Origin of the sequence: Metapseudomonas resinovorans DSM 21078, assembly GCF_000423545.1 — a bacterium.
Taxonomy (GTDB): domain Bacteria; phylum Pseudomonadota; class Gammaproteobacteria; order Pseudomonadales; family Pseudomonadaceae; genus Metapseudomonas; species Metapseudomonas resinovorans.
This window is the reverse complement of record NZ_KE384030.1, coordinates 57,672-172,694: the sequence shown is the minus strand read 5'-3', so window position 1 is coordinate 172,694 and position 115,023 is coordinate 57,672. Positions and strand designations below refer to the sequence as shown.

The window sequence follows — 115,023 nt, the reverse complement described above, 5'->3', positions numbered from 1 at the left end:
CCAGCGCAGCGTGCATCCGGGCTCCTGCAACAACTACATCCTCAACAAGCAGGGTCACCAGCAGCCCTACCACATCAGCTTCGACAGCACCGGCCGCGTGCGCCATAAGGGCTTCATGACCTGCAGCCAGCGCGAACAGGCCGAACGCGACCAGCTCTGACGCGCCCTAGCGCTTACCCATCTGCTTGAGCAGCCTGCCCACCAGGTAGTTGCCGACGTTGATACCGGCGATCTCCATCAGGTTGCGGCTGATGGTGCCGTCATTGACCAGCATCTGCAGATTGCCGTTGGCCGTGCCCAGCAATGCCCTCACTGAGTTGCCGGTGCCTGAGACATCCACATCGACCCGCAAATGCGCAGAGATGCTCCGCGCCATGGCCGGAAGCCCATTGCCCGAATCGAAAAATTGCCGCAAGGCATTGATTATAAAGCGATCACCTGGCCATCAACGACGTTGATGGTCTCTATCTGGAGTGATCACTTCTTAATCAACACCCCATCCGTAAGATTGGCTCCGTACCCAGTTTCCAGCCCCCTTGAGGAGCCCACGATCATGAAAACCCAAGCCTTCGCCGCCCTGTTCATCACCGCCCTGAGCACCTCCGCCTTCGCCCTGCCGTCTGACTCCCAGCCGGTGCTGGGTGAATCCCGGGAAGCCACCACTATCCAGGTCATCGAGCCGGTGGCTGCTGAAGGCAGCTTCATGGTGCTGGACCGCGTTGCTGAAGGTGGCGCAGATCGCACCGGTGCCAACCGCATTGCCGAAGGTGGTTCCGACCGCACTCAGGGCTTCCGCGTAGCCGAAGATGGCTCCGACCGTACCCATGCCTTCCGCGTAGCCGAAGGCGGTTCGGATCGTCTGCTGCAGGCCCAGCGCGTCAGCTGATCCCAGCTCGCAACCCCCCCTTCAAGCCCGGCGCGTGTCGGGCTTTATTGTTTGATATCCGAAGCTGGATGAACCTTCCCCTGTAGGGGCCAATTCATTCGCGACATCACGCCAGCCGGTACGTCCAGATCCGCCGCACGACACTGCCGAACTGCACCGACAGACGCCCGCTGTTGTAGACCTGCCCATAACGCCCCGCGATTTCACGCACTGCCTTGGCCATCTCGGCGTAGCGCCGCGCCGGCAGGTCGGGAAACAGGTGGTGTTCGATCTGGTGGCTGAGGTTACCGGTCAGGATGTGGAACAGCGGCCCACCCTCCAGGTTGCTGGAGCCACGCAGCTGACGCAGATACCAGTGACCGCGGCTTTCCCCTTCCAGCACGCTGGGCGGGAACACCGCCGCACGCTCGGTGAAGTGGCCGCAGAAGATCACGGTGAAGGTCCAGAGGTTGCGGAGCAGGTTGGCCAGCAGATTCCCCGCCAGTACCGCCGTCACGCTGCTGCCCACCAGCAGGGCCAGGAGGGGAAAGGCCAGATAGTCCTTGACCGACTGGCGCAGCACCTTGGCCTTGAACTGGCGCAGTCGCGGGCGCAGTTCATCAGCGCTCATGCGGCCCTTGAAGTACTGGTCCAGGCGCAGGTGCTGTACCGCCACCGAATACTGGAAGAGCAGCGCCTGCAGCGTTACCCACAATGGCTGCCAGCGGTGGAAGGGTTTCCAGCGTTGCTCGGGGAAGAGCCGCACCACGCCGTAGCCGACGTCGTCGTCCATGCCCAGCACGTTGGTGTAGCTGTGGTGGATATGGTTGTGGGTATGCCGCCAGAAGTCCGAGGGGCCGGCAATGTCCCACTCGTACGTGGTGCCGCGCAGTTCCGGGTCGTTCATCCAGTCGTACTGGCCGTGCATGACGTTGTGGCCCAGTTCCATGTTTTCGAGGACCTTGCCCAGCCCGAGCAGGGCCACGCCCAGCAGCCAGGTGGGCGGGAACCAGCCGAGCAGCAGCAAGGCGCGGCCGCTCCAGCAGCAGAAGCGCACCGTTGCACGAATGCGGCGAATATAGCGGGCATCACACTCGCCCAGGTCATCCAGGGTGCGCTGGCGCAGGGCGTCCAGTTCTGCGCCGAAGGTATCGAGTTCGGTTGGGGTAAGTTCGCGGTCGCTTCGCATCTCGAGTCCTAGAGGTCCAGTTCCACATCGCCCACTGGCGCGCTGACGCACAGGCGGATCGGCAGCCCCGGCCCGTGGGTCAAGGCACCGGTGCGCAGGTCGCGGACGCTGCCGGCAAGCAGTTGGCTGGTACAGCCGGCGCAGATGCCCTGGCGGCAGCCATGGGCCGGACGCAAGCCATGGGCTTCGGCCTGCTCCAGCAGATTCGCAACGCTGCTGCCCGGCACCTCTTGATGGGAACGGGCGAAGCGCAAACGAACCGCCTCGCCGGTCTCGACGGAGGGAGCCGGTGGCGTGAACGCCTCCACCTGCAAGCGGCCTACGCGGGGCGCTGCCTGCCACCAGTCATGCACGTCAGCTACAAAACCGTGGGGCCCGCAGGCCAACGCGCTATGAGCCGGCACCCCGTCCAGGTGATCCGCCCGAAAGCGCCCAGCCAATTCATCGGCTTTCGGTGCCTCACCGCTGATGGCCCAGCGCACCTGGACGTTGGGATGGCGCGCCATCAGCGCTTGCAGCTCCTCACTGAAGGCACGCTGAGCACGCTGGCGCACGTAATGCAGCAGCGTCACCGGTGCCGAAAATCCACAGGCCAAGGCCTGGCGCAACAAGCCGAGCAGGGGCGTGATGCCGCTACCGGCCGCCAGCAGCAGCACGGATGACGCGTCTTGCGGCCAGTCCAGTTCGCCCTGGGCCGAGTCCAGCTCCAGCACCGCCCCCACTTCCAGCCTGTCCAGCAGCCAGTTGGACAAGCGTCCTCCGGCCTGGCGCTTCACCGCCAGTTCGATGCGCCCATCGGGCTGTACCGCCACCAGGCTGTAGCTGCGGCCCTGTCGCACCCCATCCAGCTCCAGATACAGGCGAACATGCTGGCCCGGCCGCCAGCCGAGCGCATTGCCGTTGGTGCGCAGGCTGAGGGCGAGCATGTCGTCGGCCACCCAGCGGCGGGCATCAACCCGCGCGAACACCCGGTTCAGGCGCAGCACCGGGTGCACATGGCGCAGCAGGCAGTCCAGTTCGGCTTCCTGCAGCCAGCCGCGGGCAGCCAGCGCACGCAGGGGCCTCAGCGCAGGGCCGGCACGGCGCGCCAGGGAAAGGGGAATGAGGGGCATGGAATGGCTCTAGTGAACAGTTGTGCACTAGGCTGCACGAATTTCCGAATTACAGTCAACACTTGTTCACTGAAGCAGGTTCGACGCCCGCAAAGTGCTTTTGCTAGAGTGCGCCGCACATTCGCCAACGGCCGCGCCCCATGACCCAACGCTCGGAACAGAAGCAGCAGACCCGCCACGCCCTGATGGACGCCGCGCGCATCCTGATGGACAGCGGCCGCGGCTTCGGCAGCCTGAGCCTGCGGGAGGTGGCACGCAACGCCGGTATCGTCCCCACCGGCTTTTATCGCCACTTCAACGATATGGACGAGCTGGGCCTGGCCCTGGTCGAGGAAGTCGGCGAGACCTTCCGCGCCACCATCCGCGTGGTGCGCCACAACGAATTCGAGCTGGGCGGCATCATCGAAGCCTCCGTGCGCATCTTTCTCGATGCGGTGCTCGCCAACCGCGGCCAGTTCCTCTTCCTCGCCCGCGAGCAGTACGGCGGCTCCCAGCCCGTGCGCCAGGCCATCGGCGCATTGCGCCAGCGCATCACCGACGACCTGGCCGCCGACCTCAAGCTGATCAACCGCATGCCGCATCTGGATGACGATTGCCTCGACCTGGTGGCCGACCTGGTCGTGAAGACGGTGTTCGCCACCCTCCCCGAGCTGATCGACCCGCCTGCGGACAACCTGCCGCCGCATCTACTGCCCGCCGCCAAGATCACCCAACAGCTGCGCTTCATCATGATCGGCGGCAAGCACTGGCTGGGACCGGGCAAACCCAAAAACTGACCGCCCCGACAATACCCGCGCACCGCATCGGTGCGAGACGCACCATATCGGACCACCCTCGCGCCCCACAGACAGGCACACCCCCCGCGAAAGCCCCCATGAACGGGCGCTAAGCCATCTTGGCAAGGGCCTTGCTCAGCACCCGGCATTGCACACTGCCGGATTCACCCGATGCTGGTCATCCACGAACGAATTGAAGCCCAGCCCAGCTGGGACGAAGAGCTGCTGCTGACCTACGAGGCGCGCAGCAAGAGTCGCCTGCGCTGCTTCACCGCCCAGGGCGAGGACGTCGGCCTGTTCCTCGAACGTGGCCAGCCGCCGCTGCGCGACGGCGATTGCCTACGCAGCCAGGATGGCCGCGTGGTGCGGGTCAGCGCCCGCCCGGAAGCGCTGCTCCATGTCACCTGCGCCAGTGCCTTCGAGCTGACCCGCGCGGCCTACCACCTCGGCAATCGCCACGTCGCCCTGCAGATCGGCGACGGCTGGCTGCGACTGCTGGACGACTACGTGCTCAAAGCCATGCTCGAACAACTGGGGGCCTCGGTAGAAAACATCGAGGCCGGCTTCCAGCCCGAGCACGGCGCCTATGGCGGCGGCCATCACCACTCTCACCAGCTGGAGGCGGACTTCAGCTACGCGCCACGCCTGCATCAATTCGGTGTGCGCAAGTGAACAAGGCGTGGCAGCTGCTTCGGCTCGCCAGCCCTCAACTGCCCATTGGCGGCTACAGCTACTCGCAAGGACTGGAGCTGGCCGTGGACAGCGGACACGTGCATGACGCGGACAGCGCCGCGTGCTGGATCACCGACCAACTGCTGCTCAACCTGGCGCGCTTCGAGGCGCCCCTGCTGCTGGCCCATTGCGAGGCGGCCGCGCAGGGGGACTGGGCGGAGTTGAAGGCCCTGGCCGAACGCCACCGCGCCAGCCGCGAAACCCGCGAGCTGCAGCTGGAAAGCCGGCAGATGGGCTACTCCCTGCGCCAGTTGCTGAATGACCTGCCCGAGCAGGACGACGCCGCACGCGCCCTCTTTGCCGAACTGGACGAACCCGGCCTGGCCGTGGCCTGGGCCCTGGCCGCACGCGCCTGGTCCATCGACCCGCAGGACGCACTCGCCGCCTGGCTCTGGGGCTGGCTGGAGAACCAGTTGGCGGTGCTGATGAAAACCCTGCCGCTGGGCCAGCAAGCCGCCCAGCGCCTGACCTCCGCCCTGCTGCCCTGCCTGGAGCAAGCCCAGCGCGCGGCCCGTGAAATCCCCCCGGCACGCTGGGGCAGCGCCGCCTTCGGCCTGGCCCTGGCGAGCATGGCGCACGAGCGCCAATACAGCCGTCTGTTCCGTTCCTAGGAGATGCACAGCATATGAACAGCCAACCCCTGCGCGTCGGCATCGGCGGCCCGGTCGGTTCCGGCAAGACCGCCCTGACCCTGGCCCTTTGCCGCGCCCTGCGCGACCGCTACAACCTGGCGGTGGTGACCAACGATATCTACACCCAGGAAGATGCCCAGTTCCTGGTGCGCAACGAGGCCCTGGACCCTGAGCGCATCATCGGCGTCGAGACCGGCGGCTGCCCGCACACGGCCATCCGCGAGGACGCCTCGATCAACCTGGAAGCCGTGGAGCAGCTCAACCGCCGCTTCCCCGGCCTGGACCTGATCCTGGTGGAATCCGGCGGTGACAACCTGTCCGCCACCTTCAGCCCAGAACTCTCCGACCTGACCATTTACGTGATCGACGTCTCCGCCGGCGACAAACTGCCGCGCAAGGGCGGCCCCGGCATCTGCAAATCGGACCTGCTGGTGATCAACAAGGTGGACCTCGCGCCCATGGTCGGCGCCTCGCTGGAGGTCATGGACCGTGACGCCCGCAAGATGCGCGGCGAGCGCCCCTTCGTGTTCAGCAACCAGAAGGTCGGCCAGGGTCTCGACGAGATCATCGCCTTTATCGAGAAACAGGGCCTGCTGACCCATTAACTCCCCTCTCCCACTGGGAGAGGGGCCGGGGGTGAGGGAGGTAATCCCCCACTCCCGTTCTCATGTGAAAGGAGCTTCACCATGAACCTGCGCAAGTCGCTTTTCGCCATCGCCCTGTTCCTCACCCCGGCCATGGCGTTCGCCCATGCCGGTCACGATCATTCCGGCCTGATGGCGGGTGTTGCCCACCCGGTCACCGGCCTCGATCACCTCTTGGCCATGCTTGCGGTCGGCCTCTGGGCAGCGCAGCAGCAGGGCAAGGCGCGCTGGGCGCTGCCCCTGACCTTCGTCGGCACCATGCTGCTGGGCGGCCTTGCCGGCTTTGCCGGTGTGGAGATGCCGCTGATGGAAACCGGCATTGCCGGCTCGGTGCTCGCCCTCGGCCTGCTGGTGGCCGTGGCGGTGCGTCCGCCGCTGTGGCTGGCCATGGGCCTGACCGCCCTGTTCGCCCTGGCCCATGGCGTTGCCCACGGCCTGGAACTGCCGGACCTGGCCAGCCCCTGGGGCTACGCGGCCGGCTTCGTCGCCGCCACCGCCGCCCTGCATGCCGCCGGCTACGGCCTGGTGCGAGCCCTGCCGCAAGCCGCCGCACCGCTGGTGCGCATCGCCGGCGGTGCTTCCGCCGGTGCCGGGGTGTGGTTGTTGGCGGGCTGAGCAAGGCCTGCCACCCACCTCTGTGGGGGCGATTTCAATCGCCCCCACAGGAAATACCCAGATCCCAACTCTTCGCCTTTCCCCTCGCCTCCCCGTCACGTCTTTGTCATAGTCCCCGCGTTTGATTCGGCACGCCCGTCCACGTCTTACGGATAAGAACAACATGAAGCGCTTCGCCCGATTCTTTCTCGCTCCGCTGTTTCTCATCGTCGTCGCCCTGCTGGCGCTGGCCCTGACCAGCCGCCCGGCGGAACGTCCTGCGGTGCTCGCCGGCTTTGGCGACCAACCCCTGGTGATCGCCCATCGCGGCGGTCGCGGCCTCTGGCCGGAAAATACCCTGTTCGCCTTCGAGCGTGCCGCCGCCCTCAAGGTGGACATGCTGGAAATGGATATTCGCCGCACCCGCGATGGCGAGCTCGTAGTGCTGCACGACGCGCGCGTGGATCGCACCACCAATGGCGACGCTAACGTGGCGGAGCTTTCGCTCGCCGAGGTGCAGGCCCTGGACGCCGGCTACCGCTGGAGCGCCGATGGCGGCGAAAGCCATCCCTATCGCGGTCAGGGTATCCGTATCCCGACTTTCGCCGAGGTGCTGGAGCGCTTTCCAGAGCACCCCAAGGTCGTGGAGATCAAGGTGCCGGATGCCGGCATGGAGGAGCAGGTCTGCGCCCTGCTGGACAAGCACGAACAGCGTGAGCGGGTGCTGGTGGGGAGTTTCTACGAGCGCAGCCTGAGCCGCTTCCGCGAGGTCTGCCCCGGCGTCGCCACCTCGGCCGGACCGACCTCGGTGCGCCTGCTGGTGGCGCTGAACTGGATCGGCCTGGGCAGCCTGGTCAGCCCGTCCTACCAGGCCCTGCAGATTCCTGAACACAGCGGCGGCCTGCAGGTGGCCAGTGATCGCCTGATGCGAACCGCGCTGCAACGCGGGCTGGCAGTCCAGATGTGGACCATCAACGAGCAACCGGCCATGCGCCACCTGCTGGACATGGGGGCGAATGGCCTGATCACCGATTACCCGGATCGCGCCCTGCAGCTGCTAGGGCGCTCCACCCGCATCACTTCGCTGAGCGATCAATAGCGAAGCCGGCCCAGGTCTGGCTCACCGGCATCAGCTCGAGGGTGTTGATGTTGATGTGAGCCGGCTGGTTCATGATCCAGAAGATGGTTTCGGCGATGTCGTCCGGCTGAATCGCCTCGGCACCGGCGTAGGTCGCGTCGTACTTGGCCTGGTCGCCGCCGAAGCGCACCAGGGAGAACTCGCTCTCGCACAGGCCCGGTTCGATGTTGGAAACGCGCACGCCAGTGCCCACCAGGTCGTTGCGCAGACTCAGCGAGAACTGGGCGACGAAGGCCTTGGTGGCGCCATACACGTGGCTGCCCGGATAGGGCCAGTTGCCCGCTACGGAACCCAGGTTGACGATGCCAGCACCTCGCCCGTGGGCGATCAGGCGCGGCAGCAGCAGGCGGGTGCTGTACATCAGGCCCTTGATGTTGGTGTCGACCATGGTGTCCCAGTCATCCAGGTCGCACTTGGGCGCCGGGTCGGCCCCCAGGGCCAGGCCGGCGTTATTGATCAGGCCACGAATCTTTTCGTACTTCGCCGGCAGGCCAGCGATGGCCGCTTCCATGGCCTTGCGATCACGCACGTCGAGTTCCAGGGTGTGCACGTCGGTCAGGGCCGACAGTTCATCCTTCAGCGCCTGCAGGCGCGCGGCGCGGCGGCCGGTCAGCACCAGCGACCAGCCAGCCTGGGCGAAGCGCCGGGCGCAGGCCTCGCCGAATCCCGAGGTGGCGCCAGTGATGAAAACGGTGGAAGTCATGCTGTTCTCCTTGCTCTGGGGCACGGGCCCGTTGCGAATAAACCGGCATAGGTTACGCGATCCACAGGGACGCGCTCCTGGCGAAAAATTCATCATGACCATGAACAGCGCGTCAGCAGTGGCTTGCCGCATGTATTCCCAAGCTTATCCACAGTTTTTCACACAGCAGACGGGGACAACTTGGCAGGCGTCGTGCGGCGGTGGATGAATGCTGCAAGCCACGGTTTTCATGGGAAAAACAATCATTGATCAGAATCTGAGCAACTGCTTGCCCAGTACGTAAACCGCTGCCTGGAGAGAAGTGCCACCAAGTTATCCACAGAACGCTACACAGAGATTGTGATCAATTCCGCCGCCGCGCCATCGACTCGCTGTGGATATCGCCACTTCGGACAGACGGGGCCGGCACTTTTCCCCATGGACCTAGACTTCCCTGCCTAACCACAGAGGAGATCGAGCCATGGTCAAAGTCGCCTTGCTGGTACGCCTGGAAGCCAAGCCCGGCAAAGTCGCCGATGTGGAGGACTTTCTCCGCGACGGCCTGCCTCTGGTGCAGGAGGAGCCCGATACCACGGTCTGGTTCGCCCTGCGCATGGGGCCGCATAGCTTTGGCATCTTCGACGCCTTCGACAGTGACCGGGGCCTGCAGGCGCATATGACCGGCAAGGTCGCAGCAGCCCTGATGGAACGCGCCGGGGAACTGTTCAGCGAGCCACCAAAGATCGAGCGGGTGGAGGTGCTGGCATCGAAGTTGCCCTTTGCCGACGCAGGGCTGTAGGGGCGAATTATTCGCCCCTACAGAGAAACCCTCTACGCAGCGATGGACAGCAGCAACTGCGCGGCAATCAGGTCTTCCAGGGCATAGCCCACGGATTTGAACAGGGTGATCTCGCTGTTGGTCTGGCGGTGGCCACGGCCGTGCAGCAGGTCGGCCAGCTCGAAGTGGAGGCTCTGCTCGGTGATGACGCCGTCGGCGATGGCGAAGAGCAGGTCACCGGCTTCTTCCAAGGCTCCCGCACGGGTATCGACGACAATGCGCGAACGAGCGACGGCGGCGCTGTCGGTTTCACGCATGCTCGGCAGGAACGCCCCCACCAGGTCGAGGTGGGTGCCCGGCCGCAGCCAATCCCCGAGGATCAGGGGTGAGGTGGAGGTGGTGACGCAGCTGATGCAGCCGGCTTGTTGGGCGCAGGTCTGCAGGTCGGGGGCGACATGCACCGGGTAGCCTTCTTCTGCCAGTTGGCGCACCAGCTCAGCAGCCTTGTCAGGATGGCGGCCCCAGATATCCACACGCTCGTACGGCCGCACCACGCTGTGGGCACGGACCATGTGCGCGGCGAGTGTACCGGTGCCCACCACCAGCAGGCGACTGGCGTCGTGGCGCACCAGCGCGCTGGCGGCCAGCGCCGAGGTGCAGGCGGTGCGCCGGGCGGTGAGCTCGGAGGCCTCCAGCACCGCCAGAGGGCGGCCGGTGGCGTCGTCGAACAGGGTGAAAAGTGCAGCGACCGAGGGCAGGCCCTTCTCGCCGTTGTGGGGATACACGGTCACCAGCTTCACGCCAACGCCCTGCCCTTTCTGCCAGACCGGCATGCACAGCAGCGAGGCGTCGTCGGGCAGCGCGTGACAGGCGCGAACAGGGGCCTCGGCCGGGTTGGCCAGACCGTGGCGCAGAGCGTCGATGAGTTGTGGATAAGTCAGCGCCGCGGCGACGTCGGCGTTGGTGAAGAAGCGCAGGGTTTGCATGGGAGTCTCCTTGGCAGGCTCGGAGCGCGAGAGGCTTCCCTCACCCCCGGCCCCTCTCCCAGAGGGAGAGGGGAGTCGATCCGGGGAGAGGGGAGCAACGGCGGTCAGTGACCGCCGAGGTAGGCGTTGCGGACGTCCTGGTTGCCCAGCAGTTCTTCGCCCGTACCGCTCATGCGGATTTCCCCGGTGACCATCACATAAGCGCGGTCGGAGAGCCGGAGCGCGTGGTTGGCGTTCTGCTCGACGAGGAAGATGGTCATGCCGGTCTGGGCCAGTTCCCGCAGGGTCTGGAAGATCTGCTTGACCACGATGGGCGCCAGGCCCAGCGAGGGCTCATCGAGCAACAGCAGCTTGGGTCGGCTCATCAGCGCACGGGCGATGGCGAGCATCTGCTGCTCGCCGCCGGACATGGTCATGGCGCGCTGATTGCGGCGCTCCTTCAAGCGCGGGAAGAGATCGAACATGCGCTGCATGTCCTCGTCCGCATGGTCCGTGCCGATGGGGATGGTGCCCATCAGCAGGTTCTCCTCCACGCTCATGTCGGGGAACACCCGGCGTCCTTCCGGGGACTGGGCGACGCCGTTGGACGCCACGTAATGTGCCGATTTGTGGGTGATGTCGGTGCCCCGGTAGACGATGGCGCCATTTGCCGCGCGTGGCTGGCCGAAGATGGACATCAGCAGGGTCGACTTGCCCGCGCCGTTGGCGCCGATCAGGCTCACCGTCTCGCCTTCGTTGATGTGCAGGCTGACGCCCCGCAGGGCCTGGATGGGGCCGTAGAAGACGTCGACTTCCTTGAACTCCAGGAGAGGCGCACTCATGCCACTTCCTCCTCTTCGGCACCGAGGTACGCGGCGATCACCTTGGGATCGTGGCGGATGTCGTGGGGGTTGCCTTCGGCAATCACTTCGCCGTGGTCCAGCACCACGATGTGGTCGGAAATGCTCATCACCATGCCCATGTCGTGTTCGATCAGCAGTACGGTCTGGTCGTGTTCGTCGCGCAGCTTGCGGATGATCCGGCTGAGCGCTTCGGTCTCCGCCGGGTTGAGGCCGGCGGCTGGTTCGTCGAGGCAGACCAGTTGCGGCCGGGTACACATGGCGCGGGCGATCTCCAGGCGGCGCTGCTGGCCGTAGGAGAGTTCGCCGGCCAGGCGGTTGGCGCAGTCCACCAGGTCCACCACTTCCAGCCAGTAGAAGGCGTGGTTCAGCGCGTCTTCCTCGGACTTGCGGAAGCCCGGGGTATTGAACACGCCGGCCAGCAGGTTGCGGTTGACCCACATGTGCTGGGCCACCAGCAGGTTCTCCACCACCGACATTTCGCGGAACAGGCGGATGTTCTGGAAGGTCCGCGCAAGCCCCGCGCGGTTCACCAGGTGGGTGCCGCCGAACATCTTGTAGCGCAGGCGGCTGGCGAACTGCGCCGGGTTGACGAAGTCCGTGGGCTGGAAGGGTTCGCCGAGTACCTTGATCACGTCCGTGGTGGTCCCACGGGCATTGAGCTGGATGCGCCCGCCGGTGGCCTTGTAGAAGCCGGTCAGGCAGTTGAACACGGTGGTCTTGCCGGCACCGTTGGGGCCGATCAGCGCGGAAATGGAGCCGCGCTTGATCTTCAGGCTGACATCGTTGAGCGCCTTGATGCCACCGAAGTGCATCATCAGGTGCTCGACGCTGAGGATGTATTCGTTGCTCATGGGGCGACTCCTTTACGCGGGGTGAAACCAGTGCGGCTGATTCGGATCAGCCCGCGCGGCCGCCAGATCATCATCAACACCATGAGTACGCCGAACAGCAGCACGCGATAGTCGGCGAAGGTGCGCAGTAGCTCTGGGGCCACGGTGAGGACGAAGGCGGCGATCACCACGCCGACCGTGGAGCCCATGCCCCCCAGCACGACGATGGCGAGGATCAGCGCCGACTCGAAGAAGGTGAAGGACGAAGGGTTCACGAAGCCCTGGTAGCTGGCGAAGAACACCCCGGCCAGGCCGGCGGTGGAGGCGCCCAGCATGAACGCCGAGAGTTTCACCAGCACGTGGTTCAGGCCCATGGCGCGGCAGGCGATTTCATCCTCGCGCAGCGCTTCCCAGGCGCGCCCGACCGGCATGCGGGTCAGGCGGTGCTTGATGTAGAGCACCAGCATCACCACCAGGAACAGCACCACATAGATGAACAGGAACTTCAGGTTGGGGTTGTAGGCAACGCCGAAGAACTCGTGGAAGGGCACTCCGCCATCCTTCGCTCGCCGGCCGAACTCCAAGCCGAGGAAGGTGGGCGCCGGTACCGACATACCGTTCGGGCCACCGGTGAAGCTCAGCCAGTTGTTGAGGACCAGGCGAATGATCTCGCCGAAGCCCAGGGTCACGATGGCCAGGTAGTCGCCATGCATGCGCAGCACCGGGAAACCCAGCAATGCGCCGGCCAGGGCGGCCAGCAGGGCGGACAGCGGCAGCACGGTCCAGAAGCCCAGGCCCAGGTGCTCGTAGCCCAGCGCCAGGCCGTAGGCGCCGATGGCATAGAAGGCCACGTAGCCGAGGTCGAGCAGGCCGGCGAGGCCGACCACGATGTTCAGACCCAGGCCCAGCAGCACATAGATCAGCCCGAGGATGACCACGGTGAGCAGGTACTTGCTGGCGAAGAACGGAAAGACCACCGCGGCGACGATCAGCAGCGGGATGATCCAGCGCAGGCGGCTCTGGTAGTCAGGGGCACGCACATGCACGCCGGAACCCGTGGTCTCGAAGCGCTGCATCAGCGTTTCGCCGCGCGGCGTCTGCAGGTAGAGGCTGAGGAAGAAACGGCCGAGCATGACCACGCTGATCATCACGCCGACGCGCTTGAAGTCCAGGTTGAAGCTGTAACCGTCCAGCACCACGCCCATGATGGGGCCGAAGACGATAAGGGCGAGCAGACCGGCGACGACGGCGTCGATCAGGCTCTTCTTGATATCCAGGGGTTTCCTGGCGATGGCAGAAGTCATGATTACACCTTGGCGACGTGCGGACGGCCCAGCAGGCCCTGGGGACGGAAGATCAGGATCAGCACCAGCAGGGAGAAGCTGAACACGTCCTTGTAGTCGGTATTGACCATGCCGGAGAACTGCGCCTCGGCGACGCCGAGGATGATGCCGCCGAGCATCGCGCCGGGCAGCGAGCCGATGCCGCCGAGCACCGCCGCGGTGAAGGCCTTGATGCCGATGATGAAGCCGGCATAGAAGTCGAAGGTGCCGTAGTTCATGGTGATCAGCACGCCGGCCAGGGCGGCCATGGCGGCGCCGATGACGAACACGTAGGAGATCACCCGGTCCGTGTTGATGCCGAGGATCGACGCCATCTTGCGGTCCTGCTGGGTGGCGCGGCACATGCGGCCGAGCTTGGTGCGCTGGATGATGTAGGTCAGCAGGCCCATGCCGACGAAGGCCGCTATCAGGATGAACACCTTGGTGTAGGTCAGCTGCACGAAGCCGTCGCCGATGTGGAACTTCAGCGCGCCGTCGAGCAGCGTGGGCACGCCCTGCTGACGGGCACCCTGGCTGAGCTGCACGTAGTTCTGCAGGATCAGCGACATGCCGATGGCGGAAATCAGCGGCGCCAGGCGGGTGGAGTTGCGCAGCGGCTTGTAGGCGATGCGTTCGATCACGAAGCCGTACACACCGGTCACCAGGATGGTGAACAGCAGGGTGCCGAGGATCAGCAGCGGGAAGGACTCGACCCCGAAGAAGGCCAGGATGGCCAGGGTGATCGCGGCGAGGTAGGCGGAGATCATGTACACCTCGCCGTGGGCGAAGTTGATCATGCCGATGATGCCGTAAACCATGGTGTAGCCGATGGCGATCAAACCGTAGACGGACCCGAGGGTCAGCCCGTTGATCAGCTGTTGCAGGATAATACCGTCCATCACTCAGTCTCGTCTTTTGGGGGTCCGGCCTTGGGTTCGGCCAGCTCCCGCGAGTGGAATCAGACGGGCACCACTGAATTACCGTGTCAAATCGGGCAGTCACCCACCCGGCTCAAGCAAAAAAGGACTTCAGCAGTTTCCCGGAATGCACCGACCGGCCAGGCGCGGGTGGCGCCTGGCCGGTCAGCCGAGCTAGCAAACAGTGTCGGTTCAGGATCGGGCGAGCCAGAGCCAGACCGCAGACGATCCCGGCCGACACTTACTGCTGGGAGTACTTACCCTTGTCGTCCCACTCGTAGATCACGTAGTCGGAAACCTTCAGGTCGCCCTTGGCATCCCATTCCTTCTTGCCCATCACGGTCTGTACCGGATTGGCCTTCAGCCATTCACTGGCCTTGGCCGGATCGTTCGCGCCTGCGCCGTTGAAGCCGGCCGCCAGGGCTTGCAGGGTGGCATAGGCGTAGAGGGTGTAGCCTTCCGGCTCGAAGCCGCCGGCGCGGAACTTCTCGATCACAGCCTGGCCGTCAGCGATCTTGCGCGGGTCGGCGCCGAAGGTCATCTGCACGCCCTTGGTGTATTGCGGGCCGCCGGCGGTGGTAACCAGTTCGTCAGTGACGATGCCGTCGCCGGAGAGGAAGACAGCCGTCAGGCCCTGTTCGCGCATCTGGCGGACCAGCGGGCCGGCTTCCGGGTGCAGGCCGCCGAAGTAGACGACCTCGGCGCCGGTGGCGCGGATCTTGGTGACCAGGGCGTTGAAGTCTTTCTCGCCACGGGTCAGGCCTTCGTACAGGACTTCCTTCACGCCGCGCTTGGCCAGCTGCGCCTTGGTGGCGTCGGCCAGGCCCTGACCGTAGGTGTCCTTGTCGTGGATGATGGCGACCTTGGTGGCCTTGAGCTTGTCGACGATGTAGTCGCCGGCGACGATGCCCTGCTGGTCGTCACGGCCGCACATGCGGAACATGCCGGAGAGGCCGCGCTCGGTCACAGCGGGGTTGGTGGAGCCAGGAGTCATGGCGATGATGCCCGCTTCGTCGTAGACCTCGGAAGCCGGGATGGTGGAGGAGGAGCAGAAGTGGCCGACGACAGCGATAGCCTTGTCCTGGTCCACCAGACGGTTGGCAACGGAAACGGCCTGTTTCGGCTCGCAGGCATCGTCAGCCTTGACCAGCTTGATCTTCTCGCCGTTGACGCCGCCAGCGGCGTTGATGTCCTCGGCGGCCTGGGAGGCGCCGCGCCAGTATTGCTCGCCAAAGGAGGCGTTTGCGCCCGTGTGCGGGCCAGCGACACCAATTACAACATCAGCCTGTGCAACGGAAGAAACGCCCAGCGCGGTGGTAACCGCCAGAGCCAGAAAGCCTTTTCTGAAAATCTTCTGCGACATGGAGTTTTGCTCCTGAGGTTTTTAGGGTTAGCGCTCGTGTTCAGCAAGTGGCGTGCCATTAGTTCTTGTAGTTGCTCCGCGCCCTGAAAGGCCCTTCCCACCTCCTACTCTTTTTATTTTTATTGTTTTAAATCAATAACTTCCAAACAAACGCAAAAAAATCATGGGCGAGTCTGGAAGCCGCACGGCATCAGTGTGCCAGCAGGTCCGGTAACAATAGACTCGCGGTACTTATTTGCACATCACTGGTGCGCGAATTTTCCCACTCCGCACTGTTACTGCCCGGCCTTTGATCCCCCCATCCTGCAAGAAACAACCCGTTGCCTCAAAGCTGTGCAACGCACTTTTTTTGCGACCTATATCACTACGCGCAAACATTGACCGGCGTGGTAGAGCGAGAAACCGGCTTCATAAAGCGAACTTCTGAGCCCCACCGCCGAAACGGCGCGCATGGGCTGGAATGGCATGGGCAGAACCTCTTCATTGCCGCTCAAGAGGTAATCGGCGAAGGCCTTGCCCACCACGCTACCGGTGGTCACGCCACGGCCGTTGTAGCCCGTGAAGGCGAGCAGGCCAGGCGCCGGTTCGTAAAGGCGCATCAGATGATCGGGCGTGAAGTCGATGCAGCCCGTCCAGGTGAACTCCCAGTCCACCTTGCCCAGATAAGGGAAGTAATGCCGCTGGATACGATCGGCCCAGGCGCGCAGGAACCAGTCCGGCTTGCGCGAGCCATTACCCAGGCTACCGAGCAGCAGGCGACCGTCAGCATCGCGGCGGATGCTGCTGAGTACCTGGCGGGTATCCCACGAACCCTGGCCGCCCGGCAGGATGCGCGCAGCCGCCTCGCCCGAGAGCGGCGAGGAAGCCACCTGGTAGTAGTAGCCAGGGAAGAAGTGGCGGCGCAGTTCGGTCCACTCGCCTTCGGTGTAGGCATTGGAGGCGATCACCACCTGCGGTGCGATAGCCACACCGTGCTCGCTGACCACGCACCAGTTGGTGCCCTGGCGCTCCAGGCGCAAAACCTTCGAATGCTCGAAGAGCTGGCCGCCGAGGTACTTCACCGCGCGGGCCAGGCCGCGGGTGTAGCCCATGGGATTGAGGGTGCCGGCGCGGCGGTCGAGCAGCGCGGCGGCGATCTTGTCGGTGCCGGTAGCCTCGCGGCAGGCGGCGCCGGTCAGCAATTCAACGGGTGCGCCACGGCGCTTCCATTGCTCGCAACGGCTGGCGAGGTCAGCCTGGCCGCGGGCGTTGTGGGCCATGTGCAGGGTGCCTTCGCGGCGCAGCTGGCAGTCGATGTCGTAACGATCGACCAGGGAGAACACCAGCGACGGCGCAGCGCCCAGCGTGCGGTTGAGGCGGTCGCCGATCTGCTGGCCAAGGCCGGCCTCGATCTCGTCCGGCGGTATCCACATACCGGCGTTCACCAACCCCACGTTGCGCCCGGAGCCGCCGTGGCCGGCGGTGTGGGCTTCCAGCAGGCAGACGCGCTTGCCCGCCTCCAGCAGATGCAGCGCGGCGGAAAGGCCGGTGAAACCGGCCCCGATCACGCAGACATCGACCTTGACCTCGCCATGCAGCACGGGGCTTTCCGGCAGTTGTGGCGTCAGATACTCCCAGAGGCATTCCTGGCGCAGGGTCATGGGGTGCAGTCCTTAGGGCCTTAACCCACTCAGTCGAAGGTGATGCCCTGGGCCAGCGGCAACTCGTGGGAATAGTTCACGGTATTGGTCTGGCGGCGCATGTAGGCCTTCCAGGCGTCCGAGCCGGATTCGCGGCCGCCGCCGGTTTCCTTCTCGCCACCGAAAGCACCGCCGATCTCCGCGCCGCTCGGGCCGATGTTGACGTTGGCGATGCCGCAGTCGCTGCCCACTGCCGACTGGAACAGCTCGGCCTCGCGCACGTCGGTGGTGAACACGCAGGACGACAGACCCTGGGGCACGGCGTTGTTGAGGGCGATGGCGTCGTCGAAATCGCGGTAGCCGATCACGTAGAGAATCGGGGCGAAGGTTTCATGGCAGACCACGGCGCTCTGGCCCGGCATCTCGACGATGGCCGGCGACACGTAGTAGGCGTTGGGGAACTGCGCTTCAAGCTGGCGCTCGCCACCGAACACCTTGCCGCCTTCGGCGCGGGCCTGTTCCAGGGCACGCTGCATGCCGTCGAAGCTTGGCTTGTCGATCAGCGGACCGATCAGGCTGCCCTCCAGCGGGTGGCCGATGCGCACTTTGGCGTAGGCAGCCTTCAGGCGCTCGACGATCTCGGCCTTCACCGATTCGTGGGCGATCAGCCGGCGCAAGGTGGTGCAGCGCTGGCCGGCGGTACCGACGGCGCTGAAGAGAATGGCGCGTACGGCCAGGTCAAGGTCGGCGCTGGGCGCGAGGATCATCGCGTTGTTGCCACCCAGTTCCAGCACGCTACGGGCGAAGCGAGCCGCCACGCGCGGGGCCACTTCGCGGCCCATGCGGGTGCTGCCGGTGGCACTGACCAGTGCCACACGCGGATCGTCCACCAGGGCTTCGCCCGCTTCGCGGGCGCCGATCACCACCTGGCTGAGGTAGGCCGGGGCTTCGCTGAAATTCTTCGCCACGCGCTCGAACAGCGCCTGGCAGGCCAGGGCGGTGAGCGGGGTCTTCTCCGAGGGCTTCCACACCACCGGGTTGCCGCAGACCAGCGCCAGCGCGGCGTTCCACGACCAGACGGCGACCGGGAAGTTGAACGCGCTGATGACACCGACCACACCCAGCGGGTGCCAGGTTTCACGCATGTGGTGGCCAGGGCGCTCGGAGGCGATGGTCAGGCCGTAGAGCTGGCGCGACAGGCCGACGGCGAAGTCGCAGATGTCGATCATTTCCTGCACTTCACCCAGGCCTTCCTGGGTGATCTTGCCGGCTTCCCAGGACACCAGTTCGCCCAGCTCGGCCTTGTACTGGCGCAGCGCTTCGCCGTATTGGCGGATCAGCTCGCCGCGACGCGGCGCCGGGACCTTGCGCCAGGCCTGGAAGGCCTCGGCAGCGCGGGCGATCTTCTGTTCGACTTCGGCGCGGCCTTCCAGGTGCACGGTGCCGATGCGGCTGCCGTCGATGGGCGAATGAACGGCGTGATCGCCTTGCTGGTAGAGGGATGAATCGACACCGAGGCGGTCAAGCAGTGCGGCAACCATGGGAACTCCTGTTTCGGCGAGTAATGGCACGGTCCCGGTAGGCGCCAGCTTGCTGGCGAACGCTTCGCGAGCACGCTCGCTCCTACCGGTTCGGTGCTGAATCGGAACAGCGTCAGTAATAGCCGCGAAAAGGGCTTGCCAACAAACGACCTTTCCGACACATATCATTCCGTTAATTCATGATCCGGCCCGCCCCGAGAAATTCCGATGCTCAAACGCCACATGCCCTCGATCACCGCCCTGCAATGCTTCGAAGCGGTGGCCCGGCACCTCAGCTTCACCCGTGCGTCCGAGGAGCTGAACCTGACCCAGAGCGCGGTGAGCAAGCAGGTGGCGCAGCTCGAAGAACTGCTCCAGCACTTGCTGTTCCGCCGCGTGCGCCGACGCCTGCAGCTGACCCCGGCGGGCTCGCTGTACCTCACCGAGGTGCGCAAGATCCTCGCCCAGGTGGAGATGTCCACCCACTACATGCTGTCCTACGGTGGTGATACCGAAGTGCTGCGCGTGGCCACGCCACCCACCTTCGGCGCGCGCTGGCTGATCCCGCGGCTGAAGGGCTGGCGCCTGCGTCACCCGAATATTCACCTGGACCTGCGCAACGAGCTGGAGCCCAACGCTCTGGTCCAGGGCCGTAGCGACGTAGCCTTCTATTTCGGCCATGGCGCCCTGCCCGGCGCCGAGTGCATCCGCCTGTTCAGCGAGGAAGTGGTGCCGGTCTGCGCGCCCGGCTCGATGCCCGAGCGGCCCTTCACCGAGCCGACCCAGCTCACCGAACTGGTCCTGCTGCAGAACGCCACCCGCCCGGAGGCCTGGCACGAATGGTTCCAGAGCCAGGACCGGCACACCGAGCACAGCTACCACGGGCCGCGCTTCGACACCTCCTACATGTGCATCCGCGCCGCCCAGGCCGGCTGCGGCGTGGCCCTGTTGCCGCGCTTCCTGGTGGAAGAGGAACTGCAGGAAGGCAAGCTCGTGATCCCCTGGGACCACCCCATGCCCAGTCGCAATGCCTATTACCTGGCCTACCCTGAACATGCTGCCGAAGTACCGAAGGTGCGCGACTTCGTGCGCTGGATGCTGGAGCAGATGGACCAGGAATAAACGGGGCTGCTGCGCTGCCCTTGGCGATGAATTCGCCCCTACATTGAATGTGCTTGCCACCGCGCATGGCATCAGGAAAAAACGGAATGAACCCACCGGTTTTTTTCGTTTGCCCCAACGCAGTCGGGCTGCTTGGATAGGCTCACCTTTCTCCATCCCGGAATCGTTCCATGCCAGCCAACGAACGCCTGTTTGCCCTGGTCGCCAGCGTGATCGGCGAGCCCGCCGCCCGCTGGGTCGAAGCCCATGTGGAAATCCCCGCCGGCCTGTCCGCCTTTCCATTCAGCGACGCCGCCGTGCACCGCGCCTGGCTGGCCGAGGCGCTGAACCTCTGCCTGTTCCACAAACTGGTGGAGGCAGTGCCCATTGGCCGCACCTATGTGGAGGAGCAACAGGCCAAGGGTCGCCAGGTGGTGTTCGACCATGGTGCCATTCGCACCGTCGACTGGCCGGACAACGGCGCCCTGCCCCGCGGCCGCCAGGCATTCGCCCGGTTGCTGGAGCCCCTGGGCTTCGCCGATGTGCGCACCTATCCGCTGACCAGCCTGAAGATGACCGGCTACGCCTACCGGCAGATGGACCTCCCCGAGGACATCGCCCAGTTCTTCGTCTCGGAACTGCATCCGGGTCGCTTCAGTGAAAGTTTCCAGTTGGCGGTGAGCCGCGTAGTGGGCGACAGCCGTGACCCGCTGGACGCCGGCCACAAGGCCATCCTCGATACCCTCTGGCGCCAGCGCCAGTGCAGCTACGCCGAGGCCATGCACCTGCTGCCAGCGCTCTATCGAGCCTTCGACCGCCAGCACGGGGTCGTGCATGACCACGACTATCACCTGCTGCGCGAGGAAAGCGTGGAAATGGCCTGGATCGCCACCGAGGGGAATATGTTCAACCACCTCACTGACCGCGTCGTCGACCTGCAGGCGGTGGTGGATGAACAGAACGCCAAGGGCCGACCGATGAAGGCCAGCATCGAAGTCTCGACCTCCGGCCGGGTGATGCAGACCGCCTACCGCGCGGTGCAGGTGCAGCGGGATTTCATCGACAGCAGCGGCCGCGCTGTACAACGTGAAGTGCCGGGCTCCTTCGTCGAGTTCATCCAGCGCAAGCTTGACCCGGAAACCACGCGCCTGGACCTGAACTTCGACAGCAGCAACGCCCAGGGCATTTTCAAGATGACCGCCGGTTCGTAGGGGCGAACTCCCTCTGCACAAATGAAAAGGCCGCTACACGGAGCGGCCTTTTCGCATTCACCTGGAGGTCAGTCGACCAGGGCCAGGGTTCCCTTCATCATCGACACGTGGCCCGGGAAGGAGCAGAAGAACTCATAGCCCTCACCGGCCGCCAGCTTGGCCACGTCGAAGGTCACGCTGTCGCTCTCGCCGCCGCCGATCATCTTCGTATGGGCGATGATGCGTGGGTCGTCAGCCTTGAGGTAATCCTTGTCGAGGCCGACCGTGATGCCTTCGGAGGCGATCGACGTGGCATCGGCGGTCTTGCTCAACACCCAGTTGTGGCCCATCACGTTCCTGGGCAGCTTGCCGACGTGCTTGAGATTCACGGTGAAGGTCTTGCAGCTTTTGCTGACCTTGATTTCCTTGGTATCGAAACTCATCTGGTCAGTGCCTTGCACATCCACGGCACACTCGGCGGCCAGCAAAGGCGCACTGGCCAGGGCCAGCACGGATGCGACGGCGAACTTGCGAATCATTGGTGTCTCCTTGACGTTCCGGGCAATATGCCCGGGCCGAAGACTGCCCCAGGGGAGCGCCTACCCCCATGACCTGAGGCAATGAACCTCCACTTCAGCCTTCAAGGGAACTGATTCATGCTGTCCTTCTTCATTGCCGCCATGCTGCTTGGCTTCGTATTCAATGCCGCGCCCGGCGCTGTCTTCAGCGAGACCCTGCGGCGCGGCCTGCGGGACGGCTACAAGCCCGCACTGATGGTGCAGATCGGCTCCCTGGTGGGCGATGCCACCTGGGCCGCCCTGGGCCTTACCGGCCTCGCCCTGCTGCTGGACAGCGCCGCAGTGCGCTACCCGTTGACCATCGCCAGCGCCCTCTACCTGGGCTGGCTCGGCCTGCAGTCCCTGCGTGACGCCCGTCGCCCGCCGCAACCTTCGACCGAGGAAGCAGGTGCCAGCGGCGGCGCCTTCGCCTCAGGCGCGGCGCTGTCGCTGACCAATCCGCAGAACATTGTCTACTGGGCCGCAATGGGCGGTGCCATGGCCGCGATCGGCGTGGCCGAGCCAACGCCGACCCACCTGGCGGTATTCTTCTCCGGTTTCATGCTGTCTTCGCTGCTCTGGTGCTTCATCTGCGCCGGCCTGGTGGACTGGTTCCGCCGCGCCGCATCCACCCTCTGGCATCGCCTCACCTACCTGGCCTGCGGGCTCTGCCTGCTGGGGCTGTCGGGGATGACAGCGGCGGAATTGCTGAAGCTGGCCTGATCTATCGCCGCAATCGAAGCAATCAACCGGCGGACCACCGGACGCCGCTCTAACATGGCGCCATTCATCCAGAAGGAGATGCGCCATGAACTTCCTGCAAAGCCTGCTCGCCGCCTATGCCGCCGGGGCCTGCGGCGCTTCCGCCGATTAATCCTTCCCCCTACCGTTCGGAAGCTGACCACTTACGCAGCTTGGAGCACGAGAACGAAGCCGGTACTCTTGCGCGCTTTTTTCGCACCAGGAGTCCCCCATGTCCTTGCGTTCCATCTGTGTGTTCTGCGGCGCCAGCCCCGGCGCCAAGCCGATCTACCGTGAAGCAGCCGCCCTCCTGGGACACACCCTGGCCGAACGCGGCATCACCCTGGTCTACGGCGGCGGCGCAGTCGGCCTGATGGGCACCGTGGCCGACGCAGCCCTGGCTGCTGGCGGCGAAGTCATCGGGGTGATTCCGCAGAGCCTGATGGACGCCGAGATCGGCCACAAAGGCCTGACCCGCCTGGAAGTGGTGGACGGCATGCACGCTCGCAAGGCGCGTATGGCAGAACTCAGCGATGCGTTCATCGCCCTGCCCGGCGGCCTGGGCACCCTGGAAGAGCTGTTCGAGATCTGGACCTGGGGCCAACTGGGCTACCACAGCAAGCCCCTGGGCCTGCTGGAAGTGAACAGCTTCTACGACAAGCTCACCGACTTCCTCGACCACCTGGTGGAAGAACGCTTCGTGCGTGACCAGCATCGCGGCATGCTGCAGGTCGGCGGTCACCCCGAAACCCTGCTGGACCGCCTGGAAGCCTGGCGCCCCAGCAGCGCACCCAAGTGGGTCGACCGCAAGCCGCACTGACCGCGTGCGCGTCCCGGCCTTAGACTGTCGGGACGAACCCATGAGCAGGAGCGCCCCATGGAAGACGACGAGCGGATCAAGGTCTACTACAACAGCGCCTGCCCGGTGTGCAAAGCCGGGATCGAAGGCCAGATGGGCAAGACCACCGCCTGCCAGGTGGAGTGGGCCGATATCCACCAGGACAACAGCGCGGTGGAGGAAATCGGCGAAAATCTCGAGTACGTCCGCGAACGTCTGCACCTGGTGGACGAACTGGGCGTCAAGCACATGGGGATGGACGCCTTCATCGTGCTCTGGCGCCACTCGCCGCGAGAACGCTGGAAGGCGTGGCTATTCTCCCTGCCGGTGATTCACGGCCTCGCGCAACTTGCCTACAAGGCCTTCGCCCGCCTGCTGTATCGCTGGAACAAGGCCAAGCATCACTGGTGACATGGATGACCCCTGCAATCGAAACCCTGACGATCCTCTCTCCCACCGACCGCCAACGCCTGGTGGAGGTCTGGGAAGGCGCCGTACGCGCCACCCACCACTTCCTCTGCGAAGACGACATCCAGTTCTTCAAGCCCCTGGTACGGGATGCCTACCTGGATTCGGTAGAGCTTGCCTGCCTGCGGAATACCGATGGCTGCATTGCCGGCTTTGTCGGCACCGACGGGACGAAGGTGGAGATGCTCTTCGTCGATCCGGCCCAACGCGGCCAGGGAATCGGTCGCGCGCTGATGGAGCACGCAATGGCGCTTGGCGCGCGCAGCGTCGACGTGAACGAACATAATCCGCAGGCGGTGGGCTTTTACCTGCGCCTGGGGTTCGTGCAGTACGACCGCTCGGAAGTGGATGGTTCGGGGAAGCCGTTCCCGATCCTGCATCTGCGCAAGGACTGAGCGGCGGCCCCGTAGCGTGGACCACGCGTCACCGGTCCACCTTTCCGACACCCTCTCCCAGAAGGGATAGGGTGCGGACCATGCCAAGGTTAGGCTGAGCGCGTTTCCTGTAGGGGCGAGTTCATTCGCCAAGCAGGCCGAAGGCCTGCCACAGGTCAAGCCTGCGGCTGCTGCATGATGATGGTCTGCGCCGGCATCGGCGCGGGGAAGTCGGCACCGCCCAGCGAGTCCTTGATCACCCGGTTGGCATCGAAATACACCTGCCAGTAGTTGTCGTTATGGCAATGAGGACGCACCGCCAGCACCGGACCCACCAGGTTGAACTCAAGGATTTCCACATCCACCGGCGGATCGCTCAGCACGTTGGGGATCGCCGCAATACGCTGCTTGAGCAACGCCACGGCTGCCTGGTAGTCGGCGGCGCCGGAGAGCTGGGCCTTCAACTCGACCCGGCGGAAGGTGTTGTGGCTGAAGTTCTGGATGTTGTCGCTGAAGATCTTGTTGTTGCCCACCAGGGTCATCACGTTGTCCGGGGTGTTAATGGTGGTGGCGAACAGGCCGATCTCCTTCACCGTGCCAACCACGCCGCCGGCGCTGATGAAGTCCCCCACCTTGAACGGCCGCAGGACGATGATGAAGCCGCCCGCCGCCAGGTTGGCCAGCAGCCCCGACCAGGCCATACCGATGGCCAGACCGACCGCCGCGATCAGCGCCGCCAGGCTGGTGGTCTGGATGCCGAAGAAGCCGAGGATACCCACCACCAGGAGGATGTTCAGGGTCACGGTGATGAACGAGCCGACGTAACGCAGCACCGTCGGGTCAACCTTTTGCCGCTCCAGGGAGCGCTGGACCAGGCCGACCGCAAAGCCGATGAGCCAGCGACCGACCACCCAGAAGGCGATCGCCGCGAGAATCTTGATGCCGAAGGTGGTGGCGTACTGCGTGACCGTGGTCATGAACGCGCTGACCTTCTCGGTACCTACATTAACGAGGGTTGTTTCATCCATGGCAAAGCACCTTGCAGGAGAGAAGTGGCCCCGAAAAAGCTAGCACGGCGCCGGCAAAGTGCTTGCCGACGGCGCAGTGAGCTTCATTCAGGATGGAGCCAGCGGCGCTTTGCGGGCCTGTGAAACCCATTGATCGCACCTGATGGGTATCGCTCCGCTCCAGCCATCCTACGAAGGGCAAGGCGTCAGATCGCGAGTTCCCAGAGCGGCATGACGGTCACCCGCACTTCCGGGTCATGGCTGCCACCGCCGAGGATGACGCCGCGCAGGGGCGAGACATCGGAGAAATCGCGGCCCCAGGCGAGGGTGATGTGTTCCAGGTTGGGCAGGATGTTGTTGGTGGGGTCGAAGTCCACCCAGCCATTGCGCGGGCAATACACCGAGACCCAGGCGTGGGAGGCATCAGCACCGATCAGGCGCGGCTGGCCGGGGGGCGGCTGGGTCAGCAGGTAGCCGCTGACGTAGCGCGCCGCCAGCCCACGGGAGCGCAGGCAGGCCAGCATCAGGTGGGCGAAGTCCTGGCAGACGCCACGACGGCGCTCCAGCACTTCGGTCAGCGGCGTCGCCACCTGGGTCGCCTCGGCATCGAAGGCGAACTCGCTGAAAATCTTCTCCATCAGTGCCGCCGTGCCCTGCAGCAGCGGCCTGCCGGCGGGGAAGCAGCCCGCGGCGAACTCGGCGAACTGGCGCTTGATACGTACGTAGGGCGATTCCACCCGGTAGCGGCAGGCGTCCAGCTCAGTGGGTGACAACGCCCGACCGGTGTATGCCAGGGTTGCCGGCACCAGCTCCCAGGGTGGCGAGGCGGCCAGGTCCGACGGGCCATGGGGCAGCACCTCGACCTGCAGGCGGGTATTCACCTGCAACTCGTCGTGGGGACGCTCGAAAGCCAGGCGCGTCAGCGGGTTGCCGAACACGTCCAGCAGGTCCTGGCGCAAGGTCGGCTCGGGGGTGACCAGCAACTGCTGGCCGCTGCACTGCTGCCACGGGCAGTCCCGCGGCCATAGGTGTACCAGTTGCTGGGACAACGACACCGGCGCCGAATAGCGGTAGTGGGTGTCGTGGAACACCTGGTAGCGGGCACCCTGCACGGGGGCGATGGAGTGGGCTTGTGCACGCATCAGGTGGATACCGTTTGCTGGCTGACGTCGTCGACGTGGGCAAAATAGCGCAATCCGAGCCGATCGGAGACCAGTCCGACGTTCTGCGCGATCTCCCGCAGCAGGCCAGCCAGCCCGGCAAGCACCTCATCCAGGCTCTCGCTGCCGAACAACGGGTCTTCCAGGGTGGCCAGGTCGAAGGCCAGCAGGCGCCCGATCAAACCGCTCAGCACCAGCTCCTGGGGCGCGCCGAACTCCAGGTGCAGGCGTCCCAGCGAGCGCTCCAGCGCCTGCAACTGAAAGCGCAGGGCATGGGGGTTCTGCTCGTGCAGCAGGAGCAGATCGAGCACCGGGATCAGTTGCGGGGAAGCCAGGTAGCGCGAGCGGTAGGTGATGGTGCTGTTGCCCAGTTCCAGCAGCCACTCCAGGGCACCTTGATCCCAGGCGTCTCCGCCCTCGAGGAAACCGGCGATGCTGTCGGCATAGAACTGCACCCGTTCGATGCGGCGGCCGATCATCAGGAAGCGCCAGCCATCGTCGCGGGTCATGTCATCCAGGGCAAAGCCGGACAGCGCGGCCAGGGACATCAGCAGGCGGTTGAGGAACTCCAGGGCCTCGCCCAGATCGGTGCGTTTCGGATCAAGCGCCTGGGCCTCGCGGTGCAGCTCCAGCACCGCGTGCCAGTTCTCCCGCGACAGCCGGCCACGGACCTGAGCCGCGGCCCAATGCAGGCGGCGCAGGTTGGCGCTGACGCTGCTCGGCCATTCGTCGTCCAGCAGCGCCGCCAGCAAGCGCTGCTCCAGGGGTTCCTCGCCCGGGGGCAGCAGGCCAATGGCGCCAGCCAACTGCAGGGCCGATTGCAGCGCCCGTTCATCCCCGTCGGCATCCACGTATCGCGACAGCACCACGCGCAATAGGCGCGCACCGTCATCGCAGCGTTCGCCATAGCGGCCGAACCAGTAGAGGTTCTCCACCACCCGCGACGGCAGATAGGGGTCCTGCCGGATCAGGTCGCGCACGCCGAGGGTGCGCGGGCGCAACGGCTCGCCTACGACCGGCAAGTCGGCCAGCACCCAGGTGTCCTTGCTGGCGCCACCGCGCTGCATGGAAACCACCTCGGCGTCCGCCGCCGAAGCCACCCGCGTCAGGCCGCCGGGCATGACCCAATAGTTGCCATCGGCGCTGGCCACGGCGAACACGCGCATACCGATGGCCCGCGACTGTATTTCCCCCGCTGCTCCATTCCCCTGCCAGATCGGGGCCTGGGACAGCTGTGCCATGCGCTGGGCGACATAGGCATGGGGATGGGCCTGCAGGCGCTTGCGCAGGGCCAGCAGCGCACCGTCTTCCAGGGCATGGCCGAACAGCGGCTCGAAGCTCTGGCTGGGGAACGCTGGTTTGATCACCAGTCCGGCCAAGCCCTCCAGCGATTTGCCCAGCACCGGCCCCTGGCCGCACCACCAGGTGCCCACGGTGGGCAACAGCAGGCTCTCGCCCAGCAAATACTGGCTGGCCTTCGGCAGGAAGCCCAGCAACCCCGGCGACTCCAGCACACCGCTGCCCAGGGCGTTGGCCACCAGCACCCGCCCCTTGCGTACCGCGTCCAGCAGGCCGGGCACGCCCAGGGCCGAGTCCGTGCGCAGCTCCAACGGATCGCAGTAGTCGTCATCGAGGCGACGCAAAACGGCATGGACGCGTTTCAGGCCGCCAAGGGTCTTGAGGTAGAGGGTAGCGTCGCGCACCGTCAGGTCGTGGCCCTCCACCAGCGGGAAGCCAAGCTGGCGCGCAAGGTAGAGGTGTTCGAAGTAGGTTTCGTTGAAGCGGCCGGGGGTCAGCAGAATCACCAGGGGCGTCTCGCCATCGCTGGGGGCCTGGCGGATTAGGGTTTCCTGCAGGGTGCGGAAGTAGCCGGCCAGGTACTGCACACGCAGGTCGCGGTACAGCTCCGGCAAGGCGCGGGAGACGATCTGCCGGTTCTCCAGGGCATAACCAGCACCGGAGGGCGCCTGGGTACGGTCGGCCAGTACATGCCAGCGGCCGTCCGCATCGCGGGCCAGATCCACCGCATAGCTGTGCAGGAAAATGCCGCCCGGCGGCTGCACGCCCTGGCAGGGCCAGAGGAAGTTGGGATGACCGTACACCAGTTCGCTGGGCAACAGCCCTTCGGCCAACAGGCGTTGCTCGCCATAGAGGTCGGCCAGCACCGCATTGAGCAGGCGCGCGCGCTGCGCCACGCCCGCAGCGATAGGCTGCCATTCTTCGGCCGAGAGCAGGTTGGGCAGCAGGTCCAGCTCCCAGGGGCGGTCGGTGCCCTTGGGATCGGCGTAGACGTTGTAGGTGACGCCATTTTCCTGGATCTGCCGCGCCAGCAATTCCTGACGCTGCTGCATCTGCGCCGGACTGCTGCGCTCGAGCTGCTGGAACAGGCGCTTCCAGTGCGGGCGCACCTGGCCCTCGGCATCCAGCAGTTCGTGGTAGGCCGTGGCGGTCAGGGGATAGTTGGCTAGCAGATCGGACATCAAAGGGCTCGGCAGATGGGCAGCAGGGAAACTTTAGCGGACAGCGCGACGCCCGGCCGCCATACCGGCGGCCGGGGCGCCACGCGCACCGTTTAGCGGCGACGCAGGTCCAGGGTCATGGGCAGTTCGTCGTCGGCTCGAGGTGGAGTGACCTGCAGTTTGCCCGGTGTGTGCCCATGGCGGAAGAAGCGCGCCAGTCGCCGGCTTTCCGCCTCGTAGGCGTTCACCGGGAAGCTGTCGTAGCTGCGTCCGCCAGGATGAGCGACGTGGTACTGGCAGCCGCCCAGGGAGCGCTGCATCCAGGTGTCCACCAGGTCGAACACCAGGGGCGCGTGAACGCCGATGGTGGGCTGCAGGCAGGAAGCCGGCTGCCAGGCGCGGTAGCGCACACCGGCGACGAATTCGCCGCCCCGCCCGGTGGGCCGCAACGGCACTGGCTCGCCATTGCAGGTGAGCACATAACGGTCCGGCGGCATGCCGGTGACCTTCACCTGAACCCGCTCCAGCGAGGAATCCACATAGCGCACGGCACCGCCGCTGGCGCCCTCTTCTCCCAGTACATGCCAGGGTTCCAGGGCCTGGCGCAGCTCCAGGTCGATACCCTTGACCTGGAAATCGCCGTATTTAGGGAAGCGGAACTCGAAGTGCGGTGCGAACCATTCAGCGCGCAGGGGATAGCCCGCGGCGTTGAACTCGTGGACCACGTCCTCGAGGTCCTGCTGGACGAAGTGCGGCAGCAGGAAGCGATCATGCAGCTCAGTCCCCCAGCGCACCAGTTTCGGTGGCGTATAGGGTTCGTCCCAGAAACGCGCCACCATCCCCCGCAGCAGCAGTTGCTGGGCCAGGCTCATGCGTGCATGGGGCGGCATCTCGAAGGCGCGCAGTTCCAGCAGGCCAAGACGACCGCTGCTGCTGTCCGGCGAGTAAAGCTTGTCGATGCAGAACTCGGCGCGGTGGGTGTTGCCGGTGACATCCACCAGCAGGTTGCGCAGCAGCCGGTCCACCAACCAAGGCGGGCAGTCGGTGCCGGGTTCGGGCATCTGCCTGAAGGCGATTTCCAGTTCGTAGAGCGCATCGTTGCGCGCCTCGTCCACCCGTGGCGCCTGGGAGGTGGGGCCGATGAACAGGCCAGAGAACAGGTAGGACAGCGACGGATGGTTGTGCCAGTAGCTGATCAGGCTGCGCAGCAGGTCCGGTCGGCGCAGGAAGGGCGAATCCGCCGGGGTGGCGCCCCCCAGAACAAAGTGGTTGCCGCCGCCAGTCCCGACGTGACGGCCGTCGACCATGAACTTTTCGCTGGACAGCCGGCACTGCCGCGCCGCCTCGTAGAGGAATTCGGTGCGCTCCACCAGTTCGTCCCAGTTGGCCGAAGGATGGATGTTCACCTCGATCACACCGGGGTCGGGGGTGACACGGAAGTTGGTCAGGCGCGGGTCGCCGGGCGGCTCGTAGCCCTCCAACAGCACCGGGCAGCCCAGTTCGCCGGCCGTGGCTTCAATGGCCGCCACCAGCTCCAGATAGGCCTCCAGCTCGCCCAGGGGCGGCATGAACAGGTAGAGCCGCCCTTCGCGGGGTTCGGCACAGAGGGCGGTGCGCGTGATGCCGACTGCAGACTGGTGACGGACAGGCTCGCGGAAATCACCCTGAGCCCCCGGCGCGCCATCACGCAGTTGCTCACGGATCAGCGCCGAACGGCGCAGCGGCGGGAAGGTCTGGCTGGGATCTGCCGGGTTCACGTAGGGGTAATCCGCCTCGTTGACCCAGGGTTGGGAATCCAGCGGCAGACGGTAGCCCAGGGGTGAATCGCCGGGGATCAACCGGCAATGCTCATCGCGCAGGTACCAGCGACCGCTTTCCCAGGCGTCCCCGGCCGCGTTGCGTCCCAGCGGCAGCACCTGGCCAACCTCCTCGCCCAGGCCGCGTTCGAATACCCGGCGCAGGCGCTCGCGCTCCAGCGGGTCGGCCAGGCGGGCATCTTCCGGCGTGACGTTGCTCGGCAGCGTGCGCTCGCGCCAAAGGTAGTAGAGCCAGTCCTCGAAGGCCGGAAACTGATGCTCGCCCGATACGCCGAGGCGGTTGGCCACGCGACTGAGGAAGCGCGCTGCGAGACGGGTGTCGGCACCGTAGCTACGGCTTTCGTCGGCATACAGGGCCGGGTCCTGCCAAACAGGCTCCCCGTCCTTGCGCCAGAAGCAGTTCAACGACCAACGTGGTAGCTGCTCGCCGGGGTACCACTTGCCCTGGCCGAAGTGCACCAGGCCCTGGGCCGCATAGTGCCCACGCAGTCGGTGGAACAGGTCGGCGGCCAGGCGCCGTTTGTTCGGACCCAGGGCAGCGGTGTTCCACTCCGGGTCGTCGGGGTAGTCGATGGCGATGAAGGTGGGTTCGCCGCCCATGGTCAGGCGTACGTCGCCCGCCGCGAGGTCGGCATCGATACGCGCCCCCAGTTCGCGAATGGCCTGCCACTGTTCGTCGCTGTAGGGCTTGGTCACCCGCGGCGCTTCCCAGACCCGCTCGACGCGCATGTCGTGGGAGAACTCGCACTCGCTTTCATCCACCGCGCCGCTGATGGGCGCCGCCGAGGACGGCTCCGGGCTGCAGGCGAGCGGAATGTGCCCCTCCCCGGCGAACAGGCCGGAGGTCGGGTCCAGGCCGACCCAGCCGGCGCCCGGCAGGTAGACCTCGCACCAGGCGTGCAGATCGGTGAAGTCCACCTCGGTGCCACTGGGGCCATCGAGGGACTTCTGGTCGGCGGTGAGCTGGATCAGGTAACCGGAGACAAAGCGCGCCGCCAGGCCCAGGTGCCGCAGGATCTGCACCAGCAGCCAGGCGGAATCGCGGCAGGAACCGGACGCATTCTTCAAGCTCTCTTCCGGGCTCTGCACACCGGGTTCCATCCGGATCAGATAGCGGATATCCCGCGACAGCTGCTGGTTGATCGCCACCAGAAAATCCACGCTGCCCTTGGGCGTGAGGTCGATGCGCGTGAGGTAGTCGGCGAACAAGGGCGTGGCCGGCAAGCGGCTCAGGTAGGGCGCGAGTTCGCGCTGGTCATCGGTGGTGTAGCTGAAGGGGATCTGCTCGGCATAGGGCTCGAGGAAGAAGTCGAAGGGGTTGAACACGGCCATTTCGGCAACCAGGTCCACTTCCACCTTCAACTCGCGGGTCTTTTCCGGAAACACCAGACGCGCCAGGTAGTTGCCCTGGGGGTCTTGCTGCCAGTTGATGAAGTGCTTGCCCGGCGCCACCTTCAGCGAATAGCCGAGGATGCGCGTGCGGCTGTGGGGTGCCGGCCGCAGACGGATGACCTGCGGACCGAGGTTGACCTCACGATCGTAGCGATAGTGGGTGACGTGATGCAGTGCGACATGGATCGACACGGCGTGCCTCCTGCGAGCCTGGGCGATGCTGGGAGTCGCGCAAGACTTGTGCCAGCCCCCAAACCGTGAATTTCGGCCCCTCCGAGCACCGGAAAAGGGCCGCCTGTGCACCCGAATGCACCGGCCGCACAAAAATGGTTCGCGGTCAGCCGACGGGTGAGGTTCAAGCCTAGCGGCCGAAGATGAAGAAGAAGGGAATTCGCGAAAGGCTGGTTAGGCTGATTGGGTATAAGCAGCTACCGAGCACGACGACATCCGTGGGGGCTCAACACCCTCTCGGCAGCCCGGCGATCCATCGCGTCAACAGTTCCAGCCCTTCGCGGTGGGCGGTGGAGCGGCCGATCTCGGGCATCATCACGCTGGGGTCGGTGCTCTCGACTCGATAGATCAGCACCGAGGCGTCTGGCTGGCCGGGGTGGATGTCCACCAGACGATTCCCGGAGCCCTTGCCCGCCGCCACCGGCTGCTTGCACAGGCCGTAGGGAATGCCCAGCGGAGTGGCCGCGTCGAGGTAGAGCCCCGAAGTGCGCGCCGGCCCCTTGGGGTTGTGGCAGTGGGCGCAGTTGATGTCGAGGTAGCTGCGCGCTTGCTGCTCCAGGCTTTCTCCCAGGCGCGGCGCACTGGCCTGCGCATTGCGCGGGATGTTCTCGTGCGCCGGCAGCCCCTGCAGCAGCCCCCGGCGCTGCCAGCGTTGCAGCTGGTTTTCCACACCCTCCGGATACGCCAGGTCACGGTTCAGGTGACGTGCCTTGGGGCCCAGGGGCTGAACGCCTTCGCCGTGGCGCTCTTCGTGGCAGCCGGCACACTGGTTGGCGTCGGGCACCTGGTAGTCCACCGCCAGCGTGCCCCCATGCTCGTCGTGCAGTTCCAGAGCTGCGCTGGCGCCCGCCCACTCCAGGGTCGCGTCCTGCTGCGCGTCGTCCCACACATAGGGCAACGCCACCCAACCCTGCCGCTGACGCAGCAGCACGCGGGTTTCCATCAGCTTCACCTTCGCCAGCGCCAGCGCCTGGGCCGGGTCGCGCTCATCACGCGAGGTCTTCAACAGGCGGCCCTGGCCATCCTTCGGGTAGTAGAAGGTTTTGGTGAGCACAGTGCCGACCGGGAAATCGAAGCGCTCCGCGCCATAGCGGGCGGCCTGGCCCGGCGGCAGCCAGACGGTGCGCAGCTTGTGGGTGTAGTCGCTGAACAGCGGCGTATTGAGGTCATACGCCAGGGCCTCGGCGGCCGGCTGCAGATGGCCGTTGGCGCGCTGCACCATCCCCCAGCCACTGAGTTTTTCCGGGTAGGCCTCACCTTCAGGCAGGTAGAGCGGATCAGGTTGCTGGTCGCAGCCGGCCAGCAGCACCAGCATCAGGCCGAGCGCGCGCCTCATGAGCCCTTGTTCTCCACCGCGCTGGCCAGCACCACTTCAGGCAGCGGCGGCAATTTGCAGCGGTGGGCGCTCATGTCAGTGCTGATGTTCTTGAAGTTATTAGGGCCGTCGACGTTGACCAGGGTGGCCGCACCGTTGTCGACGCAGATGCCCAGTGCCGCTGGCAGCTTGCCGCTCACCAGTTTCGCGGGGTTCACGTAGCCGTCCCAGAGGATGTCCGGCAGGCGACCATTGAGGCCGAACTTGGCGAGTTTGAGGGCTTTCAGTTCGAGGTGGTCGGGGCTGTCGCCAGCGGGGCCGAAACGATTGCCATGGATGGCGATGCGCTCTGGGTAGGGGTCGAAGTCCTCGCTGGTGGAAAGGTCGCTGTAGCCGGTGCTGAAGTAGCTGCTGACGATGACATTGGCGGTGCGGTGATGGCCGATGTCGTTGTCGAAGATTTCCACATCGTCGTTGGAGTTGATCACCACGCCGGAACCGGCCGGCACGCTGGCCACCGGAGTGCCCTTGTGGCCGAAGTTGTCGTGGTTGTTGCCCTCGACCCGGTTGCGATAGATGCGGGTGCCGTGCCCGGGCTGCTGCAGGTTGGGCATGTTGAACACCAGGATACCGCCGGTGTTGCCGGTGGCGACGTTGTCGTAGACGTCGGCGCCGATGGTGTTCTCGATCTCGATGCCGGCGACGTTGCGCTCGGCGCGGCTGTTGCGCACCACTACGTTACGCGACTGGCCAACGTAGATGCCGGCATCGGACGCGCCGATGGCCACTGCGCCTTCGATCAGGGTGTTCTCGGTCTGCACCGGGTAGATGCCGTAGGCGCCGTTCTCGGTGGCCGGGCCGTTGGTCCATTCGGTGCGCACGTTGCGGATGACGATGTTCTTGCCACCCACCACCTTGAGGGCGTCGCCCTTGCTGTCTTCCAGGGCGAGGTCTTCGATGGTGAAGTCCGAGGCGTCCACCAGCAGCCCCTCGGCGCCGGCCTTCTGGCCCTTGAAGTTGAGGATGGTCTTGTCCATGCCGGCGCCCTTGAGGGTCACGCCGCTCACTTTGAGGCTGAGGCCGCGGTCCAGTTGCCAGATACCGGCGGGGATCTCGATGACGGTGCCGGGCTTGGCCTTGATCAGGCGGGCCTGGAGGTCTTTCTGGAAATCGGCATGGGCCACGGGGGCTTCGCCCTGATCACCGCAACCGGCAATCAGGAGCGCAAGGGCCAGGAGGGAAATCGAACGCATGGGCAGGCACCGGACTCTTCTTATTAATATTGGCACTATAGTGCCAATTACCCTTCTGATAAGAAGTTTCCGATGAACTGGTAAGAAAAGTCAGTGCTACGCGCACATACAAAACGCCAGCCCGAAGGCTGGCGTTCTGATCAGCGCGGCGCTACCGGCCGCTTGGCCGGCTTTTTCTTGCCACCGCCCTTCTCGGACGCAGCGGCCTTGTTCTCCGCCTGCTTGCGGGCGAAGGCCGCAGCCTTGGCCTGCTCGCGCTTATCCCAGGGCTTGCTGCCGTCGCTGGCGCGGGGCGGCAAGCCGGTGTGCTGGGTAAGCACCTTGCCGACCTTCTTGCTGCCGGCCGGGGTGGAGTTCTTGCGACGGGCGCTGTGGTACTCGTCGGTAGCTGGCTGGTAGGCCGGGATCAGCTGGTGCTTGCCGTTGCCGATCAGGTCACCACGGCCCATGCGCTCCAGCGCTTCGCGCAGCATCGGCCAGCCCTTCGGGTCGTGGTAGCGCAGGAAGGCCTTGTGCAGGCGGCGCTGCTCCTCGCTCTTGACGATTTTCACGCCTTCGCTCTTGTAGGTGACCTTGCGCAGCGGGTTCTTGCCCGAGTGGTACATGGCGGTGGCGCTGGCCATGGGCGACGGGTAGAAGGCCTGCACCTGGTCGGCGCGGAAGCCGTTGCGCTTGAGCCAGAGGGCGAGGTTCATCATGTCCTCGTCCGTGGTGCCGGGGTGCGCGGCGATGAAGTAAGGGATCAGGTACTGCTCCTTGCCCGCTTCCTTCGAGTATTTCTCGAACATCTGCTTGAAGCGGTCATAGGAGCCAATGCCGGGCTTCATCATCTTGCCCAGCGGACCTTCCTCGGTGTGTTCCGGGGCGATCTTCAGGTAGCCGCCGACGTGGTGAGTCACCAGCTCCTTGACGTACTCGGGGGACTCCACGGCCAGGTCGTAGCGAAGGCCGGAGGCGATGAGGATCTTCTTCACACCGGGCAGCGCGCGGGCCGAGCGATACAGCTGGATCAGCGCCGAGTGGTCGGTGTTGAGGTTCTCGCAGATACCCGGCCAGACGCACGACGGCTTGCGGCAGTGCTTCTCGATCTCCGGGCTCTTGCACGCGATCCGGTACATGTTGGCGGTGGGGCCGCCCAGATCGGAAATGACGCCGGTGAAGCCGGGCACCTTGTCACGGATTTCCTCGATCTCGCGGATGATCGACTCTTCCGAGCGGTTCTGGATGATGCGGCCTTCGTGCTCGGTAATGGAGCAGAAGGTACAGCCGCCGAAGCAGCCACGCATGATGTTCACCGAGAAGCGGATCATCTCGTAGGCCGGGATCTTCTCCTTGCCGTACGCGGGGTGCGGGACGCGCGCATAGGGCATGCCGAAGACGTAGTCCATTTCTTCGGTGCTCATCGGGATCGGCGGCGCGTTGAACCAGACGTCCACCTCACCATGGCGCTGCACCAGGGCGCGCGCGTTGCCGGGGTTGGTCTCCAGGTGCAGCACACGGTTGGCGTGGGCGTAGAGCACCGGATCGTTACGCACTTTCTCGAAGGACGGCAGGCGGATGACGGTCTTGTCGCGGGTCAGATGCGGGTTGGGCAGCAGCTGCACCACCTTGGCTTCCTGCGGGTCGTCTACCGGGCCTTTTTCCTGCTCGATGGCGCAGGCAGCGGTGTCCTGGGTGTTGACGTAGGGGTTGATGATCTTGTCGATCTTGCCCGGTCGGTCGATGCGGGTGGAGTCGATCTCGAACCAGTCCGCGGGGGTGTCACGACGGATGAACGCAGTGCCACGCACGTCGGTGATGTCTTCGATCTTCTGGCCGTGGGACAGGCGCTGGGCAATCTCCACCACGGCACGCTCGGCGTTGCCGTAGAGCAGGATGTCAGCCGTGGCGTCCATCAGGATGGAGCGGCGCACCTTGTCCTGCCAGTAGTCGTAGTGGGCGATGCGGCGCAGGGAGGCCTCGATGCCGCCAAGGATCACCGGCACGTGGGTATAGGCTTCCTTGCAGCGCTGGCTGTACACCAGGCTGGCGCGGTCCGGGCGTTTGCCGGCGAGTCCGCCAGGGGTGTAGGCGTCGTCGGAACGAATCTTCTTGTCCGCGGTGTAGCGGTTGATCATGGAGTCCATGTTGCCCGCAGCCACGCCGAAGAACAGATTCGGCTCGCCGAGCTTCATGAAGTCGTCCTTCGAGCGCCAGTCCGGCTGGGCGATGATGCCCACGCGAAAGCCCTGGGCTTCCAGCAGGCGACCAATGATGGCCATGCCGAAGGACGGGTGGTCGACGTAGGCGTCGCCGGTCACGATGATGATGTCGCAGGAGTCCCAGCCGAGCTGATCCATCTCTTCCCGGCTCATCGGCAGGAAGGGTGCGGGACCGAAACACTCGGCCCAGTACTTCGGATAGTCGAACAGCGGCTTCGCAGCTTGCATATTTTTTGACCAGCGGGCTTTTTCACGGGGCGCGGAATATAGCACAAAATTTGAGCAAATCCGACGCTGCCGCTAGGTTTCCTCTAGACCTGAATGCAAGCCTGTAGGAAATGGCGTACACAGTGATCACAAATTCTCCAGATCGCTATACTTCGGCCGACACAGATACCGCCAAGCCGCAGTGGAAAAAACTTACAAGGAGCATGTGCGGTGCCACGTCCGACCCTGACCCTCCTCCTGCTCCTTTGCTGGTTGGGCCTGACATTGCCAGCCCAGGCGGCCTTCGAACTCACGCCGCAGAGCAGCGGTGCGACGCTCAACGGGGCGATTGACCTGCTGGAAGACCCGGATGGCACGCTGGACATCCAGGACATGGCCGCCCCCGAGGTACAGCAGCGCTTCACCCCGGCCAATGGCCGCGCGACCGTCGGCCAGAGCCGCAGCGTCTGGTGGGTAAGGGTGCAACTCCGCCGCAGCAGCGACGCGCCGCAGCAATGGTGGCTGGAGAACTCCGGCATCACGGTATATCGGGTCAGCCTGTTCCTGCCGGATGGCCAAGGCGGCTGGAGTCGCAAGGAGACCAGTGAGGTCCTGCCCTTCGCGGAAACCCGCGACTATTCCTACAGGCGCATGCTGTTCAAGCTGCCGGAGATCGACGCCCAGCCCCTGACCCTGTACTTCCGCAGCTACGACCCGGCGGGCAACTCCTTCCCGCTGAAGGTGTGGCAGCTGGATGACCTGAAGGAGCTGAAGTCCACCGAGAACCTGGGTTTCGGCCTGGTTTACGGGGTGATCCTGGCGCTCCTCCTGTACAACCTGTTCATCCTCGCGGCACTGCGCGACACCGCCTACCTCTGGTACGTGCTGGCCACCGCGTCGGCGTTGATTTTCATCCTCAGCATGACCGGGCACGGCTTCCAGTATTTTTGGCCGGATGCGCCGGTACCCGTCTGGCTGGACCGCATCACCCTCCCCTCGCTCTGGGGCATCTTCGTGATGCGATTCACCCAGGAGCTGCTCTACACCCGCCGGAGCCTGCGCTGGGCCGATCGCCTGTTCAACGTGGCCTGCGTGCTATACGCCATCGCCATCGTGATCAACGTCTTCGGCTACCGGGCCGAGGGCGCGATATTGATCGCCATTACCCCTATCGTCACCGTGCCCACTGCCCTGATCATTGCGGTGATCCGTTGGCGCCAGGGCTTCATTCCGGCGCGCTTCTACCTGATCGGCTACGGCACCGTGCTGATCAGTACCGCGGTACTGGTAATGCGTGCCGCCGGGTTGATCGAGCCGATCAACTTCACCGCCTACATGTTCCCCGTTGCCGTCGCCGCGGAGTCGATCCTGTTCTCTTTCGCGCTGGCCTACCGCATCCAGATGCTCAAGCAGGAGCGCGCCGCCGCCCTGGAGCAGGCCGACCGCGAGAAGACCGCACGCCTGGCACAGATGCAGGCCAGCGCGGACGAACTGCAGACTGCTGTCACCACGCGTACCGCCGAGTTGGCCGCGGCCAACCAGCGCCTCAGCGAGCGTGAGCGGGCGCTGGAACACGCCGCCTTCCACGACTCCCTGACCGAGCTGCCGAACCGCCGCTATCTGATCGAGCGCACTGAGTCGGCCCTGGCCAACGCCAAGCGTCACGACGAGCCGCTGGCGCTGATGCTGATCGACCTCGACCACTTCAAGCCGATCAACGACCGCTTCGGCCACGACGCTGGCGATGAAATGCTGCGAACCATAGGTCGACGCCTGCGCGAACATGTGCGCGGGGGCGATGCGGTCGCGCGCTTGGGCGGTGACGAGTTCGCCGTGCTGATCGGCGGGCCGGACGCCCAAGCCGAGGCCGTCGATGTGGCCCATCGTCTGCTGGAAGAGCTGGCGGCCCCCATGTGCTACGGCGCAGAGAAGCTGTCAGTGAGCATCAGCATCGGCGTCGCCCTCTACCCGCAGCATGCCCGGCATTTCTCCGGGCTCTACCAGACCGCCGACCAGGCCCTGTACAAGGTCAAGGCCCGCGGCCGCTCAGGCTTGGCGGTGTTTGGCGAAGATGGCGAGCTGTCCAGCGAGGCCAGCCTGCAACTGGATGTGCTGAAGATTCGCAGCGGGTTGCTGTAGGGACCGCGTCACCACCCATTCGCTCCCACCGCTCGAACCACCAGAGCGGCAAGGCGTTCAAGCAGGACGATTCAGGCCAGATAGCGGCGTGGCACGCGCGCAGTAACCTTGGTCAACAGCTCGTAGCCGATGGTGCCGCAGACCTGGGCCAGTTCATCCACCGGCAACTGAGCGCCCCAAAGCTCCACCGGATCACCGACACGGGCCTCCGGCATGTCGCTGAGATCCACCGCCAGCATGTCCATGGATACACGCCCTGCCAGGGGCACGCGACGACCATTGACCACGACCGGAGTGCCATTGGGCGCATGACGCGGGTAGCCATCGGCATAGCCGCAGCTGACGGTGCCAATGCGCGACGGCCGAGCCGCTTCCCAGGTAGCGCCATATCCCACCGCTTCGCCCGCTGCGATTTCGCGCACGGCGATCAGCTGGGCGCTGAGGCTCATGGCCGGTTTCAGGCCAAGATCGGCAGCACTGAGATCGGCAAACGGCGAGGCGCCGTAAAGCATGATGCCGGGACGCAGCCAGTCCATATGCGCGGCGGGGAGGGTCAGGATGGCCGCCGAGTTGGCCAGGCTGCGCTGGTCGAAGTCCAGGCTCAGCAGGTCGAGGAAGCTGTCCAGCTGCACCTCGTTGAGGCTGTGACCACGCAGGTCAGCGCAGGCGAAGTGGCTGATCAGGTTGAGTTCGGCCACCTGGGTAGCGCCACGCAGGTGGCCATGCCAGCGGCGCAGCTCGTCTGCGGCGAAGCCGAGGCGGTGCATGCCGGAATCGAGCTTGAGCCAGACGTTCAGCGGCCTCGCCAGCTCGGACGCGAGTAGCGCTTCAGCCTGCTCCGCCCCTTGCACGACCAAGTCCAGGCCGAGCTGGGAGGCCAGTTGGTACTCGGCCGGTTCGAAGCAGCCTTCCAGCAGGAGGATTCGCGCTTCGTCGTCCAAGGCGCGGACTTCGGCAGCTTCTTCCAGGCACGCCACGGCAAAGCCATCAGCCTCACCGTGCAGACTGCTGACGACCTCTCGCACGCCATGGCCGTAGGCATTCGCCTTGACCACCGCGAAGGCCTGCCGGCCAGGTGCGCAGCGCTTGGCCAGGGCGTAGTTGTGGCGAATGGCGGAGAGGTCGACGGCGGCGATCAGCGGGCGCATTGAGACGGGCTCATGAACGAAAACGGGCGCCCATCATACCGCCTGGACGCCCTCTCTCATTGATCCACGACTTATTCGTCTTCGAAGTTGTAGGCACCTGGTGCCAGGTTCTCGAAGCGCGAGTACTTGCCGAGGAAGGCCAGCCGCGCGGTACCCAATGGACCGTTACGCTGTTTGCCGATGATGATCTCGGCGACGCCCTTGAACTCGGTCTCGGGGTGGTAGACCTCGTCGCGGTACACGAACAGGATGATGTCGGCGTCCTGCTCGATCGCCCCGGATTCACGCAGGTCGGAGTTGATCGGGCGTTTATTCGGGCGCTGTTCGAGTCCCCGGTTCAACTGAGACAAGGCGATCACCGGGCAGTTGAACTCCTTGGCCAGGGCCTTGAGCGAGCGCGAGATCTCGGAGATTTCGTTAACCCGGCTGTCGCCGCTGGAGCCGGGAATCTGCATGAGCTGCAGGTAGTCGACCATGATCAGGCCGATCTCGCCGTGCTCGCGCGCCAGGCGGCGGGTACGGGCACGCATCTCGGAGGGCGAGATGCCGGCGGTGTCGTCGATGAACAACTTGCGGTCATTGAGCAGGTTGACCGCGGAAGTCAGGCGCGGCCAATCGTCGTCGTCCAGGCGGCCAGCGCGAACCTTGGTCTGGTCGATGCGGCCAAGGGACGCGAGCATACGAATCACGATTGATTCGGAGGGCATCTCCAGGGAATACACCAGGATCGCCTTGTCGCTACGCATCAGGGCGTTTTCCACCAGGTTCATGGCGAAGGTGGTCTTACCCATGGACGGACGGCCGGCGACGATGATCATGTCGGCCGGCTGCAGGCCGCTGGTCAGGTTGTCCAGGTCGTTGAAGCCGGTGGACAGGCCGGTGATGGCATCGCCGTTGTTGAACAGCTCGTCGATGCGGTCGATGGCCTTGACCAGGATGTCGTTGATGCCCACCGGGCCGCCGGTCTTCGGGCGCGCTTCGGCGATCTGGAAGATCAGTCGCTCGGCTTCGTCGAGGATCTCTTCGCCAGTACGTCCCTGGGGGGCGTAGGCGCTATCGGCAATCTCGGTGCTGATGCCGATCAGCTGGCGCAGTGTGGCGCGCTCGCGAATGATCTGGGCGTAGGCCTTGATGTTGGCTACGGACGGCGTGTTCTTGGCCAGTTCGCCGAGGTAGGCCAGGCCGCCGACCTGGGGCAGTTGGCCTTCCTTGTCCAGTTGCTCGGACAAGGTCACCACGTCGAACGGCATGTTGCGCTCGGCCAGCTTGAAGATGGCGCGGAAGATCAGCCGATGATCGTGACGGTAGAAGTCGCCGTCGGACACCTGGTCGAGCACGCGCTCCCAGGCGTTGTTGTCCAGCATCAGGCCCCCGAGGACGGCCTGCTCGGCCTCGATAGAGTGCGGCGGCACTTTCAGGGCGGAAGTTTGCAGGTCGAACTGTTCCGGGACGGAGATATCGTTCATGGGCTCGGAAAATCTTGGGGTAGAAAGACATCGGGCACGTCATCGCTTTCGCAATGACGTGCCCGATGTTAGCGGCCCTGCACCTGAGTGCAAGTCCACTCGACGGCTTGCTTAGCCAGCGATCACGATCAGCTTGACCGCAGCTTCGACGTCGGTGTGCAGGTGCAGAGCAACGTCGTACTCGCCAACTTGGCGAATGGTGCCGTTCGGCAGGCGGACTTCAGCCTTGGCAACCGGAACGCCAGCGGCGGTCAGGGCGTCAGCGATGTCGTGAGTGCCGATGGAACCGAACAGCTTGCCTTCGTCGCCAGCGCTGGCAGTGATGGTCACTTCCAGTTCAGACAGCTGGGCAGCGCGAGCTTCGGCGGTGGCCTTCTTGTCAGCAGCCTGCTTTTCCAGCTCAGCGCGGCGAGCTTCGAACGCAGCAACGTTCGCGGCAGTAGCAGCGGTGGCCTTGCCTTGCGGCAGCAGGTAGTTACGGCCGTAGCCGGACTTTACGTTCACCTTGTCGCCCAGGTTGCCCAGGTTGGCGATTTTTTCGAGCAGGATGACTTCCATTTGAGTCTTACCTCTTAACTTTTAACCTTCACCGTTCGCGGGGCCGGCGCCATTCTTGCGCGCCTTGCGACCACGAAAATCAATCAGACTGTCGACGATGGCCAAAACCACCAGTATTGGATAGATCAGTTGCATGAACAGCAGCAGCGACAGGTAAAGCCCCACCAGCCAGAAACCGGCCAGTCCACCCTGCTTTGCCAGACCGTGCACCAGGGCAAGGCCGGCAAAAGCCAGCGGCACGCTGCAGATCGGCGTCAGCATCGCCAGCTCCAGGCCCAGGTTCGGACCCAGCAACATGGCGGCCAGCAGGCCGAAAGCCAGTGCCGCCGGCAGTTTCACGGCGCGGAACTCGCCACCGAAACCACCGGGGTTGTACAGGGCTGCCTGCCAGTAGCGACCGAGCATCAGGCTCAGCACGCTGACCAGTTGCAGCAGCGCCGCGATCAGGCCGGTCAGGACCGGCGCGACCATGGCTCCCAGGCGCGCTCGCTCGTCTTCCGCCAACTGCGAATAGACGGTGCCCATCACCTGCGGCATGAGCTTCTGCAGCTCACCCGCCATGGCGGTAATGGGCTCGCGGAACACCGCGCCCAGCACCAGGCCGTACAGCAGACCCAGCGCCACGCTGATCATCAGCACCCGCGTCCAGGACACGCTGGAACGCAGTACCAGGGCCAACCCCAACGCACCGAGCAACACCATCAGGGTGCGCGGTTCGCCGAAGTACCACCAGCCGAGGGCCGGCAGTAGAGCCCAGGCAATAATGCCGAGAGCATCGTTCATACCACGCCGCAGCAGCACCAGGCTGCCGGCGGCTGCGCTCAGCCAAAACATCATGGGCAGGGCCGCAGCACCCGCCACCACCAGGGTGGCCTGCATGCGACCGCGCATGATGAACTCAGCCAGAGCGCGCATTGCGATCTATTCCTTACCTAGGTCGACCGACCGAGATCAACGGCCGTGGCTGTCGGTGTAGGGCAGCAGGGCCAGGTAGCGGGCGCGCTTGATAGCGGTAGCCAGCTGACGCTGATACTTGGCTTTGGTGCCGGTGATACGGCTCGGAACGATCTTGCCGGTTTCGGAGATGTAGGCCTTCAGGGTGTTGAGATCCTTGAAGTCGATCTCTTTCACGCCTTCAGCGGTGAAACGGCAGAACTTACGACGACGGAAGAAACGTGCCATGAACTTGGCTCCTCAATAGATCCGTGGATTACTCGTCAGCGTTGTCGCTGTCATCGCCTTCGGCGACAGCGTCAGTCTCAACGCGCTCACGGCGCTCACGGCGCTCGCTGCGGTTTTCCTCGGCCTTGAGCATCTCGGACTGGCCAGTGATGGCTTCGTCGCGGCGGATGACCAGGTTGCGGAGGACGGCGTCGTTGTAGCGGAAGTTGTCTTCCAGCTCGGCCAGGGCTTTGCCGCTGCACTCAACGTTCAGCATCACGTAGTGAGCCTTGTGAACGTTGTTGATGGCGTAGGCCAGCTGACGACGGCCCCAGTCTTCCAGGCGGTGAACCTTGCCACCGTCTTCTTCGATGAGCTTGGTGTAGCGCTCAACCATGCCGCCAACCTGCTCGCTCTGGTCCGGGTGAACCAGGAAGATGATTTCGTAATGACGCATAAATGCTCCTTACGGGTTGTAGCCTGCCAACTTAGTGGTCAGGCAAGGAGTGAATATCTCGTTTTGGCTTGCCGAGCCGAGGGCGCGCAATAGCCTGCCCTCACGGCAAGGGGCGACATTCTAGAGAAGGGTCGAATGCCGCGCAAGGTAAATTGGCGAAACTTTGAACAGCCCGGAGCAGCAGAAAAACGGCCCGGGCAACCCCGCACTAAGTGCGGGTGCGGCGCTGGCGCACCGCTTCGAAGAGGCAGACCCCGGTGGCCACCGAGACGTTGAGGCTGCTGACGCTGCCAGCCATGGGCAGCTTGACCAGGTAATCGCAGTGCTCGCGGGTCAGGCGGCGCATGCCCTTCCCTTCCGCGCCCATGACCAGCACGGTCGGCCCGGTCATGTCCTGCTCATAGACCTCCTGAGTCGCTTCGCCGGCAGTACCGACCACCCAGAGGCCCTTCTTCTGCAGCTTCTCCAGGGTACGTGACAGGTTGGTCACCGCCACCAGCGGCATGACCTCCGCCGCACCGCAAGCGACCTTGCGCACTGTGGCATTGAGGGTCGCGGACTTGTCCTTGGGTACGATCACCGCCAGCACGCCTGCCGCGTCGGCAGTGCGGAGACAGGCTCCGAGGTTGTGCGGGTCGGTAACGCCGTCCAGGGCCAGCAGCAGGGGCGCACCCGAAGTGCGCTCGAGCAACTCGTCGAGCATGTTTTCGCCCCACACCTGGCTGGGACTGACCTCGGCCACCACGCCCTGATGGACGCCTTCTGCCCATTCGTCCAGTTCGTGGCGATCCTTGTGGCCAACCGCAATGCGGTGCTGGCCGGCCAGGTCGAGGAGGACCTGGACTCGCGGATCATGCCGACTTTCCGCCAGCCAGAGCTGCTTGACGCGCTTGGGGTGATGACGCAGCAGCGCCTCCACGGCATGTACGCCGTAAACCTTTTCCAACTGACTCATTTCTTGACCTTGCTACTGGGCGCCTTGGGTTTCGGCGGTCCCTTACGGTGTTTCGAGGGCTTACTGGCGGCCTTGGCCTTCGCCGCCTTGGCTTTCTTCTTTGGCGGCTTGGCTGCAGCGGTCACTTCACCCTTGACAGGTTTATCCAGGGGCTTCTGCGCCGGGCGCGTGCCCTTGCTGGCCTTGGCGCCCTGACGGGCCTCGCTGAGCAAGGCCTGCTTCATAGCCCTGCTCTTGCCCACATCGGTGTTGCCGAGCATTTCCTCGGCCTGGGCGAGCATCTCCGTCGGCACGGCAGGCAATGCCTGAACCTTGCCAGCCCGCTGCCGACGCGACGCCACGGCTGCCCTCGGTTCCTGCTGGGGAGTGTCTTGCTGGGCGTGGCGAGCAGCACCCTTGGCGCCCCGACTACGGCCCTTGCCGACCTTGGGCTCGGCAGCCTTGGCCTTGCCTTTGACTGGGGCGGACTTGTCGGCGCCACGATTCTTGCGGCCGACCGGCGCGCTTAGGACGTTGTCGGACAGTTCGAAGTCGATCTTGCGCTCATCCAGATCGACCCTCGCCACCACGACTTCCACCGTGTCACCCAAGCGGAAGCTGCGACCGCTGCGCTCGCCGGAGAGACGATGGTGGATTGGGTCGAAGTGGTAGTAGTCGCCCGGCAAGGCCGTGACATGCACCAGGCCTTCCACATAGATGTCGATCAGTTCGACGAAGATGCCGAAGCCGGTCACCGCCGAGATCACACCAGGGAAGGTCTCACCCACGCGGTCACGCATGTACTCGCACTTCAGCCAGTTGGTGACATCGCGCGTGGCTTCGTCGGCGCGGCGCTCAGTCATCGAGCACTGCTCGCCGAGTTGCGCCAGGCGAACTTCGTCGTAGGGATAGATGCGCGCCTTGGGCATGGCTGCGGCGCCGGCGCGACGCACATGGGCGCTTTCTCGCCTGGAGCGGATCAGTCCACGGATGGCGCGGTGGACCAGCAGGTCCGGATATCGCCGGATGGGCGAAGTAAAGTGGGTGTAGGCGTCATAGTTGAGACCGAAGTGCCCTTCGTTGTCCGGGCTGTATACCGCCTGACTGAGGGAGCGCAGCATTACGGTCTGGATCAGGTGATAGTCAGGGCGCTCGCGGATCGTTTCCAGCAGGGCCTGGTAGTCGCTCGGGGTCGGCTCACTCTTGCCGCGATTGAGCGTCAGGCCCAGTTCGGCAAGGAACTGCCGCAGCTTGTCGAGGCGCTCGCTCGGCGGCCCCTCGTGAACGCGGTAGAGCGCCGGAATTTCGTGCTGCATGAGGAAGCGCGCAGTCGCCACGTTGGCGCAGAGCATGCACTCCTCGATCAGCTTGTGAGCATCGTTGCGCTGAGTCGGCAGGATCTCGGAGATCTTGCGGTCGGCGCCGAATACGATACGGGTTTCCTGAGTCTCGAAGTCGATCGCGCCACGGACCTGGCGAGCCGCCAACAACACCTTGTAGAGCTTGTAGAGCTGCTGCAGGGGCGTGACCAGATGCGGCAACTGTTCGGCGAACAGCTTGGCCTCAGTGGAGTCCGGGGTTTCCAGGAACTGGCTGACCTTGGTGTAGGTGAGCCGCGCATGCGAATGGATGACCGCCTCGTAGAACTCGTAGCCGGTGAGTTTCCCGGCGCGGGATAGGGTCATGTCGCAGACCATGGCCAGGCGATCCACCAGCGGATTCAGCGAGCAGAGGCCATTGGACAGCACCTCCGGCAACATCGGGATGACCTTCTCCGGGAAGTACACCGAGTTGCCGCGATTGCTCGCCTCTTCATCCAGCGCCGATCCCACTTTTACGTAGTGGGAAACGTCGGCGATGGCGACGATCAGACGCCAGCCGCCGCCTTTGCGGGCTTCGGCATAGACGGCGTCATCGAAGTCGCGAGCGTCCTCGCCATCGATGGTTACCAGGGCCAGGTCACGCAGGTCGATGCGTTTTTCCTTGTCCTTCTCTGCCACCTCTGGCTTGAGCTTGGCGGCTTCCTTCAACACGGCGGCCGGCCACTCATGGGGAATGTCGTAGCTGCGCAGGGCTACTTCGATTTCCATGCCCGGCGCCATGTAGTCGCCCAGCACTTCCACCACTTCACCCTGTGCGAGACGGAAGTTGCTCGGCCACTGCTCGATCTTCACCTGGACAAACTGGCCATGCTTGGCAGCACCCTGCTTGCCGGCGGGCACCAGCACTTCCTGCTGAATCTTCGGGTTGTCCGCCACGACCCGTGCAATACCGCTCTCCTCGAAGAAGCGGCCTACCAGGGTTTCATGGGCACGCCCGATGATCTCCACCAGCGCACCCTCGCGGCGGCCGCGTCGATCAAGGCCGGAAACCCTCGCAAGCGCGCGGTCACCGTCGAATACCAGGCGCATCTGTGCCGGGCTCAGGAACAGGTCGTCGCTGCCATCGTCGGGAATGAGGAAGCCGAAACCGTCGCGGTGGCCACTGACACGACCACAGATGAGGTCGAGCTTGTCCACCGGCGCATAGGTGCCGCGGCGCGTATAGATAAGCTGACCATCGCGCTCCATGGCGCGGAGTCGACGGCGCAGGGCTTCCAGCTGCTCGTCCGTGGTCAGGCCGAATTCTTCTACCAACTGCTCTCGGCTGGCGGGGGCACCGCGCTCATCGAGGCGCTGCAGGATCAACTCGCGGCTGGGGATGGGGTTCTCGTATTTTTCCGCCTCACGAGCGGCCTCGGGGTCGAGGTTCTGCCAATCGGCCATCAGGGGGTGATCACCTTTTTATCCATAGAGGGATTTGCCATGTCTCTTATTGAAGCGCGAATTCCGATTGTCGGTCAGCTTAGTCCGAAGAATAATTTTTTTCGCGCTCAGGGGTTTACAACACAAAAGTCGGCTCGTATAGTTCGCGCCCACAGCGTCGCTGAGACGTTGTGAAGGAAGCAGATGAGCAATCATCGCATCCAGTGCCCAGGTGGCGGAATTGGTAGACGCACTAGGTTCAGGTCCTAGCGGTGGCAACACCGTGGAAGTTCGAGTCTTCTCCTGGGCACCACTCTTTTGAAGCCGAGCCGCAAAGCTCGGTTTCTTGTTTAACGGATCGTATGGTTCCGTGTCGTTCAACGATGAACACCGTATAAGTCGATGAGCAATCATCGCAATGTGCCCAGGTGGCGGAATTGGTAGACGCACTAGGTTCAGGTCCTAGCGGTGGCAACACCGTGGAAGTTCGAGTCTTCTCCTGGGCACCACTCTTAAACAAAGCCGAGCTCTGCTCGGCTTTGTGCTATCTGACGTTCGGAAACCTCGATAGCGTCCAGGTCAAGGGGCCGAGCCTGCGCCCCGCCCCCATCCCCTGAACGCATTCTACGCCTTGAACTGCCCCAGGCTGGCCTTGAGCTGATCGGCCAGACCGGCGAGCACACGCCCACTGCTGGCAGTCGCCGCCACCGCTTCAGCCGCCAGACTGGCCTCGGAATGGATCACGTCCACCCGACCACGCACCCCATCTGCTCCCGCCGCCTGGTGCTGCGCAGCGCGCGCGGCGGCCTGCACCGCTCCATGCACTTGCTCCACAGCCTGCTGCACGCCTTGCTGCAAGCGCTCGCTGTCGCGCAGCGCCTCCAGCCCCTCCACCGCACGCTCACGCGCCTGAGAGATAGCCGACACAGCTTCGCGCGCACCGGTCTGCAATGCAGTGATGTGCTCCTGGATATCGCCGGTGGACTGCTGGGTCTTGCTCGCAAGCGCCCTTACTTCGTCTGCCACCACGGCAAATCCACGCCCACTTTCCCCCGCCCGCGCAGCCTCGATCGCCGCGTTCAGCGCCAGCAGGTTGGTCTGCTCGGCAATACCATGAATCACCGACAACACCATCTCGATCTGTTCGCTCTGCCGCGCCAGGCGCTCGATCACCTCGGATCCGCTTTGCACTCGCGCCTCCAGGTTCTCGATCAAACCACCAACCTTGCGCGCGATAGCCGCATTGTCCTGGGCCGCCTGGCGAATTTCGCCCACCTGGCGCAGGGCATCCTGCATTGCATGACTTTCGGCCTGAGCCTCAGACACCATACCCGCCAGCACACTCAGGCTGCCTTCCACCTCACTGCGCTGGCGCTGGGTCGCAGCCTCCGCGGACTGACTACGCTCCGATAGCGCCTTGATCTCGACGCCCGTGCGCTGCGCCACATCGCCCGCCTCACGCACGATGGGCTGAAGCTTGTCGACGAAACGGTTCACCGCAGCGGCCATTTCACCCACTTCATCACGGCTGTCCAGCTGAACCCGGCGCGTCAGGTCACCTTCGCCGGCCGCCAGGTCGTTCAGCGCAGTGATCAACAGACGCAGGCGAACCACCACACGGCGCCCCAGCACCACGGCCAGCACCAGCAGCACACCAAGACCGACCAGCGCCAACCCCAAGCCGATGCGCCAGCGCAACTCACCCGCCGCCGACTCCACAGCCTGACGAGTGCCAGCACTCATGTTGCCAGCCGTCTCGCGAGCCGACTGCAGGCGGGCAGTCAGAGCCGCGCTACTTTCGGTGGCAGCGCCGGAGAGGCTCTCGCCCACCAACTCGCCACCACTGGCAATCAGGGTGGCGAAACGCTGGTCCAGCGCCTTCAACTGCTGTTCGACCGAGGCGGTGGACACACCCATGCGCACCTTGCCGATTTCCACACCATTTGGGCTGATGGAAGCATCCACCAGGTAGACCGAAGGGTCGCTGGCTGCTGCATTCAGCACCTTGTCCAGCGCCCGATCACCCTGCCCCTTGGCCAACAGCGCCTTGATCTGCGGATTTTCGCGATTGAGGTAACGGGTCAGATGCTGACCATTCGCGTCGTCATAGATGATGAACAGCACGTTGGGATTGCGCTGAGCACGACGAGCGAACTCGGACAGCGTCGGCACGTCGTTATCCCACATGGCACGCGGCGCTACGGCAGCGAGTAGCTGGGCGAGATCGTTGGCCGACTCCTTGAGGTTCTGCTCCAAGGTCTGGCGCAGCTGGGCCTGCTCCTGCTGGAGACGCTCACTGAGGCCCGCCCCCAGACGCTCGCGAGTCTTGCCGGAAAGCGCACTCAAGCTACCGGCAACCTCCTGCCCGGCGAGCCCCAGATCATCCGCGAGGCGCTGGGTATCGCTACCCAGCCGCACACCCAGCTCATCCACCAGGGAGTTCACAGTGCTCCGCGTCAGGGCAACGGCCACCACCACCTGCACCAGCAGGGCAATGCCCAAGGCGATGAAGACGGGACGCAGTAAACGGCTTTGCAACAAAGACAGGATGGCTGACACGACTTGTGGCTCCTTAACGACCGTTACCGCTATAACGGCGACAACTCGGATTTATAAAGTGCCAGCAAGGTACGTGCCGACCAGCAGCGCGACATTTGCGACCACTGAAACGACGAAGGGCCGCACGAGGCGGCCCTTCCGTGAGAGTCAGAAGACTCAGGCGTACGGGTAACGCAGGATGATCGTCTCGTTACGGTCAGGACCGGTGGAGATGATATCGATGGGCGCCCCTACCAGCTCTTCCACGCGCTTGATGTAAGCGCGGGCGCTGGCTGGCAGCTCTTCCAGGCTCTTGACCCCGACGGTGGATTCGCTCCAGCCCGGCATTTCCTCGTAGACCGGCTGCAGACCGATGTAGCTGTCGGCATCGGTAGGTGCATCCACCAGGACCTCGCCGTTCTGGTCCTTGTAGCCGGTGCAGATGCGGATGGTTTCCAGGCCGTCGAGCACGTCCAGCTTGGTCAGGCACAGGCCCGAGATGCTGTTGATCTCGATGGCGCGACGCAGGATCACGGCATCGAACCAGCCGCAGCGACGGGCACGGCCGGTGGTCGAGCCGAACTCGTGGCCACGCTTGGCCAGAAAGGCGCCGGTTTCATCGAACAACTCGGTCGGGAACGGGCCGGAACCCACGCGAGTGGTGTAGGCCTTGGTGATACCGAGAATGTAATCCAGGTACAGCGGACCGAAGCCGGAACCGGTGGCGGTACCGCCAGCAGTGGTGTTCGAGCTGGTGACGTAGGGGTAGGTACCGTGGTCGATGTCCAGGAGCGAGCCTTGCGCGCCCTCGAACATGATGTTGGCGCCCTGCTTGCGCAGCTGGTGCAGGCGCGCAGCCACGTCGACCATCATCGGCTTGAGCAGCTCAGCGTAGGCCAGGGCCTCGTCCAGGGTCTTCTGGAAGTCGACCGCCGGCTCCTTGTAATAGTGCTGGAGAACGAAGTTGTGGTAGTCCAGCAACTCACCCAGCTTGGCGGCAAAGCGCTCGCGGTGGAACAAATCGCCAATGCGCAGGCCGCGACGAGCAACCTTGTCTTCGTAAGCCGGACCGATGCCACGACCGGTGGTGCCGATCTTGGCGTCGCCGCGGGCCTTTTCGCGCGCCTGGTCCAGCGCTACGTGGTAGGGCAGGATCAGGGTGCAGGCCGGGCTGATGCGCAGGCGCTCACGCACCGGTACGCCTTTCTCTTCCAGCTTGGTGATTTCGCGCAGCAGCGCGTCGGGCGCAACCACTACGCCGTTGCCGATCAGGCACTCGACGTTCTCGCGCAGGATGCCGGACGGGATCAGGTGCAGCACGGTCTTCTCACCATCGATCACCAGGGTGTGGCCGGCGTTGTGGCCGCCCTGATAACGCACGACGGCGGCAGCCTGGTCGGTCAGCAGATCGACGATCTTGCCCTTACCCTCATCACCCCACTGGGTGCCCAGGACTACGACATTCTTACCCATAACACTTGTCCTCTTCGCAGAAGCTCGATGCCGGCAGCCGCCGGCGGAAAACACGGAAACTCGTTTGTGGCCGGCCAACTACGCCGGCCATGCAGCCACCTTCCTCAGGAAAGCGCCGCCACCTGCCAGCGCCCATCACGCAGGACCAGAAGGCGATCGCAATCAGCCTCTTGCGCACACGCCACTTCCTGACCCGGCAAGGCCTGCACCACACGCTGCCCATCGGCACGCAGTCGCTTGACCTCGTACCAGAGGTAAGGGTCGTGACTATCTGGCGCCCAGATGCCAGGCAGCGGCTGATCCAGCGCCATGCTCCCCAGGGTTACCAGGGTCTTCAGGTCGGTGGAGAAACCAGTCGCGGGCCGGGCACGACCGAAGTCGGCGCCGATATCATCGTAGCGGCCGCCCTGGGCAATGGACTGCCCGACGCCCGGCACGAAGGCAGCAAACACTACCCCGGTGTGATAGCGGTAACCACGCAGTTCACCCAGGTCGAAATAGAGCGGCAGCTCGGGATAACGCAGCTCCAGCGCATCAGCGATGGCGATCAGCTCATCCAGCGCGACATGCACGTCATCGGGGGCGTCCATCAGCACGCCCTGAGCGAGATCCAGCACCTCGCGACCACCGCAAAGCTCGGCAAGGGCGCGAAGCATGGAAGCCAGCTCGCGCGGTAGGTCTGCGGTCAGCTCAGCCACTTCGTCCACGGCCTTGCGCTGCAACGCGTCGAACAAGCTGCGCTCGACTTCGCCAGAGAGACCCGCAGCCTTGGCCAGCCCTCGATAGATGCCGACATGGCCGAGATCCATATGCACATCCGGCACGGCAGCCAGTTCGAGCATTTCCAGCATCAGGCTGATGACTTCCACATCGCTCGCCGGGCTTGCGTCACCGTAAAGCTCAGCACCCAACTGGATCGGGCTGCGCGAGGTGGACAGCGCGCGCGGCTTGGCATGCAGCACGCTGCCGGCGTAGCACAGTCGGTTCGGGCCTTCGCGGCGCAGGGTGTGAGCATCGATTCGCGCCACCTGCGGCGTGATGTCAGCGCGGAAACCCATCAAGTGGCCCGACTGCGGGTCGGTCACCTTGAAGGTGCGCAAATCAAGGTCCTGGCCGGCACCGGTCAGCAGGGACTCGAGATATTCAATGTGCGGAGTGACCACGAAGTCGTAGCCCCAACGCTGGAACAGGTCCAGCACCTGGCGGCGGGCTGCCTCGATGCGCGCCGCTTCGGGCGGCAGTACTTCTTCGATACCGTCTGGCAGCAGCCAGCGATCTACCGTTGCCATTTCGCCAATCCCCTCTCAACCGGGCGGCAAGCCATCAGTGAAGCAGATAAAGGAGGCCAGTCCCCAGCAACATGCTGGACAGGCCCATCAGGCGGAGATGGCGGTCCTTGAACTCCGCCAACCCAAGCACCGCGGCGCGCCAACGGCGCGGATAGAGGAAGGGCAGGATGCCTTCCAGCACCAACATCAGACAAAAGGCAATGCCAAGTTCCTGCCACATGATTCCCGCGGACGCAAAAAAGCCGGGATTTCCCGGCTGACCCATAATAACACGTTTTCCCTGACGGTCACCCCAGCGGACGATGAGCGTCCGCTGGGGGACTGATTCAGCGTGCGGCCTTGTCCAGATAGCGGAAGAATTCGCTATTGGGGTCCAGCACCATCACATCACCCTTGCTGGAGAAGCTTTCGCGGTAAGCCTGCAAGCTACGGTGGAAGGCGTAGAACTCCTGGTCCTGACCATAGGCCTTGGCGTAAATGGACGCAGCCTTGGCGTCACCGTCACCGCGGGTTTCCTCAGCTTCGCGATAGGCCTCGGCCAGCAGTACGCGGCGCTGACGGTCCGCGTCGGCACGAATACCTTCCGCCAGCTCCGCCCCCTTGGCACGGTGTTCGCGGGCCTCTCGCTCACGCTCAGTGCTCATCCGCTCGAAAACGCTACGGTTGACTTCCTTGGGCAGGTCAATTGCCTTCACCCGCACGTCCACCACCTCGATACCGAGCTCCTTGTTAGCCATGCGATTCAGCGCGGCCGTGATGTCCGCCATCAGCGCATCGCGCTCGCCGGAAACCACTTCATGAAGGGTCCGCTTACCGAACTGGTCGCGCAGACCAGCCTCGAGTCGGCGAGACAGACGCTCGTCGGCGATCTGTTTCATACCGGAGGTCGCGGTGTAGAAACGCTCGGCATCAGCCACACGCCACTTGGCAAAGGCATCCACCATTACCGCTTTCTTCTCGAGGGTAAGGAAACGCTGGGTTGGGGAATCCAGAGTCAGCAGGCGAGCGTCGAACTTGCGCACCTGATTGACGTACGGAATTTTCATGTGCAGGCCGGGCTGCACGTCCGCTTCGACGATGCGGCCAAACTGCAGGAGAACCGCTTTCTCGGTCTGCGACACGATGTAGAGACTGCTCCACACGATCATGGCCAGCACCACACCGCCGATCAGGGCAAACAGCGATTTATTGCTCATCAGCGACTCTCCCTGGAACGCAGATTGCGCTGCTGCAAGTCGGTGGAAACACGCGAACCGAGATCACTGCCACTTGCTCCGGCAGATGCGGCTGGCGCCACCGGGGCGGAGCTACCGCCACGATTGTCGATCATCTTGTCCAACGGCAGGTAGAGCAGGTTGTTCTGGCCTTCCTTGCCGGTTACCAACACCTTGCTGGTGCTACCAAGGACGTCTTGCATGGTCTCCAGGTACAGGCGCTGGCGAGTGACTTCCGGGGCCTTGTGGTACTCGGTGAGCAACTTGCTGAAGCGGTCGGCCTCACCCTCAGCCCGGGCGATCACTTCGTCGCGGTAGCCGTTGGCATCTTCGATGATGCGCTGCGCCTGACCTCGAGCCTCGGGCACCACTGCGTTGGCATAAGCCTCAGCCTGGTTCTTGGCGCGCTGTTCGTCTTCGCGGGCACGAATCACGTCATCAAAGGCTTCCTGCACTTCACGCGGGGCAGCCGCACTCTGCACGTTGACCTGGGTAACCGTGATACCGGTGCGATAAGTATCGAGGAAGCGCTGCAGGCGCTCCTTGATCTCGCTCGCCATCAGCTCGCGCCCCTCAGTCAGCACCTGGTCCATCTCAGTCGAGCCCACCACGTGGCGCAGGGCGCTTTCAGTGGCGTGCTGCAAGCTGACCTCAGGCTGATCGACGTTCAGCACGAAATCCTGGAGGTTGCTGATCTTGTACTGGACGGTGAGCGGCACCTCGACGATGTTCTCGTCCTCGGTGAGCATCTGACCCTGCTTACTGTATGCACGTTCGCGGGTGACGTTCTCCTGGAACTTGCGATCGATCGGCGGAAAATAGAAGTTCAGGCCAGGACCGACAGTTTCGTAGTACTTGCCGAAGCGCAGCACGACGGCCTGCTCCTGCTCGTCCACCACATAGACGGCACTGTACAGCCAGACCACAGCAAGCAGTGCCAGGCCAATACCGAGCAGGCCAAAACCGCCTGATCTGCCGCCGCTGCCATCGCCGCCGCCACGTTTCTTGCCGCTGCCGAACAGCCCGTTCAGGCTGTCCTGCAGCTTGCGGAAGGCCTCGTCCAAGTCCGGTGGCCCTTTGCGGTCGCCACCACGGCGTCCACCCCAGGGATCCTGGTTGTTCGAGTTGCCACCCGGCTCATTCCAAGCCATAGCGCTCTCCATACTGATAAAGCAAAGACGCGCCCACGGCGCGCCCGCCCATGCTACCCAAGCCCGCGGCCCGCCGCAAAACCACCTAAACGGGCTTTATTGCAAAGTGTGTTGCTCGAGAAACTCGCTTGGCTGCCAACCTTCACGACTGACCAGCCGGTTCAGCTCGACACGCGGCAGGCGCACAGCCAACAACGCATCCCCTGCTTCATTGTGCTCCTCGGTCTGCACAGCGCCGAGAGCGAAGAACTGAGCCCGCAACCGGCCGAATCGCTGCGGCAGGCGCAAGGTACCCACAAACAGGTCGTCACCCAGCAGCTCAGCCACGGCCTGCTCGAGCAACTCGAGTCCACTGCCATCACGTGCCGACAGCCAGACCCGCTCCGGCTTGCCTTCTTCGTCGCGCTGGATGTGCGGCTCGACGCTTTCCAGCAGGTCCACCTTGTTGTAGACCTCCAGCATTGGCAAGCCTTCAGCACCGATCTCACCCAGCACCGCGAGCACCTGCTCGATCTGCGCCATGCGCTCAGGCTCATGGGCATCGATCACATGTAGCAGAAGATCGGCGTTGGCGGATTCTTCAAGGGTAGCCCGGAAGGCCTCCACCAGCTTGTGCGGCAAGTGGCGAATGAAACCCACGGTGTCCGCCAGCACGATCGGCCCCAGATCGTCCAACTCCAGCCGGCGCAAAGTCGGATCAAGAGTGGCGAACAACTGGTCGGCTGCATAGACCTCAGAGGAGGTCAGGGAATTGAACAGCGTGGACTTGCCGGCGTTGGTATAACCAACCAGGGAAACTGCCGGAATATCCGCACGCTTGCGCCCGCGACGAGCCTGCTCGCGCTGGCTGCGGACCTTTTCAAGACGCTGTTTGATCTGGCGAATGCGCACTCGCAGCAGGCGGCGGTCGGTTTCCAGCTGGGTTTCACCCGGGCCACGCAGGCCGATACCGCCTTTCTGGCGCTCAAGGTGAGTCCAACCGCGCACCAGGCGCGTGCTCATGTGCTCAAGCTGGGCCAGTTCGACCTGCAGCTTGCCCTCATGCGTACGGGCGCGCTGGGCAAAGATATCGAGAATCAGACCGGTACGATCAAGCACCCGGCACTCGAAGGCACGCTCAAGGTTGCGCTCCTGGCTGGGTGTAAGGGTGTGATTGAAGATGACCAGCTCGGCTTGCTCAGCCCTGACCAGGTCATGCAACTCGTCGACTTTGCCGCTGCCTATCAGGTACTTCGCCGTTGGCTGGTGACGGGAAACGGAGACGAATGCCACCGTGTCCGCACCGGCCGAACGTGCAAGCTCAAGGAATTCCTGCGGGTCTTCGCGCGCCTCGGGATCTTGGCCTTCCAGATGAACCAGGATGGCCCGTTCACCACCACCAGGGCGTTCGAAAAACAAAGCAGTCTCCTATCAGGCGTTACCCGGCTCAGGCTGCTCTTGCTCGGAAGCGCTGGGCAGACGTACCGGACGACTCGGTACCACAGTGGAAATGGCGTGCTTGTAGACCATCTGGCTGACAGTGTTCTTCAGCAGAATCACGAACTGGTCGAAGGATTCGATCTGGCCTTGCAACTTGATGCCGTTTACCAGATAGATAGAAACCGGTACGCGCTCCTTACGCAGGGTATTGAGGTAAGGGTCTTGTAGCGAATGCCCTTTTGACATATGCCGCACTCCTTTAGGGATCTAGTTTTCAAATGACAAGAAAGATGAACGGTACCCGCCCTACCCCCAAGGATAGACGGTAACCGGTGAGGTCTCAGTTCAATATGGAGACCGACGTCAGGTATTTCAAGGTGCGCGGCAGATTGTCGCAAGCCAGGCTGTCCAACCAGTGCAGGTCGGACCAACTGCGTAACCAGGTGAACTGTCGCTTGGCGAGTTGGCGGGTGGCAATGATACCGCGCTCTTCCATCTCGGCCCGAGTCAGCACGCCATCCAGATAATCCCAGGCCTGACGATAACCAACCGCTCTTATAGACGGCAGCCCTGCATGCAAGTCACTTCTGCAGCGCAGCGCTTCGACCTCTTCGATGAAGCCCTGTTCCAGCATCAATCGAAAACGTTGCGCAATTCTTTCGTGCAAAACCTGACGTTGCGCGGGAGCAATGGCCAAGTGCGCGACAGTATACGGCAAATGCGCCGTTCCCGGCGTGTTCCCGGCCATATTTTGCGCAGCCTGGCGCTGTCGGTGAGCAGTCATGGTGAGCCCACTGACCTTGTAGACTTCCAGTGCCCGGGTCAGGCGCTGGGGATCATTGGGATGGATTCGTGTCGCGGACTCCGGGTCCACCACCGCCAATTCCCGATGCAGAGCCTCCCAGCCGTCACGGGCTGCGCGGGCTTCCAACTCCGCGCGCACCGCGGGATCGGCGCTGGGCATGTCCGCCAACCCTTCCAACAGCGCTTTGAAATACAGCATGGTGCCGCCGACCAGCAGCGGAATCTTGCCCCTGGCGGTGATTTCCTTCATGGCGGCGAGGGCATCGGCACGGAACTCTGCGGCTGAGTAGCTCTCGGCCGGGTCGCGGATATCGATCAGGCGATGGGGAAACTCGGCCAATGTGGCCTTATCCGGCTTGGCGGTGCCGATATCCATGCCACGGTAGATCAGCGCCGAATCGACACTGATCAGCTCGCACGGCAGCGTTCGCGCCAGCTCCAGGGCCAGGTCGGTCTTACCGGCAGCCGTGGGGCCCATGAGAAAGATCGCCGGCGGCAGCCGTTCAGTCATGTTCAGCGGCCGCGCAGGAACAGCTTGTCCAGGTCATCCATACCCAGCTGCGTCCAGGTCGGACGCCCATGGTTGCACTGACCACTGCGCTCAGTGTGCTCCATGTCGCGCAGCAGGGCATTCATTTCCGGCTGAGTCAGGCGGCGATTGGCACGCACGGCGCCGTGACAGGCCATAGTGCCGAGTAGCTCATTGAGGTGCGCCTGGATGCGGTCGCTGGTGCCGTACTCCAGCAAATCGGAGAGCACGTCGCGCACGAGCTGCGAGGCTTCGGCCTGCTTCAACAGCGCCGGAATCTGGCGGATGGCCAGGGTTTCCGGACCGAGACGCTGCAGCTCAAAACCAAGCCGGCGGAACCACTCGCCATGCTCTTCAGCACAATCAGCCTCGCGCTGGCTGACGGCGATGGACTCGGGCACCAGCAGCGGCTGCCCCTTGAGCCCTTCACTGGCCATGGCCACCTTCAAGCGCTCGTAGGTGATGCGTTCGTGAGCAGCATGCATATCCACCACCACAAGCCCCTGGGCATTCTCAGCGAGTATGTAGATACCCTTGAGTTGGGCCAATGCGTAGCCCAAAGGCGGGACATCACCCTGCGACTCAGGCAGCGCAGGTGGTGCGGGAGAGGCTGTCAGCGGCGCGAAAAACTCACGATACGCACCCTGCGCCTCGGCAACCGGCACAGCTGGCTGCGAACGCGGAGCCTGGTAGCCGCCGCCTGCAGGCAGGCGCCATGCCGGCTCGACCACTTGCTGCTCCAGCACATTGGCCGCCAGACTCATCTCACCCTGGGGCCCGAATTCACCGGCAGCGCTGCCGGTCGGGCGCATCACGACTTCGGTAGCGCCCGGCGCAGCCAACTGGTCCTCGGGGCGAACCTCACCCAAGGCGCGGTGCAAGGTGCCGTAGAGGAAGTCATGAACCATGCGACTGTCACGGAAGCGCACCTCGTGCTTGGTCGGGTGCACGTTGACGTCGACCACCGCCGGATCAACCTCGAAGAACAGCACAAAGGTCGGGTGCCGCCCGTTGTAGAGCACGTCGCGATAAGCCTGCCGCACCGCGTGGGCGACCAGCTTGTCACGTACCATGCGGCCGTTCACGTAGAAGTACTGCAGGTCCGCCTGGCTGCGGGAGAAGGTCGGCAGCCCGACCCAACCCCAGAGATGCAGGCCATTGCGTTCGACTTCGATGGGCAGCGCCTGCTCAAGGAAGGCCGGGCCGCAGACAGCCGCGACACGACGGGCTCTGGCAATGGCCTCGCGCGCCTCGTGCAGGGCGAAGATGGTCTTGCCGTTGTGGCGCAAGTGGAATGCCACGTCGAAGCGGGCCAGGGCCAGGCGCTTGATGACTTCCTGCAGGTGGTCGAATTCGGTCTTCTCTGCACGTAGGAACTTGCGGCGCGCAGGTGTATTGAAGAACAGGTCGCGCACCTCCACCGAAGTGCCCACGGGATGGGCGGCCGGCTGCACCCGGGCTTCCATGTCGCGACCTTCGGTTTCCACCTGCCAGGCCTGATCAGCGTCGGCGGTGCGAGAAGTCATGGTCAGGCGCGCGACGGAACTGATCGACGCCAGGGCCTCACCACGGAAACCCAGGCTCATCACCCGCTCCAGGTCTTCGAGATCACGGATCTTGCTGGTGGCGTGGCGAGCCAGGGCCAGGGGCAAGTCATCTGGCGGGATACCACCGCCGTCGTCACGCACCCGCAGTAGCTTGATACCGCCCTGCTCCACCTCAACATCGATACGCCGGGCACCTGCATCCAGGCTGTTCTCCAGCAGCTCTTTGATAACCGAGGCGGGGCGCTCAACCACCTCGCCGGCGGCGATCTGGTTTGCCAGCCGCGGACTCAGCAGCTGGATGCGCGCCAACTCACTCATGGCTGCGCCGCCAGCGCCGCCGCGGGGATAGTCAGCATCTGACCGACCTTGAGGTGGTCGCTCTTCAGAGAATTGGCACTACGCAGGGTGGCCATGCTCACCTCGTAACGCTGAGCAATCAGCGCCAGGCTCTCACCAGAGGTCACCACGTGCTCACGTGGACCGATGGCGATCTTCCCCTGGTCACGCAGCCAGGCGATATAGGTTCCCGGCGGAGGGTTCTGCTGGAAGAACTGCTTGATGCCGGTCTGGATCGAGCGCGCCAGCGCCTGCTGGTGGCTGCGGTTCGCCAGCTTTTGGGATTCGTTGTGGTTGGAGATGAAGCCGGTCTCCACAAGGATCGACGGAATATCCGGCGACTTCAGCACCATAAAGCCAGCCTGCTCCACCCGGCGCTTGTGCAACGGGGTGACACGGCTGACGTTACTCAGCACCTTCTGTCCGACGTTGAGGCTGGAAGACAAGGTTGCCGTCATCGACAGATCCAGCAGCACACCCGCGAGCATGCGGTCCTTGTCGTCCAGACTGACGCTGCCCACACCACCGATCAGGTCGGAGCGGTTTTCGTTGTCGGCCAGCCAGCGCGCGGTTTCCGAAGTGGCGCCACGGTCAGACAGGGCAAACACCGAAGCACCGAAGGCACTGCGACTTGGCGCAGCGTCGGCGTGGATGGAGACGAACAGGTCGGCGCCTTTCTTGCGGGCGATCTCGGTACGCTTGCGCAGCGGGATGAAGTAGTCGCCGGTACGCACCAGTTCGCCACGGAAGCCCTTCTCCTGGTTGATCTGACGCTGCAGCTCCTTGGAGATGGCCAGGGTCACGTTCTTCTCGTACTGCCCCTTGGGCCCGAGGGCGCCGGGGTCTTCACCACCGTGACCAGCGTCAATGGCAACCACGATATCGCGCTTGCCACCCGGCACTGGCGGCAGCTTGCTGGGGGCCGGCTGGGTCGGCGTCACGGGAGACTGAGGCGTGCTTGGCGCGATGGCGACCTGAGGTGCGCTGGCCTCAGCGGCGGCGGCTTCCTGATCGAACAGGTCCACCACCAGGCGGTTTCCGTACTGCTGGTTGGGCGCCAGGGAGAAGCTCTTCGGCGTCACGCTGGCTGACACGTCGATCACCACCCGCAGATCGGTGGGCGTGCGCTGGGCGGAACGGACGCTGGTGATCGGCGTATTGCTGAGGGACAGTTGCTCCAGCTTGGTGGCCAGCTGGGCGCCATTGATATCGATGACGATGCGATTAGGTGCAGTCAGGGTGAAGACGGAATGCTGCACCGGCCCAGACAAGTCGAAGACCAGGCGGGTATTGTCAGGCGCGCGCCAAAGCCGCACCCCGCGGACCTCCGCGGCAGCCAGGACATCAGCGGCGAACGCCGCGAGCAGAACCCCAATCCCGGCAAACAGTGCGCGCGAGCGCATACCCCACCCCATCTTTGTTTTCATGCTCCTAAGGCCAGGGCGGCACACCATGCTTCGCCGCGCTCAGTGTGTGGCGACAACCGCAGCGAACGGCCGCCCGCTTGCTGCGTAATGTTAATGTCCAGGTCAGCCTTTGGCAAAATGCCGGCGCCCCGCTGCGGCCACTCGATCAGGCACAGCGCATCGCCTTCGAAGTAATCGCGGATACCCAGAAATTCCAGTTCCTCCGGGTCGGCCAGGCGGTATAGATCGAAATGGAAGGCGCGCTTGTCACCGATTTCATAAGGCTCCACCAGGGTGAAGGTGGGACTTTTCACCGCACCGGCGTGGCCCAGGCCGCGCAGGATGCCGCGAGATAGCGTGGTCTTGCCCGCGCCGAGGTCTCCGTGCAGGTAAAGAATTCCACTCCCCTCGGTCAGGAGCGCCAAGCGGGCACCGAGGGCCAGCATGGCCTCCTCGCCTTCGGCATGCAGGATCACTTCAGGCACGGCGCAAACTCCTCGAGCAACTGACGAATGGTCGGAATTAGATCACTGGCCGCCAGCCCCCTGCCCGCTCGGGCCAGGCTTTCGCCAGCATTGGCATGCAGCCAGACGGCCAAGCAGGTGGCGGCGTAGCCGTCCATCCCCTGGGCCAGCAGTGCGCCGATCAGGCCGGCAAGCACATCCCCAAGCCCGGCCCCGGCCATCACCGGATGGCCACGATCACAGAGTGCGAGACGACCATCAGGGGCGGCCACCAGGCTACCGGCGCCCTTTAGCAGGACTACGGCATCGAACTTCTGCGCCAGCGCCAAGGCCGTACGCGGTCGGTCGGCCTGCACGTCAGCGGTGGGAACCCCCAGCAGGCGCGAGGCCTCCCCCGGATGCGGCGTGATCACAGCGCCAACAGGTAGTCTGGCCTGTCCGACTGCGAGCAGGTTAAGCGCATCGGCATCCCAGACCTGGGGCACTTCCAGTCCCGCCACAACGCTGAGCAGACTGCGCCCCCAGGCGCCCTGCCCCAGCCCCGGCCCCACCACCAGCACGTCGGCCTTACTCGCCAGCGCCAGCAGCTGATTGGCGGAGCTCACTCCCGCGCTCATCAGTTCCGGGCACCGCGCCAGGGCGGCCGGCACGTGTTCGGGCCGGGTCGCCAGAGACACCAATCCAGCGCCACTGCGCAGGGCGCTTTCCGCCGACAGCAGCGCTGCACCACCCAGGCCGCGATCCCCCCCTACCACCAGCAGATGGCCGAACTGACCTTTGTGGGCAGTGCGTGGGCGTGGTGCAAGGCGTTGCAGACCGCCGACCGCCATGCGCTCTGCAACTCGCGGCGTGACCGCAAGCAAAGCCGGATCGGCCTGCAGATCATCGAACACCAACTCGCCCACCAGATTCGGCGCATCGGCAGTGAACAGGCCTATCTTGAGGCCGATAAAGGTCACCGTCAGGTCTGCTCGCACTGCGACGCCCTGCACGCGGCCGGTGTCGGCACAGAGGCCGGACGGAATATCCACGGCCAGCACCGGCAGGGCACTGGAGTTGAGCAGGCGAATGGCCTGGGCGTAGGGTTCGCGCACCGCGCCGGAAAGCCCAGTGCCCAACAGGGCGTCAACTGCCACGCCATCCAATGTCGCGCATTCGCTCCAAAGCTGGATGGTGATGCCGGCGGCAATGGCCTCATCCCGCGCCAGCGCGGCATCACCAGTGAGGGCATCGCTCGCCCCAACGGCCAACACCTTGACCCGCCAGCCAGCACGCTGGGCCAGTGCCGCTATCAGATAGCCATCGCCGGCATTATTGCCGTGGCCGGCCAGGACGCTGAGGCTTCCTGCCTCCGGCCAACGCCGGCGCAGGGCCCGCCAGGTCGCATGAGCGGCACGCCGCATCAGCTCGAAGCCCGGAGTGCCGGCAGCGATCAGGCGGGCGTCGAGATCCCGCACCTGGGCGGCGGAATGAAGCGAAAGGGGCAGGTCGTCGCGGGAAGGAAGCATTGGATTCGGTTGTGGCTGCGAGGTCTGGCAGAATTATATCCACCTCGACACCGGTTTCCCGCCCCAGCATGACCCTTTCCTCGCAAGATCTCGCCTCCCTCGCTCAATCCATCAAGGACTGGGGCCGAGAACTGGGCTTCCAGCAGGTGGGCATCACCGGAGTGGAGCTCGGTGAACATGAACGACACCTGCAGCGCTGGCTGGACGCCGGGTTCCAAGGCGAGATGGACTACATGGCCGCCCACGGCAGCAAGCGCTCGCACCCGGACGAACTGGTGCCCGGCACCCGGCGGGTCATTTCCCTGCGCATGGACTACCTGCCCGGCGATACGCGCATGGCCAAGGTGCTGGGCCAGCCGGAAAAGGCCTATGTCTCGCGCTACGCCCTGGGGCGCGACTACCACAAACTGATCCGCAAACGCCTGCAGCACCTGGCCGAGCGCATCGAGAAGGTCATAGGTCCGTTCAACTATCGCGCCTTCGTCGACAGCGCGCCGGTGCTGGAGAAAGCCATCGCAGAGCAGGCCGGGCTGGGCTGGATTGGCAAGAACACCCTGGTCCTCAACCGCAAGGCCGGTAGCTACTTCTTCCTCGGCGAGCTGTTCGTCGACGCCCCCTTGCCGGTGGATGAGCCCCACGGCAGCGAGCATTGCGGTCGCTGTTCGGCCTGCCTGGACATCTGCCCTACCGCCGCCTTCGTCGGCCCTTACCAGTTGGATGCGCGGCGCTGCATTTCCTACCTGACCATCGAGTTCAAGGGCAGTATTCCCGAAGACTTGCGCCCGCTGATCGGCAACCGGGTGTTCGGTTGCGACGACTGCCAGATGGTCTGCCCCTGGAACCGCTTTGCCCGCCCCTCAGGTGAAGGCGACTTCCAGCCGCGCCACGGCCTGGACAACGCCGAGCTGGCTGAGCTGTTCCGCTGGAGCGAGGAAGAATTCCTCAGTCGAACCGAAGGCTCACCCCTGCGTCGCGCCGGCTACGAACGCTGGCTACGCAACCTGGCGGTGGGGCTGGGCAATGCGCCGTCGAGCATCCCGGTACTCGAAGCCCTGCAGCTGCGCCGCGAATACCCATCTGAGCTGGTGCGCGAGCATGTGGAGTGGGCGCTTGCCCGGCACGGGGCAAGCGCGACGCGAGTCAGATCTTGATGAAATGCTCACGATAGTGCCGCAGCTCCGCGATGGAGTCGCGGATGTCGTCCATAGCCAGGTGGCTGCTGCTCTTCTTCACGCCATCACGCACCTTGGGCGCCCAGCGTGCGGCCAGCTCCTTGACCGTGGAGACGTCCAGATTGCGGTAGTGGAAGTAGGCTTCCAGCTGCGGCATGTGGCGATAGAGGAAGCGGCGATCCTGGCAGATGCTGTTGCCGCAGATCGGTGACTTGCCCTTGGGTACCCACTGTTCGAGGAAGGCCAGGGTCTGGGCCTCGGCTTCGGCCATGCTGATACGACTCTCGCGCACACGCTGGGTCAGGCCGCTCTGGCCGTGCTGGCGGGTGTTCCATTCGTCCATGCCGGCGAGGATTTCATCGCTCTGATGGATCGCGATGGTCGGGCCTTCAGCGAGTACATTCAGCTCGCTGTCGGTAACGATTGTGGCCATCTCGATGATGACGTCCGTATCCGGATTGAGGCCGGTCATTTCCAGATCGATCCAGATAAGGTTCAAGGCATTCTGCATAGTCGGTCTCCAAGGCGAGGCGCGCATTCTAGCTTAGAGCCTGCTGTTACGGGCTGCGTGCTAAACTCGCGCGGTTTTTCACAAGCGGACCCACCATGGCAAAGCGCCAACTCAGTCGCCGGCAAAGCTGGCGCATCGAGAAAATCCAGGAAGAGCGCGCAGCCCGCGCAGCCAAACGAGAGTCCCGCGCGCTCGATGAGCTCGAAGGCGGCGACCTGGGCCCAGAGCAGACCGGCCTGGTGATCGCGCACTTCGGCGTCCAGGTGGAAGTCGAGGCACTGGAAGGCGAACAGGCCGGCCAGATCATGCGCTGCCACCTGCGCGCCAACCTGCCAACCCTGGTCACCGGGGATCGCGTGGTCTGGCGCTCCGGCAATCAAGGCATCGGCGTGATCGTTGCCCAACTGCCGCGCAGCTCGGAGCTCTGCCGTCCGGATATGCGCGGCTTGCTCAAGCCAGTGGCAGCCAACGTCGACCAGATTGTCATCGTCTTCGCACCCCTGCCCCACCCCCACGCCAATCTGATCGACCGCTACCTGATCGCCGCCGAACACGCAGGCATCCACCCGTTGCTGCTACTGAACAAGGCTGACCTGGTGGATGAACAGAACAGCGCCATGCTCGACGATCTGCTCGGCGTCTACCGCCAGCTAGGCTACCCGCTGCTGGAGGTTTCGGCGCGCGAAGGCGGCGGCATGGAGGACCTGATGTCGCGGCTCGATGGCCACATCAGCGTGTTCGTCGGCCAGTCCGGCGTGGGCAAATCGTCCCTGGTGAACAGCCTGCTTCCAGGCGTGGATACCCGAGTAGGCCCCCTTTCCGAACTCACCGGCAAGGGCACCCACACCACCACCACTGCGCGATTGTTCCACTTCCCCGGTGGCGGCGAGTTGATCGACTCCCCCGGCATCCGCGAATTTGGTCTGGGCCACGTCAGCCGTGGCGACGTCGATGCCGGCTTCATCGAGTTCAACGACCTGCTCGGGACCTGCCGCTTCCGTGACTGCAAGCATGACCGCGAGCCCGGCTGCGCCCTGCTCAAGGCCCTGGAAGAAGGACGCATCCATCCACAACGCATGGCCAGCTACCGGCATATCCTTGCCAGCCTGCCCGAGGACGAATACTGATCCTGCACGTTCGGTCGCGTTGAGCGACGTCGATCCCGCAATACCCCCCGAAAACAAAGAGGCCACGCAATGCGTGGCCTCTTTCGTATGCAGCGGGATCACTGCCCCTTGGGCTCGTCCATCCTCAGCACACCGTCTTCGAAGATGTTCAGTTTCTCTCTTAGCTCACGCGGTTGTGTGGGCTCCCCCGGGTCAGTCGCCGGCGGTTGAGGCATCGCCCCGTCACTGACTGGGGGCTCGGCTTGCTGAGGCTGCTGATCGTCAGGCTGGTCACTCTCCCCCTGTTCACCCTCGATGGCTCGCTGGGCCCTCTTGGTCAGGACGATGATATCGATGCGGCGGTTGACCGGGTTGAAAGGGTCCTTGCGATCGAACAATGCGGACGAGGCATACCCCACCACCCGCGCCACCTGCCCTTCCGGGTAACCACCGGCGATCAGGGTCCGGCGTGCAGCGTTGGCACGACCGGCGGACAGCTCCCAATTGCCGAAATCGCCATCGCCGGCATAGGGCTTGGCGTCGGTATGGCCGCTGATGCTGATCTTGTTGGGGACCGCCTTGATGGTCTCCGCGAGGATCAGCAGGATGTCTTCGAAATAGGGCTGCAGGCGGGCACTGCCAAGGTCGAACATAGGGCGGTTGGCAGCATCCATGATCTGGATGCGCAGGCCGTCCTGGGTGATCTCGAAAAGTATCTGGTCTTTGAACTTGCGCAGCTCGGGGTTCTCTTCGACCTTGTTCTGCAGCTCCTGCAGCAACAACTCCAGGCGCTCGCGCTCGATCTGCTCGGCCAGGGTTTCGACCTGGCTGGCGTCAACGGGCGCGGTATCGCTGGTGTCGGTTGGCACCTCCTGGGCATCAGGGGCGTCCTTCAGTTCCGGATTGAGAGTGCGATCAGGCGCTGGCGTCGGCGTCCCCCCCAAGTCGATGACGTAGGGGCTGGCACTCTCGGTGAAGCCGATGGGGTCCTTGAAGTAGCCAGAGATGGCTTTCTTCTGCTCGGGCGTGGCCGAGGACATCAGCCAGAGCACCAGGAAGAACGCCATCATCGCGGTGGCGAAGTCGGCGAAGGCGATCTTCCAGGCACCGCCGTGGTGACCGGCGGCGTAGCGCTTGACGCGCTTGACGATGATCGGCTGGTTGTTCTCCATGACTCAGCCTTCAGCTGCCGCGCACGGCTTGTTCCAGCTCGCTGAAGCTCGGGCGATGCGCCGGGAACAGCGTCTTGCGGCCGAACTCCACTGCCAGCGACGGCGGCATGCCGGAAGCGGAAGCCACCAGGCAGGCCTTGATAGCCTCGAACACGTTCAGCTCTTCGCGGGCATCGTGCTCCAGGGACACCGCCAGCGGGCCGAAGAAGCCGTAGGCCGCGAGGATACCGAGGAAGGTACCCACCAGCGCCGCCCCCACGTGCTGGCCGAGGGCGGCCTGCTCGGCCTCGCCCAGCATGGCCATCGTGACCACGATACCCAGTACCGCAGCGACGATACCGAAGCCCGGCAGACCATCGGCGATCCGGTTGACGGCGTGGGCAGGGTGCTCCAACTCTTCCTTCAGGCTGGCCAGTTCCATGTCGAACAGGCCTTCCAGCTCATGGGGCGCCATGTTGCCGGACGACATGATGCGCAGGTAATCGCAAATGTAGGCAGTCATCCGCTCATCCTTGAGGATGCCCGGGTACTTGCTGAAGATGGGACTAGCGGCGGCGTCCTCGATATCGGCCTCGATGGCCATCATCCCTTCGCGACGGCTCTTGTTGAGGATCTCATAGAGCAAGCGCAGCACTTCCAGGTAGAAACCGTGGGTGAAACGGGTGCCGAACATCTTCAGCGACTTCTTGAACACGATCATCGTCGTGCTGCCGGGGTTGGCCTGAAGGAACGCCCCGAGCGCGGCGCCACCGATGATCAACACCTCGAAAGGCTGGATCAACGCGGCGATTTTGCCGTGAGACAGGATGTACCCACCGAGCACGCTGGCGAATACGACGATGATGCCGATGATTTTTGCCATAGGAAGGAAGCTTGAAGAGTCAGTAGAAAGGGTTATGAAAAGAGCCCCTTCTAATTATCGGAAGATATGCGCCAGACTATAGCCTGTTCAGGCGAAAAGCCAGATTGGCGGCCCTCTATGTCAACCGCAAAGCCCTTGCCACGCAGCCTCGACGGCTGGATCAAGCACCTCGATGGAGTGCGCCTGCCCGTCCCCGCCGCCGCCCATGAGAAAGTCCGCCGCGCCCTCGGCGACGGCCGCCGCTCCCTGCGCGATATCGCCGACCTGACTCAGGAGAGTCCTGCCCTTGCCCTCAGCCTTCTGCGCGAGGCCAACGCCGCCGGCAGCATGCTGAGCAGCCCGGCGGAGAGCCTGGAAGTCGCCCTCAGCCGCCTGGGCCTGAAGCGCGCGGAAGTGTTGCTCAACCGCTTGCCGGCCATCCCCGAGGAAGAAATTCCCCACGCGCTGCGCCAGTTGCAGTTGATCAGCCAGCACGCCGCCCAGCAGGCCAACGGTCTATTCGCCGCCCGACTCGCGCGCCTCTGGCAGGAGATCCACTGGTGCAGTCTTTTATTCCTCTCCCCCCTCTGGCCGCTCCTGGCCACCCATCCGGAGCTCTTCGCCACCTGGGAAAGGCGCGTACTGGGCGAAGGCGAGCCGGCCACCAGGGTCGAGCGCGAACTGCTTGGCGTGCCGCTGCTGCGACTCTGCCAGGCCCTGGCCGAACACTGGAAGTTGCCCGGCTGGATTGTCGAGGGCTACCGCCTGCTGAATGACGATCGTCGCCTGCTGGTGAAGGCCCTCCATATCGCCCGCGACAATGAACACCCCCTGCACCAGCAGCAACAACTGGACGCCAACCCTGCCCTGGGTCGCTGGCTGACCCAACCGGGCAACACCGTCCTGCTGGCCAACGGCCTGGCGATTTCTGCCCATGCCGGCTGGTCCGGCGGCCACAGCCTTCGCTGGCAGCGCCTCACCGGGTTGTTCATGAAGATGCCGCTCGACGAACTGCAGCAGCATGTCCACCAACAGGCCGCGCAGAGCGGGCGCTTGCATGCCCGCGACGACCTCTGGCACCCCGCCGAAGCACTGCTCTGGCCCTGGAACCAACATCGCCTGCACCGTGAACCCGTCACGGCACCAGCACCTACTGCAGGCGCCCTGGACGACTGGCGCCGTCACTGCGGCGAGCTGATTCGCGAACCCAGCCCCTTCACCAACGTGGTGCAACTTTCCGCCTGCGCCCGAGATGCCCTGGAAAGCGGTGGCATGCGTCGGATCCTCGTACTACTGGCCGACCGCAATCACAGCCGTCTACTGTCCCAGCAACAGGCCGGACTGCCAAAGGAGGCCAACGGCCTGCAACTGGACCCCAACCAGAGCCAGGTGCTGCGACGCCTGCTCACCCAACCCGGACAGTTGCGCCTGGGCCCCGACAACATGGCGCAGTTTTCTGCCCTGCTGCCCGGCCAGCTCAAGAGTCTGTTCCCGGGACATCACCTGTTGCTGCGCTCCATCGCGGTGAACGGTCGGGTGGCCATGCTGGTGGTGGCGGACCAGGACGGCGCGCCTTTCGCCGAAATCAGCCTGCGCGCCTTCGCCAAGACGGCCCAGTGCATCGAGCGCGCCCTCGCCACCTTCGCCAGACGCGGCCGCTAGGCTTTCCTATACAATCCGCCACTTTGTTCATTCACGGAGGCTTTCATGTCTGCCTTCTCCAACCTGCCACTGGTAATCGAGCCGGCCGAACTGGTGGCCCTGCTTGGCGCCAGCGAGCTGATCCTGGTCGACCTCACCAGCGTTGCCCGCTACACCGCAGGCCACATACCTGGCGCACGCTTCGTCGATCCGAAGCGCACCCAGCTCGGCCAGCCACCGGCACCTGGCTTGCTGCCGCCCAAGGCCGACCTCGAAAAGCTGTTCGGCGAACTCGGCCACCGCGCCGATGCCACCTATGTGGTCTATGACGACGAAGGCGGCGGCTGGGCCGGACGTTTCATCTGGCTGCTCGATGTGATCGGCCACCACCGTTACCACTACCTGAACGGTGGCCTGCACGCCTGGCTGGCCGAAGGCCGGGAAACCACTGAAGCCACACCCACGCCAGTGGGTGGCCCGCTCGCCCTGACCCTGCACGACGAACCCACCGCCACCCGCGAGTACCTGCAGGGCCGCCTGGGCGCCGCCGATCTGGCCATCTGGGACGCTCGCGGTCCCGGCGAGTACAACGGCACCAAGGTGCTGGCCGCCAAGGCCGGGCATATCCCCGGCGCGGTCAACTTCGAGTGGACCGCCGGCATGGACCCCGCTCGCGCCCTGCGCATCCGTACCGACATGGCCGGAATCCTCCAGTCCCTGGGCATCACGCCGGACAAGGAAATCGTCACCCACTGCCAGACGCACCACCGCTCGGGCTTCACCTACCTGGTCGCCAAGGCCCTCGGTTATCCGCGGGTCAAGGGCTATGCCGGGTCCTGGTCCGAGTGGGGCAATCATCCGGATACCCCTGTAGAGCTCTGACGCCCTACCCGCCAAGGAACCCCAATGAAAGAACGCCTATTCATCATCAGCCAGTACCTGCTGCCGCATCACCTGCTGTCGCGCCTGGCCGGCTGCATCGCCGAGTGCCGCGTGCACTGGTTCAAGAATGCTTTCACCACCTGGTTCGCCAAGCGCTACCAGGTGAACATGAGTGAAGCGCTGGTCGAAGACCTCACCGCCTATGAGCACTTCAACGCCTTCTTCACCCGTGCCTTGAAGCCTGGCGCCCGACCATTGGACGAAACCCCCGAGGCCATCCTCTGCCCGGCCGATGGCGCCATCAGCCAGATGGGTCCGATCGAGCACGGCCGCTGCTTCCAGGCAAAAGGCCACAGCTTCAGCGTACTGGAGCTGCTGGGTGGCGACGCCGAGCGCGCCGCGCCCTTCATGGGCGGCGAGTTCGCCACTGTCTACCTTTCGCCCAAGGACTATCACCGTGTGCATGCGCCCCTGGGCGGCACGTTGCGGGAGATGGTCTATGTACCGGGCCGGCTGTTCTCGGTAAACCAGAGCACCGCCGAAAACGTGCCTGAGCTCTTCGCCCGCAACGAGCGCGTGGTGTGCATCTTCGATACCGAGCGCGGCCCGATGGCCGTGGTGCTGGTGGGCGCGATGATCGTCGCCTCGATCGAAACCACTTGGGCCGGCCTGGTGACGCCGCCGAAGCGCGAGCTGAAGACCTTCAGCTATGACGAAGCGGCGCGCGCGCCCATCAAGCTGGAGAAGGGCGACGAGCTCGGTCGTTTCAAGCTGGGTTCCACCGCGATTGTCCTGTTCGGCCCGGACCAGGTTCGCTGGTCCGAGAACGCCTGGCCCGGCAGCCAGGTACGCATGGGCCAGTTGCTGGCCCTGCCCAAGGACGCCTGATCGAAGCGAATCCTGGCCGGACCGTCCGGTTCGGCCAGGCGCCTATCAGCCAATCACTGCGCACGGCCAAACGGCCAACCCGTCCACAGGCCGACCCTTTGGATAGGCTGCCAGCGCGCAAGGATGCTGATAGAGTGCTGAGATCCAGCCCAATACACCCCACACGAGAAATCGGAGAAACCGATCCGGATGGACCACCAGAGCCCTCACCTGCTGTTGCGTGCACCCGCGCCTAGCAAACAGAGCCTGTCCTTCTGCGATGCCACCCCTCGTGAGCTGAAACGCTGGATCTCCCACCTGCCCAAGGCCAACCTCGGCGAAACCGCTCGCCAGCTCTATCAGGCCCTGGTGGAACTCAACCAGTTGATCACCCCGACCGAGAACCGCCTGCAACTTCTCGAGTTGATGCGTCCGGAAGTGCATTTCGTCTGCCAGCACCTGGAACGGCACTTCATTGGCCAGTCCATCGTCCTGGACGAGCGCCCGCGCAAGGTTGCCAACCTCTGCCAGGCCCTGCAGAACCACCTGGCCATCGGCTACAAACTGATCATCGTGCAGGAGTCGCCGCGCCCCAGCCGTGACCGCGAGCGCGCACAGCTCCTCGCCATTGCCCTGCAACGGGCAACCCACAGCCTGAACGGCCCACTGATCCGCTCCAGCCAGCTCTACTGCCCGGTCCCCGAAGGCCTCTGGCTGGAACTGCACCAGCTCTATCAGTTGGCTCAGAGCCGCCAACTCCATCGAGTCGCCGTGCGCGACCCGCTTGCACGCCACACGCAAGGGCTCAGCGTTGAGCAGACCTACCTGGTGGCACTGCTGCTGGGTTGCGCCCGCTGCAACCAGATGCGCCAGAACGGCATCGCCCGCCTGGCGGAAATCCTCGAACCCTGGAGCACGCTGGTGAAACTTCAGCCGGCCGAGCTGCCCTCCAGCCTCTTCGCCGTGGCACCCCAACTGGACGGGCCACCGCGCTACAAGTCGCTGTTCCAGGAAGTCGACCCACGCACGCTGCTGGGCCTCGACCCGCTGCCGCTGGTGGATGTCATCAAGGAATACCTGATCCTGCCAGCCGAACAGCGCAACCAGGCGCGCCTACCGCTGCCTGAGGGCCTGACCCTCGATCTGCTGCAGCACCTGAGTTCAGCCTGGGGCGATATTTCCGAGCGCACCTTCCAGCGCAACCCCGGCCAGGGCGGCCTGACCCTGTGCATCGGCATGAGCGCGCTACACTTCTTCCTGGCAGGCAGTCGCTCTTTCAGCGAAGTGCTCAAGCTGCCCGAGGATGTCGGCCAGGCGGTGTTCGACACGCTCGGCAAGAAACCTGCAAAAGACATCTGGGCCAACGCCTTCGACGCGCAACCCACCCAGGGCTGGCAGCCGGGCATGCCGATGGAAGAAATCGAATACACCAGGCCCGTTTCCGAGAGCAGCCCCCCTCCGCCTCAGGCCAGCACAGCACCGGAAAGCTATCCGACCTTCAACGTCGCGGTGGTCAACCACAGCCCAGGCGGCTACTGCCTGAGCTGGCCCAAGGAAGTCCCCAGCCAGCTACAGGCCGGCGAGCTGCTCGGTGTTCAGGACGCGCCCGACCAGGGTTGGAGCATCGCCGTAGTGCGCTGGATTCGCCAGGTGAGAGGCGGCGGCACCCAGATGGGCATCGAACTGGTGGCACCCCAGGCGCAGTCCTGCGGCGTGCTGCTGATGCGCAAAGGCGAACAGAACAGCCATTACCTGCGCGCCCTGCTGCTGCCGGCCATTGGCGCGATTTCCCGTCCAGCCACCCTGATCACCCCGCGCCTGCCCTTCCAGGAAGGCAACAAAGTGCAGATCAACCTGCACGGCGATGAACACCGCGCGGTGCTCACCCGACGCCTGACCAGTACCGGCAGTTTCAACCAGTTCGAGTACCGGATTTTCGAACAACCGACACCGCCGCAAGGGAAACCTGTCACAGGTCCAGGCAGCGTGACGCAAGGCAGCGAGGAAGATTTTGACTCGCTATGGAAGTCGCTGTAGATTCCCGACTCACCACCATTCGTCGCCTATTCGCGCTCGTTCGGCGCTAAGCACAGGCCATGGCCATCGAAAAGAAAACGATCCGCCTGCTGATCCTGGAAGACTCGCAGAACGAAGCCGAGCGCCTGGTCAGCCTGTTTCGCAACTCAGGCCGCGCGACTCGCGTTCATCGCATCATTTCCGCTGACGACCTCAACGAGGTCCTGCAACAAAGCTGGGACCTCCTGATCGCCGCGCCCGACAGCGAGCACCTGAGCCCGGGCGAAGCCCTCAACAGCATCCGCCGCCAGTCCAAGGACATCCCGTTCATCCAACTGGTGCAGGACAACGACTCCGACCTCATCACCGAAGCTCTGGCGCTAGGCGCCCAGGACGCCCTGCCCCAGGGCGAAGACGAGCGCCTGGTACTGGTCGCCAACCGCGAGCTGGCCAACCTCGAGCAACGCCGCGCCCGCCGCGCCGCCGAAGTCAGCCTGCGGGAAGCCGAGAAACGCTGCCAGCTGTTGCTGGACAGCTCGGTTGACGCCATCGCCTATGTCCACGACGGCATGCACATCTATGCCAACCGCGCCTACGTCGAGATGTTCGGTTACGACGATGGCGACGAACTCGAAGGCATGCCGATGATCGACCTGATCGCCGGCGTCGACCAGGCCGGTTTCAAGGACTTCCTGAAGAACTACCGCGACGACGAAGGCAGCGGCGAACTCACCTGCAATGGCTGCAAAGTGGACGGCCAGAGCTTCCAGGCACGCATGAATTTCTCCCCTGCCACCTACGATGGGGAGCCCTGCATCCAGGTGGTCATCCGCGCCGAGACCGACAGTGCCGAGCTGGAGGAAAAACTGCGCGAGATCAGCAGCCAGGACCTGGTCACTGGCCTGTTCAACCGCTCCCACTTCAACGAAATGCTCGACACCGCGGCCGAGCGCGCGGTCAAGACCAGTCAGCCTTCGAGCGTCGCGTACATCCGCGTAACCCGCTACTCCAGCCTGCTCGCCGAAGTCGGCATTGCCGGTGTCGACCTGTTGCTCACCGACCTCGCCAATCTGCTGCGTGCCCACTTCGCTGGCGATGCGCAACTCGCCCGTTACGGCGACGACGTATTCGGTGTCCTGCAACAGGGCATTACCCCGGAACAGGCCGAGGAAAGCCTGCAGAACCTGCTGAAGAAGATCGACGTCCACCTCTTCGACGTCAGCAACCGCACCGTGCAGGTCAGCCTGTGCATCGGCGTTGCCGGCCTAAGCGAGACTACCCCCAAGGCCCAGGACGTGGTGGACCGCGCCCATCGCTGCGCCGACGAACTGGGTGACGAGAACGGCCTCAAGCTGTACAACCCAGCCGATGAGCTGGCCGCTGCGGCCAACCGTGGCAGCCTGGTGGCAATGGTCCAGCAGGCCCTGGAGAACAACAGCTTCCGCCTGCTGTTCCAACCGATCATCAGCCTGCGCGGCGACAGCTTCGAGCACTACGAAGTGCTACTGCGTCTGCTCAGCCCCCAAGGCGAGGAAGTGCCGCCCGCCGATTTCCTCGACGCCGCCAAGGAAGCAGGCCTGGCGGAGAAGATCGACCGCTGGGTGATCCTCAACTCCATCAAGCTGCTCGCCGAACACCGCACCAAGGGGCACAACACCCGACTCTTCGTCCACCTGTCCGGCGCCAGCCTGCAGGACCAGACGCTGCTGCCGTGGCTCAGCGTGGCGCTGAAGGCGGCGCGCCTACCGTCCGATGCCCTGATCTTCCAGTTCAGCGAGCCCGACGCCATCGCCTATCTGAAGCAAGCCAAGGCGCTTACCCAAGGCCTGGCCGAACTGCACTGCCAGGTCGCCCTAAGCCAGTTCGGCTGCGCGTTGAACCCGTTCAATACCCTCAAACATCTCTCCATCGACTTCGTGAAGGTGGATGGCTCCTTTACCCAGGACCTCAGCCGTGCAGAGAACCAGGAGGCCCTCAAGACCCAACTGGCAAGCCTGCACGCCCAGGCCAAGATGACCATCGTGCCTTTCGTCGAGACAGCCAGCGTCCTGGCCACCCTATGGCAGGCCGGCGTGAACTACATCCAGGGTTATTACCTGCAAGGTCCCAGCCAGGCGATGGACTACGACTTCTCCTCCGGAGACGAGTAGCGCATTCATTGGCCCGCCAGGCCAAGGCCAGCCGTTAGCCCACGAAAAAGCCGCCCTAAGGCGGCTTTTCTATTTCCGGCACGACATTCAGTCCCTGCCGTCGCGGTCGCGGAAACCCAGCAGGTAGAGGATGCCATCCAGGCCCAGCGTGGAAATGGCTTGCTTGGCCGACTGCTTGACCAGCGGCTTGGCGCGGAAGGCCACGCCCAGCCCAGCCAGACCGAGCATTGGCAAGTCATTCGCACCATCGCCGACAGCGATGGTCTGCTCCAGGCGCAAGCCCTCTTTCTCCGCCAGCTCGCGCAGCAGATCGGCCTTGCGCTGGGCGTCGACGATGGGCTCGATAGCCACGCCGGTCAGCTTGCCATCGACAATCTGCAGCTCGTTGGCGAACACATAGTCGATGCCCAACTTGGCCTGCAATTGCTTGGCAAAGTAGCTGAAGCCGCCAGAGAGGATAGCGGTCTTGTAACCCAGGCGCTTGAGCTCGGCGAACAGGGTTTCCGCGCCTTCGGTGAGTCGCAGGGAGGCGCCGATCTCTTCCAGCACGTCCTCGGGCAATCCCTTGAGCAGCCCCAGACGCTCCTTGAAGCTGGCACGGAAGTCCAGCTCGCCGCGCATCGCACGCTCGGTGATCTCGGCAACCTGGTCGCCCACACCGGCAGCCTTGGCCAGTTCGTCGATCACCTCGGCCTCGATCAGCGTCGAGTCCATGTCGAACACCGCCAGGCGACGGTTGCGACGGAACAGCGAATCACGCTGGAAGGCAATGTCGACATTCAATTCCTGAGCCACGCTGAGGAACTCGGCACGCAGGGCCACCGGATCCGCCGGCTCGCCGCGCACGGAAAACTCGATGCAGCCCTTGCTTTGGTCCGCGGGCGTATCCAGATGCATGCGGCCCGACAGACGGTCGATGTGGTCGATATTGAGGCCGTACTTGGCAGTGATGGAGCTCACCCGCTGCAACTGCTCGGCGGTCACCTTGCGGGTCAGCAGGGTGACGATGTAACGGCTCTTGCCCTGGCCGTCCACCCACTGCTGGTAGTCCGCCTCGGGTACCGGGGTAAAGCGCACCTGCTGATCCAGCTTGTAGGCAGTGAACAGCACGTCCTTGAGCACGGCCGAGGCTTCGGCGTTATCCGGAATTTCCACCAGGATGCCGAACGACAGCGTGTCGTGAATCACCGCCTGGCCGATATCCAGGATGTTCACACCGCCCTGGGCCAGCGCACCGGTAATAGCCGCCGTCAGACCGGGACGATCCTCGCCCGTGATGTTGATCAGGACAATCTCGCGCAAGGCGCACCTCACTCAACGCATGAAAAGGCGCACATTCTACCCACTTTCGCAGCCCCCGCAGCATGCCCGGCGCTTTGCCCTGCAAGGGGCGCTCGCTATACTGCGCCACAATTTCGTCCGAGAAGAGCCGCGCTCTGTGAACCGGCCCACGCCTGTCAAACCCGACAATTTCTTCCTGCTGATCTTCCACGCCCTGCGCCAGCGGCGCGTGCCGATTGCCTTGCGCATTGCCAGCCACAGCCTGTTGCTGGTAGCCCTGGCCCTGGTGATCTACGCCTGGGTCATGGGTATGCAATTCAAGCAGGCCATGCAACAGCAAGCCGATGCCCTGGGCCAGAGCCTGACCGCGCAGACCGCGGCCTCGGCCACCGAGCTGCTGGTGTCCAACGACATCCTCAGCCTCAACGTGCTGCTCAACAATCTGGTGAAGAACCCGCTGGTGGCCCACGCGGCGATCTACAGCGTGGACAACCGCATCCTTGCTGAAGCCGGTTCGCGGCCCAAGCAGGGCCTGTTGGGCGAGACCGAGGGCCTGTACTCCACCCCCATCACCTTCCAGGAAGTGATCGCCGGCCATCTGCGCCTGAGCCTGGACATGGAGCAATTCCAACAGCCGATGACCATCAGCCTGCAGAGCATGGGGCTGCTCAGCCTGATCCTGCTGGCCCTGACCCTGTCGCTGAGCCTGCGTCTTGGCCGGCACATCTCGACGCCCCTGTTGCAACTGCGCGTCTGGCTGCGCGACCCGGATGACCCTGCCCCAGGCGCCGGTCGCCAGGACGAGATCGGCGACCTGGCTCGCCAACTTCAGGCTCGACTGGTGCCGGAGAAGCCGGAACCCATCCCGGAAGAGGACTACGCCGAGGTCGACGAGGACTATCTGGAGGACGAGCAGGACGACCAGGAGCACTTCGAGATCCGCGACCTGCGCGATGACAGCTTCGACGGCGAGGACGAATCCCCGAGCGAGCTGTTCACCCCGGACGAGGAGGACCCTTTTGCCGATCTACGCGAGGAAATGGCCGAGCCTGCTCCTGCACCCGCGCCGGTTGCTCCGGATGAACGGCATAACAGTGCCGTCCTCGCCATTCAGTTGGGCGCCCAGGACCAGCTGCGTCGCCTGCCACGCGCGCGCCTGATGGATCTGCTGCAACGCTATCGCGACTGCCTCGACCAGGCCTCCCGCCTATACCACGGCCAGTTGCTGACCCTGAATGACGGCAGCAGCCTGATGCTCTTCCACAGCCAGGACGGCGGCGAGGATTACCTGACCCACGCGCTGTGCTGCGGCGAGCTGCTGCGAGCCCTGGGACATGCCCTGCAGATTGAAGTTGCCGACAGTGGCATCACCCTTCAACTGCAGCTGGGACTGACTCTGGGTGACGATCTGTCCGGCCTCGGCCAGGGCGATCTGCTGCTAAACGACACCACCCAGAATGCGCTGGCGCTGAGCCAGCACAGCCGCAACTTGCTGCTGGTGGAACGCGCCGTTGCCGAGGACGACCTGGTTCGCCAACGTGCCCGCATCCGCGCTATCACCAGCCCGGAAGGTGCCTGCTGCGTCGAGCGCCTGCTGGAACCCTACCCTTCGCTGCTGGAGCGCCAATTGGCGCGCATGCACGAAGCCCGGGCACACTGAACACCCGAACGACGAGAAAGCCCGCGGATGCGGGCTTTTTTGTGTCCGATCGAATCGTACTGCCTGGCGATTGAGTTTCCTCAAAGGGCAATTACCAGGGCGGCAGGGACTGTTGCGGCTGGGCAACGCGGCACGCCATGTATCGATTCCAGACGGGACTCCTTGCAGGGGCGCGCTGCACGTGGAGCCAGGATACGGGGCCGCATATCCGCGACCAGAGCTGGTCGGCAGCGGAGAGCCTGATGAACAGGCAAAAAGAAGCCCGCACGTAGCGGGCTTCTTTCAACATCCGGCGATCAGAAGCGGAAGACTTCCACGTCGGTGCGCACTGGCGCCGCCATGGGGATCTTCGGCGGCTGGGCCTCTTTGGCCTTCGCCGGGGCAGCGGGAGCAGCCGGTTTGCGCGGGGCCTCAACGGCGACTGGCTGACCTTCCAGCGGCTTGACCGCTGCAGCCAATTGCTCGGCCAGCTGCTGCAGCAATTGGCTCTGGGCCCGTACCTGATCGGCTGCGGTGCCGACATGCGGCTCCTCCAGGCGCACCAGGCGGCTGTCACGCAGCTGACCGGCCCGGTCCAGCAGGCGCCATTGCGCCTCCAGCACAGCCGGGCGCTGGGGGCCAGAATCCAGGCGACTGATGGTCAGCAACACCTGAACTTCGGGCGTAAAGCCGGGATTGCCGGGAGCCAGCACCAGGCGCTGGCTGTCCAGGCGCCAGGACAACTGACGCAGCAGCACCTGATCGATGTCCGCGGCCAGGCTGCCGGCCCAGCGGCCATCAGGGGCTGCAGTCAGGCTGCCATCGGTCTGGCGCTGCAGGAGGGTTTCACGCTGAAGGTAGTCCGCCACGGTCACCGGACCGAGCAGTACCTGCATCCCAGCCTTTTTTGACGGCACCTCTGGGGTGCCGGCATCGAGTTGGAACATTGGAATCGGGGGACTATGCACACAGCCGGCGAGGCCCAGAAGGCCCACCAGCATCACAGCCAGGGGAAAACGCACGGTCATCAATCTCACCCACGGCCGCCTTTTGGGCAGCCTGCAGTCGAATTCATTCGTCCTCACCACCATCAGGGAATGGCGAGGGGACATATCATCCGTCAATGTGACGCAGGACTCCAGAGCCCCACGTCAATTCGCCGCCTCCAGCGTCAGGCCAGCGGCTCCACCTGCAGCGCATCGACCCGCTGGAAGCCGCGCGGAAGCTTGTTACCACGGCGGCCGCGCTCACCCTTGTAGTGTTCCAGATCGTCGGCCTTGAGTGACAAGGTGCGCTTGCCAGCCTGCAGAACCAGGGTTGCACCAGCCGGCAGCACCGCCAGATCGGTGAGGTACTCCTCACGGCTGGCCACGCGATCGCCGGGGATGCCGATGATCTTGTTGCCCTTGCCCTTGGCCAGTTGCGGCAGATCGGCAACCTTGAACAGCAGCAGGCGACCTTCGGTGGTCACCGCCGCCAGCCAGTCTTCTTCGACGCTCTGCACCGGCCGCGGCGGCACCACCTTGGCACCGTTCGGCAGGCTGAGCAGGGTCTTGCCGGCCTTGTTCTTGGCCTGCAGGTCCGCACCCTTGACCACGAAGCCGTAGCCAGCGTCCGAAGCGATGACGTACGTGGCGTCGTCCTCAGGCAACAACACGCACTCGAAACTCGCCCCCGGCGGTGGCGTCAACCGGCCGGTGAGCGGCTCACCCTGGCCACGGGCCGAAGGCAACGAGTGGGCCGCCAGCGAGTAACTGCGCCCCGTGGAATCGATGAACACCGCGTACTGGTTCGAACGACCCGGCGCAGCGGCCTTGAAACCATCCCCGGCCTTGTAGGACAGTCCGGTGGCGTCGATATCGTGCCCCTTGGCGCAGCGTACCCAGCCCTTCTCGGACAGCACCACGGTCACCGGCTCGGTAGGCATCAGCTCGGTTTCCGACAGGGCGCGCGCCTCGGCGCGAGCGACAATGGGCGAACGACGATTGTCGCCGTAGGTCTCGGCGTCCTTGATCAGTTCGTCACGCACCAGCTTCTTCAGTTTGGCGTCGCTGCCCAGCAGGGCCAGCAGGCGCTTCTGCTCCTTCAGCAACTCGTCCTGCTCGCCGCGAATCTTCATCTCTTCCAGTCGCGCCAGCTGACGCAGACGGGTGTCGAGGATGTAGTCGGCCTGGATCTCGGTGAGGCTGAAGCGCTCCATCAACACCGACTTGGGCTGGTCCTCGGTACGGATGATGTGAATCACTTCATCCAGGTTGAGGAAAGCGATCAGCAAGCCGTCCAACAGGTGCAGGCGCTTTTCCACCTTGTCCAGGCGGAACTGCAAGCGCCGGCGCACGGTGCCGATGCGGTAGGTCAGCCATTCGCTGAGCAGGGTGCGCAGGTCCTTGACCTGGGGCTTGCCGTCCAGACCGATGACGTTGGTGTTGACCCGGTAGCTGGACTCCAGGTCGGTGGTGGCGAACAAGTGCTGCATCAGCTCATCGGCATCCACGCGATTGGAGCGCGGGATGATGACGATGCGGGTAGGGTTCTCGTGATCCGATTCGTCACGCAGGTCGGCCACCATGGGCAGCTTCTTGGCCTGCATCTGGCCGGCGATCTGCTCCAGGACCTTGGACCCGGAGACCTGGTGCGGCAGCGCGGTGACCACGATGTCGCCGTCTTCCACTCGGTATACGGCGCGCATGCGCACCGAACCACGACCGGTTTCGTAGATCTTCAGCAGTTCGGCACGGGGCGTGATCACCTCGGCTTCGGTGGGGAAGTCAGGCCCGAGAATATGTTCGCAGAGCTGCTCCACCGTGGCGTTCGGCTCATCCAGCAGGCGTACGCAGGCGGCGGCCACTTCCCGCAAGTTGTGCGGCGGCACATCGGTGGCCATGCCCACGGCGATGCCGGTGGTGCCATTGAGCAGCAGGTTCGGCAGGCGCGCCGGCAGGGTGGCGGGTTCGTTCAGGGTGCCGTCGAAGTTCGGCACCCAATCCACGGTTCCCTGCCCGAGTTCGGACAGCAGCACTTCCGAGTAACGCGACAGGCGCGCTTCGGTATAGCGCATGGCGGCGAAAGACTTGGGATCGTCCGGGGCACCCCAGTTCCCCTGGCCATCCACCAGCGTGTAGCGATAGCTGAACGGCTGGGCCATGAGCACCATGGCCTCATAGCAGGCCGAATCGCCGTGGGGGTGGAACTTGCCGAGCACGTCGCCGACGGTACGCGCCGACTTCTTGTGCTTGGAGTCGGCGTCCAGGCCCAGCTCGCTCATGGCGTAGATGATGCGGCGCTGTACGGGCTTCAGACCGTCGCCAATATGCGGCAGGGCGCGGTCCATGATCACGTACATGGAGTAGTTGAGGTAGGCCTGTTCGGTGAAATCGGCCAGAGAGCGGCGCTCAACGCCTTCCAGGCTCAGATCGAGGGATTCGCTCATGCGTGCCTCACGGAGAAGTGACTTGGCGCAGCACCAGGGTGCCGTCGCGCTGGGTGAATTCGAGTTGTTTGAGGGCGCTCATGCCGAGCAGCACCTCATCGCCGTCCATGCCCGGCACAATGATCGCCGGCACCTGGGTCAGGCGGATGTCACCCAGGCGCAGTTCCTGCAACTGGGTGCGCCGGCCGGTGACACGGCCGTTGGCGGTACTCAAGGTGACAGACGCACCGGGCGCCAGGCCGAGGCGCTCGGCCAGCCGGGCGGGCACGGCCACCTGGGTAGCACCAGTGTCGAGCAGGAAGGTCACGCCCTGGCCGTCGATGCGGCCATTCAGCAGATAGTGGCCCTGGCGACTGCTCGCCAGCCGCACTTCGACGTAGCCGTCTCCGTGCACCGACGCAGGCTCGCGATTGGGGTTGTGCTGACGCTCCTCCCAGATGCCGAAGAAACGCGCGGCCAGGATCAGACCGATGCCCCAGGCGAGCACCAGCATGACCCTTCCCGCACGTCTGCCCGGCGTCTGCGTGGTCATTTCGCGCTCCAACCGCCCTTGGGCGCGGTGAAGCGCCAAACGATGGGACGACGTTCGCCATCGGCGCGGATCTTGCCGCCGTTATCGAGGCCGACCCAGGCACCTTCGGTATCTATCCACAGGCCTTCGGACACACCGAAGGGCACACCATAGCGGCGGGTGTCGGCCAGGGCTTCCTCGGCGAAGGACCAGCAGCGCTCGACCTCTCCATTGCTCGGCTTGCGCCGGCAAATCTGGTGCGCCAGACGCTCCAGGGTAAAGAGTTTCTCTTCATGGAAGGCCACGTCGGAAAAGTCGCGCGGCATCTGCTGTTCGCTGCCAATAGGTGCTGGCGGACGTTCAGTACCGGCTTCGCTGAAGATCACGCAGCCGCCGGTGCAGCGCCAGGTGGATTGTTGCTTGTGCAGGACCATCAGGCCACGGCGCTCGCGCTCGGCGGCGAGCCAGAGCCGCTCGCCCTTGGGATCGACAGCGATCCCCTCCAGCAGGGCGTTGAAGTGCAGCAACATGCCGCTGGCGCGGGCCTGGCGGACCAGGTTGTCCGGCAGCAGCAGCCAGTTTGGTTCGCCGGCCACGGGCACTTGCAGGACCGCCGCATGGGTCTCGCTCACCAGGTAGCGGTTACCGGCGGCATCGCAACTGATGCCTTCAAAGTCCAGCTCGTTACCCCTCACCATGCTGATGAACCAGGAACGCGCGCGCACGCCCCAGGGCAGGCTGCTCGGCGGTGCCGGCGGTGCATGGAAAATTTCGGCCTCGGCCTGGAGCACGCCGCCAATGGGCTTGAGCCGATACAGCTGGTGGTCGACGCGGTCGGACACGGCCAGCAGCTCATTGCCACAGCGCGCCAGTCCGGAGAGGTTGCCCTGGGGCATGCCCTCCACCGGGTACTCGGCAGCCAGACGCAATTGCTCCGGGTCGTCAGCGGCCCAGAGCGGTGCACAGGACAGCAGACCAAGGAGAATCAGGGCTCCCCTCACACCATGACCTCGGCCAGGTTGCCCTTGGATTCCAGCCAGGACTTGCGGTCACTGGCGCGCTTCTTCGCCAGTAGCATGTCCATGATTTCCACCGTGCCTTCGGTGTCTTCCAGGGTCAGTTGGACCAGGCGGCGGGTGTTCGGGTCCATGGTGGTCTCGCGCAGCTGCGGCGGGTTCATCTCGCCCAGGCCCTTGAATCGGGTGACCTGGGGCTTGCCACGCTTCTTCTCGGCCACCAGGCGGTCGAGGATGCCGTCACGTTCAGCTTCGTCCAGGGCGTAGTAGATCTCCTTGCCCAGATCGATGCGGTACAGGGGCGGCATGGCCACGTAGACGTGCCCGGCCTCGACCAGTGGGCGGAAGTGACGGACGAACAGGGCGCACAGCAGGGTGGCGATGTGCAGACCATCGGAGTCGGCGTCGGCGAGGATGCAGACCTTGCCATAACGCAGCTGGCTCAGGTCCGCAGCACCGGGATCGACGCCGATGGCGACGGCGATGTCATGGACCTCCTGGGAGGCCAGCACTTCACCGCCGTCCACTTCCCAGGTGTTCAGGATCTTGCCGCGCAACGGCATGATCGCCTGGAATTCTTTGTCCCGCGCCTGCTTGGCCGATCCGCCAGCGGAGTCACCCTCCACCAGGAAAAGCTCGGAGCGCATCGGGTCCTGGCCGGCGCAATCCGCCAGCTTGCCTGGAAGCGCCGGGCCTTGGGTGATGCGCTTGCGTTCGACCTTCTTGCTCGCTTTCAGACGGCGGCCGGCATTGCTGATGGCCAGTTCGGCCAATTGCATGCCCAGCTCCGGGTGAGCATTGAGCCAGAGGCTGAAGGCATCCTTGACCACGCCGGAAACGAAAGCGGCCGCCTCGCGGGAAGACAGGCGCTCCTTGGTCTGGCCGGAGAACTGCGGTTCTTGCATCTTCATCGAGAGGACGAAGGCGATGCGCTCCCAGACGTCCTCCGGCGCCAGCTTGACCCCTCGCGGCAACAGATTGCGGAACTCGCAGAACTCGCGCATGGCGTCCAGCAGGCCCTGACGCAGTCCGTTGACGTGGGTGCCGCCCTGGGCGGTCGGGATCAGGTTGACGTAGCTTTCCTGAACGCTATCGCCGCCCTCGGGTAGCCATAGCAGCGCCCAGTCCACTGCCTCCTTGTTTCCGGCCAGGCTGCCGCAGAACGGCTCGCTTGGCAGCCGTTCGAACTCGCTGACGGCATCCTCCAGGTAGGAACGCAGGCCATCTTCGTAGTGCCATTCGATGCGCTCGCCACTGGCTTTATCTTCGAAGGTGACCGACAAGCCCGGGCAGAGCACTGCCTTGGCCTTGAGCACATGCTTGAGGCGGCTGACGGAGAACTTGTGTGAGTCAAAATACTTGGCATCCGGCCAGAAGTGCACGCTGGTGCCGGTGTTGCGTTTGCCGACGCTGCCCACGACCTCCAGCTCGCTGGCCTTGAAGCCATCGGCGAAGGTCATCATGTACTCGTTGCCCTCGCGCTTGACCCGCACTTCGACGCGCGTCGACAGGGCGTTCACGACCGAGATGCCTACACCGTGGAGACCACCGGAGAACTGGTAGTTCTTGTTGGAGAACTTGCCGCCGGCATGCAGCTTGGTGAGGATCAGCTCGACGCCGGGCACCCCTTCTTCGGGGTGGATATCCACCGGCATGCCGCGACCGTCGTCGATCACCTGCAGGGAATTGTCCTCGTGGAGGATTACCTGCACGCTCTTGGCGTGGCCGGCCAGGGCCTCGTCCACGCTGTTGTCGATGACTTCCTGGGCCAGGTGGTTGGGGCGAGTGGTGTCGGTGTACATGCCCGGTCGCTTGCGCACCGGGTCGAGGCCGGAGAGGACTTCGATGGCATCCGCGTTGTAAGTAGCCATGGATTCCCTTTCAGTCAGAGGTCGGAAAAGTCGATGTCACGCCACAGCTGCGCGGGAAAGCCGGCAAAGGCCAGCAAGGCGGGCAGATGGGCAGGGAAGTTCTGGAAACCGTGGTCGCCGCCTGCCTCGATGCGCAAGGCGCAGGCGCGGTAGTAGCGCTCCGCCTGGCGGTAGTCGAGGGTTTCGTCGGCCGTCTGCAACCACACCTGGTAGCGGGCCGGATCCTGTGGTGGCGGCACTTCCAGTTCGGCCAGTGCCATCACGTGCTCCAGCGTCAGCTCCCAGGTTTCGTCGCTGTAATAGTTCTTCTGTGGACCAAGCCGGCCTTCGAACAACCGATGCGGGGCTACCGCCGGGTTGATCAGCACGGCCTTCAGGCCGTGGCGCTCGGCCAAGTGGGTCGCATAGTAGCCGCCCAGGGAGCTGCCGACCAGCACCGGGCGCCCCAGCTCGGCAATGGCGGCCTCGAGCTGGCCAACGGCCTGGCGCGGATGGTGGTGCAGTGCGGGTACCTGCAGTTGCCCGGCCAGCCCGAGGCGTTGCATGAGCACGCTGAGCTGGCGCGCCTTGAACGAAGACGGCGAGCTGTTGAATCCGTGGATATAGAGAAGGCTGGGTTGCGAGCTGGACACGCGGCTTCCTGGCAGGTCGGGGGAAAGTTGTACTTCTTGCCGTGCCGCGGCGCGAAGGTCAATAACCCTTGACGCTGTAATCCACTTCGAAGGTGATTCCGGTGACCCGCGAAACTCCGGTTTCAACGCGTCCGTCGCGCATCAGGCGCAACCAGCGATACCCCGGCGCCTCGTTGCCGACGCAGAAGTCCTCGCTGCCCGGCGCGAACTGCACGCAGGTGGACGGCGACGCCAGCAGGCGCACGCCATTGCGCAGTTGGTCGAACTCCTGGTGGACGTGACCCCAGAGCAGCACCCGCACCTGTGGATAACGATCCAGCACGGCGAACAGGCTCTCGGCGTTGCGCACGCCGATAGGGTCCATCCAGGCGCAACCGATAGGTACCGGATGATGGTGAAAGCTGACCAGCACATGACGCTCGCCGGCACCTTCGAGGGCGCTTTCCAGCAGCTCCAGTTGCTCGGCGGGGAAATGTCCGGGCACGGCGCCGGCGATGGTGGAATCCATCAGCACCAGGCGCCAGTGGGGGAAGTCGACGATGGGTTCCAGCGCCGAGGTTCCAACGCAAACCTCCTGCATCACCGGGACTTCGTCATGGTTGCCGGGGAACCACCGGGCCGGCGCAGGGATGTTCGCAACCAGCTCGAGAAAAGCTTGGTAGGACGCTGCCGAACCGTCCTGGGACAGGTCGCCCGTGGCCAGCACCAGATCGATACTCGGCTGCTCCTGCAGCACCTGTTCAATCACCCGCTGCAAGCTGTCGCGGGTCTCCATGCCCAGCAGCTTGCCGTTCGCTTCAGCGAACAGGTGGCTGTCGGAGAGCTGCACCAGCAGCACCGACTCGTCAGCGGCAAGAGGGAGTGGATTGGGCAAGGCCTTCTCCTTGGGCGAGGTATTCGGATTATGGTTGCTGCGCGCACAACGGGTAAACCCGCGAAGCGGGAATGGTTCACAGTTAACGGCTGTTGATCGCAGTAGGCCGACGAGTCGCCAGCCAAATTCGAAGCGAACCTAGAGGACGACCGGTTCCAGCTCGTGGCCACAAGCCAGGCAATGACTCAGCCATTCACCGAGGAACAGGTTGAGTTGGCTCTTCTCGTCGGGCTGGTGCATATCGGCATTGGGATAGGCATACACGCTACGAAAACGCCGTGCATTCTCGGCACCGACCACTTCCGCCATGCGCGCGTCATGGTAGACCCGCACCTCCAGTTGCGGCGACGGCAACCAGGGCAGGCTGTGCTCCTGCCGCACTTGCAGCGTGGTGGTGTAGGGGCAGGCTTCGACCACTTCCAGGGCCAGCACACCGAGCAGGCGCTCACCCTGGCTCAACGCGACGCGACGGGAACCGCGCACCTCACGCATCTGCGGGAGCAGACGCATCAGGCGCGCGTAGTTCGCCTCGCAGGCGGCTTGCAGCCCGACGAGATCGACCCGGTAGCGATCGCGCAGCAGATTCACGTCCACAACCCCCTGACTTCAGTACGGTTCAGCGCCAGCCACTGCAGGGCCAGCATGCTTGCGGCGTTGTCCAGCCGCCCTTCGCGCATCAAGGCGAGAGCGTCTTCCAGCGGCAGTACGTGCACGCGGATGTCTTCGCCCTCTTCCGCCAGCCCGTGTACCCCCCCTGCGCCGCTGCTTTCGCATCGCCCGAGGAACAAATGCACACGCTCATTGGAGCCCCCTGGTGAAGGATAGTAGGTGGTGATCGGCCATAGCGAAGTCAATTGCAGATCGGCTTCTTCGATGGCTTCCCGACGGGCGACATCCTCCGGCTCTTCGTCCTTGTCGATCAGCCCGGCCACCAGTTCCAGCAGCCAGGGGCTCTCGCTCTTGCCATAGGCGCCGACACGGAACTGTTCGATCAGCACCACTTCATCCCGCTGCGGATCATAGGGCAGCACGCAGACAGCATCATGACGGACGAAGAGTTCCCGATGGATGACCGGGCCCATGGCGCCGGAGAACAACCGATGACGCAGACTCAGACGGTCCAGGCGGTAGAAACCCTGGAAACAGGTTTCTCGTTCGACCACCTCGACGGCGTCGGGGCCCGGTTTGAAAGTTTCGGCCATGGGAAAGTCTCATTGATTGCGGAAGGCTTTGATCCGCGCATCCTACCCCTTGGCCGCATGGGCTGCAGCCTCTTTGCAGATGGGGCGCAGGCTGGGAAGATGCGCGGCGAAAGGCTGCCCCGCCAGCGCGAACTCATGGCCGGGGTGGCAGTCGAAGCCTGCACTTTTCCGGAACAAGCCCCGACGATGAAACCGATGCCCCTTGCCAGACTCCTCGCCGCCGCCAGCCTCGGCGTCCTGCTCAGCGCCTGCCAGATGCTGCCCGGTGGCAGCGACAAGCTGGAGCCGCAGCGCCACGCCTGGGAACACCTGAAACCCGGCTGCCAGGGCGAGGCTTGCCCGCTGGTGAACATCGACACCATCAGTTTCGAAGGCGAACCGCAGCTCAATGCGCTGATCAACCAGCGCCTGCTGCAGATGACCCAGGACAGCCCGGGAGCTCCGTTACCAGCTTCGCTCGAATCCTACGAGAAGGATTTCCTTGCCAGCGCCGACCCGGGCTGGAGCAGCTACCTGCAAGCCAAGGTGCTGGAGCAGCACGACAAACTGGTGCTGGTGGAACTATCCAGCTACCTCTTTACCGGCGGTGCCCACGGCATGCCGGGGCGCGGCTTCATCAATTACGACCGCAAGCTGGAGAAGCCGCTGAGCCTCGGCGACATGCTGCTCCCCGGCCAGGAAGACGCCTTCTGGAAGGTCGCGGAGCAGGCCCACCGCCGCTGGCTCACAGCCAACAAGCTCGACCAGGACCCCGACTTCATCAAGACCTGGCCGTTCGAACGCACTGCCAACGTGGGCCTGGGCTTTGGCGCCATGCTGCTCAAGTACGACGTCTACAGCATCGCACCCTACTCCAGCGGTCATCCGGAGATCCGCATCCCCTATCCGCAACTCAACGGAATACTGAAGCCCCAGTATTTCCCCGGACGCGGTTGAAGCGCCCCAACACCCACTGCAACCCGCCGGCCGCCAGCAACGCCGGCAGGGTTGCACCCAGTTCCGGCCAGCGATTGGCCAACAGGTGATAGATCGCGACGCCGCAGCCCCAGGCCAGCAGCGTGTCCCAGCGCAGCGCCACACGCGGTGCCAGCTCGGCACGACGACGACGCAGGATGAAGTGATCCACCAGCACCACGCCGAACAAGGGCGCGAACACCGAGCCAATCAGCAGCAGGAAGTTCTGGTACTCCGCCAGCGGTGCGAACCAGGCGATCAGCGTGCAGAGAACGCCGATGGCCAGGGCCAGTTGCTCCACCTTGAGCGGTAGCAGAATGCCGCTGGATACCGCCGCCGAGTGGATATCGGCGAAGGCCTTTTCCGACTCGTCCAGCAGGATCAGCAGCAGCGGAATGCCCATGCCGGCGCCAGCCAGGGCCAGGAGCAAGGTGTTGGCATCACTGCCCTCGGCAAAGGCCAAGGTGTAGGCCACGCCCAGGCCCATCAGCCACAGGCAGCCGATGAAGAAGCCCAGCGCGGAACCCACGAATACGCCACCACCGCGACGGCCGAAGCGCGAGTAGTCGGCGATCAGCGGCAGCCAGGACAACGGCATGGCGATGGCAATGTCGAACCCCAGGGCGAAGCTCATTGAACCGTCGCCGGCGCGCGCCATCAGGGCCGTGAAATCGGCACGATTCAACAGGTCCCAGGTCAGCCAGACGCAGGCGCCCAGCAGCAGCCAGATGCCCCAGCGCCGCAGGATACGCCGCACGAAGGCCAGCGGGCCGGCTACCGCCAGCAAGGTGGCCAAGGCGCCAAACACCAGGGTCCAGAGTGTAGGCGAGGCCCACAGGCTGTCTTGGCCCAGGCCGCGAGCCACCAGCAGTCCAGCGGCGTCACGCATGACGATGATCTCGAAGGCGCCCCAACCGACCAGTTGCAGCAGGTTGAGCAAGGCCGGCAGGGTTGCACCCGCCGAACCCAGGCTGAGCTTCATCGATGCCATGGCGGCCAGGCCCGTGTCGCTACCGATCATCGCCGCCGACCCCAGTAGCAGCACCCCGACACCGGTACCGAGGAGGATCGCCAGCAGCGCGTCGCTGGTACCCAGACCCGGCGCCAGCAGCGCACCGGTCTGCAGCACCATCAAGCCGAGGCCGAGGGAGAACCAGAGAGAGAACAGATCGCGCGTGCCGAGAACGCGCTGGTCGAAGGCGACCGGAATGGACGGCGAGTAGCTGGAGGGGGTGTTCACGTTGGCAGGCGTCCCGCTTGGACTGTAGTTATCGAGTTATCCACAAACCGAAAAGCCGGGCGCGAGGCCCGGCTTCCAGCTTGGGTGTGACAGGTCAGCGCCTGTCCAGGGTCACATGGCAGGTCGTTACACCTGCTTGTAGATCACCGAACCCTCTTCCTTGAAGCGTCCAGACTGCTCGGCGAAACCGGCCTCGATGGCCTTCTGTTCGTCGGTCAGGCCGTTTTCCTTGGCGTAGTCGCGGACTTCCTGGGTGATCTTCATGGAGCAGAACTTCGGCCCGCACATGGAGCAGAAGTGCGCCACCTTGGCCGAGTCCTTCGGCAGGGTTTCGTCGTGGAAGGCACGCGCAGTATCCGGGTCCAGGCCAAGGTTGAACTGGTCTTCCCAGCGGAACTCGAAGCGCGCCTTGCTCAGCGCGTTGTCGCGGATCTGCGCACCCGGATGGCCCTTGGCAAGGTCGGCGGCATGGGCGGCGATCTTGTAGGTGATGATGCCGGTCTTCACGTCATCCTTGTTCGGCAGGCCCAGGTGTTCCTTCGGGGTCACGTAGCAGAGCATGGCGCAACCGAACCAGCCGATCATCGCGGCACCGATGCCGGAGGTGATGTGGTCGTAGCCGGGCGCGATGTCAGTGGTCAGCGGGCCGAGGGTGTAGAACGGCGCCTCGTCGCAGCACTCCAGTTGCTTGTCCATGTTCTCTTTGATCAGGTGCATCGGCACGTGGCCGGGGCCCTCGATCATGGTCTGCACATCGTGCTTCCAGGCGATCTTGGTCAGCTCGCCCAAGGTTTCCAGCTCGCCAAATTGCGCGGCATCGTTGGCGTCGGCGATGGAACCCGGACGCAGGCCATCGCCCAGCGAGAAGCTGACGTCGTAGGCCTTCATGATTTCGCAGATTTCCTCGAAATGGGTGTAGAGGAAATTCTCCTTGTGGTGAGCCAGGCACCACTTGGCCATGATCGAGCCGCCACGGGAGACGATGCCGGTGACGCGCTTGGCGGTCAGCGGCACGTAGCGCAGCAACACGCCGGCGTGGATGGTGAAGTAGTCCACGCCTTGCTCGGCCTGCTCGATCAGGGTGTCGCGGAACAGCTCCCAGGTCAGGTCCTCGGCGATACCGCCGACTTTTTCCAGCGCCTGGTAGACCGGCACGGTGCCGATGGGTACCGGCGAGTTGCGGATGATCCACTCGCGGGTTTCATGGATGTGCTTGCCGGTGGACAGGTCCATCACGGTGTCCGAGCCCCAACGAATACCCCAGGTCAGCTTTGCCACTTCTTCCTCAATGGAGGAGCCCAGGGCCGAGTTGCCGATGTTGCCGTTGATCTTCACCAGGAAGTTGCGGCCGATGATCATCGGCTCCAGCTCCACATGGTTGATGTTGGCCGGGATGATGGCGCGACCGCGAGCGATCTCCTCGCGGACGAACTCGGGGGTGATTTCGTTCGGGATGCTGGCACCGAAGCTTTGCCCCGGATGCTGATCCTTCAGCAAGCCGGCGGCACGCGCCTCGGCCAGCTTCATGTTCTCGCGGATGGCGACGTATTCCATTTCGGGCGTGATGATGCCCTGCTTCGCATAGTGCATCTGAGTGACGTTGCGACCTGCCTTGGCCCGGCGCGGGTTGCGCACGTGGGCGAAGCGCATCGCCGACAGCTCGGCATCTGCCAGGCGACGCTGGCCAAATTCGGAGGTCAGGCCGGGCAGGCGCTCGGTGTCGCCGCGATCGTCGATCCACGGCGAACGCACATCCGCCAACCCCTTGCGCACATCGATGGTGACGCTCGGGTCGGTGTAGGGGCCGGAGGTGTCATAGACGGTAACCGGGGCATTGATCTCGCCACCAAAGGCAGTCGGCGTCACGTCCAGGCTGATCTCGCGCATGGGCACGCGGATATCCGGGCGGGAGCCCTGCACATAGACTTTTTGCGAACGGGGGAAAGGCTGGATGGATTGCTGGTCGACCTGGGCGCTTTCGCTCAGGTTCTTTTGTTGTTTTGCGGTCATCGGCTGGCTCCTGGGGAAGATGTCGGAGCGAACCTGAAGGCAGAGTGCACCGTGGCTGGTGCCGAGAGGGCCTCCCGGAGTACGGGGTGGGGAGGCACATCTTGTTCCCTACGCAGGCCTTAACCTGATCAGGTTCAACGGGATCCGGAACTCTCCGATCTCAGCCTCCGATTCGAGGCACCCCGACAAGAACTCGCGCAGTCTAAACAAGCCTGATGGATAAAACCAACCCGGCGGTCAGAATAATATGACCACTGCGTCGTGAAGTGACGCAACGCGCTCAAACGCAAACGATTGTTGCAAGCACGCAACATAGCTTGTCGCAAACTACACTTCGGCCGCCGGTGGGGCGTCTTGACCCGCCTCCAGCGGCCCCGTAGCCTTGCCCGACACCTCAGAATCCAGGATTGATCATGCTGAGCAGACTCTCGCTGGCCATCGCCGTGGCATCCGCATTTGCCGGAACCGCCTGGGCCGTAGATGCCCCCCTGTCAGCCAAGACGGACCTCGTGACCGTCTACAAGGACGCCGTCGACAACAATGCCGACCTCGCCGCCGCTCGTGCCAACTACGAAGCGCAACGCGAGGCCGTACCCCAGGCTCGTTCCGGCCTGCTGCCGCAGATAAACGGCGGCGCCACGGCCGACGACACCCGGACCAAGCTGGACGACCCTTCCAGCACCTCCTCGCGCAGCGGCCTCGCCTACCAGGCGACCCTGAGCCAACCGATCTTCCGTGCCGACCGCTGGTTCCAGCTGAAGGCCGCCGAGTCCAGCACCGAACAGGCCTCCCTGGACTTCTCCGCGACCCAGCAGAACCTGATCCTGCAGACCGCCGAAACCTACTTCGCCGTGCTGCGCGCCCAGGACAACCTGGCTTCGACCAAGGCCGAGGAAGCGGCGTTCAAGCGCCAGCTCGACCAGGCCAACGAACGTTTCGACGTCGGCCTCTCGGACAAGACCGACGTACTGGAAGCCCAGGCCGGTTATGACACGTCCCGCGCCAACCGGATAATCGCCGAACGCAACGTGGAAGACGCCTTCCAGGCCGTGGTGACCCTGACCAACCGCGAGTACGCCTCGCTCGAGGGCATCCTCCACACCCTTCCGGTCGTGGTGCCTGCGCCCAACGACGCCAAGGCCTGGGTCGACACCGCTGCCCAGCAGAACCTCAACCTGCAGGCCGCCAACTACGCCGTCGATGCCGCCGAAGAGACCCTGCGCCAGCGCAAGGCCGGCCATGCACCGACCCTGGACGCGGTCGCCAGCTACCAGAAAGGCGACAACGACAGCCTGGGCTTCAGCAACACGCCCGGCAGCACCCAGCAATTCAGTGGCGACGTCGAACAGCGCAGCATTGGCCTGCAGCTGAACATTCCAATCTACAGCGGTGGCCTGACCAGTTCTCAGGTGCGCGAGTCCTACCAGCGCCTGAATCAGACCGAGCAGCAACGCGAAAGCCTGCGCCGCACCGTGGTGCAGAACACTCGCAACTTCCACCGCGCGGTGAACACCGACGTCGAACAGGTGAAGGCACGCAAGCAGTCGATCATCTCCAACCAGAGCGCCCTGGAAGCCACCGAAATCGGCTACCAGGTGGGTACCCGCAACATCGTCGACGTGCTTGACGCCCAGCGTCAGTTGTACAGCTCCGTGCGCGACTACAACAACGCCCGCTACGACTACATTCTCGACAACCTGCGCCTGAAACAGGCCGCCGGCACTCTCAGTCCGGGCGACCTGGAAGCCCTGGCCAGTTTCCTCAAGCCGGACTACGACCCGGACAAGGACTTCCTCCCGCCCGATCTGGCCAAAGCGGCAGAAGCGAGTCTGCGCGGCGACCCGGAGTACTGAGTCCTGCTGCAACACCAAGAAGCCCGGCATCACCGCCGGGCTTTTTCATTCTGTGCGCTGACGCGAAGTCTCCCTGTGAGCACCAGCGCCTGCCGTCAGAAAACTCTGCAATCTCGGATTGAGCCCAACCCGACAAGTAAATAAACGAGTTGATTTTTTACTGTTAGTAAATTTTCATGGCGCAACGAGAACGAGTCGGGCCATCAGGTCCTCAGGAGCCTCCATGTCCAGCGCCACCTTCCCACGCCTCTTCGAGCCCCTGGAAATCCGCGGCAAACGCCTGAAGAACCGCATCATGTCCAGCGGACACGACACCTCGATGCCCGCCGACAACCTGGTCAACGACCAACTCGTCGCCTACCACCGCGCCCGAGCCAAGGGCGGCGTTGGCCTGATCGTGCTGCAGGTGGCCGGGGTGCATGACAGCGCGCGTTACACCTCCCACGTGCTGATGGCCACCGACGATGCCTGCATCGAGGGCTACCGCCGCCTGGCCGAGGCCTGCCATGCCGAGGGCACCGTGGTGTTGTCCCAGGTGTTCCACCCGGGCCGGGAGATCATGGAGTCCGGCGACGGCCTGCTGGCAGTGGCCTGGTCTGCCTCGGCCTCGCCCAACGAGCGCTTCCGGGTAATGCCGCGAGCCCTGGACCAGCCGATGATCGACGAGATAGTCGCCGGCTACGGTGCCGCCGCCCGCCGTCTGTACGAGGCCGGACTCGACGGCGTGGAAATAGTCGCCAGCCATGGCTACCTGCCAGCGCAATTCCTGAACCCCCGGGTAAATCGCCGCGAGGACGGCTACAACGGCGATCTGGACGCCCGCCTGCGATTCCTCCGCGAAGTGATCCTGGCCGTGCGCACCCACTGCAACGAAGACTTCATCGTCGGCCTGCGCATCTCCGCCGACGAACGTGACCCGGAAGGCCTGACCGAAGACGAATCCCTGGCCGCCGTGCTTGCACTGCAGGGGCAGCTCGATTATGTGCACCTGGTCGCCGGTACTTCGGCTTCTTTCGGCGGCGCCATCCACATCGTGCCGCCCATGGCGATCGAGGCCGCCTACCTGGCGCCCACGGCGGGAAGCTTCAAGGCACGCCTGGACATCCCGCTCTTCGTCACGGGGCGAATCAACCAGCCCCAGGAAGCGGAAACCATTCTTGCTCGGGGGCAGGCCGACGTCTGCGGCATGACCCGCGCGCTGATCTGCGACCCGCAAATGCCAAACAAGGCCGCCGCTGGCCGCAGCGATGACGTTCGCGCCTGCATTGCCTGCAACCAGGCCTGCATCGGCCACTTCCACCGCGGCTACCCCATCTCCTGCATCCAGCACCCGGAAACCGGCCGTGAACTCACCTACGACGCGCCCAAGCCGGCAAGCGTGCGCAAGCGCGTGATGGTGGTGGGCGGCGGCCCCGCAGGAATGAAGGCTGCCGCAGTGGCCGCCCAACGCGGCCACGAGGTAACACTGTATGAAGCCGGAAGCCAACTCGGCGGCCAGGTCCTGCTGGCCCAGCTGCTGCCCCGGCGGGCGGAGTTCGGCGGGGCAGCCACCAACCTGCAACGGGAGATGGAACTGGCCGGTGTGCAGGTGCAACGCAACGTCCGCGTCGACCGCAGCCTGGTAGAGCGCGAACGTCCCGACCTGGTGATCCTCGCCACCGGCGCCAGACCCTATTGGCCAGCATTCGAGCGCGGCGGCGAGCTGCAGGTGGTGGACGCCTGGCAGGTCCTGCGCGACGAAGTGCAGTTGGGTCGATCGGTGCTGGTGACCGACTGGCGCGGCGACTGGATTGCCCCCGGCATTGCCGAGCGCCTGGCGCGCAATGGCCATCAGGTGCACCTGGCGGTGAACGGCCCTCACTGTGGCGAGAGCCTGCCGCTCTATGTGCGCGACCAGATGGCCGGCGAGCTGCACAAGCTGGGCATCCCGATCACGCCCTATTCGCGCCTTTACGGCTGCGACGACAGCACGGTGTACATGATGCACGCCACCTGCGGCGAGCCGATGCTGTTCGAAGAGGTGGACACCCTGGTGCTCTGCCAGGGGCACGAACCGGTGGATGATCTGGGCGGCGAACTGGAAGGCCTGGTGGACTTCCGCCGAATCGGCGACTGCCTGGCCCCGCGCACCGTCGAGGAAGCCATTTACGAGGGACTGAAGCTGGCCTGGGATATCTGAGTGTTGCCGGCGATCGTCGCTGCCATACAATGCCGCGATCCCGTGCCCCATGGAGGGAACCATGAGCCCCAGCCTGCCATCGCCGAACGCCAACGCCGAGAGCCAATTCCTCGGCACGCGCATCCGCGCGCTTCGCAAACGCCGGGGCATGACCCTCAGTGAGCTGGCCGAACAGAGCAAGCTCACCGCCGGCTATATCAGCCAGTTGGAACGCAACCTGGCGTATCCCTCGATCCCGGCACTGTTCAATATCGCCCGTAGCCTGGGCGTGACCATCCAGTGGTTCTTCGCCAGCGAAGCTCCCACCAGCGAAGCCGACCGTGGCTACGTGGTGCGCCGCAATGCCCGCACCAGCCTGCACTACGAAGACGGCATCACTGACGAATTGCTCAGCCCGCAGCCGCTGCGCCAGTTGGAGATGCTCCACTCACGCTTCCCCCCCGGTACCTACAGTGAAGAGAGTTACAGCCACGAGGGCGAGGAAGCCGGCTACGTGTTGAGCGGCGAGTTCGAGCTCTGGGTCGGCGAGCGCCACTTCCACCTGCAGGAAGGCGACAGTTTCAGCTTCTCCAGCCAGGAGCCGCACCGCTACGGCAATCCCGGCGAGAAGGATGCGCTGATCCTGTGGGTAATCACCCCGCCGACATTCTGAGGCGCTGCATCTGTGGGGGCGAACTCATTCGCCAAGCAGGCCGGAGGTCTGCCCTTCAAGCCCTGCGGGGTCACAGCAACCGCGCAATCCCGCCCAATAACCGCTCCAGCGCGCCCTGGTTGGCCTTGAGCACACCCAGCCCCGCTTCACGCATGGCCTGGGCACGGCCGGTATCGATCCAGAGCGCCCCCACCTGCGCCGCCAGCTGATCGGCATCAGCCACCTCGGCCAGCGCCCCGGCGTCACGCAGCTGCGCGGCGATTTCGAGGAAGTTGAACAGGTGCGGCCCCGACAGCACCGGCTTGCCCAGCGCTGCGGGCTCCAGCAAGTTGTGGCCACCATTGGGCACCAGGCTGCCACCGACGAAGGCGATGTCCGCCAGCGCGTAGAGGAACAGCAGTTCGCCCATGGTGTCGCCGACCAGCACTGAATCGGTTTGCGCCACCAACGCACCGCTGGAGCGGCGAACGGCCGCCAGGCCTTCGCGACGGCATAGTTCGAACACCGGACCGAAACGCTCCGGATGACGTGGTACCAGGATCAACAGGGCATCAGGACGCTGCGCCAACAGCGTCTTGTGGGCGGCGAGAACGACTTCGTCCTCCCCCGCGTGGGTACTGGCGGCAATCCACACCGGCCGGGCTCCGGCGCCCCACTGGCTGCGAAGCTCGCCGGCACGTTGCAACAGCGCCGGGTCAATGCGCAGGTCGTACTTGATCGAACCTGTGACGCCCACACATTCAGAACGCGCGCCCAGGGCGCGGAAGCGCGCAGCTTCAGCCTCAGTCTGCACCGCGATCCAGCTCAGCTCGGCCAGCATGGGCGCGGTCAGTTTGCCAAAGCGTGCATAGCCGCGCGCCGATCGCTCGGAAAGCCGCGCGTTGGCCAGCACCACCGGAACGCCACGGCGGGCGCACTGGTGAATGTGGTTGGGCCAGAGTTCGGTTTCCATGATCACCGCCAGCTTCGGCCGCACCCGGTCAAGGAAGCGCGCCGCTGCCCAAGGCAGGTCATAGGGCAGGTAGCAATGTTGCACCCGGTCACCGAACAGGGCACGGATGCGCTCGGAACCGGTGGGGGTCATGCAGGTGATCGTGATGGGCAGGTCCGGGTAGCGCTCCAGCAGGGCACGGACCATGGGCGCTGCGGCGATACTTTCGCCCACCGACACCGCATGGACCCAGATACCCCCCGGCTTGATCGCCGGCAGGCCGAAGGCGAAGCGCTCGCCGATACGCCGCGCGTAAGCGGGCGCTCGCCAGGCACGCCAGGCCAGGCGCAGGGCCACCAGCGGCAGACCGAGATGAAACAACAGGGTATAGAGGGTGCGATTCATGGGCGCGGAGCTTAGCGTGACTCGCCGCTGATCGCACTAGCCCATAGCCTGCAGATGCTCTGCCAGGCTATCGGCCAGCCAGAGCGCCGCCGGCCCCAGGGCCGTATCACGACGGCAGACCAGCTCCACCACCAGTGAGGGAGGCGTCCAGTCACTGCGCAGCTCCACCAATTGCCCCTGATAGGCCGGGTACTGCGCCACGTGACGCGGTAACCACGCCCAACCCAGCCCCCGCATGACCAGCTCCGCCATGACGTAGAAGCTGTCGGCGCGCCAGACCTGCGGGCCGAGTTGCTCCCCGCCCGTATAGTGGCTGTCCTGGGGTGCCATCAGGATCTGCCGGTGCCGCACCAGTTCGCGCCGCTCCGCATGGCCTTGCGCTGCCAGGATGTGGCCGGCGCCGCAAACCGTAACCATTTCAATGGTGCCCAGCCGCTGGCGCTCCAGCGCGTCGGGCATCTGCTCGTGGTGGAACAGCAGGCCGAGGTCGGCACGGCGCTCCAGCAGCTTGCGCGCCACGTCGCCCTGGGCGCTGCTGGCCAGCTGCACTTCCAGCATGGGAAAGGCCGTCCCCAGAGCCTCAAGGCTGGCCAGGACCGGCTGATAGGGCATGGCTTCATCCTGGGCCAACCTCAGTCGGGCTTCTTCCCCCCCGGCCAACCCCAGGGCCCGTGCATCCAGGCGCTGGCACTGGCGCAGCACTTCCCGTGCCTCCTCCAGCAGTGCACGGCCAGCCGCTGTCAAACGTGGCTGGCGGCCGCTGCTGCGCTCGAACAACAACACGCCCAGGTCTTCCTCCAGCAGCGCGATGCCGCTGCTCACGGCTGACTGGGCACGCCGGAGCTGGCGCGCGGCGGCGGAAAAGGACTGACCTTCGGCGACGCCGACGAACAGGCGAATCTGCTCCAGACTCCATTGCATGGCGAAAAACCTATCTCCAATACAGATAGGTAATCACTTTATCCCATCAGCGGAAGTCTTAGAATTCGCGCCATTACACAGGAGGCCCGACCATGACCGGCTACATCTACCTTGCTATCGCCATTGCCGCCGAAGTGATCGCCACCACCTCGATGAAAGCCATCGACGGCTTCAACAAACCTCTGCCACTGATTCTGGTGATCGGTGGCTACGCCATCGCCTTCTGGATGCTGACTCTGGTGGTGCGCAGTATCCCCGTGGGCATCGCTTACGCCATCTGGGCCGGACTCGGCATCGTACTGGTCAGTGTCGCCGCCCTGGTGCTCTACCAGCAGAAGCTGGACGTCCCCGCCGTGCTCGGCATGGGGCTGATCGTCTCCGGCGTCGTGGTGATCCAGCTCTTCTCGAACAGCACCGGGCACTGAAGCCAGTTGCTCATCGGCGGAACGACAGGGGCGCTATACTGCGCCCCTGTTTTTTTCGAGGCGCCTGCGACCCATGGCCGAATCCCTTTCCACCGATGTGCTCATCCTGGGCGGCGGCATCGCCGGCCTCTGGCTCAACGCCCGTCTGCGCAAGCAAGGCTTCGCCACCCTGCTGGTGGAGAACGCCAGCCTCGGCGGCGGACAGAGCGTGAAGTCCCAGGGGATCATCCACGGTGGCGCCAAGTACGCCCTGCACGGCGCCCTGACCGGCGCCTCCGAAGCCATCGCCGACATGCCACGGCGCTGGCGCGAGGCCCTGGCCGGTAATGGCGAACTGGACCTCAGCGGCGTACGCCTGCTCTCCGATGCCCATTACCTCTGGTCGCCCGGCACCCTCGCCGGCAACCTCACCAGCTTCTTCGCCAGCAAGGCGGTGCGCGGCCGCGTCGACCAGGTCAAAGGCAGCGACCTGCCACCGGCACTGCAGCACCCGAAGTTCAAGGGCAAGGTCTACCGCCTCGCCGAACTGGTACTGGATGTCCCCAGCCTGATCACGCGCCTGGCCGACCTGGCTGGCGACAGCCTGCTGGCCGCCCACGAGTTCGAGCCCCTGAACGACGACGGCCAGCGTGTCGGATTACGCATCGACGGCCGTGAAGTCCGCGCACAACGCATCGTCCTCAGCGCCGGCGCCGGCAACCAGGCACTGCTCGAGACCCTGGGCCTGAGCCAACCAACCATGCAGCGCCGCCCACTGCATATGGTGATGGTCAAGGCGCCCAGCCTGAAACCGCTCTACGCCCACTGCCTGGGCGGCGGGCCCAAGCCACGTATTACCGTCACCAGTCACCCGGCCGCCGACGGCCAGTGGGTCTGGTACCTGGGCGGCGACCTGGCCGAGGCCGAGGGCGTGGCGCGCAACGAAGCGGAGCAAATTGCCGCTGCCGAACAGGAGCTGCGCCAGTTACTGCCCTGGGTCGACCTGTCGGCTGCACAGTGGGCCACCCTACGGGTGGATCGCGCCGAGCCGGCCCAAAGCGGCCTGGTACGCCCAGACAACGCCTTCCTCAGCGAACACCGCCACTTGCTGGTGGGCTGGCCGACCAAACTGGCCCTGGCGCCTGACTTCGCCGACCGCGTGCTGGCCGCCTTCGAGCGCGACGGCCTGCGCCCGGCCGCACACCACGCGCTGCCCCCCCTGCCTCGCCCGCCCGTGGCGCAACCGGCCTGGGAGGAGCTGCTGGGATGAACGGTCTGCACACTTTCCACCGCCCGCTGGGCAACACCGGCCTGGTGGTTTCCCCACTCGGCCTGGGCACCGTCAAGCTGGGGCGGGACCAGGGCGTGAAGTACCCCAACGGTTTCACCATCCCCGACGATAGCGAAGCCCTTCGACTGCTGGCCCTGGCCCGCGACCTCGGCATCAACCTGATCGACACCGCGCCAGCCTACGGTCGCAGCGAGGAGCGCCTGGGTCCGTTGCTGCGCGGTCAGCGCCAGCAATGGGTGATCGTCAGCAAGGTGGGCGAGGAGTTCGAGGGCGGCGTCTCGCGATTCGACTTCAGCCCCGAACACACGCGCTTCTCCGTCGAACGCAGCCTGAAGCGCCTGGAAACCGACTTCATCGATCTGGTTCTGGTGCACTCTGACGGCAACGACCTGGCCATCCTGCGTGACAGCGGCGTCTACGAAACCCTCGCCGAACTCAAGCAAGCCGGAAAGATCCGTGCCTTTGGACTGTCCGGCAAGACCGTTGAGGGTGGCCTGCTGGCCCTGGAACAGGGTGATTGCGCCATGGTCACCTACAACCTCAACGAGCAGGACGAGAAGCCGGTGATCGACTTCGCGGTGCAACAGAACAAGGGCATCCTGATCAAGAAAGGCCTGGCCAGCGGCCACGCCTGCCTCGGCGCAGGCATTGACCCGGTGCGTGCCAGCTTCGAACTGATCTTCGGTCATCCCGGGGTGACCAGCGCGATAATCGGGACCATCAACCCGCTGCATCTGTCCCATAATGTCGCGACGGCCGCCAACGTCATCGGGGGTCGTTGCTAGCCGACCCCTACCCTGAAGGAGCCGACATGCCGCGAATCCTCGCCCGCAAGGACCCCAACGCGTTCAAGACCCTCCCGTTGCATGTCGAAGCCAGTGCCGACGCCCTGAACTACCAGAGCCTGGGTCGCCCGCTGAACTTCACCCAGATGCTGGAGCGCCGCCGCCCGGTGCAGGTCAACGACAGCCGGCGCTTCGCGGTGGAGCTGGCGAACCTCGGCGTTTCGGTGCGGCTGACCCTGAACCTGCAAGGTCGCGATTACTGGCTGCTGGTGCGCCAGCGCCGGCAGGACCGCGGCGACACCGTTCTCAAGCTGATTTCCGGCTACGTCCCGGCCCATGAGCTGAACCTGCCGCTGCTCACCGCCATTCAGGAAGTCGCCGAGGAATGCCTGATCGAGACACCGGAAGGCTGGCTCGCCGGACGCTTCGCCGATACCTGGCTGCCCACGCCCTATCAGCGGCACCTGCGATACCGCGAAGCCAACCACTTCCGCCTCAGCCCCCTGTCCGGGGCTGCGCGCCCCGTGCGCAACGGCAAATTGACGTTGCTGGAACGCCCCGAAGCCTATGTCCACTTGCCTACCGCATCCCTGCAACTGGTCTACGACCTGCGCCTGGACTTGCCGCGGGAAAGCCACCAGATCAGCCTCTTCCATGTCGACGAGGTACTGCAGGGCGGCCAACTGGTGGCCAGCCTGGAGCGACGTCGACCCGATATCTACCTGCTGCCACTGCGCCAGGGCCTGCCCACCGGCGAGCTGCTGACCCTGCGCAACGGCGAGTTCAAGGCCGCCAGTACGCGTGGAGTCTGGCTCTCGGAGAGTTTCGCGGAGCAGGACGGCTGGCTGGTGCACGAAGAGCGTGTGCGCTGGCGGGACTGGCTGGCGCGGGTAGGGACGGCCCAACCGTTGGGAAAGAGGGTCGCCTGCTGAACGATGGGGCGCCCAAGCCGCCCCATCGTCACTGAAGCCGTATCCCATTAGGGCCATCGTCATTTCAGCTCGCTTGAACTCTTGCCCAGCAATCGCCTCGCCACAATCAGCAGTTGGATCTGCTGGGTACCTTCGAAGATGTCGAGGATCTTCGAATCCCGCGCCCATTTCTCCAGCAGTTCGTCTTCGCCATAGCCCAGGGCACCGGCCAGCTCCACGCACTTGAGGGTGATTTCGTTGGCCACGCGCCCGGCCTTCGCCTTGGCGATAGAGGCTTCCTTGGAGTTAGGTAACCGGTTGTCGGCCATCCAGGCGGCCTTCAAGGTCAGCAGGCGTGCGGCCTCCCACTCGGCCTCCAGGCGGTAGAGCGTCGCTTCGGCGTGGCTGGCGGCAAGCAATGGTGTGCGGTAGTCGAACCGGCAGCCGGCTCCGGCCAGCAGCTCGCGCGTCCGGTCCAGGGCCGCTTTGGCGACCCCAACCGCCATCCCTGCCACCAGCGGGCGGGTGTTGTCGAAGGTTTCCATCACCCCGGCAAAACCCTTCTGCACATCGATCTCGGCATTGCCCAGCAGGTTCGCCGCCGGCACCCGACAGTCGTTGAAACTGATCGACGCGGTGTCCGAGGCCTTGATACCGAGCTTTTTCTCCAGGCGCGTAACGCGCATGCCGGGAGTCCCCTTCTCCACCACGAAGGACTTGATCGCCGCACGCCCCAGGTTGCGGTCCAGGGTCGCCCACACGACCACCGCGTCGGCACGCTCGCCCGAGGTCACGAAGATCTTCTCGCCATTGAGCACGTAATGGTCGCCATCCTTCACCGCCGTGGTGCGGATCGCCGCCGAGTCCGAGCCGCAACCAGGTTCGGTGATCGCCATGGCCGCCCAGGTGCCGCGGAAACGCTCGAGCTGCTCCGCGTTGGCCACGGCGGCTATTGCAGCATTTCCCAGGCCTTGGCGTGGCATGGCCAGGAGCAGGCCGACATCGCCCCAGCAAAGCTCCATCACGCCGACCAGCGCGGAAAGGTTGCCGCCATTGCGCACACCCTCTTCCGCACCGACGCCACGCTTGCTCGCAGAACCCGCGCCCACGGACTCCGGAGAACCGGCGTTCATGCCGTCCAGCAGCGCGGACAGCAGGTCCAGCTCACGGGGATAGGCATGTTCAGCCTTGTCGTACTTGCGCGATAGAGGCCGAAAGTACTCGGCTGCAACCTGATGGGCCTGGTTGCTCAGTGCGCGGAGTTTCTTCGGGAGTTCCAGATTCATGCTGCCTTCCTCACAGGTGCAGGCCGCCGCTCATCAAGGCAACGGCGCGCAGGTCGCGGTACCAGCGCTCGGCCGGGTGTTCCTGGGTGAAACCATGGCCACCGAGCAATTGCACGGCGTCGGTGCCGATCTTCATGGCCTTTTCGGCGCAGAGCAGGCGTGCCAAGTAGGCCTCGCGCTGGTACGTCTCCCCCCGGTCAGCCAGGGCGCAGACACGCCAGACCATCAGGCGCATGGCATCCAGTTCGATGGCGATGTCCGCGACCATGAACGCCACGCCCTGGCGGTGGCTGATGGGCTCGCCAAAGGCCGTCCGCTCATTGCAGTAGTCGATCACATAGTCCAGGGCGGCCTGGGCGGTCCCCAAGGCCAGAGCGCACCAGGCCAGGTGGCCAAGATCGAGAAATCGCCGGTAGTCGAAATCGATGGCAGCCAGCCGATTCTCGGCCGGAACCTTCACCCCCTTCAGGCGGACTCTCGCCGTACCACAGGCCTTGAGGCCCATGGCCGGTTCCGGGCGCAGGTCAAGCCCCTTGCTGCCGGTCTCGACGAGAAACAGCGCCACGCCGCGGCCCGTATCAGCGGCAACGATCAGGCGGCTGGCATCCAGCCCGTCGAGCACCAGGCACTTCTCGCCACTGAGCACATAGTGTTTCCCCCTGTTCCGCGCGCGGGTGGCCAGCTTGTGGGGATCGAACAACACTGCGGGCTCGCTCACCGCAATGGCCATGCGTGGTGCTGGCTGTTCTCCAATGAAGGCCGGCAACCAGGCGGCTTGCTGTTCTGGCGATGCCCAGCGACGGATGCAGTTGGCCGCCGAAAGCGGCGCCAGGATCGCGGCGGCCAGGCTCAGATCGCCCTTGCTCAAGGCTTCGGCCATCAACGCGTTGGTAAGGACAGTGCGCTCTCCGGCCAGGCCGCCCTGGCTCTCGCCCACTCCGTAGTGGGCCAGTCCGAGCGCGTGGGCCTGGTTGAGCAGGTCGGCCGGCACCGTGCCGCGCGAGTCTGCGCCGTGAGCGGCTGGGCGCAAGGTTTCCAGGGCGAAGGCTTCCAGCATCTCTACCAGCATCCGCTGCTCGTCGGACAGGGAGAGATCGAACAATTCACCCGAACTGGCCGAGCGCGGGGCTTTGCGTGCATGTCGCGCGGCCAGCATGAAGCCGGCGCGGGTACCGCCGTAGAGAAGTTTCTCGAATGCCTTGCGCAGCTTGAGACGATCAGGCCAATGGGCCTGGGCCACACGATTGAGCAAGGCCAGGGCACGGCCCTGTGCGTTGGGGGACATCGGCATCGCACTCCATGCAGGATAAGGATGCCGGGATGATGGGTGGCATCGACCCGGACGCCTATGACCGGGCCGACACCAGCGACTGGCAATGCTGCCAGTGAGGAAGGACTACTTGCTGCGGATTTTTTCGACGATCGCCGTAGTGGAGCTGTTCTCCACCAGGCCAAGCACCCTTACTTCACCGCCGTAAGCGCGGACGATATCGGCGCCGACCACCTGTTCGATGCCATAGTCGCCGCCCTTGACCAGCACATCGGGCTTGACCTGGCTCAGCAGCCGCTCGGGGGTGTCTTCGGGGAAGCTCACGACCCAATCCACTGCACCGAGACCGGCCAGAACGGCCATGCGGCGCTCGACGCTGTTGATCGGACGGCCCGGCCCTTTGAGGCGACTGACCGAGGCGTCATCGTTGACCGCCAGTACCAGGCGATCGCCTTGGGCGCGGGCCTGTTCCAGGTAGGTCACATGGCCGGCGTGGAGAATGTCGAAGCAGCCGTTGGTGAAGACGATCTTCTCACCATGGGCGCGGGCATCCTCGATGGCCAGCAGCAGTTGATCCAGACTCAGCACACCGCGCTCGGAACCCTGCTCGCGCTGCACGGCGCGACGCAGTTCCGGCGCGCTGATAGCCGCCGTACCCAGCTTGCCGACAACGATACCGGCCGCAAGGTTGGCCAGGGCCACGGCCTGCGGCAGCTCTTCGCCAGCAGACAGCGCAGCAGCCAGGGTGGAAATCACGGTGTCGCCGGCGCCAGTGACATCGAACACTTCGCGGGCGCGAGCCGGCAGGTGCAGCGGGGAGTGGTCGGGGCGCAGCAAAGTCATGCCATGCTCGCCACGCGTGACCAGCAGGGCGCCTAGGTCCAACTCCTGCATCAGCGCTGCCCCTTTGGCAACCAGTTCGGCCTCATCGGCGCAGCGACCGACGATGGCTTCGAACTCGTTTAGGTTCGGGGTGATCAGGCTGGCGCCACGGTAGATGCTGAAGTCCTTGCCCTTGGGATCGGCCAGCACCGGCACACCGCGACGACGAGCAGCCTGGATCAGCACCTGGTGGTTCTTCAGCGCGCCCTTGCCGTAGTCGGACAGCACCAGCACCTTGGCTTCGGGCAGCAGGCGCTCGACTTCCGCGGCCAGGGCCTCGGCGTCGGTCTGGAAGGCTTCTTCGAAGTCCATGCGCAGCAACTGCTGGTGACGGCTCATGACCCGCAGCTTGACGATGGTCGGCTGCTCGTTGAGACGCTGGAAGTGCACATCGACGCCAGCGGCGTTGAGGCTGTCGGTAAGGCTGTCGGCTGCTTCGTCGACGCCAGTAATACCCACCAGCATGGCCGGAGCACCCAGCGCAGCGATGTTCAGAGCAACGTTGGCGGCGCCGCCGGGACGGTCCTCGATCTGATCCACCTTGACCACGGGCACCGGCGCCTCGGGCGAAATGCGCGAGGTGCCGCCATGCCAATAACGGTCAAGCATGACGTCGCCCACCACCAGAACGGGGGCCTGATCGAATCGGGGCATGGACAGCTTCATGGGGTCTCCGGACGTCAAAAACGGCGCGGATCATACCATAGCAGCTCAGTTGGCCCGAGGCTCTCGATCGGACGTCGGGCGCACCCAGAACAGCTCGTGGCGGCGTACTGCCTTGCGGAAGAAATCGTCCTGGCCGACCTCGGGCCAGCGTCGGCCCGCCAGTAGCCACTGAATGACACGACGCAAGCGCTTCTTGAACGGCAGGGGCGCCTGCAAATCGTGCTGCATGGCCAGCGCCTGGGCCTTGTCCATGCGGGTAGAAGCCCCGAGCCGGGGACTCCATAACCCATCGGCCGGCAACGGCTCCTGCCGTGGCGGCAGGCTGATGCCGTTGCCTGCAGGTCCCATGGGCCAGCGGTCGTTGTCGTAAAGATGGTTGGCGTACAAGAGCTGGATACTGGGTTGCCAGCCGCTGCACTCGACCGCCTCGGCCAGGGCACGGCTGGCCTGAATGTGGTCGGGGTGCGGGTCCAGTTCCGGATGAGGCAGGACCACTACCTCGGGGCGGAAGCGCTCGAGCAGGGAGGCCAGATCGCCTACCAGGTTGTTCCAGGTCGGCACACCGTCCAGATCGCCTGGTAGTGCCAGGGGATTGAAGCGTCGCACGCTGCGGATATCCGCTTCGCCGGACTCCCGCGACGCGAAAGGCTTGTTCGGCTCGGCTGCCATGGCCGCCAGCTGCATGCAGTAGTACCCCAATTGCACACAGCGACTGGCCGGTACGCCACCCCAGAGCGGCACCGCCAGGCTACTCCAGCTGCGCAGGCGCCCTTTCAAGCGCGCCGCTGCGGCCTTGTCGAGCCCCAGCCTGCGGTAGTTCTGCGCCTCGATCTCACCCTGGGTCAGGGTCACGATACTGACCTCGGCGCAGCGGCTGTAAAGGCCGAAGGCCGCCAGCTCGGCATCGTCGGCGTGGGGCGCGATGATCATCACGCGCCGCGAGGCGTAGTCCGGATTGTCGAAGGCATGCAACCTGACCTCAGGACCCAGGCGACAGAATCGCCCCTGCAGGCGTAAACGTCCCTCGCGCAGGGCTGGTAACAGGCCGGACAGATTGAGATAGCGAAGACCCCGCGCACCACGCTCGAAATCCTGACGATCCACGGACTGGCCGTCCTGGATCAGGACGTGGGGATCCAACCAGTGCCCCAGCCAGGTGCTGCGAAGTTCGACAGCAAGGATCAGCGTGTCGGCGCTAGCTGGCAGTTGGCCTGGGCCCAGCTGCAGTTCGCACTTGTGGATAACGCCTTCGAGGCAAGGTGAAAAGCCGGGAAAATCGTAGCGATAGTCTTCTCGCGGCGAATAGAAGAGATGGTCGGCAAACCAGGCCTCATGGGCGATCCAGGCCAGGACCAACAGCACCGGGAGGCTGTTCCAGTTGCCGAACCAGTCGAGCGCCGCCATGACCAGCAGGGCTGCGACCATGAAGAGACGCTTGCCGCGGCGGTGCCGACGCAGCAGTTGCTGTTTGCGTGTTTCCATTCACTTACACCCGAAATGCGGCAACCCTGTCGCACCAACGATCCTTGTATTCGCGGTCGGCTCGACCGAACGAGTAGCGGAGCATCTTGCCCCTGGCCCGGGCATCCTCCCAGGCGGCCTGGGTATTGATGAAGCTGAGAACGCTACCTGGACTGAGATGGTGCGCACGAGGATCAACGCCGCCGTTGATGTACTCGTAACTGATCCAGTCTGGCGACTCGGCCCTGTACAGAACCTGAACGGCAACCGGGGCGCCATTGAGCAGCAGCAACGAGCCACTGAGGTACTCATGCAACAGCCTGAAGACCTCAGCCAAGTGGCCTTTGCCCGGAACTTCGAAACCCCAGCGTCGTTCGAACAGCTCGGTGTAGATCGCCGCCAGCTCTGCAGGCGCGAAGCCCGCCACTGGCCTCACTTCGCCACCCGCCTCCTCGAAAAGGCGCAGCTCGCGGCGCTGGTTGTAGCGGAATTTCTTCGACCAGGCTTCGGGGGTGCGAGCCATGGCCAGCTGCGCTTTCTGCGGACGCAGGCTGCGGAAACCGGACAGATTGAGTTCGGAGAGATAGGCGCACTCGTGACGAAGCGCGATCCCCGCACCAGGAGCGACCGGCAGTATGACCTCGGCGTTGCCCAGGTCGAACAGGTTGCGCATTCCCTTGCGCTTCAGCACCTGCCGGGAGAGCGCCAGACTCCGCCCCCAGGTAGGAATGGCAGCCTGGAGCTCGCCACCTGCACGGTACCCGAGGTAACGCACTGGAATGCCCGCCAGCGCGGACAAGCGCTCAACGACCTGCGGGTGAGTGATGACGCTGCCGCCAAAACGCTCCCAGACACCACGGTAGGAACCGGCATCGACCGACTCCCATCCGCGCTCCCGGTACAGCCTGAATCTATTGAGCAAAACCTTGCCTTGCCGAGTGAAGACCCGGCCCTTCCTTGATTAGCGATGAAGTGGATGCCGCTCAGCCGGCCTCCGACTGAGCCTCGTCTGCGAACTGGTTGGCATGCAGCCGGGCGTAGTAACCGTTCATGGCCAGCAGCTCGGCATGGGTGCCGCGCTCGACGATTCGTCCCTGATCCATGACCAGGATCAAGTCCGCCTTCTCGATGGTCGAAAGCCGATGGGCGATGACCAGGGTGGTGCGGCCATCCATCACACGATCCAGCGCCGCCTGGATATGCCGTTCCGACTCGGTATCGAGGGCTGACGTGGCTTCGTCGAGCACCAGCACTGGAGCATTCTTCAACAACGCCCGGGCAATGGCCAGTCGCTGGCGCTGCCCGCCGGACAGCAGCACACCATTCTCGCCCACTTCGGTATCGAAGCCTTGCGGCAGCCTGTCGACGAACTCCTTGGCGAAGGCCGCCTCGGCCGCACGCTCGACATCCTCTCGTGGCGAGCCGGCAAGATCGCCGTAAGCGATGTTGTTGGCTACCGAGTCGTTGAACAGGGTCACCTGCTGGGTCACCAGGGCGATGTGGCGACGCAGGTTGCGCAGGCGATAGTCCTCGATGTCGACGCCATCCAGCAGGATTTGTCCGTGTTCATGGTGGTAGAAACGCGGGATCAGGTTGGCCAGGGTGGACTTCCCGCTACCGGAGCGCCCCACCAGGGCGACCATCTGGCCCGGTTCGGCCTCGAAACTGATGTCCTGTAGCACGGGCTTTTCGGTACCGGGGTACTGGAAGCTGAGATTGCGCACTTCCAGTCGGCCACCGACGTGATCACGCTCGACGGTGCCATGATCCACCTCGGACTCCTCGTCCAGTTGCTCGAAGATGCTTTCCGCACCGGCGACACCACGCTGCACCGTGGAGCTGACTTCGGAGAGCTGGCGAATCGGCTTCGGCAACAGACCAGCAGCCGTGATGTAGGCCACCAGATCACCCGCACTGGCATCGCCGCGCAGAAAAAGCACGAGGAACATCAGGGCGGCCATGGCGGTGTAGATCACCAGTTGCAGCATCGGGGTATAGACGGCCGAGGTCTTGGTCATTCGCAGTTGCTTGCGGGTGTTGTCCTCGCTGGCGGCCCTGAAGCGGCCGGACTCGTAAGGCTCACCGCCAAAGCTGCGCACCACCCGATAGCCCTGGATGGTTTCGGAGGCCACATGGGTGACATCGCCCATGGCCACCTGAATCTTCTTGCTCTGCTTGCGGAATTTTTTGCTGGCGCTGCTCACCATCAGGGCGATCAGGGGCAGGATGGCGACCATCACCAGGGTCAGTTTCCAGTTCATCCACAACAGGTAGCCAAACAGGAAGACCACGGTCAGGCCCTCACGGATGACAACCTTGATCGCATCGGTAGCGGCACCGGTGACCATGGTCACGTTGAAGGTGATGCGCGAGATCAGGTGCCCGGAGTTGTGGTTGTCGAAATAGCGATTCGGCAAGGCCAGCAAACTGTTGAACAGCGCCAGGCGCAAGTCGTGGACGAGACCCAGGGAGACCTTGGCCAGGAAGTAGTTGCCCAGGTACGACCCCAACCCCTGCCAGGCGGCGATCAGGATGATCAGCAGCGGTACCGCTTGAAGCAGCTTCAGGTCCTGCAGGTAGGGAACATCGGGGAACAGGACGGCATCGGGATTACTCAAGCCATCCACAAAGTACTTGAGGATGCCGGCCAGCATCGGCTGGGTGGAAGCGAAGATGATGTAGCCGATGATGCTGACCAGGAACATCCCGATGTAAGGGCGGACGTACCCCAGCAGGCGAAGATAGATCTTGAGGCTGGAGGGTCGGGTGGATTCGGGGTGCTGATCGGACATGCGTTCACGCGTCGACGTTGTCGAAAGGTTGCAAAGCTTATCACAGAGGAGCCGGCCCTCCCCGTGGATGCTAAAATGCCGGCCTTTTGCAACGTCCTACCGGTTCGCACAGTGCATTCCATCCCTCTCTTGTCCTGGTTAGTAGCACCTGCTGTTTCCCACTTCGTCGTGCGCCGCTGGCTGGTCCTAGGATACCTGGCACTGCTGACAGGGTTGTTCTGGCTATCCAATGGCAGCCTCTACACCAAGGTCTTCTATGCCCTGGTTGCGTTCCCTGCACTGCTGGCGCTGATACAAAATCCGCGCCGGCTCGGTGTGCTGGTTCGTGAGCCGCTATTGCTGGCCTTCCTTGCCTTTTCCGCCTGGCTTCTAATCAGCCTGACCTGGTCCGGAACGGACAACGATCCCGAAGGGCTGGCCAAACGCCCGCTTTACGTATTCATGCTCTTTGCCAGCAGCGCATTGATTATCTTGGAGGACCGGGAACTCTTCCTGAGGGTGTTTAGAGCAGGCGCGGTGCTCGCTACAGTGGCAGCGCTCGTCAATCTGTTCCTCTATTTTATGGAGCCGCCACCGGACTGGCGCCTGGTTGGTGCAGGGGCGCTTCGCAATCCCCTGTTGACCTCGCACGTGTTCGGCATGTTCTGCGCCTACTGGATCGCGGTGTGGCTGGCCCGGGATGCTCGCCAGGACTGGCTCCCGATCCTCTTCTGCCTGCCGATACTTGCCGCCCTGATGGCAACCGGCTCCCGCACGCCACTAATGGCACTGGCCCTGATGAGCCTCTGGATGCTGATCATGGTGCCGCGCAGGGCGGCTTATCTCGTTGCCGCCGGTATCATCGTCGTTGTCGCCAGTTTCCTCGCGTTTCCGGAATTGCTGCTGCAGCGCGGTGTTTCGTTCCGCCCACAACTCTGGACTGACGCACTTCACCAAGTGGGGCAGCACCTGTGGATAGGCACCGGCTATGACAGCAGCTTTACCTTCCAGGCGGAGGGACTCGGCACCATGCGCGACCCGCACAATGTCGAGCTCGCGGTGGTGTTGGAACTGGGTCTGGTCGGGTTGCTGCTTTGGCTGCTGATGTACGGCTTCGGCCTCTGGCGCTGCCTCAGCCAGCGCAAGCAACCTGGCTTCCAGATTGCTTCAGCCATGCTCATCTATGGGATCGGCGCTGGCCTGACCGAAGGCAGCAGTTTCCTCTCACGCCCCAATGAAAGCTGGTTCCTGATCTGGATCCCACTTTCGTTGGTGGCCGCGCTGTCCATCAGCCAACGCGCACTGGATAAACGATGAAGATCCTGAGCGAGGCCCAACTCGATTCCCTGCTGCTTGGAGCCCAGACCATCGAAGAGGACGGTCTGGGGTTGAAAGTGGCGCGACTTCCGAATGGCGATTTCCTGAAGCTCTACAGGCGCAAACGCCTGCTTTCTTCTGCCCTCTGGTCCCCACCTGCGCGTCGTTTTGCCCGCAATGCGGAGCGCTTGCGGCAACTCGGCATCGCCGCGCCGGTGATCGAAGAGTTGATGCTGATACCCAGCCGAAAACTCAACGCTGTGCAGTATTGCCCCTTGCCAGGGGACACCCTGAGAAACCGCTGGAGAGGGCTCGACGATTCGACAAGGGAGAGCGACGTGGAGCAGTTCGGCGCCTTTCTCGGCCAGCTCCACCAACTGGGTATCTACTTCCGCTCGCTGCACCTGGGCAATGTGCTGAAGCTTCCGGATGGTGGGCTTGGCCTGATCGACCTGTCGGACATGAAAATCGAGAACCGTCCGCTGGCGCCCTGGAAACGCCGCCGCAACCTTCAACACATTCTGCGCTACCAGGAAGACAGCAACTGGCTGCTGCAGCTGCACCGCACAGCCTGGATCAGGGGCTATTCCAGCAGCTGCGGAAAGACTGCGGCCGCACGCTTCAGCCGTGACCTTTCCCGCATCCAGCCCTAGCCAAGCACCAACCGCACCAGGGCTCTGAGGGTTTTGCCGTTCCAGTAGCGCAGCGGGAGCTGGCAGAGAAGGTCGCGAGCCAGCGCCTTGTCATCGCGCGCACACTTGAGCAGCATCGAGTTGATGAACCGCGCGCAGACTTCCGGGTAAGCGGGATGATCTGCGAACCTTGCGTAGGTCTGCATGACCGTCTCGATCATGAATCGCCGGTTCTTGTAGGTGTTGGCACCATGCATACGGTACTTGGCCAGCACGTCCGGCAGCACATCGATGAAGTATCCCGCGCGCGTGATGTTCAATTCCACGAGCAGATCCTCCAGACGAATGCTTGGGTCGAACCCACCCACGGCCTCAAGCGCCTCACGCCGGAACAGCAAGGTGGGCGCCGGCGCCCCCTCCTTGGACGACGTGAAGACATCGTCGAAATCCAGGCGACGGAACGACCGCGCGCGGTCGCGCTTGGCGAGCGCGTGTCCCTGCCCGTCAATATGTTCGATGTTGCCCGCGCAGATTCCGACCTCAGGCTTGCCGTCCATGTACGCGACCTGAATGGCGAGGCGCTCGGGAAGCATGATGTCGTCGGAACCGAGAGGCGCAATCAGGCTGCCCCTTGAACGGGCGATGGTTTCGTTCAGCGTGCGCGACAGCCCCTTGTTCTCCTGCGCGACGAAATTGAAGCCATGGACTTCCTGCAGTCGACGGATACGCGCGACGCTGTCGTCACGAGAGCCGTCATCCACCACCAGCAGCTCCACACGCGGATAGGTTTGGGCGAGAACACTCTCGATGCTGGCCTCGATGTAATCAGCGTGGTTGTAGGAGGAAATGATCACGCTGACCAGTGGCAGATCCTTCGAATCACTCATTGCGTGTTCCTTCCAGCAGTTCCACCAGCAACTCACGGTACTGACGGCGGAAATCCTCGATCGAATGGGCGCGGCAGAGGTACTCGTAGGCACGCGCGCCTTCCGCTGCGCGTGCTTCAGCGGACAGCCCCAGTACTTCGCGCAAGTGCCCGGCCAGGACGACGTGCTGGCCAACGGGGAAAATGCGGCCGCCACAATCCTCGAGGATCGGCTTGAGACTGGGGATATCCGAGCCAATCACCGGCAGATGGCCGCTCATGCCTTCCAGCAGGGCCAGGGGCAACCCTTCACTCAGGGAAGGCATGACGAAGGCGTCGAAGGCACGCACGTACTGCAGTGCGTCATCCCTGGCGCCCAACAGCAGTGCCCGGCCCTGCAGGCCAAGCTCGGCAATCGCAGCTTCCAGTTCAGGGCGAGCCCGACCGTCGCCGATGATCGCCAGCAAGGCATTGGGATACTCACTCTTGATCTCGGCAAAGGCCCGCAGCAGGTGGATATGCCCCTTTACCGGTACCAGGCGGCCGATGGCGCCGAACACGAAGGCATCCGGCGGCAGCCCCAGCATCTCGCGCGCCCTGTCGCGGGGATGTTGCAAGCCTTCTGCACGAGCGATATCGATGGCGTTGTTGATCTGCCGGGTATTGGCCGAGGTGAACCCCGCACCAGCACCGATCAGATAATCGCGCACCGCGCGGGACACGCCCACCAGACGCCAGGCAGGTGTCAGTAGTTGGCGAGCCACCCAGCAACGGAAGGAGCGGTCGTACTCGCCGAAACCATGAGCAACGCCGATGCAAGCGCGAATCCGCAGCCAGCGGTTGAGCAGCATCAGCATGTTCACCGGCTTGAAGCGGTGGGTGATCACCGCGTCATAACCCTCTGCACGGCAATGCCGAAAAAGCGCCCAGAGCGCACGCAGACGTAAACCGCTGACTGCCGACTTGCTGTAGCCAAAATAGATCGAACGCTCAGCCTTGCTCAGCGGCTCGCCGGGACCGGGACGACCACGAAGGAAGGCGGTGGTGACTTCGTAACGGTCGGTCGGCAGGGCCTGAATGATCTGCTCGGCAAGGTCCGAGGCATTGACGTTGTAATAGTTCTGCAATTGCAGAACCTTGATGCGGCGTTGGCTCATACCGGGTTCTTCTTGGGCTTCAGCCAAAGACGCAGGGCCTTGCGGCTGTACGACAACTTGAAAATCACCCGCCAGTCCGTTCGCACTGCCTCGCGATAGTACTCGCGGGCGCTTGCCTGATCGCCCGCAAGCAGACAGGTGCGGAACAGCGACAAGCAGCGTTGAGCACGATAGGCGGGCTTGATCGAATGCAGGCTGGCCGGCAGTTTCGCAAAGACTTCATCCACCA

General features: G+C 64.3%; 100 protein-coding genes, 2 tRNA genes, 1 pseudogene and 1 riboswitch (2 of these 104 running past the window's edge). Of the genes and pseudogenes, 36 read left to right on the top strand and 67 right to left on the bottom strand.

The window, feature by feature from the left end:
* Positions 1 to 160, top strand: the 3' end of a protein-coding gene (gene osmE / locus G559_RS0124175) for an osmotically-inducible lipoprotein OsmE (RefSeq protein ID WP_028630699.1). 179 nt of this gene lie to the left of the window's left edge; the window shows 160 of its 339 coding nt (coding positions 180–339); its start codon lies off the left edge, out of view; the stop codon is at positions 158 to 160.
* Positions 161 to 190: 30 nt separating this feature from the next.
* Here the strand turns inward: osmE and G559_RS30115 are convergent.
* Positions 191 to 415: pseudogene (locus tag G559_RS30115) on the bottom strand (AsmA family protein); the annotation flags it as partial.
* A 138-nt stretch (positions 416 to 553) separates the two neighbouring features.
* On the opposite strand from G559_RS30115, the gene G559_RS0124165 reads away from it, so the two are divergent.
* Positions 554 to 886, top strand: a complete 333-nt coding sequence (locus tag G559_RS0124165) for a hypothetical protein (RefSeq protein ID WP_028630698.1) — start codon at positions 554 to 556, stop codon at positions 884 to 886.
* A 106-nt stretch (positions 887 to 992) separates the two neighbouring features.
* Here the strand turns inward: G559_RS0124165 and G559_RS0124160 are convergent, their stop codons facing one another.
* Positions 993 to 2,054 (bottom strand): fatty acid desaturase family protein, encoded by a 1,062-nt coding sequence (locus tag G559_RS0124160; RefSeq protein WP_028630697.1) that lies wholly within the window; start codon positions 2,052 to 2,054, stop codon positions 993 to 995.
* Between the two features lie 8 nt (positions 2,055 to 2,062).
* On the bottom strand, positions 2,063 to 3,166 hold the full coding sequence (locus tag G559_RS0124155; RefSeq protein WP_028630696.1) for a ferredoxin reductase: 1,104 nt from the start codon (positions 3,164 to 3,166) through the stop codon (positions 2,063 to 2,065).
* Positions 3,167 to 3,306: 140 nt separating this feature from the next.
* Between G559_RS0124155 and G559_RS0124150 the strand changes: the two genes are divergently transcribed.
* The 6 genes from G559_RS0124150 (at position 3,307) to G559_RS0124125 (ending at position 7,643) form a co-directional block, all read left to right on the top strand.
* Entirely contained in the window at positions 3,307 to 3,942 is a 636-nt protein-coding gene (locus tag G559_RS0124150; RefSeq protein ID WP_028630695.1) for a TetR family transcriptional regulator, read from the top strand.
* Between the two features lie 171 nt (positions 3,943 to 4,113).
* Positions 4,114 to 4,614, top strand: coding sequence for an urease accessory protein UreE (gene ureE, locus G559_RS0124145; protein ID WP_028630694.1), 501 nt, complete (start codon positions 4,114 to 4,116; stop codon positions 4,612 to 4,614).
* A complete protein-coding gene (locus G559_RS0124140; RefSeq protein WP_028630693.1) occupies positions 4,611 to 5,285 on the top strand; it encodes an urease accessory protein UreF in 675 nt (224 codons plus the stop codon). The genes ureE and G559_RS0124140 overlap by 4 nt, the downstream gene beginning before the upstream one ends.
* 14 nt (positions 5,286 to 5,299) lie before the next feature.
* Positions 5,300 to 5,911 (top strand): urease accessory protein UreG, encoded by a 612-nt coding sequence (gene ureG / locus G559_RS0124135; RefSeq protein WP_028630692.1) that lies wholly within the window; start codon positions 5,300 to 5,302, stop codon positions 5,909 to 5,911.
* 81 nt (positions 5,912 to 5,992) lie between these two features.
* Positions 5,993 to 6,565, top strand: coding sequence for a HupE/UreJ family protein (locus G559_RS0124130; RefSeq protein WP_028630691.1), 573 nt, complete (start codon positions 5,993 to 5,995; stop codon positions 6,563 to 6,565).
* 163 nt (positions 6,566 to 6,728) lie between these two features.
* Positions 6,729 to 7,643 carry a glycerophosphodiester phosphodiesterase gene (locus tag G559_RS0124125; protein ID WP_028630690.1) on the top strand — a complete coding sequence of 305 codons (915 nt, stop codon included), beginning with the start codon at positions 6,729 to 6,731 and terminating at the stop codon, positions 7,641 to 7,643.
* Here the strand turns inward: G559_RS0124125 and G559_RS0124120 are convergent.
* The gene (locus tag G559_RS0124120; RefSeq protein ID WP_028630689.1) at positions 7,621 to 8,385 is read right to left on the bottom strand and encodes an SDR family oxidoreductase; all 765 of its coding nucleotides are present in this window, start codon (positions 8,383 to 8,385) and stop codon (positions 7,621 to 7,623) included. The two genes, G559_RS0124125 and G559_RS0124120, sit on opposite strands and share 23 nt — an antisense overlap.
* Positions 8,386 to 8,845: 460 nt before the next feature.
* Between G559_RS0124120 and G559_RS0124115 the strand changes: the two genes are divergently transcribed.
* Positions 8,846 to 9,163, top strand: coding sequence for a putative quinol monooxygenase (locus G559_RS0124115; protein ID WP_028630688.1), 318 nt, complete (start codon positions 8,846 to 8,848; stop codon positions 9,161 to 9,163).
* Between the two features lie 32 nt (positions 9,164 to 9,195).
* Here the strand turns inward: G559_RS0124115 and lhpI are convergent, their stop codons facing one another.
* The 8 genes from lhpI to amaB all read right to left on the bottom strand — a co-directional run bounded on the left by lhpI (position 9,196) and on the right by amaB (position 18,562).
* Entirely contained in the window at positions 9,196 to 10,128 is a 933-nt protein-coding gene (lhpI, locus tag G559_RS0124110; protein ID WP_028630687.1) for a bifunctional Delta(1)-pyrroline-2-carboxylate/Delta(1)-piperideine-2-carboxylate reductase, read from the bottom strand.
* A gap of 104 nt (positions 10,129 to 10,232) precedes the next feature.
* Positions 10,233 to 10,949: an ABC transporter ATP-binding protein gene (locus G559_RS0124105; protein WP_028630686.1), complete on the bottom strand. Its 717-nt coding sequence runs from the start codon at positions 10,947 to 10,949 to the stop codon at positions 10,233 to 10,235.
* Positions 10,946 to 11,821, bottom strand: coding sequence for an ABC transporter ATP-binding protein (locus G559_RS0124100; protein ID WP_028630685.1), 876 nt, complete (start codon positions 11,819 to 11,821; stop codon positions 10,946 to 10,948). The genes G559_RS0124105 and G559_RS0124100 overlap by 4 nt, the downstream gene beginning before the upstream one ends.
* Complete coding sequence (gene livM, locus G559_RS0124095; RefSeq protein WP_028630684.1) at positions 11,818 to 13,104, bottom strand: high-affinity branched-chain amino acid ABC transporter permease LivM; 1,287 nt, start codon at positions 13,102 to 13,104, stop codon at positions 11,818 to 11,820. The genes G559_RS0124100 and livM overlap by 4 nt, the downstream gene beginning before the upstream one ends.
* Before the next feature lie 2 nt (positions 13,105 to 13,106).
* Positions 13,107 to 14,021 (bottom strand): ABC transporter permease subunit, encoded by a 915-nt coding sequence (locus G559_RS0124090; protein WP_028630683.1) that lies wholly within the window; start codon positions 14,019 to 14,021, stop codon positions 13,107 to 13,109.
* A gap of 259 nt (positions 14,022 to 14,280) precedes the next feature.
* The gene (locus tag G559_RS0124085; protein WP_028630682.1) at positions 14,281 to 15,402 is read right to left on the bottom strand and encodes a branched-chain amino acid ABC transporter substrate-binding protein; all 1,122 of its coding nucleotides are present in this window, start codon (positions 15,400 to 15,402) and stop codon (positions 14,281 to 14,283) included.
* A gap of 356 nt (positions 15,403 to 15,758) precedes the next feature.
* Complete coding sequence (gene amaA, locus G559_RS0124080) at positions 15,759 to 17,042, bottom strand: L-pipecolate oxidase (protein ID WP_028630681.1); 1,284 nt, start codon at positions 17,040 to 17,042, stop codon at positions 15,759 to 15,761.
* Between the two features lie 29 nt (positions 17,043 to 17,071).
* Positions 17,072 to 18,562, bottom strand: coding sequence for an L-piperidine-6-carboxylate dehydrogenase (gene amaB / locus G559_RS0124075; RefSeq protein ID WP_028630680.1), 1,491 nt, complete (start codon positions 18,560 to 18,562; stop codon positions 17,072 to 17,074).
* Positions 18,563 to 18,769: 207 nt separating this feature from the next.
* On the opposite strand from amaB, the gene G559_RS0124070 reads away from it, so the two are divergent.
* Both G559_RS0124070 and G559_RS0124065 read left to right on the top strand, forming a co-directional pair.
* Positions 18,770 to 19,663 carry a LysR family transcriptional regulator gene (locus G559_RS0124070; RefSeq protein ID WP_028630679.1) on the top strand — a complete coding sequence of 298 codons (894 nt, stop codon included), beginning with the start codon at positions 18,770 to 18,772 and terminating at the stop codon, positions 19,661 to 19,663.
* A 170-nt stretch (positions 19,664 to 19,833) separates the two neighbouring features.
* Positions 19,834 to 20,853 (top strand): DUF1338 domain-containing protein, encoded by a 1,020-nt coding sequence (locus tag G559_RS0124065; protein WP_028630678.1) that lies wholly within the window; start codon positions 19,834 to 19,836, stop codon positions 20,851 to 20,853.
* Between the two features lie 68 nt (positions 20,854 to 20,921).
* Here G559_RS0124065 and azu read toward each other — a convergent pair whose 3' ends face one another.
* Positions 20,922 to 21,371: an azurin gene (azu, locus tag G559_RS0124060; RefSeq protein ID WP_028630677.1), complete on the bottom strand. Its 450-nt coding sequence runs from the start codon at positions 21,369 to 21,371 to the stop codon at positions 20,922 to 20,924.
* A 117-nt stretch (positions 21,372 to 21,488) separates the two neighbouring features.
* On the opposite strand from azu, the gene G559_RS0124055 reads away from it, so the two are divergent.
* The 4 genes from G559_RS0124055 (at position 21,489) to G559_RS0124040 (ending at position 23,831) form a co-directional block, all read left to right on the top strand.
* On the top strand, positions 21,489 to 22,112 hold the full coding sequence (locus G559_RS0124055; RefSeq protein WP_028630676.1) for a LysE family transporter: 624 nt from the start codon (positions 21,489 to 21,491) through the stop codon (positions 22,110 to 22,112).
* 250 nt (positions 22,113 to 22,362) lie between these two features.
* Positions 22,363 to 22,950, top strand: coding sequence for an LOG family protein (locus tag G559_RS0124050; protein ID WP_028630675.1), 588 nt, complete (start codon positions 22,363 to 22,365; stop codon positions 22,948 to 22,950).
* Between the two features lie 57 nt (positions 22,951 to 23,007).
* Positions 23,008 to 23,379, top strand: coding sequence for a thiol-disulfide oxidoreductase DCC family protein (locus G559_RS0124045; protein WP_028630674.1), 372 nt, complete (start codon positions 23,008 to 23,010; stop codon positions 23,377 to 23,379).
* 5 nt (positions 23,380 to 23,384) lie between these two features.
* A complete protein-coding gene (locus tag G559_RS0124040; protein ID WP_036997827.1) occupies positions 23,385 to 23,831 on the top strand; it encodes a GNAT family N-acetyltransferase in 447 nt (148 codons plus the stop codon).
* A 155-nt stretch (positions 23,832 to 23,986) separates the two neighbouring features.
* On the opposite strand, the gene G559_RS0124035 is transcribed toward G559_RS0124040, so the two are convergent.
* The 7 genes from G559_RS0124035 to G559_RS0124005 form a co-directional block, all read right to left on the bottom strand.
* Positions 23,987 to 24,838 (bottom strand): mechanosensitive ion channel family protein, encoded by an 852-nt coding sequence (locus G559_RS0124035; RefSeq protein WP_028630672.1) that lies wholly within the window; start codon positions 24,836 to 24,838, stop codon positions 23,987 to 23,989.
* A gap of 185 nt (positions 24,839 to 25,023) precedes the next feature.
* Positions 25,024 to 25,959, bottom strand: coding sequence for a transglutaminase family protein (locus G559_RS0124030; RefSeq protein ID WP_028630671.1), 936 nt, complete (start codon positions 25,957 to 25,959; stop codon positions 25,024 to 25,026).
* Positions 25,959 to 28,457: a circularly permuted type 2 ATP-grasp protein gene (locus G559_RS0124025; RefSeq protein WP_028630670.1), complete on the bottom strand. Its 2,499-nt coding sequence runs from the start codon at positions 28,455 to 28,457 to the stop codon at positions 25,959 to 25,961. The genes G559_RS0124030 and G559_RS0124025 overlap by 1 nt, the downstream gene beginning before the upstream one ends.
* A gap of 92 nt (positions 28,458 to 28,549) precedes the next feature.
* Positions 28,550 to 31,837, bottom strand: coding sequence for a transglutaminase family protein (locus G559_RS0124020; protein ID WP_028630669.1), 3,288 nt, complete (start codon positions 31,835 to 31,837; stop codon positions 28,550 to 28,552).
* Between the two features lie 265 nt (positions 31,838 to 32,102).
* Positions 32,103 to 33,212: an SO2930 family diheme c-type cytochrome gene (locus G559_RS0124015; RefSeq protein ID WP_028630668.1), complete on the bottom strand. Its 1,110-nt coding sequence runs from the start codon at positions 33,210 to 33,212 to the stop codon at positions 32,103 to 32,105.
* Complete coding sequence (locus G559_RS0124010; protein WP_036997825.1) at positions 33,209 to 34,444, bottom strand: parallel beta-helix domain-containing protein; 1,236 nt, start codon at positions 34,442 to 34,444, stop codon at positions 33,209 to 33,211. The genes G559_RS0124015 and G559_RS0124010 overlap by 4 nt, the downstream gene beginning before the upstream one ends.
* 140 nt (positions 34,445 to 34,584) lie before the next feature.
* Positions 34,585 to 36,873, bottom strand: coding sequence for a YgiQ family radical SAM protein (locus G559_RS0124005; RefSeq protein ID WP_028630666.1), 2,289 nt, complete (start codon positions 36,871 to 36,873; stop codon positions 34,585 to 34,587).
* 210 nt (positions 36,874 to 37,083) lie between these two features.
* On the opposite strand from G559_RS0124005, the gene G559_RS0124000 reads away from it, so the two are divergent.
* Complete coding sequence (locus tag G559_RS0124000; protein WP_028630665.1) at positions 37,084 to 38,991, top strand: diguanylate cyclase; 1,908 nt, start codon at positions 37,084 to 37,086, stop codon at positions 38,989 to 38,991.
* 71 nt (positions 38,992 to 39,062) lie between these two features.
* Here G559_RS0124000 and alr read toward each other — a convergent pair whose 3' ends face one another.
* The 8 genes from alr to rnr all read right to left on the bottom strand — a co-directional run bounded on the left by alr (position 39,063) and on the right by rnr (position 47,480).
* A complete protein-coding gene (alr, locus tag G559_RS0123995; RefSeq protein WP_028630664.1) occupies positions 39,063 to 40,139 on the bottom strand; it encodes an alanine racemase in 1,077 nt (358 codons plus the stop codon).
* A 71-nt stretch (positions 40,140 to 40,210) separates the two neighbouring features.
* Positions 40,211 to 41,605 carry a replicative DNA helicase gene (gene dnaB / locus G559_RS0123990; protein ID WP_028630663.1) on the bottom strand — a complete coding sequence of 465 codons (1,395 nt, stop codon included), beginning with the start codon at positions 41,603 to 41,605 and terminating at the stop codon, positions 40,211 to 40,213.
* Positions 41,606 to 41,716: 111 nt separating this feature from the next.
* A complete protein-coding gene (rplI, locus tag G559_RS0123985; protein ID WP_028630662.1) occupies positions 41,717 to 42,163 on the bottom strand; it encodes a 50S ribosomal protein L9 in 447 nt (148 codons plus the stop codon).
* Positions 42,164 to 42,184: 21 nt separating this feature from the next.
* Positions 42,185 to 43,078, bottom strand: a complete 894-nt coding sequence (locus G559_RS0123980) for a hypothetical protein (RefSeq protein WP_028630661.1) — start codon at positions 43,076 to 43,078, stop codon at positions 42,185 to 42,187.
* Positions 43,079 to 43,114: 36 nt separating this feature from the next.
* Positions 43,115 to 43,345 carry a 30S ribosomal protein S18 gene (gene rpsR / locus G559_RS0123975; RefSeq protein WP_003452992.1) on the bottom strand — a complete coding sequence of 77 codons (231 nt, stop codon included), beginning with the start codon at positions 43,343 to 43,345 and terminating at the stop codon, positions 43,115 to 43,117.
* Positions 43,346 to 43,373: 28 nt separating this feature from the next.
* Positions 43,374 to 43,781: a 30S ribosomal protein S6 gene (rpsF, locus tag G559_RS0123970; RefSeq protein WP_028630660.1), complete on the bottom strand. Its 408-nt coding sequence runs from the start codon at positions 43,779 to 43,781 to the stop codon at positions 43,374 to 43,376.
* A gap of 208 nt (positions 43,782 to 43,989) precedes the next feature.
* Positions 43,990 to 44,736, bottom strand: coding sequence for a 23S rRNA (guanosine(2251)-2'-O)-methyltransferase RlmB (rlmB, locus tag G559_RS0123965; RefSeq protein ID WP_028630659.1), 747 nt, complete (start codon positions 44,734 to 44,736; stop codon positions 43,990 to 43,992).
* Positions 44,733 to 47,480: a ribonuclease R gene (gene rnr, locus G559_RS0123960; RefSeq protein ID WP_028630658.1), complete on the bottom strand. Its 2,748-nt coding sequence runs from the start codon at positions 47,478 to 47,480 to the stop codon at positions 44,733 to 44,735. The genes rlmB and rnr overlap by 4 nt, the downstream gene beginning before the upstream one ends.
* 205 nt (positions 47,481 to 47,685) lie before the next feature.
* On the opposite strand from rnr, the gene G559_RS0123955 reads away from it, so the two are divergent.
* Positions 47,686 to 47,772, top strand: a tRNA-Leu gene (locus tag G559_RS0123955).
* A gap of 109 nt (positions 47,773 to 47,881) precedes the next feature.
* A tRNA-Leu gene (locus tag G559_RS0123950) sits at positions 47,882 to 47,968 on the top strand.
* Positions 47,969 to 48,083: 115 nt separating this feature from the next.
* Here the strand turns inward: G559_RS0123950 and G559_RS0123945 are convergent.
* The 13 genes from G559_RS0123945 to G559_RS0123885 form a co-directional block, all read right to left on the bottom strand.
* Positions 48,084 to 50,018: a methyl-accepting chemotaxis protein gene (locus G559_RS0123945; RefSeq protein ID WP_028630657.1), complete on the bottom strand. Its 1,935-nt coding sequence runs from the start codon at positions 50,016 to 50,018 to the stop codon at positions 48,084 to 48,086.
* A gap of 156 nt (positions 50,019 to 50,174) precedes the next feature.
* The gene (locus tag G559_RS0123940) at positions 50,175 to 51,470 is read right to left on the bottom strand and encodes an adenylosuccinate synthase (RefSeq protein ID WP_028630656.1); all 1,296 of its coding nucleotides are present in this window, start codon (positions 51,468 to 51,470) and stop codon (positions 50,175 to 50,177) included.
* A 104-nt stretch (positions 51,471 to 51,574) separates the two neighbouring features.
* Complete coding sequence (locus G559_RS0123935; RefSeq protein WP_028630655.1) at positions 51,575 to 52,759, bottom strand: ATP phosphoribosyltransferase regulatory subunit; 1,185 nt, start codon at positions 52,757 to 52,759, stop codon at positions 51,575 to 51,577.
* Between the two features lie 34 nt (positions 52,760 to 52,793).
* A complete protein-coding gene (locus G559_RS0123930) occupies positions 52,794 to 52,979 on the bottom strand; it encodes a DUF2065 domain-containing protein (RefSeq protein WP_003453007.1) in 186 nt (61 codons plus the stop codon).
* Between the two features lie 106 nt (positions 52,980 to 53,085).
* A complete protein-coding gene (gene hflC, locus G559_RS0123925) occupies positions 53,086 to 53,955 on the bottom strand; it encodes a protease modulator HflC (RefSeq protein WP_028630654.1) in 870 nt (289 codons plus the stop codon).
* Positions 53,955 to 55,124 (bottom strand): FtsH protease activity modulator HflK, encoded by a 1,170-nt coding sequence (hflK, locus tag G559_RS0123920; RefSeq protein ID WP_028630653.1) that lies wholly within the window; start codon positions 55,122 to 55,124, stop codon positions 53,955 to 53,957. Before hflK ends, hflC begins: the two co-directional genes overlap by 1 nt.
* 96 nt (positions 55,125 to 55,220) lie before the next feature.
* Positions 55,221 to 56,522 (bottom strand): ribosome rescue GTPase HflX, encoded by a 1,302-nt coding sequence (gene hflX / locus G559_RS0123915; protein WP_028630652.1) that lies wholly within the window; start codon positions 56,520 to 56,522, stop codon positions 55,221 to 55,223.
* Positions 56,523 to 56,534: 12 nt separating this feature from the next.
* Positions 56,535 to 56,789: an RNA chaperone Hfq gene (gene hfq / locus G559_RS0123910; protein WP_003453015.1), complete on the bottom strand. Its 255-nt coding sequence runs from the start codon at positions 56,787 to 56,789 to the stop codon at positions 56,535 to 56,537.
* Between the two features lie 94 nt (positions 56,790 to 56,883).
* Positions 56,884 to 57,858, bottom strand: coding sequence for a tRNA (adenosine(37)-N6)-dimethylallyltransferase MiaA (gene miaA, locus G559_RS0123905; protein ID WP_028630651.1), 975 nt, complete (start codon positions 57,856 to 57,858; stop codon positions 56,884 to 56,886).
* A 2-nt stretch (positions 57,859 to 57,860) separates the two neighbouring features.
* The gene (mutL, locus tag G559_RS0123900; RefSeq protein WP_028630650.1) at positions 57,861 to 59,741 is read right to left on the bottom strand and encodes a DNA mismatch repair endonuclease MutL; all 1,881 of its coding nucleotides are present in this window, start codon (positions 59,739 to 59,741) and stop codon (positions 57,861 to 57,863) included.
* Positions 59,738 to 61,174 carry an N-acetylmuramoyl-L-alanine amidase gene (locus G559_RS0123895; RefSeq protein ID WP_162144833.1) on the bottom strand — a complete coding sequence of 479 codons (1,437 nt, stop codon included), beginning with the start codon at positions 61,172 to 61,174 and terminating at the stop codon, positions 59,738 to 59,740. The genes mutL and G559_RS0123895 overlap by 4 nt, the downstream gene beginning before the upstream one ends.
* 8 nt (positions 61,175 to 61,182) lie before the next feature.
* Entirely contained in the window at positions 61,183 to 61,650 is a 468-nt protein-coding gene (tsaE, locus tag G559_RS0123890) for a tRNA (adenosine(37)-N6)-threonylcarbamoyltransferase complex ATPase subunit type 1 TsaE (protein WP_028630648.1), read from the bottom strand.
* Complete coding sequence (locus G559_RS0123885) at positions 61,638 to 63,137, bottom strand: bifunctional ADP-dependent NAD(P)H-hydrate dehydratase/NAD(P)H-hydrate epimerase (protein ID WP_028630647.1); 1,500 nt, start codon at positions 63,135 to 63,137, stop codon at positions 61,638 to 61,640. The genes tsaE and G559_RS0123885 overlap by 13 nt, the downstream gene beginning before the upstream one ends.
* Positions 63,138 to 63,205: 68 nt before the next feature.
* On the opposite strand from G559_RS0123885, the gene queG reads away from it, so the two are divergent.
* Positions 63,206 to 64,288: a tRNA epoxyqueuosine(34) reductase QueG gene (gene queG, locus G559_RS0123880; RefSeq protein WP_028630646.1), complete on the top strand. Its 1,083-nt coding sequence runs from the start codon at positions 63,206 to 63,208 to the stop codon at positions 64,286 to 64,288.
* Here the strand turns inward: queG and orn are convergent.
* Complete coding sequence (gene orn / locus G559_RS0123875; protein ID WP_028630645.1) at positions 64,278 to 64,820, bottom strand: oligoribonuclease; 543 nt, start codon at positions 64,818 to 64,820, stop codon at positions 64,278 to 64,280. The genes queG and orn overlap by 11 nt on opposite strands.
* A gap of 95 nt (positions 64,821 to 64,915) precedes the next feature.
* On the opposite strand from orn, the gene rsgA reads away from it, so the two are divergent.
* On the top strand, positions 64,916 to 65,947 hold the full coding sequence (gene rsgA / locus G559_RS0123870) for a small ribosomal subunit biogenesis GTPase RsgA (protein ID WP_028630644.1): 1,032 nt from the start codon (positions 64,916 to 64,918) through the stop codon (positions 65,945 to 65,947).
* Between the two features lie 98 nt (positions 65,948 to 66,045).
* Here the strand turns inward: rsgA and motB are convergent, their stop codons facing one another.
* Both motB and motA read right to left on the bottom strand, forming a co-directional pair.
* Positions 66,046 to 67,098, bottom strand: a complete 1,053-nt coding sequence (gene motB / locus G559_RS0123865) for a flagellar motor protein MotB (RefSeq protein WP_028630643.1) — start codon at positions 67,096 to 67,098, stop codon at positions 66,046 to 66,048.
* A gap of 10 nt (positions 67,099 to 67,108) precedes the next feature.
* Positions 67,109 to 67,960 carry a flagellar motor stator protein MotA gene (motA, locus tag G559_RS0123860; protein WP_028630642.1) on the bottom strand — a complete coding sequence of 284 codons (852 nt, stop codon included), beginning with the start codon at positions 67,958 to 67,960 and terminating at the stop codon, positions 67,109 to 67,111.
* Positions 67,961 to 68,077: 117 nt separating this feature from the next.
* Here motA and G559_RS0123855 point away from each other — a divergent pair, with 117 nt between their 5' ends.
* The 5 genes from G559_RS0123855 (at position 68,078) to G559_RS0123835 (ending at position 75,495) form a co-directional block, all read left to right on the top strand.
* Positions 68,078 to 69,601, top strand: coding sequence for an HDOD domain-containing protein (locus G559_RS0123855; RefSeq protein WP_028630641.1), 1,524 nt, complete (start codon positions 68,078 to 68,080; stop codon positions 69,599 to 69,601).
* 45 nt (positions 69,602 to 69,646) lie between these two features.
* Entirely contained in the window at positions 69,647 to 70,462 is an 816-nt protein-coding gene (rhdA, locus tag G559_RS0123850; RefSeq protein WP_028630640.1) for a thiosulfate sulfurtransferase, read from the top strand.
* Positions 70,463 to 70,486: 24 nt separating this feature from the next.
* Entirely contained in the window at positions 70,487 to 71,350 is an 864-nt protein-coding gene (gene asd / locus G559_RS0123845) for an archaetidylserine decarboxylase (protein ID WP_028630639.1), read from the top strand.
* 189 nt (positions 71,351 to 71,539) lie between these two features.
* A complete protein-coding gene (locus tag G559_RS0123840) occupies positions 71,540 to 73,366 on the top strand; it encodes a hypothetical protein (protein ID WP_028630638.1) in 1,827 nt (608 codons plus the stop codon).
* 59 nt (positions 73,367 to 73,425) lie between these two features.
* Complete coding sequence (locus tag G559_RS0123835; protein ID WP_028630637.1) at positions 73,426 to 75,495, top strand: EAL domain-containing response regulator; 2,070 nt, start codon at positions 73,426 to 73,428, stop codon at positions 75,493 to 75,495.
* A gap of 87 nt (positions 75,496 to 75,582) precedes the next feature.
* Here G559_RS0123835 and serB read toward each other — a convergent pair whose 3' ends face one another.
* Positions 75,583 to 76,797 (bottom strand): phosphoserine phosphatase SerB, encoded by a 1,215-nt coding sequence (gene serB / locus G559_RS0123830; protein ID WP_028630636.1) that lies wholly within the window; start codon positions 76,795 to 76,797, stop codon positions 75,583 to 75,585.
* Between the two features lie 136 nt (positions 76,798 to 76,933).
* Between serB and G559_RS0123825 the strand changes: the two genes are divergently transcribed.
* Positions 76,934 to 78,436: an AhpA/YtjB family protein gene (locus G559_RS0123825; protein WP_028630635.1), complete on the top strand. Its 1,503-nt coding sequence runs from the start codon at positions 76,934 to 76,936 to the stop codon at positions 78,434 to 78,436.
* Positions 78,437 to 78,732: 296 nt separating this feature from the next.
* Here the strand turns inward: G559_RS0123825 and G559_RS0123820 are convergent, their stop codons facing one another.
* The 9 genes from G559_RS0123820 to G559_RS0123780 all read right to left on the bottom strand — a co-directional run bounded on the left by G559_RS0123820 (position 78,733) and on the right by G559_RS0123780 (position 87,951).
* Entirely contained in the window at positions 78,733 to 79,446 is a 714-nt protein-coding gene (locus G559_RS0123820; RefSeq protein WP_155945759.1) for a PqiC family protein, read from the bottom strand.
* Between the two features lie 140 nt (positions 79,447 to 79,586).
* Complete coding sequence (parC, locus tag G559_RS0123815; RefSeq protein ID WP_028630633.1) at positions 79,587 to 81,845, bottom strand: DNA topoisomerase IV subunit A; 2,259 nt, start codon at positions 81,843 to 81,845, stop codon at positions 79,587 to 79,589.
* 7 nt (positions 81,846 to 81,852) lie between these two features.
* Positions 81,853 to 82,377: a retropepsin-like aspartic protease family protein gene (locus tag G559_RS0123810; protein WP_028630632.1), complete on the bottom strand. Its 525-nt coding sequence runs from the start codon at positions 82,375 to 82,377 to the stop codon at positions 81,853 to 81,855.
* Complete coding sequence (locus G559_RS0123805) at positions 82,374 to 83,357, bottom strand: esterase-like activity of phytase family protein (protein ID WP_028630631.1); 984 nt, start codon at positions 83,355 to 83,357, stop codon at positions 82,374 to 82,376. Before G559_RS0123805 ends, G559_RS0123810 begins: the two co-directional genes overlap by 4 nt.
* Positions 83,354 to 85,243: a DNA topoisomerase IV subunit B gene (gene parE, locus G559_RS0123800; RefSeq protein ID WP_028630630.1), complete on the bottom strand. Its 1,890-nt coding sequence runs from the start codon at positions 85,241 to 85,243 to the stop codon at positions 83,354 to 83,356. The genes G559_RS0123805 and parE overlap by 4 nt, the downstream gene beginning before the upstream one ends.
* Positions 85,244 to 85,257: 14 nt before the next feature.
* Positions 85,258 to 85,875 (bottom strand): YqiA/YcfP family alpha/beta fold hydrolase, encoded by a 618-nt coding sequence (locus tag G559_RS0123795; RefSeq protein ID WP_028630629.1) that lies wholly within the window; start codon positions 85,873 to 85,875, stop codon positions 85,258 to 85,260.
* A gap of 58 nt (positions 85,876 to 85,933) precedes the next feature.
* Positions 85,934 to 86,749: a 3',5'-cyclic-AMP phosphodiesterase gene (cpdA, locus tag G559_RS0123790; protein WP_028630628.1), complete on the bottom strand. Its 816-nt coding sequence runs from the start codon at positions 86,747 to 86,749 to the stop codon at positions 85,934 to 85,936.
* Positions 86,750 to 86,887: 138 nt separating this feature from the next.
* The gene (locus G559_RS0123785) at positions 86,888 to 87,343 is read right to left on the bottom strand and encodes a DUF1249 domain-containing protein (RefSeq protein ID WP_028630627.1); all 456 of its coding nucleotides are present in this window, start codon (positions 87,341 to 87,343) and stop codon (positions 86,888 to 86,890) included.
* Entirely contained in the window at positions 87,334 to 87,951 is a 618-nt protein-coding gene (locus G559_RS0123780; protein WP_028630626.1) for an NUDIX domain-containing protein, read from the bottom strand. The genes G559_RS0123785 and G559_RS0123780 overlap by 10 nt, the downstream gene beginning before the upstream one ends.
* Before the next feature lie 195 nt (positions 87,952 to 88,146).
* Between G559_RS0123780 and G559_RS0123775 the strand changes: the two genes are divergently transcribed.
* Positions 88,147 to 88,887 carry a DUF3298 and DUF4163 domain-containing protein gene (locus G559_RS0123775; protein WP_028630625.1) on the top strand — a complete coding sequence of 247 codons (741 nt, stop codon included), beginning with the start codon at positions 88,147 to 88,149 and terminating at the stop codon, positions 88,885 to 88,887.
* Here G559_RS0123775 and cytX read toward each other — a convergent pair.
* Positions 88,844 to 90,145 (bottom strand): putative hydroxymethylpyrimidine transporter CytX, encoded by a 1,302-nt coding sequence (cytX, locus tag G559_RS0123770; RefSeq protein WP_028630624.1) that lies wholly within the window; start codon positions 90,143 to 90,145, stop codon positions 88,844 to 88,846. The two genes, G559_RS0123775 and cytX, sit on opposite strands and share 44 nt — an antisense overlap.
* 126 nt (positions 90,146 to 90,271) lie before the next feature.
* Positions 90,272 to 92,155 (bottom strand): phosphomethylpyrimidine synthase ThiC, encoded by a 1,884-nt coding sequence (thiC, locus tag G559_RS0123765; RefSeq protein ID WP_028630623.1) that lies wholly within the window; start codon positions 92,153 to 92,155, stop codon positions 90,272 to 90,274.
* 88 nt (positions 92,156 to 92,243) lie between these two features.
* A riboswitch (TPP riboswitch) is annotated at positions 92,244 to 92,350 on the bottom strand.
* Between the two features lie 218 nt (positions 92,351 to 92,568).
* On the opposite strand from thiC, the gene G559_RS0123760 reads away from it, so the two are divergent.
* From G559_RS0123760 to G559_RS0123750, 3 genes are all read left to right on the top strand, one after another.
* Positions 92,569 to 94,008, top strand: coding sequence for a TolC family outer membrane protein (locus G559_RS0123760; protein WP_028630622.1), 1,440 nt, complete (start codon positions 92,569 to 92,571; stop codon positions 94,006 to 94,008).
* 223 nt (positions 94,009 to 94,231) lie between these two features.
* Positions 94,232 to 96,187, top strand: a complete 1,956-nt coding sequence (locus G559_RS0123755) for an oxidoreductase (protein ID WP_028630621.1) — start codon at positions 94,232 to 94,234, stop codon at positions 96,185 to 96,187.
* 61 nt (positions 96,188 to 96,248) lie between these two features.
* Positions 96,249 to 96,839: a cupin domain-containing protein gene (locus tag G559_RS0123750; RefSeq protein WP_036997819.1), complete on the top strand. Its 591-nt coding sequence runs from the start codon at positions 96,249 to 96,251 to the stop codon at positions 96,837 to 96,839.
* A gap of 70 nt (positions 96,840 to 96,909) precedes the next feature.
* Here G559_RS0123750 and waaA read toward each other — a convergent pair whose 3' ends face one another.
* Together waaA and G559_RS0123740 are read right to left on the bottom strand one after the other, a co-directional pair.
* Positions 96,910 to 98,175 (bottom strand): lipid IV(A) 3-deoxy-D-manno-octulosonic acid transferase, encoded by a 1,266-nt coding sequence (gene waaA / locus G559_RS0123745; protein ID WP_028630619.1) that lies wholly within the window; start codon positions 98,173 to 98,175, stop codon positions 96,910 to 96,912.
* Between the two features lie 36 nt (positions 98,176 to 98,211).
* Positions 98,212 to 99,096 (bottom strand): LysR family transcriptional regulator, encoded by an 885-nt coding sequence (locus tag G559_RS0123740; protein WP_028630618.1) that lies wholly within the window; start codon positions 99,094 to 99,096, stop codon positions 98,212 to 98,214.
* Positions 99,097 to 99,188: 92 nt separating this feature from the next.
* On the opposite strand from G559_RS0123740, the gene G559_RS0123735 reads away from it, so the two are divergent.
* From G559_RS0123735 to G559_RS0123720, 4 genes are all read left to right on the top strand, one after another.
* Positions 99,189 to 99,521, top strand: coding sequence for a DMT family transporter (locus G559_RS0123735; RefSeq protein ID WP_028630617.1), 333 nt, complete (start codon positions 99,189 to 99,191; stop codon positions 99,519 to 99,521).
* Between the two features lie 73 nt (positions 99,522 to 99,594).
* Positions 99,595 to 100,770, top strand: a complete 1,176-nt coding sequence (locus G559_RS0123730; RefSeq protein WP_028630616.1) for an NAD(P)/FAD-dependent oxidoreductase — start codon at positions 99,595 to 99,597, stop codon at positions 100,768 to 100,770.
* Positions 100,767 to 101,576 carry an aldo/keto reductase gene (locus G559_RS0123725; RefSeq protein ID WP_028630615.1) on the top strand — a complete coding sequence of 270 codons (810 nt, stop codon included), beginning with the start codon at positions 100,767 to 100,769 and terminating at the stop codon, positions 101,574 to 101,576. The genes G559_RS0123730 and G559_RS0123725 overlap by 4 nt, the downstream gene beginning before the upstream one ends.
* Before the next feature lie 26 nt (positions 101,577 to 101,602).
* Entirely contained in the window at positions 101,603 to 102,508 is a 906-nt protein-coding gene (locus tag G559_RS0123720) for a hypothetical protein (protein ID WP_028630614.1), read from the top strand.
* Between the two features lie 59 nt (positions 102,509 to 102,567).
* Here G559_RS0123720 and G559_RS0123715 read toward each other — a convergent pair whose 3' ends face one another.
* The 6 genes from G559_RS0123715 to msbA all read right to left on the bottom strand — a co-directional run bounded on the left by G559_RS0123715 (position 102,568) and on the right by msbA (position 110,844).
* On the bottom strand, positions 102,568 to 103,773 hold the full coding sequence (locus G559_RS0123715; RefSeq protein ID WP_028630613.1) for an acyl-CoA dehydrogenase family protein: 1,206 nt from the start codon (positions 103,771 to 103,773) through the stop codon (positions 102,568 to 102,570).
* A gap of 10 nt (positions 103,774 to 103,783) precedes the next feature.
* A complete protein-coding gene (locus tag G559_RS0123710) occupies positions 103,784 to 105,064 on the bottom strand; it encodes an acyl-CoA dehydrogenase family protein (RefSeq protein WP_028630612.1) in 1,281 nt (426 codons plus the stop codon).
* Positions 105,065 to 105,169: 105 nt separating this feature from the next.
* Positions 105,170 to 106,591, bottom strand: coding sequence for a bifunctional D-glycero-beta-D-manno-heptose-7-phosphate kinase/D-glycero-beta-D-manno-heptose 1-phosphate adenylyltransferase HldE (gene hldE / locus G559_RS0123705; protein WP_028630611.1), 1,422 nt, complete (start codon positions 106,589 to 106,591; stop codon positions 105,170 to 105,172).
* A gap of 45 nt (positions 106,592 to 106,636) precedes the next feature.
* The gene (locus G559_RS0123700) at positions 106,637 to 108,073 is read right to left on the bottom strand and encodes a PIG-L deacetylase family protein (protein ID WP_028630610.1); all 1,437 of its coding nucleotides are present in this window, start codon (positions 108,071 to 108,073) and stop codon (positions 106,637 to 106,639) included.
* A gap of 4 nt (positions 108,074 to 108,077) precedes the next feature.
* Positions 108,078 to 108,974, bottom strand: a complete 897-nt coding sequence (locus G559_RS0123695; RefSeq protein WP_028630609.1) for a GNAT family N-acetyltransferase — start codon at positions 108,972 to 108,974, stop codon at positions 108,078 to 108,080.
* Positions 108,975 to 109,035: 61 nt separating this feature from the next.
* Positions 109,036 to 110,844, bottom strand: a complete 1,809-nt coding sequence (gene msbA / locus G559_RS0123690) for a lipid A export permease/ATP-binding protein MsbA (RefSeq protein WP_028630608.1) — start codon at positions 110,842 to 110,844, stop codon at positions 109,036 to 109,038.
* Positions 110,845 to 110,955: 111 nt separating this feature from the next.
* On the opposite strand from msbA, the gene G559_RS31035 reads away from it, so the two are divergent.
* On the top strand, positions 110,956 to 112,140 hold the full coding sequence (locus G559_RS31035) for an O-antigen ligase family protein (protein ID WP_245586538.1): 1,185 nt from the start codon (positions 110,956 to 110,958) through the stop codon (positions 112,138 to 112,140).
* Entirely contained in the window at positions 112,137 to 112,793 is a 657-nt protein-coding gene (locus tag G559_RS31030) for a BUD32 family EKC/KEOPS complex subunit (protein WP_028630606.1), read from the top strand. Before G559_RS31035 ends, G559_RS31030 begins: the two co-directional genes overlap by 4 nt.
* Here the strand turns inward: G559_RS31030 and G559_RS0123675 are convergent.
* The 3 genes in view from G559_RS0123675 to G559_RS0123665 are tightly spaced (each overlapping or abutting the next) and all read right to left on the bottom strand, a layout consistent with a single transcriptional unit that may run on beyond the window.
* A complete protein-coding gene (locus tag G559_RS0123675) occupies positions 112,790 to 113,659 on the bottom strand; it encodes a glycosyltransferase (protein ID WP_028630605.1) in 870 nt (289 codons plus the stop codon). The genes G559_RS31030 and G559_RS0123675 overlap by 4 nt on opposite strands.
* Positions 113,652 to 114,794 carry a glycosyltransferase gene (locus tag G559_RS0123670; protein ID WP_028630604.1) on the bottom strand — a complete coding sequence of 381 codons (1,143 nt, stop codon included), beginning with the start codon at positions 114,792 to 114,794 and terminating at the stop codon, positions 113,652 to 113,654. The genes G559_RS0123675 and G559_RS0123670 overlap by 8 nt, the downstream gene beginning before the upstream one ends.
* On the bottom strand, positions 114,791 to 115,023 hold the 3' end of the coding sequence (locus G559_RS0123665) for a glycosyltransferase family 2 protein (RefSeq protein ID WP_028630603.1). Its footprint extends 691 nt past the window's final position; 233 of the gene's 924 nt are visible here — the last part of the coding sequence; its start codon lies off the right edge, out of view; it ends in the stop codon at positions 114,791 to 114,793. Before G559_RS0123665 ends, G559_RS0123670 begins: the two co-directional genes overlap by 4 nt.

Bases quoted from the DNA above. Each gene is read 5' to 3' on its own strand.
- G559_RS0124165 (WP_028630698.1), top strand. From the start codon at position 554: ATGAAAACCCAAGCCTTCGCCGCCCTGTTCATCACCGCCCTGAGCACC.
- G559_RS0124160 (WP_028630697.1), bottom strand. From the start codon at position 2,054: ATGCGAAGCGACCGCGAACTTACCCCAACCGAACTCGATACCTTCGGC.
- G559_RS0124155 (WP_028630696.1), bottom strand. From the start codon at position 3,166: ATGCCCCTCATTCCCCTTTCCCTGGCGCGCCGTGCCGGCCCTGCGCTG.
- G559_RS0124150 (WP_028630695.1), top strand. From the start codon at position 3,307: ATGACCCAACGCTCGGAACAGAAGCAGCAGACCCGCCACGCCCTGATG.
- ureE (WP_028630694.1), top strand. From the start codon at position 4,114: ATGCTGGTCATCCACGAACGAATTGAAGCCCAGCCCAGCTGGGACGAA.
- ureG (WP_028630692.1), top strand. From the start codon at position 5,300: ATGAACAGCCAACCCCTGCGCGTCGGCATCGGCGGCCCGGTCGGTTCC.
- G559_RS0124130 (WP_028630691.1), top strand. From the start codon at position 5,993: ATGAACCTGCGCAAGTCGCTTTTCGCCATCGCCCTGTTCCTCACCCCG.
- G559_RS0124125 (WP_028630690.1), top strand. From the start codon at position 6,729: ATGAAGCGCTTCGCCCGATTCTTTCTCGCTCCGCTGTTTCTCATCGTC.
- G559_RS0124120 (WP_028630689.1), bottom strand. From the start codon at position 8,385: ATGACTTCCACCGTTTTCATCACTGGCGCCACCTCGGGATTCGGCGAG.
- G559_RS0124115 (WP_028630688.1), top strand. From the start codon at position 8,846: ATGGTCAAAGTCGCCTTGCTGGTACGCCTGGAAGCCAAGCCCGGCAAA.
- lhpI (WP_028630687.1), bottom strand. From the start codon at position 10,128: ATGCAAACCCTGCGCTTCTTCACCAACGCCGACGTCGCCGCGGCGCTG.
- G559_RS0124105 (WP_028630686.1), bottom strand. From the start codon at position 10,949: ATGAGTGCGCCTCTCCTGGAGTTCAAGGAAGTCGACGTCTTCTACGGC.
- G559_RS0124100 (WP_028630685.1), bottom strand. From the start codon at position 11,821: ATGAGCAACGAATACATCCTCAGCGTCGAGCACCTGATGATGCACTTC.
- livM (WP_028630684.1), bottom strand. From the start codon at position 13,104: ATGACTTCTGCCATCGCCAGGAAACCCCTGGATATCAAGAAGAGCCTG.
- G559_RS0124090 (WP_028630683.1), bottom strand. From the start codon at position 14,021: ATGGACGGTATTATCCTGCAACAGCTGATCAACGGGCTGACCCTCGGG.
- G559_RS0124085 (WP_028630682.1), bottom strand. From the start codon at position 15,402: ATGTCGCAGAAGATTTTCAGAAAAGGCTTTCTGGCTCTGGCGGTTACC.
- amaA (WP_028630681.1), bottom strand. From the start codon at position 17,042: ATGACCCTGCGCCAGGAATGCCTCTGGGAGTATCTGACGCCACAACTG.
- amaB (WP_028630680.1), bottom strand. From the start codon at position 18,562: ATGGTTGCCGCACTGCTTGACCGCCTCGGTGTCGATTCATCCCTCTAC.
- G559_RS0124070 (WP_028630679.1), top strand. From the start codon at position 18,770: ATGCTCAAACGCCACATGCCCTCGATCACCGCCCTGCAATGCTTCGAA.
- G559_RS0124065 (WP_028630678.1), top strand. From the start codon at position 19,834: ATGCCAGCCAACGAACGCCTGTTTGCCCTGGTCGCCAGCGTGATCGGC.
- azu (WP_028630677.1), bottom strand. From the start codon at position 21,371: ATGATTCGCAAGTTCGCCGTCGCATCCGTGCTGGCCCTGGCCAGTGCG.
- G559_RS0124055 (WP_028630676.1), top strand. From the start codon at position 21,489: ATGCTGTCCTTCTTCATTGCCGCCATGCTGCTTGGCTTCGTATTCAAT.
- G559_RS0124050 (WP_028630675.1), top strand. From the start codon at position 22,363: ATGTCCTTGCGTTCCATCTGTGTGTTCTGCGGCGCCAGCCCCGGCGCC.
- G559_RS0124045 (WP_028630674.1), top strand. From the start codon at position 23,008: ATGGAAGACGACGAGCGGATCAAGGTCTACTACAACAGCGCCTGCCCG.
- G559_RS0124040 (WP_036997827.1), top strand. From the start codon at position 23,385: ATGACCCCTGCAATCGAAACCCTGACGATCCTCTCTCCCACCGACCGC.
- G559_RS0124035 (WP_028630672.1), bottom strand. From the start codon at position 24,838: ATGGATGAAACAACCCTCGTTAATGTAGGTACCGAGAAGGTCAGCGCG.
- G559_RS0124030 (WP_028630671.1), bottom strand. From the start codon at position 25,959: ATGCGTGCACAAGCCCACTCCATCGCCCCCGTGCAGGGTGCCCGCTAC.
- G559_RS0124025 (WP_028630670.1), bottom strand. From the start codon at position 28,457: ATGTCCGATCTGCTAGCCAACTATCCCCTGACCGCCACGGCCTACCAC.
- G559_RS0124015 (WP_028630668.1), bottom strand. From the start codon at position 33,212: ATGAGGCGCGCGCTCGGCCTGATGCTGGTGCTGCTGGCCGGCTGCGAC.
- G559_RS0124010 (WP_036997825.1), bottom strand. From the start codon at position 34,444: ATGCGTTCGATTTCCCTCCTGGCCCTTGCGCTCCTGATTGCCGGTTGC.
- G559_RS0124005 (WP_028630666.1), bottom strand. From the start codon at position 36,873: ATGCAAGCTGCGAAGCCGCTGTTCGACTATCCGAAGTACTGGGCCGAG.
- alr (WP_028630664.1), bottom strand. From the start codon at position 40,139: ATGCGCCCGCTGATCGCCGCCGTCGACCTCTCCGCCATTCGCCACAAC.
- dnaB (WP_028630663.1), bottom strand. From the start codon at position 41,605: ATGAACGATATCTCCGTCCCGGAACAGTTCGACCTGCAAACTTCCGCC.
- rplI (WP_028630662.1), bottom strand. From the start codon at position 42,163: ATGGAAGTCATCCTGCTCGAAAAAATCGCCAACCTGGGCAACCTGGGC.
- G559_RS0123980 (WP_028630661.1), bottom strand. From the start codon at position 43,078: ATGCGCGCTCTGGCTGAGTTCATCATGCGCGGTCGCATGCAGGCCACC.
- rpsR (WP_003452992.1), bottom strand. From the start codon at position 43,345: ATGGCACGTTTCTTCCGTCGTCGTAAGTTCTGCCGTTTCACCGCTGAA.
- rpsF (WP_028630660.1), bottom strand. From the start codon at position 43,781: ATGCGTCATTACGAAATCATCTTCCTGGTTCACCCGGACCAGAGCGAG.
- rlmB (WP_028630659.1), bottom strand. From the start codon at position 44,736: ATGAGTCAGTTGGAAAAGGTTTACGGCGTACATGCCGTGGAGGCGCTG.
- rnr (WP_028630658.1), bottom strand. From the start codon at position 47,480: ATGGCCGATTGGCAGAACCTCGACCCCGAGGCCGCTCGTGAGGCGGAA.
- G559_RS0123940 (WP_028630656.1), bottom strand. From the start codon at position 51,470: ATGGGTAAGAATGTCGTAGTCCTGGGCACCCAGTGGGGTGATGAGGGT.
- G559_RS0123935 (WP_028630655.1), bottom strand. From the start codon at position 52,759: ATGGCAACGGTAGATCGCTGGCTGCTGCCAGACGGTATCGAAGAAGTA.
- G559_RS0123930 (WP_003453007.1), bottom strand. From the start codon at position 52,979: ATGTGGCAGGAACTTGGCATTGCCTTTTGTCTGATGTTGGTGCTGGAA.
- hflC (WP_028630654.1), bottom strand. From the start codon at position 53,955: ATGAGCAATAAATCGCTGTTTGCCCTGATCGGCGGTGTGGTGCTGGCC.
- hflK (WP_028630653.1), bottom strand. From the start codon at position 55,124: ATGGCTTGGAATGAGCCGGGTGGCAACTCGAACAACCAGGATCCCTGG.
- hfq (WP_003453015.1), bottom strand. From the start codon at position 56,789: ATGTCAAAAGGGCATTCGCTACAAGACCCTTACCTCAATACCCTGCGT.
- miaA (WP_028630651.1), bottom strand. From the start codon at position 57,858: ATGACTGAACGGCTGCCGCCGGCGATCTTTCTCATGGGCCCCACGGCT.
- mutL (WP_028630650.1), bottom strand. From the start codon at position 59,741: ATGAGTGAGTTGGCGCGCATCCAGCTGCTGAGTCCGCGGCTGGCAAAC.
- G559_RS0123895 (WP_162144833.1), bottom strand. From the start codon at position 61,174: ATGGGGTGGGGTATGCGCTCGCGCGCACTGTTTGCCGGGATTGGGGTT.
- G559_RS0123885 (WP_028630647.1), bottom strand. From the start codon at position 63,137: ATGCTTCCTTCCCGCGACGACCTGCCCCTTTCGCTTCATTCCGCCGCC.
- queG (WP_028630646.1), top strand. From the start codon at position 63,206: ATGACCCTTTCCTCGCAAGATCTCGCCTCCCTCGCTCAATCCATCAAG.
- orn (WP_028630645.1), bottom strand. From the start codon at position 64,820: ATGCAGAATGCCTTGAACCTTATCTGGATCGATCTGGAAATGACCGGC.
- rsgA (WP_028630644.1), top strand. From the start codon at position 64,916: ATGGCAAAGCGCCAACTCAGTCGCCGGCAAAGCTGGCGCATCGAGAAA.
- motB (WP_028630643.1), bottom strand. From the start codon at position 67,098: ATGGAGAACAACCAGCCGATCATCGTCAAGCGCGTCAAGCGCTACGCC.
- motA (WP_028630642.1), bottom strand. From the start codon at position 67,960: ATGGCAAAAATCATCGGCATCATCGTCGTATTCGCCAGCGTGCTCGGT.
- G559_RS0123855 (WP_028630641.1), top strand. From the start codon at position 68,078: ATGTCAACCGCAAAGCCCTTGCCACGCAGCCTCGACGGCTGGATCAAG.
- rhdA (WP_028630640.1), top strand. From the start codon at position 69,647: ATGTCTGCCTTCTCCAACCTGCCACTGGTAATCGAGCCGGCCGAACTG.
- asd (WP_028630639.1), top strand. From the start codon at position 70,487: ATGAAAGAACGCCTATTCATCATCAGCCAGTACCTGCTGCCGCATCAC.
- G559_RS0123840 (WP_028630638.1), top strand. From the start codon at position 71,540: ATGGACCACCAGAGCCCTCACCTGCTGTTGCGTGCACCCGCGCCTAGC.
- G559_RS0123835 (WP_028630637.1), top strand. From the start codon at position 73,426: ATGGCCATCGAAAAGAAAACGATCCGCCTGCTGATCCTGGAAGACTCG.
- parC (WP_028630633.1), bottom strand. From the start codon at position 81,845: ATGAGCGAATCCCTCGATCTGAGCCTGGAAGGCGTTGAGCGCCGCTCT.
- G559_RS0123810 (WP_028630632.1), bottom strand. From the start codon at position 82,377: ATGACCACGCAGACGCCGGGCAGACGTGCGGGAAGGGTCATGCTGGTG.
- parE (WP_028630630.1), bottom strand. From the start codon at position 85,243: ATGGCTACTTACAACGCGGATGCCATCGAAGTCCTCTCCGGCCTCGAC.
- G559_RS0123780 (WP_028630626.1), bottom strand. From the start codon at position 87,951: ATGGCCGAAACTTTCAAACCGGGCCCCGACGCCGTCGAGGTGGTCGAA.
- G559_RS0123775 (WP_028630625.1), top strand. From the start codon at position 88,147: ATGCCCCTTGCCAGACTCCTCGCCGCCGCCAGCCTCGGCGTCCTGCTC.
- thiC (WP_028630623.1), bottom strand. From the start codon at position 92,155: ATGACCGCAAAACAACAAAAGAACCTGAGCGAAAGCGCCCAGGTCGAC.
- G559_RS0123760 (WP_028630622.1), top strand. From the start codon at position 92,569: ATGCTGAGCAGACTCTCGCTGGCCATCGCCGTGGCATCCGCATTTGCC.
- G559_RS0123755 (WP_028630621.1), top strand. From the start codon at position 94,232: ATGTCCAGCGCCACCTTCCCACGCCTCTTCGAGCCCCTGGAAATCCGC.
- G559_RS0123750 (WP_036997819.1), top strand. From the start codon at position 96,249: ATGAGCCCCAGCCTGCCATCGCCGAACGCCAACGCCGAGAGCCAATTC.
- waaA (WP_028630619.1), bottom strand. From the start codon at position 98,175: ATGAATCGCACCCTCTATACCCTGTTGTTTCATCTCGGTCTGCCGCTG.
- G559_RS0123740 (WP_028630618.1), bottom strand. From the start codon at position 99,096: ATGCAATGGAGTCTGGAGCAGATTCGCCTGTTCGTCGGCGTCGCCGAA.
- G559_RS0123735 (WP_028630617.1), top strand. From the start codon at position 99,189: ATGACCGGCTACATCTACCTTGCTATCGCCATTGCCGCCGAAGTGATC.
- G559_RS0123730 (WP_028630616.1), top strand. From the start codon at position 99,595: ATGGCCGAATCCCTTTCCACCGATGTGCTCATCCTGGGCGGCGGCATC.
- G559_RS0123725 (WP_028630615.1), top strand. From the start codon at position 100,767: ATGAACGGTCTGCACACTTTCCACCGCCCGCTGGGCAACACCGGCCTG.
- G559_RS0123720 (WP_028630614.1), top strand. From the start codon at position 101,603: ATGCCGCGAATCCTCGCCCGCAAGGACCCCAACGCGTTCAAGACCCTC.
- G559_RS0123715 (WP_028630613.1), bottom strand. From the start codon at position 103,773: ATGAATCTGGAACTCCCGAAGAAACTCCGCGCACTGAGCAACCAGGCC.
- G559_RS0123710 (WP_028630612.1), bottom strand. From the start codon at position 105,064: ATGCCGATGTCCCCCAACGCACAGGGCCGTGCCCTGGCCTTGCTCAAT.
- hldE (WP_028630611.1), bottom strand. From the start codon at position 106,591: ATGAAGCTGTCCATGCCCCGATTCGATCAGGCCCCCGTTCTGGTGGTG.
- G559_RS0123700 (WP_028630610.1), bottom strand. From the start codon at position 108,073: ATGGAAACACGCAAACAGCAACTGCTGCGTCGGCACCGCCGCGGCAAG.
- msbA (WP_028630608.1), bottom strand. From the start codon at position 110,844: ATGTCCGATCAGCACCCCGAATCCACCCGACCCTCCAGCCTCAAGATC.
- G559_RS31030 (WP_028630606.1), top strand. From the start codon at position 112,137: ATGAAGATCCTGAGCGAGGCCCAACTCGATTCCCTGCTGCTTGGAGCC.
- G559_RS0123675 (WP_028630605.1), bottom strand. From the start codon at position 113,659: ATGAGTGATTCGAAGGATCTGCCACTGGTCAGCGTGATCATTTCCTCC.
- G559_RS0123670 (WP_028630604.1), bottom strand. From the start codon at position 114,794: ATGAGCCAACGCCGCATCAAGGTTCTGCAATTGCAGAACTATTACAAC.